Consider the following 80871-nt stretch of genomic DNA (forward strand, 5'->3'; position numbering starts at 1 on the left):
TTCTCTTCCTGCCGTGCTGGTGCGTATGTTTTTTTTTCTTTCCCCCCCCCCCCTCCGACCCCCCCCCTTCTTTTTTTTTTTTTTTTTTTTCCCCCCCCCCCCCCCCCCCCCCCCCCCCCCCCACGACCGGTCCGCGAGTTTGGTGCCGATGTCGCGCAGGCCCTCGAGGTCGTGCACGTCACCGGCCAGTGCGGGCACCCGGGCCAGCGCCACCTCGGGGTGGGCCCGGGTGAACCGCGCGAGCAGGCGCTCCTCGCGCGCGGCCAGGTCGACGCGGTCCGCGTGCAGCCGCAGCACGGCCTCGGCCAGGGGCGCGCCCTGCAGGGAGTCCGCGGCCGTGCGTGCTTCGGACCCCGAAAGAGAAGCCAGCACCGGGTGCGTCCGGTTCGCGATCAGCCCGGCCAGCGGCATCGACTCCGCCGAGAGCCGCTCGACGAAGTAGGACGCCTCGCGCAGCGCGTCCGGCTCCGGCGCGGCCACGACGAGGAACGACGTCCCGGACGAGCGCAGCAGCTCGGCCGTCTTGCGCGCGCGCTCGCGGAACCCGCCGAACATGCTGTCGAAGGCCTGCATGAAGGCGGACGCGTCGGTGAGCAGCTGGCCGCCGATGATCGTCGACACGGCCTTGGCGAACATCGAGAACCCGGCGTTGACGACCTTGCGCAGGCCCCAGCCGCCGGCCTTCGCCGGGCCCGTCAGCAGGCGGATCATCCGACCGTCCAAAGCGGACGAAAGCCGGGTCGGTGCGTCCAGGAAGTCCAAAGCGGACCGGCTCGGCGGGGTGTCGACGATGATCAGGTCCCAGTCGCCGGTGGCCGCGAGCTGGCCCAGCTTCTCCATCGCCATGTACTCCTGCGTGCCGGAGAACGACGTGGAAATGGTCTGGTAGAAGGGGTTCTGCAGCAGCTGCTCGGCGCGTTCCGGGCCGGCGTGCACGCGCACCATGTCGTCGAAGGTGCGGCGCATGTCGAGCATCATCGCCCACAGCTCGCCCTTGGGCTCGAACCCTTCGACCTGCACCTGCTTCGGGTGGTTGCCGAGCTCGCGCAGCCCGAGCGCCTGCGCCAGGCGCCGCGCGGGGTCGATGGTGAGCACGACGGTCTGGCGGCCGCGCTCGGCCGCGCGCAACGCCAGCGCCGCCGCGGTGGTCGTCTTGCCGACGCCGCCGGAGCCGCAGCAGACGATCACGCGGCTCTTCTCGTCGTCGAGCAGCGCGTCGATGTCGACGGTGGTCACAACCGCACCCCCTGGTCGGTCAGGGCCTCGGCCAGGTCGTAGAGGGCCGCGACGTCCACGCCGTCGGTCAGGTCCGGCAGCTCGAGCGTCGGCAGGTCGGCCTCGGCGAGCTGTTCGCGCGCCCGCTGCTCGGCGGCGACTCGCACGGCGTGCTCGACGGTCTCCTCGACCAGCGCTTCCAGTGTTTCGTCCGGCAGCTTCAGGCCGGCCGACGCCAGCCCGGTGCGGACGCGGGAAGCGTCGACGCGCCCGTCCGCGGCGGCGGTCACCGACCGGGCGGGCAGCCGCGGCGGCCGGACCCGGTTGACGAGCACCGCGCCCGGGCGCAGGTCGGCGCCGTCCAGCTCGGCGACGGCTTCGACGGTCTCGCGGACCGGCATCTCCTCGAGCAGCGTGGCGAGGTGGATCACGGTCTCGCCGGAGTGCAGCAGCCGCACGACGCCCTCGGCCTGGCCGCGGATCGGGCCCGTCTTCGCGAGGTCGGTCAGGGCCTTGGTGACGTCGAGGAACTTGACCACCCGGCCGGTCGGCGGCGAGTCGACCACCACGGCGTCGTAGGTGTGCCGCCCGTCGGACTCGGTGCGCCCGACGCACTCCTTGATCTTCCCGGTGAGCAGGACGTCCCGCAGGCCCGGCGCAAGCGTGGTCGCGAACTCGATCGCGCCCATCCGCCGCAGCGTCCGGCCGGCGAAGCCCAGGTTGTAGAACATCTCGAAGTACTCGAGCAGCGCGGCTTCGACGTCGATGTGCAGGGCGCGCAGCTCGCCCCCGCCGGGGACGGACGCGATGCGCTGTTCGGCGTAGGGCAGCGGCTCGGTGTCGAAGAGCTGGGCGACGCCCTGGCGGCCTTCGACCTCGATGAGCAGGACGCGCCGGCCTTCGCGGGCGAGCGCGAGCCCGAGCGCCGCGGCGAGCGTCGTCTTGCCGGTCCCGCCCTTGCCGGTGACGAAGTGCAGCCGGGCGCGGGCAAGCTCGTCGGTCCAGCCGGCATGGGAAGTGGTCACTTCTTCACCCTAAACCGGTGTTCAGCTGGCCAGCAGCATGACGCTGACCGCAGTGGCCACCGCCGCGACGAGCACCCAGGTGACGATCCCGGGCAGCACGGTGAGCGCGAGCACACCGAGGACGACCAGCAGGGTGAACGTGATCACGCCGCCGAGGACGACCTGGCCGGAGCTCTGCGTCCGGTCGCGCACCTTCGCCATCACGACGAGCACCAGCGGCAGCCCGGCCGAGGCCAGGAGCGCCGTCGCGATCACGCGCCACGTTTCCACGCACCCACGCTAGCGGCGTGAGATGAACCACACTCCGGCGCGTCGCGGGGGCCCGATCCGGCGGCCGTCCCCGGCGCTCTTGCCCGCTTGGTTACGCTCCCGGTTCATGAGCGCCACCAAGTGGGAGTACTCGACGGTCCCTCTGCTGATCCACGCGACGAAGCAGATCCTCGACCAGTGGGGCGAGGACGGCTGGGAGCTGGTCACCGTCCTGCCGAACCCGACGGGCGAGCAGCACGTCGCGTACCTCAAGCGTCCGAAGGGCTGATCCGCGTGAGCTGGAGCGAACGGCTGAAGGAGCTCGGCATCGAGCTGCCCGGCGTGGCGGCCCCGCTGGCCGCCTACGTGCCCGCCGTGCAGAGCGGCAAGCACGTGTACACCTCCGGCCAGCTGCCCTTCGTCGACGGCGTGCTCGCCGCGACCGGCAAGGTCGGCGCGGAGATCAGCCCCGAAGAGGCGAAGGGCCACGCCCGCACCTCGGCGCTCAACGCGCTCGCGGCCGTGCACGCTCTGGTCGGCATTGACAACGTCACGCGGATCGTCAAGGTTGTCGGCTTCGTGGCTTCCGCGGACGGCTTCACCGGCCAGCCCGCGGTCGTCAACGGCGCGTCCGAGCTGCTCGGCGAGGTCTTCGGCGACGCGGGCATCCACGCCCGTTCGGCCGTCGGCGTCGCGGAGCTGCCCATCGGGTCGCCGGTGGAGGTCGAACTGATCGTGGAGGTGCAGTGATGGATCCGGACATCGAGCAGTCCACTCACGAGCTGCTGCTCCGGCTGGCCGGGCGGCTGCCCGACCAGCTGCTGTGGCGCTTCCGGGACTGGCTCGGCGAGGGTGCGATGGGCACGCTCGCCCGGACCCTGCCGAGGTCTTTGCTTAAGCACAGGATCGACCTCGACCAAACGGAGTACCGCCTGCTCGTGGCCGGTCTCATCCCGCACGGCGCCGACTGGCACCAGGTCAGTTCGACGCTGGGGGTAGACGACGTCACCGAGAACAGGTACACATTCACGTCGAGTGCGCCCGAATGGGTTAACTCGGTCGACTCCGTGTCCGTGTTGATCCACGCAACGTTGCGCGGACGCCCGGACGTGGGGGAAGTGCGGCAGAGCTGGCGACACGTCGGTGTTGTCGGTCAGGGAACGGCCAAGCGCGTCCTGCTGATCACCGCGCTGACGGGGTTGCCGAGGTTGACCGGCGAACTGCAGCGGGTGCTGCGGGTGCTGGGTGACGAAGAGCCCAGCGTCGAGGTCATCCCGCCGCGTTTCGACCTGCCGGGATACCACCGGGCCGCGCTGGCCGACTCAGAGCTGGTCTGCGTGGGCGCGGTCGCCGGAAACCGGCTAGTAGCCGCTTAACGCTCGCTCCGCCAGCGAGCTGGGAGGGAGCAAGGCAATGGTGGAGGTCCACGACGGCCCGCCCATGGACGGGTTCTCGGTGCCCCTGCGCCTGCACAACCTGTTGCTGGCCTTGGCGGGCCGGATCGACGACAGCGCGCTCACCGAAGCGCGTGAGCTGATCGCCCGCGCGCACATCGACGAGGCGGTCGAGCTGACCACCGGCACGCTCATCGCGGGCCGGATCCCGGTCAGCTCCGCCGAACAGCGCGAGCTCGCGCTGGTGCTCGAGATGAGCCGGTCGGACGCGACGCTGGCGAACGACCTGCTGGTCGACGAGGCCGAGCAGGTCAGCACGCACCGCTTCAGCGGCGAGAACTCCCCGGAGTTCGGCATCGCCGAGGCGCTCGACCGCACCCTGCAGGTGCTGCCGGACGTCCGCTCGGTGCACGCGGTGTGGCGCAACACCCCGGCCGGCAGCGTGCCGGGCGCGCTCCCGCAGCGCGTGGTGCTCGTCGAGCTGGGCCCGGAGGGCAACCCGCCCGCCGTCGCCTTCCGCGTCGACACCGCGCTGCGCCGCGCCGGGATCCACTCGGTCGTCGAGGTCAGCGGTCCCGGGGTCGCGCACTCCGAGTACCACCAGGCGGCTTCGGCGGCTTCTTCGCCGGCCTGGGTGACCGGAGCCACGACGTCGGCTTCGTCGCCGTACCGGCCGGAGCCGGCCAAGGTCTCGGCCCCGGTGGCGCCGGAACCGGTCGCGGAGTCGGGCAGCAGGCACAGCATGCGCTCCAGCGCGACCACCACGGCGCCGGCCGAGCCGGTCGCCCCGGTGGTGCCGATCGTGTCGCCGCCGCCCGCGCCCGAACCGCCCCGCCAGTCGCGGTCGGAACGGGCCGAGACACGCGCGGAGCGCACCGCGGACCTCACCCCGGCCGAAGTCGCGCAGCTGCGGCAGGCGCTGGCCGAGGACCCGGAGAAGGGCCGCGAGATCGCCGCGGGCAAGCCGTCGATGCACGAGGTCGTCGAGCTGCCCGCGCTGGACCTGGACGACCCGAGCCTGAGCGAGCGCGACCGGGCCCTGCTGCGTGAGCTGCACGCGGAGCTGGCCGAGCGCGAGCGGGCCGAGGCGGCGAAGATGCGGCTCAACGGCGCGTCCCGCTCCGGCGGCGACCAGCGCGGCTGGACCGCCCCTTAGTCCTCCTTCGCGAAAAGGCGGAGCTTTCACGTGAAAGCTCCGCCTTTTCACTGTCCGGGACGCCACAACTGCGCGACGGAACGTCGGGGTCCGGAGGTATGTTGCCCGGGTGGAGCAGCCAACGGAGTTCGTCTTCGACATCCCCGTCGGCGCCGGGGTAGCGACCCGCGCCAACGCCGACGGCCCGCCGGCCGTCCCCAAGGACGCGGCCACCGTGATCCTGGTCCGGGACGGCGCCGACGGCGTTGAGATCTTCCTGCAGCACCGGGTCAAGGGCATGCCGTTCGCGGGCGGGATGACCGTCTTCCCGGGCGGCGGGGTCGACAAGCGCGACGCCGACGCGTCGGTCGCGTGGGCCGGCCCGGAGCCGTCGTGGTGGGCGTCCCGCTTCAGCTGTGACGACGCGCTCGCGCGGGCGCTCACGTGCGCGGCGGTGCGCGAGACGTTCGAGGAGTCCGGCGTGCTGCTCGCCGGCAGCGCGGACGCGGTGCTGACCGACGTGACGCCGTACGCGGCCGCGCGCCAGGCCCTGGAGACGCGGGAGGTGTCGCTGGCCGGCTTCCTCGCCGACGCCGGGCTGACGCTGCGCGCGGACCTCCTGCGCCCGTGGGCGCACTGGATCACCCCCGAAGCCGAGCCGCGCCGCTACGACACCCGCTTCTACGTCGCGAAGCTGCCGGAAGGCCAGCAGGCCGACGGCGCGACGTCGGAGGCGTCCAGCTCGGGCTGGCAGCGTCCCGAGGACGCCATCGCGGACGCGCGCGAGGGCCGCCGGATGCTGATGCCGCCGACCTGGCTGACGCTGAGCGAGCTGGCCGAGTTCGTCACGGCCGACGACGTCCTGGACGCGCAGCGCGAGATCGTCCGGATCGCGCCGACGCTGATCCGCGAGAACGACCACGTCCGAGTTGTGCTGGAGCCCCGATGAACGCCCCCGCGTACGGCGTGCTGCGCCCGGTGTCCGAGACGGCTTCGGTGCTGCTGGAGAACAACCCGTCGTCGATGACGCTCGAAGGCACCAACAGCTGGGTGCTGCGGGCGACGCCGGACACCCCGGCCGTCGTGGTCGACCCCGGCTACCGCGACCTCGAGCACCTCGAGCTGCTGGCCGGCGTCGGCGCGGTCGAACTCGTGCTGCTCACGCACTTCCACCCCGACCACGCCGAGGGTGCGCCGTGGTTCGCCGAGCGGGCCGGCGCGCCGGTGCGGGCCTTCGACCCGGCGCTCTGCATCGACGCGAAGTCCTTTGTGGACGGCGACGTCATCTCGGCCGGCGGGCTCTCGATCCGCGTCCTGCACACCCCGGGGCACACCGACGACTCCGTGTCGCTGGTGCTCGACGGCCAGGTGCTGACCGGCGACACCATCCTCGGCCGCGGCACCACGGTGCTGCACGACCTCGGTGACTACCTGCGCTCGCTGCGCAAGCTGATCGAGCTGCCCGCGGGCACCCTCGGCCTGCCCGGCCACGGTCCGGAGCTGCCCGATCTGCCCGCGACCGCCCGCGAGTACCTCGCCCACCGGGAACAGCGGCTCGACCAGGTGCGTTCGGCCTTGGGGAAGCTCGGTGCGGACGCCACGCCGCGCGAGGTCGTCGAAGTCGTGTACGCCGACGTCGACCGGGCGCTGTGGGCGCCCGCCGAACTGAGCGTGCAGGCGCAGCTGGACTACTTGCGGTCGGAGGACCAGGGATGAGCAACGTCGAGGTCGAGTTCTACTGGCGGCCGGGGTGCGGCTTCTGCGCCGCGCTGGACCGGCCGATGTCCAAGAGCGGCTTCAACATCCGAAAGATCAACATCTGGGAAGAGCCGGACGCCGCCGCGCGCGTGCGCGAGGTCGCGAACGGCAACGAGACCGTGCCGACGGTGATCGTCGGGTCGACCGCCCTGGTCAACCCGACGTTCGCCGAGGTCGAGGCGGCGGTCAAGGCCGCGTCGGCCTGATCGCCTCCCACGTCGGGCTGGGCCGCTTTCCGTGCAGGAAGGCGGCCCAGACTGCGCGAAGCCCCGGTTCTTCTTCGAGGCCCTTCGGGGCGCCACGCAGCATCGGCGCGTCCCAGACGTCCTGGGTGCCGAAGAGGAACGGCAGGTCGATGCAGTGGCACGCCCCGAAGGGGTTGCCCGGCGCCTGCCAGTCGAAGCGGTAGACGAAGGCGTCGAGCTTCCCGGCCAGCCGGTCGTCGGTGAAGAACGCGTTCGCGGCGTCGACGACGTCCTGCGGCGCGTCCGGGGCGAACGCGCGCAGCTCTTCCTTGGTCCAGCTCATGAGCGCCGGACCGGGGCCGGCCGCTTGGATCAGGTCGTCGGCGACCAGGTCACCGTCGGCCACCAGCTGGAACGGCGGTTCGATCGAGCCCGGTTTCGTCGTCTTGGCCGCGACCCTCAGCTGAGCGTCCAAAAGCTTCTCGACGCGAGCAGTCCGGAGATCTTCGCCGAGTTCTTCCTGTAACAGCAAGGCATTCTGATTTGATTCGTCCCATGTGGACGGTCGCATGCCCACTGGTGCGCTCTGCAGGCCGATCCGCTTGACGAGCCCCCGAGCGCGCGGCGCCGACCACAGGGTGAGCGTCGACTGCGCCCCCGCCGACTGCCCACCGAGGGTGACGTCGGCCGGGTCGCCGCCGAAAGCGCCGATGTTGTCGCGGACCCATTCGAGCGCGGCGAGCTGGTCGGCGATGCCGAGGTTGGGCGGAACCCCGTCCAGGGCGAGGAAACCGAGGGCGCCGAGCCGGTAGTTGAGCGTCACGACCACGACGTCGGCCTCGCGGGCCAGACGCGTGCCGGTGTACCAGACCTGGCCGCCCGAGCCGCTGGAGAACCCGCCGCCGTGGATCCACACCAGCACCGGGCGCCTCCCGGTGGCCGACGGCGTGAAGACGTTGAGCGACAGGCAGTCTTCACTCTGCGGCAGGGGCATCGGGCCGAGGGCGTGCTCGAGCCGCGACGGCGGTTGCGGCGCGGCTGGCCCGGCTTCCAGCGCGTCGCGGACGCCGGTCCACGGCTTCGGCGGCTGTGGTGGTTCGAAGCGTTCCGCTGAGGCGTAAGGGATTCCCCAGAACGCGCCATCGGCGCCGCGAACCCGGCCGGCGGTGGTTTCGACGATCATCATGCCTCCTCGAAGTACACGGCGGCGCCTTCGGCGTCTTCGGCGCGGACGAAGAACCCGGTCCCGCGGGTGGTCGTCGGGACGTGCTCCTCGACCAGCTTCCGCGCTTCGGCCAGATCCGCAACCACGACTCCGTGGGCGGCGAAGTACGGCAGCTCGCGCGGCTGCTCGCCGGGGAAGGAGCGGTCGAGGTCGCTCACGCCGATGATGTCGACAAGTCGCTGTCCGCCGGTGATCACGTCATAGCGGCGCTGGTAGTCGCCGACTTCGTCGTCCGGCACGACCAGGACGATCCCGGCGACGTCGCGGGCGCCGTTGGGGTGGTCGAGGTACCGCGGCTGGTGGACGTACTCGGGCGTCAGGTGCTCGGCGGTGTGGAGGATGCCTTCGGGGGTCCGGTCGCGTCTGATGTGGACACTGCGGAAGCGCGCGGTGCGCGTGCCTTCGGGGAGTTCGACGTCGCGCTGCAGCTTCAGCACGCCCGAGCTCGAGAGGCCGGCTTCGCGCAGCCGGCGTTCGGCCTCTTCGGAGTCGTCGACGCCGAAGGAGCAGCCGTGGAGGCCGGCACCGCGGGCGTCGAGGATCGGCAGGACGTGCCACGGGTCGCCGGCGGCTGCGTCGACGATGCCGATGAGCTCGAGGAAGGACTCGCCGAAGTAGGCGCACCGGTTGGCCGTGCAGCTCGGCACCGGCTCGGTGTGGTCGGTTGCGGCGGCGAAGTGCCGGGACGGCGGGCTGAGCGTGAAGCCGAGTTGTTCGTAGCGCCGCCAGGCCTGGTCGTAGCCGCGGGTCAGGAAGACCGTGTGGTCGATGTTCATGACCTTCAGCGTGGGCCGAGCCGGCCTTTTCTTCCGCTCATCGATCGCTTGTGCCCGGAATCCGACACGTTCTACGTTGATCTGGTGGAATCCGGCCTGCTCGACGACCTGGACCGCCGCTTGGCACACGCGCTGCAGCTGGACGGCCGGGCGTCGTTCAGCACGATCGCGTCGGTGCTCGGCGTCTCCGACCAGACGGTGGCGCGGCGCTACCGGAAGCTGCGCTCGGCCGGCGTGCTGCGGGTGGTCGGCGTCCCGGAAGCGGCGCCGCTGGGGCAGGTGCACTGGCTGGTGCGGCTGCGCTGCGTCCCGGACGCGGCGGCGGCGATCGCGGCGGCGCTCGCCCGGCGGTCCGACACGCAGTGGGTGAGCCTGATGTCCGGCGGCACCGAGATCGTGTGTTTCGTCCGGGCGCCGTTGCGCGAGCAGACCGACGGCCTGCTGCTGGGCCAGCTGCCCCGGACACCGCGGGTGGTGTCGATGACGGCGTACCGGCTGCTGCGCCGGTTCGCGGGCGGCCCGGCGGGGTGGTCGGGCCGGTCGAGTGCGTTGTCGGCGGCGCAGATCGCGCTGCTTCGCCGTCCTGCTCCGGAAGGTTCCTACCGGTCCGAGCCAGGGGACCCGGAGTTGCTGGCGGCTTTGGCGCACGATGGCCGTGCCGACATGTCGACTTTGGCGGTAGCGGCGGGCCGGTCGGAGTCGACGGTTCGCCGTCACCTGGAGGCACTGCGGTCGTCGGGCGCGCTGTACTTCGACGTCGAGGTGGACGCGGCCCTGCTCGGCTTTCCCCTGACCGCGACCCTGTGGCTGACGGTGGCGCCCTCGGCGCTGGAGTCCGCGGGCCGGGCGCTGGCCTCGCACCCGCAAGTGGCTTTTGCGGCCGCGACGACGGGCCCGGCGAACCTGGTGGCGAACGTCGGCTGCCGAGACGACGCGGCGCTGTACGCGTACCTGGCCGACGACCTGGGTGGCCTGCCCGGTGTCCGGCAGGTGGAGACGGCGCCGATGATCCGCACGTTGAAGCGCTTCGGGACCGTGACGCCGGTGTAGCGGGATCGGGCGCGCGGGCGATCGACTTCATCTTCAACGGCAAACAGCACCACTTGAGCCGCGCCGAGGTGCTGAGCGCGGCGGCGAGGGGCGGCCCCGAGCCGATCCGCAAGCACTGGGTCTCCGTCGGCGACCGGCAGTGGCCGCCGAGGCAGCTCTTCGAGCGCGCGCTCGGGGTGTCGCGGACGGAGTTCATCTCGCACACCGCGATCCGCCAGCTGCGCCGGCTCGGGTTCCCGACCAGCCCGCTGCCGCAGGAGCCGGACGTCCGCCCGGACCCCGAACCGCGGGAAGCCTTCGCGTCGCTCTGACCGTCGAGAATGTCGGCAGCGTGAACTGCGGCATGACCGACGACCTGCTTCAGGCCGCGCTGCTGGTGCGGCAGCACACCGGCCGGATCAACGACCTCATCCACGCGGCGACGATCGTCCGGGCGCTGCCGAAGATCCTCGAACCGGGCGAGCGCATCGTCCGCCGGCCGTCGCTGGCCTCGGGGAACGACCCGGACCGCCCGTTCGACCTCGAGACCGACCGCCGCGTGGCCGAGTTCAAAACGGCTCGCTGGAAGGGCGCCGACACCATGCGCAAACGCTTGCTCGTCGCCGACCTGGTGGGTCTGGTCCTCAATCGTCGGGAGTTGCGAGCCGAGCTGTACGTCGACGGTCGAGTGGATGCTCGGCCGCTCGTCACCGAACCTCCGCGACGCCTACCAACAGCGCTTCGGAAGTGCCGCACTGACCGTGCGCGAGTTCACCGCGGGCCCGGCTGCGGACGTCCGCCTCCGGGACCTCACCGAGATCATCGGCTGAGCATCGGCATCAGGTAGTAGGTCAGCTCCACCTCCCCGGCCTCGGCCGCCCGCAGGACGCACGCGCGCATCCCCGGCTGGATCGACAACGTCACGCGCTCGCCGGCGAAGGCCTGCAGGGCGTCGAGCAGGTACTTCGCCTGGAAGGACGGTGACGTCCGGCCGCCGTCGACGTCCGCCTTCAGCGTCTCCTCCGCCTCGCCCGTGTCCTGGCGTGCGCTCGCCAGGCGGACCTGCGTGTCGCCGACTTCGAGGGTCAGCACCCGGCGGTCTTCGGCGTACACGCCGACGCGGCGGACCGCCGCCGCCAGGGCGTCCGCGTCCAGGCAGACCGTCGTGTCGACCGCGCCCGAGGGGATCGAGTCCTCGGACAGGAACCCGGCGTCGAGCACGGCGGTGCCGACTAACCCGCCCGGCCAGCTCAGGCCGAACCGCCCGGGGCCCAGGTGCAGCCCGACGACCCCGGTGGCCTGGCGCGCGGCCTCCGTGAGCAGCGCGGCGGGCACCAGGACGTCCAGCTCGCCCGGGCTCCGCAGCGGCAGCCGGGCGACCGCCATCCGGTACCGGTCGGAGGCGGTGAGGGTCAGTCGGCCGGCGTCCGCCTGCAGCCGGACGCCGGTGAACAGCGGGAGCGGGTCGTCCTTCGCGGCGGTGCCCGCGACGATCCGCAGCGCCGAGGCGAAGGCGGATCCGTCCACTTCGGACACAAGCGGCGGTTCTCGCTGCGGGAGGTCGTCCTCGGTGGTGAGGAGAGGCAACGCGAACCGTGCGTTGTCGAGCCGCAGCGCCAGACGGCTGCCTTCGACGACCAGCCGCACGTGGTCGGTGTCGAGCATTTTCAGCGTCTCGGCCAGCGGCGCCGCGGGGACGACGACGGAGCCGTCGGTGTGCGTGGCGGCCGGGCAGTCGAACCGGACGGCGAGATCCGGATCGGTCCCGGCCACGGTCAGCCCGGCCTCGTCCGCCCGCACCCGCAGCCCGGCGCGGGCGGGCAACAGGCGCGAGGCAGCCGAGACGGCCGCCGAGAGGCGGTGGGCAGGCGCGGTGACGTCCATGCCCCGAAGCTAGCGGTGGGCACCGACAAAAACCGCGCACAGTGCCGCTGAACAGCGCAAATGCGGGTTGGGCGGACGGTCGATCGGCGCTGGGGGTGGTTCCGGGGCAGACCGCGGGCCTGCCGGGTCGCGCCGACCAACGCGGCCCGGCACCCTGTCCCGTCGGCCTACCGGGTCGCGCCGACCAACCCGGCCTCGTCGACCGCAGCACCCTGATCCACCGGTCGCACCGTCCCGCGCAGCGCCCACACCACACCGGCCAGCACCAGCCCGGCCAGGCTCGCGCCCAGGAACGCCGCCGCCGGGCCCGCGTGCTCGACGACGTACCCGCTCACCGACTGGCCGATCGCCAGCCCGAACGTCACCGCCGTCAGGACCCAGCCGAACGCCTCCGCGGCCGTCCCCTTCGGGGCGACCAGCTCGATCGCCGCCGAATGGGCCGTCGACTGCGGGGTGATCAACGCGCCCGCCAGCAGCATCATCACCGCGAGACCCCAGAGCGACGACGGCCACGCGAGCAGAGCCACCAGCGCGCCGAACGCGCCCAGCAGCATCGGCAGGCGCAGGCCCAGCCGGCGCGGCCACGGCCGCAGGCTGTACGCCACGCCGAACGCCACCGAGCTCAGCGACCACGCCGACAGCAGCAGCCCGCCGACCGACGCGTGCCCGGCTTCCGTCGCCGACGCCGGGACCGCGACCTCGACGAACCCGATCACCACACCGAAGCCGAGCGCGGCCAGCGCCAGCGTCCGCATGCCGGGGCTCGCCAGCGCACCCAGGAGCGACGCCGGCGACGAAGAAGCCGGGCCCCACGAGCGCACCGCCGGGCTCAGCGCGAACAGCACCGCGCCGGTGAACTGCAGGGCCACGCCCAGCACCAGGCCGGTGCCCGCCCACGGCGCCATGACCAGCAGGCCGGCCAGGCCGGGCCCCAGGATGAAGAACACCTCCATGCTGATCGCCTCGTACGAGAACGCCGCGTTGCGCGGGCCGCCCGGGGGCAGCAGGCGGGTCCACAGCGCCCGCGACGCCGAGCCGACCATCGGTTCCGACAGGCCGGTGAGCGCGCCGAGCGTGACCAGCACGGCCGTCGGCGCGTGCGACTCGATCGCCGTTACCAGCGCGGTCATCGACAGCGCCAGGGTGACCGCGACGACGAGCAGCGGCCGCGTCGGGCCGAAGCGGTCGATCAGCCGGCCCTGGATCACCGCGCCCACCGACACCCCGACGAGTGAACCGGCCGAGACGAGCCCGGCGGCGGCGAAGGAACCGGTCTCGCGCTGGACGTAGAGCAGCGCCGAGATGCCGATCATGGCGATCGGCAGCCGGGCGAGCACGGACGCGACAGCGGGCCGCCGGGCCGCGCGGGTCGTCAGCGCGCTGCGGTAGTCGGCCAGGGAGGTACGACCTTCGGAGTGGGACACGAGTACCAGTATGCCGCAGAGTGGTACGCGAGTACCAGTTATTTGACGGTCAGGTGCGTCACCGGCAAACTGGAGGTGGAGCACGCAAGGTCTCGATCAGGTAACACTCGCGATATTCTCCGTGAACCCGTGCAACAAAACAGCCCCCACGGCGTCCTTGAGAGTGAATGGCCTTGAATTCGTGGGTATGGGCCGTGATGGTTGAACAACAGCACAGAACCCAGCTCCCTCCGGCATATGGGTCGGGGCCTGGTCCGGAGGGCGGGGAGCGCGGATCGTCGGGGGATGGTCCGCGCGACAAACGAAGAGCCGGTGCGCCACGTCGGGGGTGGCGCCCGGCTCTTTGTTTTGGGTGCACACCAAGTAAGGCCCCTCGCCCGGACGGGTGAGGGGCCTTACTGGTGAAAGAACTCAGCGAGCCCGGCGGGCGAGCCGCTCCGGGTCCAGGATCAGCACGCTCTTGCCTTCGAGCCGCAGCCAGCCGCGGTGCGCGAAGTCGGCGAGCGCCTTGTTGACAGTCTCGCGCGAGGCGCCGACGTACTGGGCGATCTCTTCCTGCGTCAGGTCGTGCGTGACCCGAAGCAGGCCCGCCTCCTGGCTGCCGAACCGCTGCGCGAGCTGCAGCAGCGCCCGCGCCACGCGGCCCGGGACGTCGGTGAAGATCAGTTCCGCGACCATGTTGTTCGTCCGGCGCAGGCGGCGCGCGACCACGCGCAGCAGCTGCTCGGCGATCTCCGGGCGGGTCGAGATCCACTGCCGCAGGGCCGGGCGGTCCATGGTGACCGCGCGGACCTCGGTGACCGTGGTCGCGCTCGACGTCCGGGGGCCGGGGTCGAAGATGGACAGCTCGCCGAACATGTCGGACGGGCCGAAGATGCCCAGCAGGTTCTCGCGGCCGTCCGGGGACTTGCGGCCGATCTTCACCTTGCCGGACTGGATGATGTACAGCTTGTCGCCGGGCTCACCCTCGTTGAAGATGACATGGCCGCGGGGGAACTCCACGGATTCCAAGGTCTGGGCCAGCGCCTCCGCCGCTGCCGGCTCCACACCCTGGAAAATGCCCGCACGGGCCAGGGTTTCGTCCACCTCGGGTGCCTCCTCGTCGAGAAACGATCACGCTCGGCGTCGGTCGCAGAGCGTGACGCCAATCACTTGCGCGTCAGTCTAGGGCGTACGACCGAGATCGCCTGCCGGACGCGCGCGACCGCCAGATGATCTCGTTCGAACGTGGAGCCTAACTCCGCACGCGACGCGCGCGTAGCCTGGCTGCCCGTCCGCCCAGCCTACGCAGCCGGAACAGCTCCAGCGCGCGGCCGATGCCGTGCCCGTAGAGCGCCCTGACCTCGTTGGGCTGCGCCTGCTCGAGGAACTCTTCGACCTCGTTCTCCTGCACCGCGACGTGCTTGAGCCGGCTTTCGACGCGCTCCATGAACAGCGCGAAGAACATGATCACCAAAGGGACCAGGATGACGAACCAGACGGTCATGACCGGACCCCGAAACACTCGATGAAAAGCATCTACTCCAGATCCTCGCTCATGGCGGCCGTGAACTGCGCCGAGTCCGCTCTGGCGTGTCGTGACGTCCACCGGTGCACTGACCGGCTCGTCCGACGGCGCCCGTAGGCTATCGGGGTGCCACCTGCCACCACGAACGCCCCCCAAGAGGGCGCTGGTGAAAGCCGGTTAGCTCTGGTGAGACGCGCCAGGCGGATGAAGCGTTGCCTCGACGACGTGTATCCCGACGCCCACTGCGAGCTCGACTTCACCACGCCACTGGAACTGCTGGTCGCGGTCGTGCTGTCCGCGCAGACCACCGACGTGCGGGTGAACCTCGTCACGCCGGCGCTGTTCCAGCGCTACAAGACCGCCGCCGACTACGCGGGCGCCGACCGCACCGAGCTGGAGGAGTACCTCCGGAGCACCGGCTTCTACCGGGCCAAGGCGAACTCCGTGATGGGGCTCGGCGCGGCGCTGGTCGAACGCTTCGGCGGCGAGGTGCCGGCGAAGCTGACCGACCTCGTCACGCTGCCCGGCGTCGGCCGCAAGACCGCCAACGTCGTGCTCGGGAACGCCTTCGACGTCCCGGGCATCACCGTCGACACCCACTTCGGCCGGCTGGTCCGGCGCTGGGGCTGGACGGCGGAGGACGACCCGGTCAAGGTCGAGCACGCGGTCGGCGAGCTGATCCCCCGCAAGGAGTGGACGATGCTCTCCCACCGGGTGATCTTCCACGGCCGCCGCGTCTGCCACGCCAAGAAGCCCGCCTGCGGAGCCTGCCCACTGGCCCGGGACTGCCCGTCGTACGGCACCGGCCCGACCGGGTTCGAGGAAGCCGCGAAACTGGTCAAGGGTGTCGAAAAGGACCACATCCTGGCGCTGGCGGCGCCCCGGTGACAACCGTCACCAAATGGGCGCTGGCCGCCGCCGTGGTGGCGGTGGCGCTGATCGTCGCGCTGCTGCCCCGCGGGGGTGACGCCCCGGCCGCGAAACCGGCCGCGGACCTCGCTCCGGCGCGGTCCGCGGCGGCGCTCCAGCCCTGCCCGGCGTCCGGGCCCGCCCAGCCGGTCAAGCAGCTCGACGGCGTCAAGGCGGACTGCCTCGGCGACGGCGCGAGCGTCGACGTCGGGCGTGCGCTGGCCGGGGCTCCGGTGCTGGTCAACGTGTGGGCGTCGTGGTGCCAGCCGTGCCGGACCGAGCTGCCCGTGCTCCAGGACTACGCGAAGCAGCCCGGCGCGGTGCGCGTGCTCGGCGTCCAGGTGCAGAGCCCGGCCGAGGACGGGTTGAACCTCCTGGCGAAGCTGGGCGTGCACCTACCGTCGGTGTTCGACGGGGACGGGCCGGCCGGGCCGGTCCGCGCGGCTCTGAAGGTGCCGCCGCGGCTCCCGGTGTCCTACCTGGTCACCGCGGCTGGCGAGGTGCGGTTCATCGCGAACCCGCCGACGTTCGGGAACACTGACCAGGTGCGCGTGGCAGTCGAGGGGGCATCGTGATCGGACCACTGGTCGAGCCGGAGTCGGTGCCCGAGTGGCTCCGGCCGCTCGTGAAGGTGAGCGCCGAAGTCGATTCGAAGACGTTCACGCGGTTCAGCCCGCCCGAAGACGCCTACACGCGCCCGGCCGCCGTGCTCATCCTCCTCGGCGAACGCGAGGCCGACGGCGAGCCGGACGTCCTCCTGCAACGCCGGGCCGACACGCTGGGCTCGCACGCCGGCCAGGTCGCCTTCCCGGGCGGCGGCGCCGAGGACGGTGACGGCGGGCCCGTCGGCACCGCGCTGCGCGAGGCCGAGGAAGAAACCGGGGTCGTCCCGGCCGGCGTCCGCCCGGTCGCGGTGCTGCCCGAGCTGTTCGTCCCCGTGTCCGGGTTCGCCGTGACGCCGGTGCTGGCGCACTGGGCGGAGCCGTCGCCGGTGCACGCGGTGGACCCGGCCGAGACGGCGTCGGTCGCGCGCGTCGCCATCGCCGATCTGGTCGACCCGGCGAACCGGTTCATGATCCAGAAGGCCGGCATGCCGTGGAAGGGCCCGGCCTTCGAGGTCGGCGGCCTGTTCGTCTGGGGGTTCACCGCCGGGTTGCTGTCCGTCCTCCTCGGCCTGGGAGGCTGGGAGCGCGAATGGGACTCCGGCGACGTCCGGGATCTCGACGAGGCGCTGGCTGCGTTCCAGGCGCGATTGCAAGGCGGGGAGTGACGACGTGAACTGGGTCGATGTGCTGGTGCTGCTGCTGGCCGTGCTGGCGGCGGTGTCCGGCGCATACCAGGGGGTGATCGTCGCGCTGCCGTCGCTGGTCGGCGTGGTGCTCGGCGCCATCGCCGGGATCAAGCTCGCGCCGGTGGTCGTCTCGTTCTTCGACGACCCGGTGTGGAAGGTCGCCTTCGCGGTCGCGACCGTGGTGTTCCTGGTCGCGTTCGGCGAGGCGATCGGCGTCTACGTCGGCCGCAAGCTGCGGCAGAAGATCAACCCGGACAAGCTCTCCGGCATCGACAAGACCCTCGGCGCGATCGTGCAGGCCGTGGTCGTCTTCGTGGTCGCGTGGCTGATCGCGACCCCGCTGACCACCGTGTCCGGCCTGCCCGGGCTGGCCAAGGCGATCAACAACTCGGTGGTGCTCGGCAAGGTCAACGACACCATGCCGGAGGCCGCCCAGGGCTTCCCGAGCCAGCTGCGCAAGCTGCTCGACGCGTCCGGCTTCCCGTCCATCATGGACCCGTTCGAGAAGGCCCCGACGGCGGACACGTCCCCGCCCGACCCGGCGCTGCAGACCAGCGCGACCGTCCAGCAGCTGCACGGCAGTGTGGTCAAGATCCGCGGCAGCGCCAGCTCGTGCTCCCGCTCGCTGGAGGGCAGCGGGTTCGTGATCGCGCCGCAGCGGGTGATGACGAACGCGCACGTCGTGGCGGGCACCGACACCGTCGGCATCGAGACGACGCAGGGCGACTACCCGGCGCGTGTCGTCTACTTCGACCCCGAGGTCGACATCGCCGTGCTCGCCGTGCCGCGGCTGCGGGCCCCGGCGCTGCAGTTCGCGGCCGAGACGGCCCGGGCGAGCGACAGCGCCATCGTGCTCGGCTACCCGCTCGACGGCCCCTACCGCGCGACGCCGGCCCGCGTGCGCGGCCGGATCAACCTGCGCGGCCCGGACATCTACGAGGCGAACACCGTGCAGCGGGACGTCTTCACGGTCCGCGCCGAGATCCGCAGCGGCAACTCGGGCGGCCCGATGGTGACCCCGGACGGCCGGGTCATCGGCGTCGTCTTCGGGGCGGCGGTCGAGGACCCCGAAACCGGGTTCACGCTGACGGCCGAGCAGGTGCGGGCCGAGGTCGACGCGGCGCCGTCGCAGACGACGAACGTCTCCACCGGTTCCTGCGCCGCCTAACGCCGGTACCGCAGCGCGAGGCCGTCCAGCAGGGCCCGCATCCCGGACTCGAAGACGTCGTCGAGGACGAGGTCGTACCCGGTCTCGCCCAGCTCGGTCAGCATCTTCGCGAAGACCGGGTGGCCGTCGACCATGGTGCCGATTGCCGGCGCCTGGTGGTCCATCCACTGCTCCTCGGAGAGCCCGGACGCGGCCTGCGCGTGCTGCTCGCGCTCGAGGTGGATCGCCAGGCCCTGGATCTGGCTGAAGAACAGGACGTGCAGGTCGCACAGCGTCGCCGCGTCGACGTCGAACTCGGACAGCGCCGACAGCGCCCACTCGGCGTGCGTCGCGAGGCCGCGCAGCGGCAGCGGCCGGGTGAGCGGCGCGAGCTGGGCCAGCCACGGGTGCCGCCGGTAGAGCGACCAGAGCGTCCGGCCGCCGAGTGTCAGCCGTTCGCGCCAGCCCCCGGACGGAATCGCGGGGTAGCCGCGCTCGCCGTACGCCGCGTCGGCCATCAGCAGCACGAGCTGGTCCTTGCCGCTCACGTACCGGTACGGCGCCATGGCCGCGACGCCGAGGCGGGCGGCGACCGCGCGCATCGAGAGCGTGGCCAGGCCTTCCGCGTCGGCGATGTCGATCGCCGTGCGGACGATCCGGTCGCGCGTCAGCCCCCGGTGACCGCCCCCGCGGCGGTCCCGCTCGGCGACCACTGTGCCGGACCGCGGCTCCGCGCGCACCACGCCTTCCTGGCCGAGCAGGGCCAACGCCTTGGCCGCGGTCGCCGGCGCGACGCCGTGGTCGGTCGCGAGCCGCCGGGTCGAGGGCACCCGCGCGCCCGGTGGGAGCTCGCCGCGCGTGATGCGGCCACGCAGGTCGTCGGCGATGGCGGTGTACTTCACGGCGTCTCCTGACCTAGGACAGCTGGCAATCTGTGCTAGTACAGATCTGGCCTTCGAGCTGCGTCGACTCCAGTGTGGTGCGGGCAAGCGTACGACTCTGGAGGAAAGATGCGAAACGTGCTGATCTCGGGGGCCGGCGTCGCCGGCCTGACCACGGCCTGGTTCCTGGCGCGCCAGGGCTTCGCCGTGACGGTCGTGGAGCGCGCGCCCGGTCCGCGGCGCGGCGGCCAGGCGATCGACGTGCGCGGGGCCGCGCTCGAGGTCGTCGACCGGATGGGCCTCGGTGACCGGCTGCGCGCCCGGCGGACGCGGATGCGCGGGATGTCCGTGGTGGACGGCGACGGCCAGGAGCTGTTCCGCTCGGAGGAGTTCACCTACAGCAGCGGACGGCTCGACAGCGACGACTTCGAGGTGCTCCGCGACGACGTCGTCGACATCCTGCGCGAGGCGACCGACGCCGAGTACGTCTTCGGCGACTCGATCACGGCGTTGACCGAGGAGCCGCACGGTGTGCGCGTCGAGTTCGAGCACGCCGGCTTCCGGACGTTCGACCTCGTCGTCGGCGCCGACGGCCTGCACTCGGCCGTGCGGCGGCTGGCCTTCGGGCCGGAGGAGCGGTTCAGCAGGCACCTCGGCCAGTACCTGGCGATCTTCCCGGCGCCGAACTTCCTCGGGCTGGAGGACTGGCAGGTCTGGTTCCGGCACGAGGAGACCGGCGGGGTCGCCTACCCGGTGCGGGACAACACCGAGCTGCGCGTGACCCTCGGTTTCGGGTCGGACCCGCTGCCCCGGCTGGACGTCGAGAGCCAGAAACGGCTCGTCACCGAGCGGCTGGGCGGGGTCGGCTGGGAGGTGCCGAAGCTGCTCGAGGCGATGGCCGGAGCGGACGTCTTCTACTTCGACGCCATGGCGCAGATCCACCTGGACCGCTGGTCGGCGGGCCGGGTCGCGCTGGTCGGCGACTCGGGCTACTGCGCGTCGGCGCTGTCCGGCCAGGGCACGAGCCTGGCGCTGGTCGGCGCGTACCTCCTCGCGCAGGAGCTGGGCCGCTCGGAGCACGAAGAAGCCTTCGCGGCTTACGAGCGTCGGATGCGGCCATTCGTCGCGCTCAACCAGGCGCTGGCGACGGAAAACCCGACCGGTGGCCCGGCGGAGGAGTCCGTGGCGCAGGCGAAGAACGCCGTCACGCTCGACTGAGGAAGTTCGCCAGGGCCGTCGACGTGCGGTCCGGAACCTCGAGGTGGGGGAAGTGCCCGACGCCCGGCCAGACCTCCGGTTCGGGGTGCGGGCCCGCCCAGCGGACCGACGACGTCGCCGTCTCGGGCAGGATGCAGGTGTCGTCGGCGCCGTGCAGCTGCAGGGTCGGCGCCGTGATCCGGGTGGCGACGGCGTCGGTGAAGCGGCGGCCCTCCCCGCGGAACTGCGCGCGGAACGCCCAGCGGTAGTACTCGAGCGCGCTGTGCGCGACCCCGGGCACGAGCATCGCCTGCCGGAAGGCCCCGACGCTCTCGGTGAAGTCCGAAGTGGACTGCCAGGCACGGCCGGCCCACCCGGCGAAGAGGTCCTCGACGGCCTGGGCGTCGTTCTTCACCAGCCACTTCTCCGGCGCCATCGGCACCTGGAAGCGGAAGAGGTGCCCGGCCGCGCGGCCCTGGCCACCCCACGGGCGGGCCGCGCCGGACCGCAGGGCGAGCGGGTGGGCCGCGCCGATCGCCGTCACCGACGAGACGAGCCGCGGGTGCAGCGAGGCGACGGTCCAGGCGAGCATGCCGCCCCACGCGTGCCCGACGAGGTGCGCGCGGCGCGCGCCGAGGGACTTGACCAGCCCGCCGACGTCACCGGCGAGCGTCCACGCGTCGTACCCGCGGGGCGGCTTGTCCGAGTCGCCGTACCCGCGCAGGTCGACGGCGACCGCGCGGAACCCGGCGTCGGCCAGGGCCCGCAGCTGGTGGTGCCAGGTCCACCAGAACTCGGCGAAGCCGTGCAGCAGCACCACGACCGGGCCGTCCCCGAGCTCGGCGACGTGCAGCCGGATGCCGTTCGCGGACACGTCGCGGTGCGCCCACGGGCCGTCGAGCCGGACGGTCGACGGATCGGGGGACGCGGCCAACGAACTCAGTCGCGCGTGGTGGTCAAGTCGGCGTCGGGCGCCTTCTGCGGCTTGAGCGCGGCGGCGGTCTCCTTGACGCTGGCGATGGTCCGCTCCGGCGCCTTGAACTTCTTCACCTTGCGGTAGCCCAGGAACCCGGCCGCGCCCGCGACCAGCAGCATCAGGACGAACACGATCCCGAAGGCGATCCAGCGGTAGCGCAGCCACTGGGCCAGCCCCTCGGCCGCGAAGAAGAACAGGAAGAAGGTGCTGTACAGGAAGACCGTCAGCGCGATCAGGAAGTAGACGGCGCCCTTGAGGCCCTTCTTCACCTCGCCGACCAGCTCGGACTTCGCGAGCTCCATCTCGGCCCTGACCAGGGTCGAGATGTGCTGGGTCGCGTCGCCGACGAGCCTGCCGATCGACTGGTCGCCGGGGATGTCGGAGTCGGAGGACAGCGGGAGGTAAGGCACGGCCCCCACGCCGTCGGGGCCGATGCGTTCGTGCTTGGGGCTGCTCACCGGGTCATCGTGCCATGACGCCCCGGAGCGGGCGCGGCGGAGTCCGCGAGTGTCGGCGATCAATCCGCCTGGGCATGCACCCGGCTGCGCCGCACGAGCAACGCGGCCGCGAGCAGGGAGGCGATCCCGGACGCGATCAGCACCGCGGCCTTGGCCAGTTCGCCCGCCTCGGCCGGCAGCGCGAGGTCGGCGATCAGCAGGCTGACGGTGAACCCGACCCCGCCGAGCACGGACAGCGCGCCCAGGTCGCGCCAGCCCATCCCGTGCGGCTTTTCGGCGAGCTTGAGGCGCACGGCGAGCAGGCTCGCGCCGAGGATCCCGACCACCTTGCCGACCAGCAGCCCGGCGAGCACCGCGAGCGGCAACGCCGTCGTGAACACCTCGCCGAGCGCGTCACCGCTGACCGAGATCCCGGCCGCGAAGAGGGCGAACACCGGCACGGCCACCGCGGCCGACCACGGCTGCAGCCGGTGCTCGAGCCGCAACGCGGGCGCTTCGGCCTCGCCTTCGTCGGGGCGGACGCGAGTGAGCAGGCCCAGCGCGACCCCGGCGATCGTCGCGTGGACGCCCGCCGAGTGCACCGCGACCCAGGTGACGAGCGCGAGCGGCACGTACAGCCACGGCGTCCGGACCCGCCGATGCTGCAGGTACGCGTACAGCGCGAGGGCCACCACGGCGACGGCCACCGCGACGAGGTCGAAGCCGGTCGTGAAGACCACGGCGATGACGATGATCGCGCCGAGGTCGTCGACGACGGCCAGCGACAGCAGGAAGACCCGCGCGCTCGAGGGCAGGTTCGACGCGGTCAGCGCGAGCACGCCGAGCGCGAACGCGATGTCCGTGGCGACCGGGATCGCCCAGGCCCGGTCGATGCCCGGCGTCCCCCAGCCGACGCCCAGCGCGACGAGCGCGGGCACGACCATGCCGCCGACCGCGGCCACGACCGGCAGGATCGCCTGCTTGAACCGCGACAGCTCGCCGATGACGAGCTCGCGCTTGAGCTCCAGCCCGGCGACGAAGAAGAACAGGGCGAGCAGGCCGTCCTTGGCCCAGTCGCCGAGCGTCAGGTTCAGGTGCAGGAACTCCGGGCCGAGCCGGAAGTCGCGCAGCGCGTGGTAGCTGTCGCGCAGCGGGGAGTTGGCCCAGACCAGGGCGACGGCGGTCGCGGCGAGCAGGATGAGGCCGCCGGTGGTTTCGGTGCGCAGGTAGCGCGCGAACTCGCTCAACGGTCGGGACACGGCAGCTCCAGGGGTCGCTGATCACTGTTGCCGACCAGGCTTCCCGGCGCACCTTGGCGAAATTTTAACGTCTCTTTGTCACGGACCGTTATGGCCACCGCCACATCGGGTGCCGGTGGTGGGTCACACGGTGTGCTCATAGCATGCCAAGCGACAACGAAGTCCGAGACAAAGGAAGACAGAGTTGTGAGCACCTCCACCGAGGTCCAGCAGGACACGAGGTTCTTCGGGCACCCACGAGGGCTGGCGAACCTCTTCGGCGTCGAGATGTGGGAGCGCTTCTCCTACTACGGGATGCTCGGCATCCTGCCGATCTACCTGTACTACAAGGTCGAACAGGGCGGGCTGGGCCTGGCGCAGGAGTCCGCGCTCGGCATCGTCGGCGCGTACGGCGGCCTGGTGTACCTGTCCGCCGTCATCGGCGCCTGGGTCGCCGACCGGCTGCTCGGCTCCGAACGGACGCTGTTCTACAGCGCCGTGCTGATCATGATCGGCCACATCAGCCTGGCGCTGCTGCCGGGCCTGACCGGGATCGGCGTCGGTCTCGTGTGCGTCGCGGTCGGCAGTGGCGGGCTGAAGTCCAACGCGACGGCGATCGTCGGCACGCTCTACGCCGAAGGCGACGAGCGCCGCGACGCCGGCTTCACGATCTTCTACATGGGCGTCAACCTCGGCGGGTTCGTCGGGCCGCTGCTGACCGGGCTCGCGCAGACGGAGGTCGGCTTCCACCTCGGCTTCGGCCTCGCCGCGATCGGCATGGCGCTCGGCCTGGGCCAGTACACGCTCGGCCGCAAGAACCTCGGCGACAAGGCCAGGGAGGTGCCGAACCCGCTGCCGTCGTCGCAGCGCCTGCTGGCCGTCGGCGCCGCCGTCCTGCTGGTCGCCGCGATCCTGGTGCTGGTCATGACCGGCGTCGTGAACCCGGGCAACCTCGCCGACGTCGTCGTCATCGTGGTCGGCGTGATCTCGGTGATCTACTTCCTCGTCATCCTGACCAGCCGCAAGATCACCTCGGACGAGCGCAGCCGGGTCTTTTCGTTCATCCCGATGTTCATCGCCAGCGCGGTGTTCTTCTCGCTGTACCAGCAGCAGTTCACGGTCGTCGCGGCCTACACCGACCAGCGGCTGAACCGGAACCTGTTCGGCTGGGAGCTGCCGGTGCCCTGGGTCAACTCGATCAATCCGGTGTTCATCATCGTGTTCGCGCCGGTGCTGGCGGCGCTGTGGACGAAGCTCGGCGAGCGCCAGCCGTCGACGCCGATGAAGTTCGTCCTCGGCACGGTGCTGATGGGCGCGGCGTTCCTGTTGTTCCTGCCGATGGTCGGCAGCGGCAAGAACGCGAGCCCGATGCTCGCGCTGGTCGGCATCCTGTTCGTCTTCACGATCGCCGAGCTGTGCCTGTCGCCGGTCGGGCTGTCGCTGTCGACGAAGCTCGCGCCGGCGGCGTTCCGGACGCAGATGGTGGCGCTGAACTTCCTGTCGATCTCGTTCGGCACCGCGATGTCCGGCAAGCTCGCCGAGTACTACTCCGTCGACGACGAGGCGCCGTACTTCAGCACGGTCGGCGGCGTCGCGATCGGTGTCGGCATCCTGCTGTTCCTGGGCATCCCGTTCATCCGCAAGCTGATGAAGGGCGTGCACTAGCCCACGGTGACACCGAAGATCACCCCGACGAAGTAGGTCACCACCATCGTGAGGGCGCCGACCCCGACGTTGCGCAGGATCGCGCGCCCCACGTGCGCGTCGCCGAGCCTCGCGCTGACCCACCCGGTCAGCGTGAGGCCGACGACGACCGCGGCCGCGCACGCCCACACCCGCAGGGAGACGCCGGCCCAGGCGATGGACAGGATCGGCAGCAGCGCGCCGACGGAGAACGCGATCAGCGACGCCCACGCGGCCTGCCACGGGCTCGTCAGGTTGTCCGGGTTGATGCCGAGCTCGGCCTCGGCGTGCGCGTGGAGGGCGTCCTTTTCGGTCAGTTCGCGGGCGACCTGGCTCGCCAGATCGGGCGAAAGGCCCTTTTCTTCGTAAATGCCGGCGAGCTCGCGCTCCTCGGCCTCCGGCATCGTCTTCAGTTCCTGCTTTTCCAGCCGGAGCAGCGCCTGCTCGGTGTCGCGCTGGGTGCTCACGGACACGTATTCCCCGCCGGCCATGGAAAAGGCTCCCGCGACGAGCCCGGCGATGCCGGCGGTGAGGATCGTGGTGCTCTCGGTGGTCGCGCCGGCAACGCCGACGACGATCCCGGCGACCGACACGATCCCGTCGTTCGCCCCGAGCACCCCGGCCCGCAACCAGTTCAGCTTCCCGCCCAGGTCTTCGTGCGGCTCGTGGGCGTGCTGCACGGCGGTGTCGGTGTCGGTCACGGAAACCAGTGAAACACGAACGGAGAATCGTGGCGAGACCTCCGATTTGGGTCAGGTTCGCCTAAATAACGCGTGCCTTGCCTAACTCGGTCCTGTGTGGACTCAGCGGTTCTGGGTCATCATGGCGGTATGGACGAGCAAGTGTGGCAGCCGCTGGTGACGGTCGAGGGCCTGCCGCTCCACGGCGGCGAAGGCCGGTTCCGCCTGCTGGAGACGGCGTCGAGCGGCCTGGCGTACCTGATCCACTACCCGGCGGGCGTGGCATCCCCAACCCACGCGCACGACCACGACTCGATCGTCTACGTCCTGTCCGGCAAACTCCGCGGCGCGGTGGACGGCGTCGAGGCGGTGCTGGAGCCGGGGGATTCGGTGCTGCACCCCCGCGGGGTGGACCACCACGTGGAGGCCCTGACGGACGCCATGTGGGTGGAGTTCAAGTCGCCCCTGCCGGGCCGCCCGCCGATCGCCTGAGCCGAAGATGCAGCCGAGTGACCGACCCGAGCCCACCCGCGCCGAGGTGCGGAAGGTGCTCGAAGACCTCGTGGCCGGGACCCTCGCCCCTGCCGACGCGTCCGACTGGGCGAACCCGTGGATCACGGAAGAGGCGGGTGAAGTCCAAGACGAGCTGGTATGGGACCTGATCGGCGCGTTGTGGGGCGCGGACTCGGCCATCGGCCAGGGTGAGTACCTCTACGGACCGCTGGACTTCCAAGCGTGGCTGGACGACTTCAACACCCGCGCAGAGGGCTGACCGCACCCCTCACGGGGTGAGTCGACCCTCCAGACACACGTGTCGACCCTCTGATCACGCGTGTCGACCCTTCAAGCACGCGTGTCAACCCTCCAGACACGCGAGCCACCCCCGGAAAAGCGAAACGCCCGGCCCCGCGGAACGCGGAACCGGGCGCTTCTACCAGTAAAGCCTCAGCCGTCCAGCTCGGCGAGGGCCTGCTTGGCCTTCTCGAGCTCGGCCTCCAGCGCGGCGACCTTCGCGGCCTGCGCTTCGCGGGCCTGGTTGATCACCTCGTCGATCGGGCCGGACAGGTCGGAGTGCAGCTCCTTCGCCGCGCGCGACACCGCGGCGGCGGGGATCTCCAGGCCCTTCGCAACCCACTTCGAGCCGTTCTTCAGCTCGGCCTGCCACTCGCCGTCGGCCGTGCCGGTGACGGTCAGGATCAGCTCGACCGTGCGGGTCTTCTTCGCCGTCGACGCGGTCGCCGCACCCTTCGGGCGGCCGCGCTTGGGCTTGGGGGCCTCCTCGGCGGCGGGCTCGGCCGGGGCCGAGTCCTCCGGAGAAGAGGTGGACGCGGACTCGGTGACGGTCGTCGCCTCGTCAGTGGCAACGGCGGGCGCCTCAGGGGTAGCCGAAGCCGTTTCCTCGTCGTGCGTCAGGACATCCACGGTCATCGTCGTGTCGTCTCCTTGCCCGGGAAGGGGGTGTGGTTTGCGGCACAGTGTAGAACATGCGTTCGACGCGCGCCGCGCGGGGTGTCATGACAGAGCCCTCCCGGCGCGAAGCCGGAAGGGCTCTGTCATGAAGACGCTAGCTCACTCCTCGGACTTGCCCGACTGCAGGCCCGACGAGATCAGGTCCATCACCGACGAGTCGGCCAGCGTGGTGACGTCGCCGACCTGCCGGTTCTCCGCGACGTCACGCAGGAGCCGGCGCATGATCTTGCCCGAGCGCGTCTTCGGCAGCTCCGGCACGACCATGATCTGCCGCGGCTTCGCGATCGGCCCGATCTCCTTCGCGACGTGGTTGCGCAGCGCCTGGATGGCCTCTTCACCACCGTCGACGGCGTTGCCGCGGAGGATCACGAACGCGACGATGCCCTGCCCGGTCGTCGGGTCGGTCGCGCCGACGACCGCGGCCTCGGCCACCGTCGGGTGCGAAACCAGCGCCGACTCGACCTCGGTCGTCGAGATGCGGTGGCCGGACACGTTCATCACGTCGTCGACACGGCCGAGCAGCCAGATGTCGCCGTCGTTGTCGTACTTCGCGCCGTCACCGGCGAAGTAGAAGCCCTGGTCCTTGAAACGCGACCAGTAGGTGTCGCGGAAGCGCTCCTCGTCGCCCCAGATCCCGCGCAGCATCGACGGCCACGGCTGGTCGAGCACCAGGTACCCGCCACCGCCGTGCCCGACCTCGGTGCCGGTGTCGTCGACGACCTTCGCCGAGATGCCCGGCAGCGCCTTCTGCGCCGAACCCGGCTTGGTCGACGTGACGCCCGGCAGCGGCGAGATCATGATCGCGCCGGTTTCGGTCTGCCACCACGTGTCGACGATCGGCGCCTGGCCCGCTCCGATGTTCTCGCGATACCAGATCCACGCCTCGGGGTTGATCGGCTCGCCGACCGAGCCCAGCACGCGCAGCGACGACAGGTCGTACTTCTCCGGGATTTCCGCGCCCCACTTCATGAACGTGCGGATCAGCGTCGGCGCGGTGTAGTAGATGGAGACCTTGTGCTTCTGGATGATCTCCCAGTGCCGGCCCTCGTGCGGGGTGTTCGGCGTACCTTCGTAGACGACCTGCGTGACGCGGTTCGCGAGCGGGCCGTAGACGATGTAGCTGTGGCCGGTGATCCAGCCGATGTCGGCGGTGCACCAGTAGACGTCTTCGCCGGCCTTGTGGTCGAAGACGTTGTGGTGCGTGTACGCCGTCTGCGTCAGGTAGCCGCCGGAGGTGTGCAGGATGCCCTTCGGCTTCCCGGTCGTCCCGGACGTGTAGAGGATGAAAAGCGGGTGCTCGCTGTCGAAGGCTTCGGGAGTGTGCTCTTCGGACTGTCCGTCGACGAGCTCGTGCCACCAGAGGTCACGGCCGTCGGTCCACGGGACGTCACCCTCGAGCTGGTCTCCGGTGCGCCGCACGACGATGACCTTCTCGACGCTTTCGGCGCCTTCGAGCGCTTCGTCGACGTTCGCCTTCATCGGCGCGGCCTTGCCGCGGCGGAACTGGCCGTCGGAGGTGATCACGACCTTCGCGGCGGCGTCGTCGACGCGGGCGCGCAGCGCGGTCGGGGAGAAGCCGCCGAAGACGACGCTGTGCAGCGCGCCGATCCGGGCGCACGCGAGCATCGCGAAGATGGCCTCGGGGACCATCTGCAGCTGGATCGCCACGACGTCGCCGGCGGTGACGCCCAGCGACAGCAGGGCGTTGGCGGCCCGGGAGACCTCGGTCTTCAGCTCGGCGTAGGTGATGTCCCGGGTGTCACCCGGCTCGCCGACCCAGTGGATCGCGACCTGCTCGCCGTGGCCGGACTCGACGTGCCGGTCGACGCAGTTGTACGCGACGTTCAGCTTGCCGCCGACGAACCACTTCGCGAACGGCGCATTGGTCCAGTCCAGTACCGTGGTCCACTTCGTGTCCCACGTCAGCCGCTCCGCCTGCTTGGCCCAGAAGGCTTCACGATCGGCGTCCGCCTCGGCGTAGAGGTCGGCCTTCGCGTTGGCCTGGCCGGCGAATTCGTCGCTGGGCGGGAAGGTGCGGCTCTCGGTGAGCAGGTTGTCCAGGGCTGGGGACTGCTCGGTCATGGTTGCAAGGCCTCCTGTAGTGCGCCGACATGACGGCTAGCGGCACGCTAGCGACGTTAGTCCGCCTTGTAAAAGGTTGCACCCACGTAGCACGGCCGTTTCACCGAGGCAGGCGAGTTCCGGTGACTAAGCGTTCGTTCAGCCGCGCCTTCGCCGCCGGCCACTCCGGCGCCAGCATCGAATAGGTGACGGTGTCGCGCGAGGACCCGTCCGGCCGGATCCGGTGCGCGCGCAGAATGCCTTCGCGAAGCGCGCCAAGCCGTTCGATGGCGCGTTGCGAGCGCAGGTTGCGGATGTCGGTCTCCCAGGAAACCCGTTGCGCGTCAAGGGTTTCGAACGCGTGCGTGAGCAGCAGCAGCTTCGACTCGGTGTTCAGCCCGGTGCGCTGCCAGTCCGCGCCGATCCAGGTGTGCCCGATCGAGAGGATCCGGTGCTGCTCGACGACCTGGTAGTACGACGTCGTCCCGGCGACCCGCCCGGAGGTGACGTCGATCTGCGCGAACGCCCGGCGCGCGGGGTCGGCGAGCGCCTGCTCGACCATCCGCTCCGCCGCCGGAAGATCCCCCGGCTGCCGGATGCTCAGCCACGCCCAGATGCCCGGGTCGGCGCCCGCTTCGAGCAGGCCCCTGGCGTGCTCGCGCGCCAGCGGTTCGAGGCGGACGTGCTCGCCGGCCAGGGTGGGTTGTCCGTTCCAGTCGCTCACGTGATCATCGTAGGTTCGGCATTGGCTTTCCCTGATAGCCAATTTCCGAGCATCTCCAGGGGCCACTTCGGCGTTGCCTAAACTCGGCTGAACCACGACGAAAGGGCGAGTTCGATGGCCGAAGAGCGGGAAGAGCTGAGCTGGGAGCTGTTCGGCACGGCGAGCCGTGAACTGGCTCACACCATCGCCGACGACGGCTTCGCGCCGGACCTCGTCCTGTCCATCGCCCGCGGCGGCCTCTTCGTCGCCGGCGCGCTCGGGTACGCGCTCGACGTGAAGAACCTCCACGTGATGAACGTCGAGTTCTACACCGGCGTCGACCAGCGCCTCGACCTGCCGGTGATGCTGCCGCCGGTGCCCAACGTCGTCGACCTCACGAGCAAGAAGGTGCTGATCGCCGACGACGTCGCCGACACCGGCGCCACGCTCAAGCTGGTTCGCGACTTCTGCCTCGACCACGTCGCCGAGGTCCGCTCGGCCGTCGTCTACGAAAAGCCGCACTCGACGGTCAAGTGCGAGTACGTCTGGCGGTACACCGACAAGTGGATCAACTTCCCGTGGTCGGTGCTGCCGCCCGTGGTCAAGCGCGAAGGACAGGTTCTCGACGCATGAACGACCCGCTGAAGCCCCTGCTCGACCTCGAAGGCGTCGCGGCGGCGGCGAAGTCCGCGCAGGACGCCGTGTTCGCGGTGCACCGCCTCCCGGCCAACCTCCGCGGCGGCGCGGCGACGGCGGCGGAAGCCTCGGTGCGGGCGGCGCGCGCGTCCGCCGGGATCGAGGGCGCGAACCCGGAGCTGCCCGCCGACGGCGCGGTCGGCGACCCGGTCCTGGCCGGCGCGCTGCGGGTCGCGGAGACGCTGGAGACGCTGCTGCCGACGTGGCGGCGCGCGCCGATGCAGGCCCTGGCGCGGCTGCACGTGCTCGCCGCGGCGGACCTCGTCAGCGACCCGGATGCCTTGGGGCGCCCGCATTCCGGCGGTGGCCGCCTGGAGCTGCTGGCCCAGCTCGTGACCGGCGCGACGTCGGTGCCGGGGCCGGTACTGACGGCGGTCGTGCACGGGGAACTGTTGGCGCTCAAGCCTTTCGGCAGCGCGGACGGCGTCGTCGCCCGTGCTGCGGCCCGGCTGACGATGGTCGCGACGGGGCTCGACCCGAAAGCGCTGAGCGTTCCCGAGGTCGCCTTTTTCCGGCGGGTGCCGCGGTATCTCGAGACCGCGGAAGGGTTCGCGAGCGGGACGCCCGAAGGCGTCCGCGCGTGGCTGCTGTTCTGTTGCGAAGCGTTCGAATCGGGCGCGCGCGAAGCGAAGAGCATCTCCGACGCGGCGTCCTGACCGCTCCCACTCGCGGCGCGAAGCCCGCGCCGCGAGTCCTCGCCGTCCGCGTCAGCCGGCGCGCACGTGCACCAGGTCGAGCGCCTTGCGGACGTGCCCGCCGGAGACGTGCAGCGCCTTCGCCGCACTCTTGACGTCTTCCCCGGAGAGCAAGTGCACCAGCGCCACCTTGAGGTCGCCCCCGGCCTCGGTCAGCGCGTCCGAGCACTCCGCCATCGTCATGCCGGTGGCTTCCTGCAGGATCCGGATGGTCCGGCCGCGCAGCTTCGCGTTGGTGGCCCGCATGCTGACCATCAGGTTGGAGTAGGTCCGGCCCAGCTTGATCATCGTCGCGGTGGAGAACGACGTGAGGATCATCTTCTGCGCCGTGCCCGCCTTCATCCGGGTCGAGCCGGCGATCGCCTCCGGGCCGGTGTCGACGGCGATGAGCACGTCGACCCCCGCCGGCTTGGCGGCCTTCGGGTTGCCCGACACCAGGCCGGTGTGGGCGCCCTGGCGCTGAGCCGCCAGCAGCGCGCCCAAGACGTACGGCGTCCTGCCCGACGCCGTCAGCCCCAGCACGAAGTCGCCCGGCTGGACCATGGCCGCCATCTCGGCGGCGCCGGCCCCGTCGTCGTCCTCCGCGTTTTCGACGGCTTGGCGCAGCGCGCGCTCGCCGCCGGCGTGGTGCGCGATGAACCAGTCCGCCGGCACGTTGAACGTCGGCACCAGCTCGGCCGCGTCCAGCGTCGCCAGACGACCGGACGTCCCCGCGCCGACGTAGTGCACCCGGCCGCCGGCCCGCAGGGCGTCGACCGCGTAGTCCACCGCGCGCGCCACCTGGGGCAGCACGGCGGCGACGGCGCCGGCGACCGTGCGGTCTTCGGCGTTGATCGCGCCCAGGATCCCCGCGGTGGACATCAGGTCGATGTCCGTGGTGCGGGGGTTGCGGGTCTCGGTCGGCGAATCGACGTGCACCGCCTGCGTGGGGACGGTCATCATGCGCCTCACATCTTCGATGGTCATTACTTGCCGGTTTCCCGCGGCCGGCGGCGGCCGTCCGGCCGGACGCCCAGGCGGTGCGAGCCGACCGCGTCCCGGGTGGCGTCCAGGGCGCTGACCGACGCGTCCATGTGCCGCTGCGCGACGCCGATGAACAGGCAGTCGATGACGGTGAGCTGGGCGATGCGGCTCGCCGTCGCTCCCGAACGGAACGTGGTTTCCCGGGCGGCCGTGGTCAAAACGTAGTCGGCGACCTCGGTGATCGGGGAGCGCGGGAAGTTCGTCACGGCGATGGTGACCGCGCCGTGCTCCCGGGCCACCCGCAGCGCCTCGACGGTGTCGGTGGTCGCGCCGGTGTGCGAGACGCCGATCGCGACGTCACCGGGGCTCAGCACCGCGGCCGAGGTGAGCATGATGTGCGTGTCCGACCACGCGAAGCACACGCGGCCGATGCGGTGCAGCTTCTGCTGCAGATCCGCGGCGACGAACGCGCTGGCGCCCACGCCGTAGACGTCGGCGCGGCCGGCGCTCGCGACGACCTCGATCACCCGCTGCAGCGTGGCGACGTCGAGCTGGTCGGCCGTCTCCTCGACCGCACGCGCGTCGGCGAAGCTGACCTTGCCGATCACGGCGGCCAGGTCGTCCTCCGGGCCGATCTCGCCGCCGAGGTTGCGCGTGGTGCGCGCCTCGGTGCGGGCGGTGTCCGCGGCCAGCGCGATGCGCAGCTGCGGGTACCCGCCGACGCCGACCGCCTTGCAGAAGCGCGTCACCGTCGTCTCACTCGTGTTGGCGGCCAGGGCCACCTCGGTGATGCTGCGTCTCGCGACCTGCGCGGGATCTTCCAGCACCACCTTCGCCACGCGCTGCTCCGCGCGGGCCAGGCCGGGGAGCAGGGACCGGATCCGCACCAGCGGGCTGGCGTCGGCGTCCCGGGCGGTCGGCTGGACCGCCACGGCTTCGGACGGTGCCGTGCCGACTACGGATTCGGTATCACTCACCGTCGGAAAGTTACTAACCGTTGGCATCTGCGACAAGGCTACCCACACCCTTCGGTCTTATCGCAACCCGTCCGTGTCTGCGGATCTGGATTTGCGATTAATCACTGACCAGAAAGTCGCCAACCAGGTCGGTCTTGTTAACGAGCTCAAGCTAACGACTTGGCAACTTAGTGTCGCGATGCAAACGGCTCTGGAACGGTGTGGTGCGGCGAAAAGTCGACAGCAAGCGACCCGGTCGTCACCGAGCGCTCAACTGCCAACCCTCAGCGACAAAATCCGAGGGGTTCCGTTCACCGTCGAGGAGTGATCGGCCGCTCTCGGTGACTTTCACACCGTCGACCGAAACTCCGCGCCCGGTGTAGTTCGGATCGGTGCTGTAACGCCACCGGAGGCCCACTGAGCTGCCCTGCGGCAGCACGCCGCTCGCCTTCCACCAGGCACGGTGCCCGTGTCCGGAGAGCGACGTCACATCTCCGGAGGGTGCACCCGGCCCCGATACCGATAGCGTGATCGGTTGCCAGTTCACCCCGTCGGTGGTCGCCTGCAGCTGTAATGGATCATTAACGCCCTCGGTGTCCACGAAAGCGTAGAAAGACACCCGCGCTTGATCACTTTGGGTAGTAAATGGCCGTGTACTCAGCGTTGCGACGGCGGCGTTATCCAGCGTGCTCGTCCAGGCGTCCTTCCCGGCGGCCGGTTTCACCGCCATCGCCCTGGCCAGCGACGTCGCCCACACCTGGCGGGCGGTGTTGATCGAGCCCCAGTTCCGCGTCGGGTGGACGCGGTTGGTGAGCAGGATCGCGAACGAGCGCGACTCCGGGTCGATGACCAGCGTCGTTCCGGTGAACCCGGTGTGGCCCGCGGTGACCGGCGAGGCCAGCGCGCCCATGTACCAGGGCTGGTCGAGCTCGAAGCCGAGGCCGTGCGAGTCGTCCGGGAACTGCTGGTTGTAGTTCGTCAGCATCTGCCGGACGGTCTGCTCGCCCAGGATCCGGTGACCGCGGTAGCTGCCGCCGTTGAGGATCGTCTGGGCCAGTGCCGCCATGTCGCCCGCGGTGCTGAACACCCCGGCGTGCCCGGCGACCCCGCCGAGCGACCACGCGTTCTCGTCGTGGACGCTGCCGCGCACCATCCCGCGCGGCGGGTTCGCCTCGAACTCCGTCGCGGCGATCCGGTCCAGCTTCGACGCCGGCGGGTTGTACCCCGTGTCGACCATGCCGAGCGGCGCGGTGATCCGGTCGTGGACGACCTTGTCGAGGCTCTGCCCGGTCAGCTTCTCGACGATGAAGCCGAGGGTGAGCAGGTTGATGTCGGAGTAGAGGTAGGTCGTGCCCGGCTTGTTCTTCAGCGGGCTGTCGAGCACCGCCTGGCGGCGCGACGGGATGTCGGGGTAGCCGGCCCACAGCGACGGGACCGGGTCGGCGTCGAACCCGGAGACGTGCGTGAGCAGCATCTTGATCGTGATGGCGGCCTTGTCACCGGTCGCGAACTCCGGGAAGAAGCGGCTCACCGGGGTGTCGATCGTGAGCTGCCCGCGTTCGACCAGCTGCAGGACGGCGATCGAGGTGAACAGCTTCGAGATCGAAGCCATGTCGAAGACGGTGTCGTTGCGCATCGGGACCTGCTGCGCGGGCGGCAGCTCGGTGCCCGCCGCGTCGGCGTACCGCAGCGCGCCGCCGACGGCGTACCGGTCGACGACCACACCGTCGTGGGCCAGCAGGCCGACCGCGCCGGAGAAGTGCGGGTGCCCGGTGGCGTCCGGCTTCGTCCAGCTCGCCAGGAAGTCCTCGGCCGCCTTGATCGGCGCCGGGTCGAGGTTCACCTCTTTCGGCTTGGCGTCGCGCAGGGTCGTCCACGCTGGGGCGAACCCCTGCTGTGGCCGGTCGAAGCGGCCCGCGTCGTCGTGCCTGGTGATGGCGCCGGCTCCTGAGGTCAACGTGGTCAGCGCGACCAGCACTCCGGTGGCCGCGGCGATGACCTTCCTAGCACGCACGAGCGCCCCCTCAGCGGTAGAGCAGGTAGTGGCGACGTTTCCGGTCGAACTCGGCGAGCTCGGCGCGCCAGGCCCCGGTGACCTCGTCGACGCCCGCGCCGCCGTCGACCATCGTCCGGAGCCGGTCGGACCCGGAGAGCTTGTCGATATAGTTGTCGGGCCGCCAGGCGAAGACGTCCGGGTGCAGGGCCTTCGCCGTGACGAGCATGGCGACCGCGGTCCGGATCGCGTCGAAGGCCCGCGGGTCGGCGACGCTCACCTGCACGCCGCCGCAGGTCTGGTTGACGAACTTGCTGAACGTCGGCACGAAGTAGATCTCGCGGAACTTCGCGCCCGGCAACGCGAGGTCCTCGAGCTTCTCGCGCCACCGCCAGTCGAGCCCGGGCGCGCCGATGATCTCGAACGGCCGGGTCGTGCCGCGGCCTTCGGAGAACACGGTGCCTTCGAACATGCCGGTGCCCGGGTAGACGAGCGCTGTATCCGGGGTCGGCATGTTCGGGCTCGGCAGCACCCAGTTGAGCCCGGTCTGCGCGAACTGCGTGTCCCGCTGCCAGCCGCGCACCTGGACGACGTCGAGGCGATCGAGCTTCACGCCTTCGCCGGGGAGGAACTCTTCGGCGAAGAAGCGCGCGAGCTCACCGACGGTCATGCCGTGCTGCTGGGCGATCGGCTTCTTGCCGATGCCGGAGGAGAACTTCGGGTCGAGCACCGGGCCGGCCAGGCGGCCGCCGATCGGGTTCGGCCGGTCGAGCACGACAAAAGCCGCCTTGACCTGGGCGGCGGCCACCATCGCGGTGTAGAGCGACCAGATGTAGGTGTAGAAGCGCGCGCCGACGTCGGCGATGTCGAAGACGACCGTGTCGACGCCCGCCTTGGTGAACAGCGAGGCGAGCTTCGCCGCGTCGACGCCGTACGCGTCGTACACCGGCACGCCCGTGCGCGGGTCCGTGTAGTCGCCTTCGGACCCGCCGGCCTGCGCGCTGCCGCGGAAGCCGTGCTCGGGCCCGAAGGCCGCGACCGGTTTGACGCCGGCCGCGACCATCGAGTCGACGATGTGGTCGCCGTTCAGCAGGACGCCCGTCGGGTTCGAGAGGACGCCGAGCTTGCGGCCTTTGAGCGTCCGCCAGCCCTGCGCGGCCAGCTGCTCGGCGCCGGTGAGGACCCGGCCGTGGGGCTGCGCCTCGGCCGGTTCGGGCTGCGCTCCTGCCACCGCGGAGCCGCCCGCGAGGACCGGGACGGCCAGCGCGCCCGCGCCGAGGAAGCGCCGCCGGTTCAGGCTCACCACGTCAGCCCGTGGCCGAACGGGTACTTCACGGTGGTGACGTCGGCGCCCGCGGGGATGTCGACCGGCAGCTTCCCGACCGGCTTCGTCTCGCCGAGGATCACCTTGGCCAGCGCCTCCAGCGTCGGCGTGATGTAGCCGTAGGTGGCGAGCCAGGTCTTCACGGTGGTCGGGTAACCGGCGTCGTACGGGATCTGCGCGGCGACCGCGACAACCGGTTTCCCGGTGGCCTGGAGGGCGTCGAGCAGCTTGGTCTGCAGCGGGAAGCCGCCGATGTTGTTGGTCAGCACGACCACGAGGTCGACGTTCTTGGCGTTCGCGACCGCCTGCGCGATCTGGGTGTCCGTCGGGGCCTGGCCGGTCTGGTACGCCGTGGCGGTGGTGCCGTGGGCGGTCAGCTTCTGGGCGAGCGTGGTCGTCGTGGAGACGCCCCAGCCGGTGACGAGCGCCGTCGCGGGCTTCTGCTTCAGCGGCAGGAGACCGGCGTCGTTCGCGACCGCCGTGATGCCGCGGTCGGCGATGTCCTGCGCGGTCTTGAGGCTCGCGGGGACACCGACGGTCTTCATCACCCGGTTCGGGTCGACGAACGGCGAGAAGAGGATGCCGCTCTTGAACTTCAGCTTCAGCACGCGCAGCACGCTCTGGTCGATCCGCTGCATCGGGATGTCCCCGGTCTTCACGGCGTTGATCACCGAGTTGATCGCGACGTCGAGGTGCACCGGCATGAGCAGCTGGTCGACGCCCGCTTTCAGCGCGAGGACGGGGATTTCGGCGTCACTGTGCAGCTCGCGCACGCCCTGCATCTCGAGCGAGTCGGTGATGACAACACCGTTGTAACCGAGCTCGTTGCGCAGCTTGCCGGTGACGATCGGCTTCGACAGCGTCGCCGGCTCCAGCGACGGGTCGAGGCTGGGGAACTGGATGTGCGCGGTCATGATCGAGGGGACGCCGGCCTTGATGGCGGCCTTGAACGGCGGCACGTCGGTGGCCCGCCACTGCGCTTCGGTGCTGTCGATGCGCGGCAGCCCGGTGTGGCTGTCGGTCGGCGCGGCGCCGTGCCCGGGGAAGTGCTTCGACGTCGCCGCGACGGACTTCTGGAAGCCCTTGAGCTCGGCGGTGACGAAGTCGCTCGCCAGCCCCGGCTGCCCGGCGAAGGAGCGGACACCGATGACCGGGTTCACGGGGTTGGAGTTGACGTCGGAGTCGGGCGCGAAGTCCTGGTTGATGCCGACCGCGCGCAGCTCCTGGCCGAGGATGGTCGCGGCCTTGGTCGCGCGGCCGGTGTCGCGCCCGGCCGAGATCGCCATGGCGTTCGGGAACTCGGTGGCCGGCGCGCCCATCCGGGTCACCGTGCCGCCCTCCTGGTCGGCGCCGACCTGCAGCGGGATGTGCGCCCCGCTCGTGATGGCGGCTTTCTGGAGGCCGTTCGAAAGTTTCGACACCTGGACCGGGTCGTCGAAGTTGTCGCGGGTGTCGTTGTTGAAGTAGATGACCCCGCCGAGGTGGTATTTCTGGACGACCTGGGCCGGGGTGTCGACGCCGAAGTCCGTCTGGTTCTTCGGGTTCACCTCGTCGGCCGTCTTGCCGTTCACCCACGTGACGAACAGCTGCCCGACCTTCTGCTCGAGCGACAGCCCCCGCAGCGCCTGCGTCGCGGCGGCGTCCGCCTGCGCGTCGGCGCTCACGCTCGGCGCGCTCGCGGCGGTCGCGACACCCACACCGGTGAGGGCGAGCACCCCCGCGACGGGCAGGGCGAGCGCATGGAACCTCCGATTTCGGGTCGTCACGACCAGCCTCCCAGAAAGTTGCGGGCGCCCGGCGGACGTGAGAAGTCCACTCGGAGGCGCCAGTATCGGGAAGCTACTCACCGAATCCGTCGATGTCCATCGGCCGACCGCGCGAACGGTCCAGTCGTACCCGGATCGGTAGGAAATTCGCCGTTCGCAACATGCGGGGGCGGCCGAACGGCGGCGTTCGTGAGGCGGCCGTTCGCCGAGACACCCTTACACAGAGACGAGGCGGCGCCCGTGGCCTAGGGCCGACGGGCGCCGCCTGCAGCGCGAACTTCTCGGGCGACCAAGCGTGCAACTCTGGTCGTACCTACATGGACTCGGCGTGTGGCGTCCCACTACGCAGTCCCTAGACGACGAGCCTCCCGCGGCGCGCTGCGCGTGGGTACCCGGAGTCCGCGCACGGAGATTTGCCGGGGTGGAACAGGCTTCTCTTCTACCTGCTCCCTGGCCGACCAAACGTCCGCACCTACTTTCTACGCCGTGAGCCCGGTCACTTCAAGTGCGCGGATGGGTGCACCGGTACAGAGGCTGGATCGGGTGACACGGGCACCCTGCGCGACGGACAATTCGGGGCTGGGCCGGGAGAAAGCGGAGGTCGTACGGCCGTGTGGGTGTCGGGGTCCCGTCATCGGGACCGACGGCGACGGCTGAGGCCGTACCAGGTCGCCCCGGCGGCCACCGCGCCGACACCGAGGGCGACCATTCCCGCCGACCGCGTCGGGATCCGGCTGCGCAGCGACATGGGCCGGTCGAAGGCGAGCACCGGCCAGCCGCGGTCGAGGGCCTCGCGCCGCAGGAGCTTGTCCGGGTTGACGGCGTGGGGGTGCCCGACGACCTCGAGCAGCGGGATGTCGGTGCTCGAGTCGGTGTAGGCGAAGCACTCGGCGAGGTCGTAGCCGTAGGTCGCGGCGAGCTGCTTCGCGGCGACTGCCTTGTTGGCGCCGTAGCAATAGAAGTCGACCTGACCGGAATAGCGGCCGTCGACGATCTGCATCCGCGTGGCGACGCTCCGGGTCGCGCCGAGCATTTCCGCGACCGGCGCGACGACTTCCTCACCGGTCGCCGACAGCACGATGACGTCGTGGCCGTCTTCGCGGTGCCGGGCGATCAGCTCCGCCGCTTCGACGTACACGAGCGGGTCGACGACGTCGTGCAGGGTTTCGCGGACGATGGCCGAAACCTGCGCGACGTCCCAGCCGGCGCACAGCGCGGAAACCTCGGCGCGCAGCCGCTCGGTCTTGTTCTCGTCGGCGCCGGCGAGGGAAAACACCAGCTGCGCGTAGGCGCTGCGCAACGCGGCGCGACGGTTGATCAGTCCCTCTCTCAGCAATGGTTTGCTGAACGCCAGCGCACTCGACGAGGCGATGATCGTCTTGTCCAGGTCGAAGAACGCGGCCACCGCGTGCTCCGGGCCCGGGTTCCGGATGCGCGACGGCGCGCTGCTCGGTTCGGCCACGTGCCCAGGATAAGAGCTTGATCGCGGCACGTCCCGTTGATCCACCACAGGCGCGCCGCGGCGGGCGGAAAATCCATGACAGGAAGGGACTTCCGGCGCGCCGTGCCGTTACCGAACTGTGTGCCTCGTCCGGCGCGCGAACCGGCGCCCGGCGGAGTTACAGTGAGGGAGCCCGGTGTCCAACCGGGCCGGTTCAGTCCGACCCCCCGGGGCTGAACCCTCGGTGGCCCCCGTCCCTCCCCCCTGGCGGGGGCCACCCTCTTAACCTTCCGCTTGCTTTCGCCGTTTCCCTTGGCACGGCTTGATCGCGCGGTTCGGGCGAGCATCGATCCTCGGCGCGGCGATCATCTCACGGCCCACCGACAGAACCGGCCCGCGAGCGGTTCCCCGGGCGGCAGTTGTCCACAACACCCCGGTTGTCCACAGCCGGCCCCCCGACCCGTTGTGCCGCCGCACCCCCGACCGCGACGGTGGAAGCCGGGCCACCCACGGCCCGCACCGACGACGGGGGAGAACGCATGACGGGGGAACGACCGCTGGTAATCGCCGCGGACGAAACGGTGCTCGACGAGATCCTGCGCGTGGCCGCGGTCGCGGGCTGCGAGCTCGACCGGGCACCGGACCTGACGGCGGCCCGGAGCCACTGGGCCCGCGCGCCGCTGGTGGTGCTCGACGAAGAGACCGCGCGGCTGCCACCCACGCTGCCACGGCGTCGCGGCATCGTCCTGGTCTGCAAGGGCAGCCCGGGGCCGAGGACGTGGAAACACGCGTTCGAGGTCGGCGTCGAGCGCGTGATCTCGTTGCCCGACGAGGAGACGGAGCTGGCGGGCGCGTTCGCCGACGTCGTCGAAACCCCGGCCGAGCAGGCCGGCCTGGTCCTGGCGGTGGTCGGCGGCCGCGGCGGCGCGGGTGCGTCGGTCTTCGCGACAGCACTGGCCCTGGCGGCCGACTGCGACCCGGGCGGCGCCCTATTGGTCGACTGCGACCCCCTGGGTGGCGGTCTGGATCTTTTGCTGGGCTTGGAAAAGACCCCCGGGCCTCGCTGGTCGGAGGTGAAGCTGAGCGGCCGAGTCTCGGTGACGTCACTGGCAGCGGCCCTCCCGAAGCAGCGCCACCGCGGCGGCAGCCTCCCGGTCCTGGCGTGCGGCACCGAGGGCGAAGGCCCGGAGGCGAACTCGCTGTCGGCGGTCCTCGCGGCAGGCCGCCGCGCAGGCCGCACGGTGGTGTGCGACCTCCCGAGAACGTTGACGGAGGCAGCAGCGAGCGCGGTGAGCGCGGCCGACCTGGTGGTCCTCCTGGCCCCGATCGAGTTCCGCGCCTCCGCGGCGGCCAAGCAGGTCCTGCACGGCCTGTCAAAACTGACGGCCCGAGTCGGCATAGTCGCATGTGGACGGTCCAGGGCAGGAGTATCCCCAACCCGCGCGGCAGGCATCCTCGGCCCACCCTTGCTGGCCTCGATGCTCCCGGAGCGAGGCCTGGCGATGGCCCTGGAGCGAGGCGAGTTCCCGACCAAACCATCAGGCCCGCTGGCGTCGGCAGCAGCAAGGGTCTTGTCGGTAGCCCACCGCGAAGCCCAGGCGGCGGCCTGATGAGAACGGCGAAGAATCTCCGCGGCCCGGTGCCCCCAACCAGAGTGAGCGACCTGTTGCTCCCAACACTCCTGACCCTCGCCGGCCGCGGCCCGGTAAGCGCGGAGAGCTTTCTGAGGTCGTTGCCACCCCAGACGAGCCCATCTCGGCCGTCGCCGGGCACTCGCGTGACTGCCGCTCTCGCTGAGCCTCTCGACCATCCGCGCCCCTCGTCCGGAACCCGCGTGACGGCGCGCCTCGCCGAAGGTCCCCGCGATCCGAGCCCGCCCTCGGGCACTCGCGTGACCGCCAGCCTCGGCGAAGCCCTCCGCCATCCGAGCCCAGTCACCAGGCGCCCGCGCGACAGCCGCCGACCAAGCCCCGAGCCAACACCGACCAGCCCACAACTCCTCCCGACCAGCCCCCAGGCGGTGAACCCATGACCACCGACTTCGTCGACCGAGTCCGCAACCGCCTCGCCGGCGACCGCCGCCAGGCCGACCCCGTCGCCGTCGCGACCGCGGTCCGGGCCGAAGCCGGCGGCGCTCTCGGCCACGACGCCGTGCTCGACGCCGCCCGTCAAGCCCGCGACGAGTTCATCGGCGCCGGCCCCCTCGCCCCGCTCCTCGAGGACCCTTCGACCACCGACGTGCTCGTCACCGGCCCGAACGAGGTCTGGACAGACGGCCCCGAAGGCCTCACCCGCACCGGCATCACCTTCAACGGCGAGGAGTCCGTCCGCCGCCTGGCCCAGCGCCTCGCCCTGACCGCCGGCCGCAGGCTCGACGACGCACAGCCCTATGTGGACGGCTGGCTCCCCGGCTCCGGCCCCCACGGCCGGATCCGCATCCACGCGGTCCTCCCGCCGATCGCCACGAACGGCACCTGCCTGTCCCTCCGCGTCCTCCGCCCGGCAACCCACGACCTCACCACCCTCCGCGAGCTCGGCGCCTTCGACGCGGCCGGCGCCCAGATCCTGGACACCGTCGTCGCGCGGCGGATGGCGTTCCTGGTCACCGGCGGCACCGGCGCGGGCAAGACCACACTCCTGGCCGCGCTGCTCGGCGCGGTCGACCCCGCCGAGCGCATCGTCTGCGTCGAGGACGCCGGCGAGCTGCAGCCCGCGCACCCGCAGTTCGTCAGCCTCGTCGCGCGGCCGGCCAATGTGGAGGGTGCGGGCGCGGTCGGCCTGCCCGAGCTCGTGCGCCAGGCGCTGCGCATGCGCCCGGACAGGCTGGTGGTCGGCGAGGTCCGCGGCGCCGAGGTCGGCGCTCTGCTCACCGCGCTCAACACCGGCCACGACGGCGGCGCCTGCACCGTCCACGCGAACTCGCCGGCCGAAGTGCCCGCCCGCATCGAGGCGCTGGCCGCGCTCGGCGGTCTCGGCCGCGAAGCGGTCCACAGCCAGCTCGTCGCCGCGATCCGGATCGTCCTCCACATGAGACGCGAGCCGGGCGGCCGACGGCGCCTCGCCGAAGTCGGCGTGCTCCGCGCCGAACACGGCCGCGCCCGCGTCGTGCCGGTGTGGCGCGCGGGCCGCTGGACCGTCGATCGCCACCTGTTCGTCACGACGGGAGCGCTCACGTGCTGACCCTCCTGATCGTGCGTCTTTCCTTGCTGGTGAACATCTTCCCGCGCCGGCGAAGGAGGCCACGATGATCACCGCGTGGCTCCCGCTGTGCGTCGGCGCGGCTCTGGCGTGCTGGCCCGCGGCGCCGACCCGGCTCCAAGCGGCGGTCGAGAAACCGGCGACGATCCGGATCCCCGACGTCTGGGGTGTCGTCCGGTGGCTGCTTCCCGCCGCGCTCGCCGGCCTGCTCGCGGGAGCCGGTGGCGCGCTGGCCGCCGGCGTGCTCACGCTGGCCTGGCGCCAGGAATGGCAGTCCCACCGCCGCGGCGCCGCGGAGCTCGCGATGGCCGTCCACACCGCGACGGCGTTGCGCACGATGGTGGCCGAGCTCCGATCCGGCGCCCACCCGGTGACAGCGGCGGAAGCGGCCGCGGAAGCCGTCCCGGCCGTGGCCGGCGACCTCCGCGCCCTCGCGACGGCGGCCCGGCTCGACGGTGAGCTGCGCGCACCGGCCCTTCCGGAGCTCGCCGCCGCCTGGACCCTGGGCAAGCGCTACGGCCTGCCGATGGCCGACGTCCTCGACGCGGCCCGCCGCGACGCCGAAGCCGGTCTGGCTTTCGCTCGCCGGATGCGCGCGAAACTGGCCGGACCCCGCGCGAGCGCGGCCGTGCTCACCGGGCTCCCGGTTCTGTGCGTGCTGCTCGGGCAGGTCATGGGCGCGGCGCCGCTGTCGGTCCTGGCCGGAAGCACGCCGGGCCAGCTGCTGCTGGTCGTCGGCAGTGTCCTGCTCTGGGCGGGGACGGCCTGGTGCCGCGCCCTGACCGGACGGGTGCGGATCCGATGAACGCGGCGGCCCTCCTTCTCTTCGGCGGCGCCCTCCTCATCTGGCCAGCCGATGCGGCCGTCGCGCGGCGCTTCGACTGGCTGGCCGGTGGGAAGCCGCAACCCGCCCGCAACTGGCACCCGGCGATACCGCACATCGCAACAACACTGGGCGGCGTCTCGACGGCCGTCCTGATCGGCGGTCTGACCGGAGTGATCGTGGGCGCCGCCATCACGGCCACTGGATGGTGGGCGATCCGCAGAACCCGCCGTCCGCGCGCCCCGGCGATCGACATCGCGGTGAAACTGCGGCTGGCCGGAACGCTCGACCTCCTCGCGGCCTGCCTGCAAGCCGGCCTGCCGGTCTCCTCGGCACTTGACGCGGTATCCGGCACGACCCCTACCGAGGCGGGCGCGGCCCTGCGCTCGACGGCCGGGCTGCTCGCCCTCGGCTCCACACCCGACGAGGCCTGGGCGCCGGTGCGGGCGGTCCCGGGCCTCGCGGAGCTGGCGGCGGCAGCGATCCGGACGTCCCGCTCGGGGGCCGCGTTCGCCACCGCGGCGGCCGACCTCGCGACCCGCTTCCGCGACGAGCTGGACACCGGCGCGGAGGAACGAGCCGAGCGCGCGGGAGTAGCCCTCGCGCTGCCGGTCGGCCTCTGTTTCTTACCGGCCTTCTTCTGCCTGGGCGTGCTGCCGGTAGTCCTGGGCCTCGCCGGACGTCTCGGCCCGCTCTTCTGACCCACGCACGAACAACGAAGGGAATCCCATGCGCGCGTTCCACCACAGCCCCGGCTCCGACGACGGCTCCACGACGGTCGAGTACGCGATCGTCACGGTCGCCGTCGCGGCGTTCGCCGCTGTCCTCTACACCCTGCTCACCGGTGACTCGGTGGTGTCGTGGCTGACGAGCCTGGTCATGAAGGCCCTGACGGTGCCCTCGTGAGCCGCCGCGACGAAGGCTCGGTGACGGTCGAGGCAGCGCTCGGCCTGACGGGTCTGACCGTGGTCACGGTGCTGCTCCTAGCCGGCCTGACGGTCCTGACGGGTCAGCTGCGCTGCACGGACGCGGCCCGCGAAGCAGCTCGCCTGCTGGCGAGAGGCCAGCCCGCCGAAGCGGCATCGGCGGTCCACACGATCGCCCCACCGGGCGCGAACCTGGACGTCCAGCAGTCAGGCGACGCAATAACGGTAAGGGTGACAGCCCAGCCGGCCGGCGGCCTGCTCCCGGCCATCCACCTGGACGCAACGGCCTACGCAATGGCCGAGCCGGGAACGGAGGCCACCGATGCAGCAGGCTGACCGACAGCCACGGCGTGCCGAGCAGGGCCAGTCCCCAGACGACCACGACGACAGCGGAGTGGCCACGATCTGGACAGCCATGGCGGTGGCAGCACTGACCGGCATAGCGGTCCTGGGCTGCTGGCTGGGCGCGGCGGTCCTCGCACGCCACAGGGCGGAAACAGCAGCCGACCTCGGCGCCCTCGCGGCAGCCTCGCATGCGGCAGAGGGACCCATCAGGGCGTGCGAGCGAGCCCGGTGGATCGCGGACCGGATGGAAGTCGCCCTCCTGACCTGCCGGTGGCAACGCCTGGACGCCCTGGTCGAAGTCCAGGCCCCGAGCTTCGCCTTGGCAGGCCTACCGGGCCCATCCGCCCGCGCCCGCGCCGGACCCACCGGCCGCGCGCCGTGACCATCGCGCCGCTGCCAGCCCCGCCGGCGGCGCGCCATGACCATCGCGCCTCGTGCCCGCGCTGGCCCACCGGCCGCTCGCCGTGACCATCGCGACCCGGGCCCCGGACCCTCGGCCAGTACCCACTGCCAGCCCGGCCGTCCACCCGGGCCGCCCGCCGCGTCCCGTCACAACCGCGCTGGCGACCGGCCATCTCCCGTGGTCGGGCCTTGTTCGCCTGCCGGATCCACCCCGCGACCACCAGCTACCGGCCCCCGAAGCCTCGACGCCCCACTCACCGGGACCCTCCGCCCACCGGACGCCGACCGGTCGGTATGCGGCGATGACCGGCTGATCCGCCGGACCCGGCGATGAGCGGCGGATGGTCACGGGCAGCGGTCGCCAGTGCACGGCGAGCGGTCGAAAAAGCTGCCCACCTGGGCCGATAGGCGGTACCGCTGCCCCCGCAGGCTCCTTCTCCGACGTGGGCTCCCCGCGACGAACGGTCCGTGTGCGGTCGCCGCTCACCGTCGATCCGCGCCGCCGGGTTCGGTCCGGCGGTTCGGGCTACTGGGCGTTCATCGCCCAGTAACCACCGGTTGTCGCGCGGGGGTTCCGGGCAATGTGCAACTTGCCGTTAAGTGAGATGTGCGACACCACGACAGCGTTTAGCTCCGGGGTCGCGGAGAACCGGAACCTAAGGCAGGAAGACAATGTTGGACGCGAATTGGCCGGACAGCTGGCGGGGCGCCTTCCGCATCGAACTGCGCGCGGAGGCGATCGGACTCGCCTGGCGTGGCTGGCCGGTGCTTCCGGGCGTCAACCCCGCTCCGCTCACCGACGGCGACGACCTCACCTGGCGTCGTCCGGTCCCGGCCAGTGACGCCTGGCGCGAGCAGATCGGCACCCACGCCCACGAGGTCGCCACCTGGTTCTCCGACCGCACCCACAGCCTCCTCGTCGCCACCGGCACCGTCCTCGACGCCATCGAGGTCGACGACGAGCTCGGCAAGCGCGCCTGCCGCCTGCTCCGCACCCTCGGTCACCCGGCGCCGATCATCGCGCTGCCGAACGGCCGCTGGCTCTTCCTCACCACCGTCGCCGACCGCCTGCCGGCCGAGCTGGCCGCCGAGGCCACCATCCAGTGGCACGGCAAGGACAGCTGGATCCCGCTGCCCCCGTCGCCGTTCCAGCACGGTGTTGTGCACTGGCGCGTCAAGCCCGAGGTCTGCGGCTGGCAGCTCCCGGAGGCCGCCGAGGTGCACGACGTCCTCGTGCGCGCCCTGGCCGGCGCCGACGCCGCGCAGCTGGTTCAGACCACTGCGGCCTGACCCTCCCGAACCACCGCCGGCGGCCGGTCCCAGCCCGGCCGCGGCGGAGCAGGACACAACTCCATGAACCACCAAGTGGCCGTTCTAGGCACCGTGTAGACGCAACGCCCCGAGCACGGTGTCCAGAACTGCCACCGCACCCGCCTTGTCCAGCGGATCGTTGCCGTTCCCGCACTTCGGCGACTGGACGCAGGACGGGCATCCCGTCGGGCACTCGCAGGAGACGATCGCCTCCCGCGTTGCGGCCAGCCACGGGACAATCGCGGCATAACCGCGTTCGGCAAATCCCGCACCCCCGGGATGGCCGTCATGCACGAACACCGTCGCCTCCCCGGTGTCTTCGTGCCACGCGGTGCTCACCCCGCCGATGTCCCACCGGTCGCACGTAGCGAACAGCGGTAGCAGGCCGATCGCCGCGTGCTCGGCGGCATGCAGGGCACCGGGGACCCGTGCCGGAACCAATCCGGCACCCCCCGGTGCCCTGCCACCCTCGTGAGTGGGCCCCCGACCGCTCGCCAGGGTTTCCTCCCCGGTCCCCACCGGCCCCGCAGATTCGGTCCCCACCCGATGGCCCCCGGTCCCCGCCTCGCCATCGGCTGAAGACGCGAGCAGCTCCGCCGAGACCGTGTACCAGACCGCCCGCGTGCGCAGGCTCTGCTCCGGCAGATCCAACGCCGTGTGGTCCAGCACCTCCCCGGACGGCCGCCGCCGCAGGTAGCCGACCACCTGCGATGTCACGGCCACCTCGCCGAGGCAGACGCTCACCCCGCCGAAGTCCTGCTTCTCGGCAGTGCTCAGCACCGCGATGTCCACGATCTCGCGCGGAGTTGTCGTCCAGTCGGGGTTCTCCGAGTGCACCATCGCCAGCCCGGTCTCCAGGTCCAGCTCGTCGACGACGTACGACGACCCCTGGTGCAGGTAGACGGCCCCCGGATGCACGGCGAAGCACGCCGAACCCGGGTCGACCGTGCCGAGCATCCGGCCGGAGTCCGACTCGACCACCGCGATCTGCTCGCCGCCGGTGCCACGGATGCCGACCTCGGCGTGCGGCCGGTCGCGCGACGTCCAGTACCACCCGGTCGACCGGCGCCGGAGCAGCTTCTGCTCGGCCAGCTCGGTCAGCACCTCCTGGGCCGCCGCACCGCCGAACATCTCCAGCTCGGGAACGGTCAACGGCAGCTCGGCGACGGCGCACGCGAGCTGCGGCGCCAGCACGTACGGGTTCGCCGGGTCGAGCACCGCCGTCTCCACCGGCCGGTCGAGCAGCGCCGCCGGGTGGTGCACCAGATAGGTGTCGAGCGGGTCGTCCCGCGCCACAAAAACGACCAGCGCCGAGTCGCCCGAACGACCGGCCCGCCCAGCCTGCTGCCAGAACGACGCGAGCGTGCCCGGGTAACCGGCGAGCACCACCGCGTCCAGGCCCGCGATGTCGACGCCGAGCTCCAGCGCGTTGGTCGTCGCGACGCCCAGCAGCCGCCCCGACAACAGTGCCGACTCGAGTGCCCGGCGCTCTTCGGGAAGATAGCCGGACCGGTACGCCGCAACGGTTTCCGACAACCGAGGGTCCACTTCGGACAAGATGCGACGCGCGCCCAGCGCGGCCAGCTCCGCGCCCCGCCGCGACCGGATGAACGCCAGCGAGCGCGCGCCCTCGACCACGAGGTCGGCGAGGATCCGCGACGTCTCCGCACCCGCCGAACGCCGGACCGGCGCACCGTTCTCCCCGGTGAGCTCCTCCAGCAGCGGCGGCTCCCACAACACGACGGTCCGGGCGCCGCGCGGCGACGCGTCTTCCGTCACCGCCTCGCACGAAACACCGGTGAGCCGCGAAGCGAACGAAGCAGGCGAAGCAGTCGTAGCCGAAGCAAGCACGAACACCGGCGACGCGCCATAGTGCTCGGCCACGCGCCGAAGCCGGCGAAGCAGCAGCGCGACATGAGAGCCGAAGACGCCGCGATAGCTGTGGCACTCGTCGACGACCACGCAGCTGAGCCGCCGGAAGAACTGCGCCCACCGCCCGTGCTGCGAAAGAATCCCGCGGTGCAGCATGTCCGGGTTGGTGAACACCCAGTTCGCGTGTGCCCGCACCCAGTCGCGCTCCACCATCGGCGTGTCCCCGTCGAACGACGCGGCCCGGACCCCCGGAACGTCCAAAGAGGACACGGACCGCAGCTGGTCCGCGCCCAGCGCCTTCGTCGGGGACAGGTACAGCGCGTTCGCCTTCTCACCCGCGGCGAGCCGCGACAACACCGGCAGCTGGTAGGCCAGCGACTTGCCCGACGCCGTGCCGGTCGAAACCACGACGTGACGACCCTCGTACGCGTGCGAAGCGGCTTCGGCCTGATGCGCCCAAGGCGCCGAAACACCGCAGTCACGCAGTGCAGTCACTACGGCCGGATCGGCCCACGACGGCCACTCTGCGTAGCGCGCGTTCCGGCCCGGCAGGTCGGCCACGTGCGTGACCGGGTTCTCGCGCGCCGGGATGCCGGCGGTCACCCGCCCCAGCAGCCGCCGCCCCCGTGAGTCGTCCACCAGCCGAGCTTGGCACAGGGGTCCGACAGTTCTCGCATCCCGGAGCGATCCCCAGCTGCGCCAACGGATCGGCGAACGAGTGATCGATCAAGTGAGGAGCCTCACAAGGTAACGGAATGTACCGTCACCGGGACGGCGTGAAGACGCTGGTTGCGATACCAATACACTCCCGCAATCCACACCCTCTGTGGTGAGCGTCATGTGAGACGTGCGTTGCTGCCCGGCTAGCGTGTCGCTCCGTACAGGGTCCATGCCAGCGTCGGCCGTGTCGAACCCTCGGCTTGCCGTCGACGCCGGCGCACGCGACGTCTCCTGGAGGACGAATGTCACGGCAATTCCTCGCGGAGGGCGGAAACCTTCCGTTCTCCGGAGGTGACTACACGATTGTCGGTGTAGTCGCCGTGGTCGCGCTTGCCGCACTCGTCATCGGCTACGTCCTGCTCAAGGAGGTGCTGGCCGCAGGCCAGGGCACCGCCAAGATGCAGGACATCGCCAAGGCGGTGCAGGAAGGCGCGGCTGCATACCTGAAGCGCCAGCGGAACACCCTCGCCATCTTCGGCGTGGTCGTGTTCTTGCTGCTCTTCGTGCTCCCCGCCGACGACTGGAGCGAGAGGATCGGCCGTTCGATCTTCTTCCTGGTCGGTGCGGGTTTCTCGTTCGCGATCGGCTACCTCGGCATGTGGCTGGCGACGCAGGCCAACCTGCGCGTGGCCGCCGCGGCGCGCGAGGAAGGCGGCCGTGAGGTCGCCATGCGCGTGGCGTTCCGCACCGGTGGCGTCGTCGGCATGATCACCGTCGGCCTGGGCCTGTTCGGTGCCGCGGTCGTCGTGCTCGCCTACACCGGGCAGGCGCCCAAGGTGCTCGAGGGCTTCGGCTTCGGCGCCGCCCTGATCGCGATGTTCATGCGTGTCGGCGGCGGTATCTTCACCAAGGCCGCCGACGTCGGCGCGGACCTGGTCGGCAAGGTCGAGCAGGGCATCCCGGAGGACGACCCCCGCAACGCCGCGACCATCGCGGACAACGTGGGTGACAACGTCGGTGACTGCGCCGGCATGGCCGCGGACCTCTTCGAGTCCTACGCCGTCATGCTCGTCGCCGCGCTGATCCTGGGCAGCACCGCCTTCGGCGTGCACGGCCTGATCTTCCCGCTGATCGTGCCGGCCATCGGCGTCATCACCGCGGTCATCGGTGTGTACATCACCAAGGCGCGCGCGGGTGAGGGTGGTCTGGTCACGATCAACCGCTCCTTCTACATCTCCGCGGTCATCTCCGCCGTCCTGTCGGCGGTCGCGGCGTTCGTGTACCTGCCGAGCAGCTTCTCCGACTTCGGCGGGGACCTGGCGAAGCATTCGGGCAACCCGGCGGTCATCGCGACCATCGCGGTGATCATCGGCATCGTGCTCGCGGCGGTCATCCTGAAGCTGACCGGTTACTACACGGGCACCGAGTACAAGCCGGTCAAGGACGTCGGCCAGACGTCGGAAACCGGTGCGGCGACGGTGATCCTGTCCGGTATCTCGATCGGCTTCGAGTCCGCTGTGTACACCGCGCTCGTCATCGGCGCGGCCGTCTTCGGTGCGTACCTGCTCGGTGGCGGCGTCGCGCTGTTCGCCGTGGCGCTGGCCGGCACCGGCCTGCTGACCACCGTCGGCGTCATCGTCGCGATGGACACCTTCGGCCCGGTTTCGGACAACGCGCAGGGCATCGCCGAGATGTCGGGTGACGTCGACGAGAAGGCCGCGCAGATCCTCACCGAGCTGGACGCGGTCGGCAACACCACCAAGGCCATCACCAAGGGCATCGCGATCGCGACCGCCGTCCTCGCGGCGACCGCGCTGTTCGGCTCCTACTCCGACGCGATCACGAAGGCGATGGGCGTCGGTGGCGACTTCGTCGCGAACATCGTGGGCCCGGCGACCCTGGTCGGCGTGATCGTCGGTGCGGCGGTCGTCTTCATGTTCTCGGGTCTCGCCGTCAACGCGGTCTCCCGCGCGGCCGGCGCGGTCGTCTACGAGGTCCGTCGCCAGTTCCGCGACATCCCGGGCATCATGGAGGGCACCACCCGCCCCGAATACGGCAAGGTCGTCGACATCGTCACGCGCGACTCGCTGCGTGAGCTGACGACGCCGGGTCTGCTGGCGGTCTTCGCCCCGATCGCGGTCGGTTTCGGCCTGGGCACCGGCGCGCTCGCCGGTTACCTGGCCGGCGCGATCGCCTGCGGCACCCTGATGGCGATCTTCCTCGCCAACTCCGGTGGCGCGTGGGACAACGCGAAGAAGCTGGTCGAGGACGGCAACCACGGTGGCAAGGGCTCGTCCGCGCACGAGGCCACCATCATCGGTGACACCGTCGGTGACCCGTTCAAGGACACCGCCGGTCCGGCGATCAACCCGCTGATCAAGGTCATGAACCTGGTCTCCGTGCTGATCGCGCCCGCCATCGTGCAGCTCACGGTCGGCGACAGCGCCAACACCGCGGTCCGGATCATCATCTCGCTGGTCGCGGTCGCCGTGATCGTGGCGGCGATCGTGGTGTCCAAGCGGCGGGGGACCGTCATTTCCGACACCCCGGCCGAAGTCACGGCCTGACCCACCCGTTCCCGGGCCCGGCACGCAGCCTCGCGTGCCGGGCCCGGGGCGTGTCGGGACATCCCACACTGGCCCGGCGACTTGCGAAGCGGCACCGAGTCGGTACCGTCGGGCCGTCCGGGACGTCGTCGAGCAGGAGGTGTGCAGGTGCGGCCGCGGTCAACCGTCTTCGCCGCTCTGACCACGACGATCACGATCGGCCTCGCCGGCTGCGGGCAGCAAGCCACGCAGACGCCGGCGCGGGACCAGGGTTTGTCGGTGACGACCGTGGTGCCGCAGGCCGATCCCGCGGTGAGATGGGCGGACGGCTACTGCGGCGCGGTGACCCACCTGGTCCGCGCGCTGGCGGAACTCCCCACCGTCGACCCGAGCACGCCGCAGCAGGCCTCTCGGACGTCCAGCGACCTGCTCTCCTCGGTGGTCGGCGGGCTCGACCGGAGCCTCGCCGGGCTGAACGCGCTCGGCGCGCCACCGGTGCCGTCCTCGGACGGCGGCCGCAAGGACGTCATCGCGCAGCTCGCCGAGATCCGGGCGCAGGCCGAGGCCGCACGCCGGCGCATCGACGCCGTCCGTGGTGACGCGGGCGCGACGAAGGACGCACTGGGCCAGGCCAGGGCCACGCTGGACCGCATCGACGCGCTCGACTACCTCCGGGGCCTCAAGGGCGTCCCCGCCCTCGCAGCGGCCGAACAGCGGGCGGAGAGCTGCCGCCCGCTCGATCAACCACCTCGGTGAAGATCGGCGCGACCCTCGCCATTAATCGAACTTGTGTTCTAGTATGTCCCGGTGGATCGGACGATCTCGCTCTTCTCCGCGGAGGCCAGCGGGCCGGGTCTGGGCGACCTGGCCGGGCTGTTGTGCTGCCACGGCCAGATCACCGGCTTCGGGCGCACCGCCGCGCGGCTTTCGGTGGTCGTCGAGGAGCCGTGGCGGGCGCACATCCTCGCCCGTGAACTCCGGCAGCGCGGTGCGGACGCCCAGGTCTCGAAGGCCGACTGCGGCAGTCCGCAGGTGCGGACGTCGTTCCGGGTCGACCTGCTGCCGCTGGCGCTGAGCTGGCTGCGTGAGGGCTGCGCGGGCCCGGTGGAGGACGACTCGGGCAAGGCGGTGCCGGCCGGTTTCCGGCTGAGCGGGGCGATGCTGCGGATGTGGGCGCTGGCCGGCGGCCGGCCGGGCACGCAGGGGTATCTCCTGGCCGTCGACCCGCTGGCGCCGGGCATGCACGAGCGGCTGGTCGAGGCGCTGACGCCGTTGGGTGTCCTGGCGAAGCTGACCGGCCCGAAGGCCGAGGTCCCGGCCGTGAAGGTCACCGGGAAACGCAGGTTGGAGGCACTGCTGGAGCTCATCGGGGAGCCGCCGCCGGGCGCCGAAGCGGCGTGGCCCGGCGCGGCGCCGCAGCCGGTCTCGCACCCAGAGGCCGTGACGAGCACGGCCTGACCGGGTGCGAGAGCCGCGTCAGGGCCGGGGCAGCGTGCAGCCGGCCTGGGTGAGCGCGATTTCGTTGGCCGCGGTCAGGCAGGCGGGGATGCCGTAGGTCTCCTGGCCGTAGTTCGTCTTGTAGTGCACGGTGACGTTGCCGGCCTGGTCGACCTCACACGGGTTGTTCTCCGTGCAGCGCTGACCGTCCTCGTTGCCGGTGTTGTTCACGCCGACGACCTTGCCGCCGGAGACGATCGGCGAGCCGGACGTGCCGCCGATGGTCTGGCAGGCCGACGTGTAGCGGATCGAGTCCTTCCAGGTCCAGCTGCCTTCCTTGAGCCGGTAGACGAAGCCGTCGACGTTGCAGGAGTAGATGCGCTTCCAGTAACCGGAGACGACGTCGATGGCGGCGCCGGCGGTGGGGTGCGCGTTGGACAGCTCCAGCGGCGAGATCCCGTAGCTGGACTTGATCTGCGCGTAGGTGGTGGTGAGCTGGTAGAGCGACACGTCGGTGTCGGTCATCGTCCCGTAGACGATCTTCTTCGCCCGGAGGGTGGCCGTGTTGCCGCCGCTCGCGTTGAGCAGCGTGAACGTCCGGCTGGACGTCCGGTTGGTGATCACCTGGCCGGGGCCGGGGAAACCGGTCTCGAGGCAGTGCCCGTTGGACATGACGAGCGCGGGTGCGGTGTCCGGCGTCGCGGCCGGTTTGACCACCGAACCCGAGCAGTTGGACAGCGCCACGGTGCCGGCGAAGTTCGCCGCGGCGGCGCTCGCCGGAGTGACTCCTAGTAATACTGTGGCGGTCACGGCGGTGAGCAGGGCGCCGAGGAGGCGTCGGGTCATGGCGGATCCTTTCGGCTGGACGGGGAAACCAGTGAAGCGTTGACCTCCCCGTGCCCACCACCGTCGAACGGAGGGTATCCGGACGGTCACGCGCTAGGCTGCGCGGGACGTGGCCGAAATCACGTGCCCGGTGTAGAGAGGAAACATCGCCGAGGTCAGCGGCGATGCGGTGGACACAGGCTCAGCGGCGTGTTGGGCCACCTCCGCGCCGTCCGGGCCGGAAGAGCGTGCACACTGGCAGGTCGAAGACGCGGGCCCGATGCCCCCGGGGCAGGGCCTGGTCCCGATCGCGGGACGAGATGAGCGGAGAGCAGGACAGCGTGGCAGGAGCACGGACCAAGAAGAACGGAGCCGGGGCGGACAACGGCGCCGGGCACCGGCGGCTCGTTATCGTCGAGTCGCCGACCAAGGCCCGCAAGATCGCCCCCTACCTCGGCGGCGGTTACGTCGTCGAGTCCTCCGTCGGGCACATCCGCGACCTGCCGCGTGGTGCCGCCGACGTGCCCGCCCAGTACAAGGGCGAGTCCTGGGCGCGCCTCGGCGTCGACGTCGACAACGACTTCAAGGCCCTCTACGTCGTGACCCCGGACAAGAAGTCCAAGGTCACCGAGCTCAAGAGCCTGCTCAAGGACGTCGACGAGCTCTACCTCGCGACGGACCCCGACCGCGAGGGCGAGGCCATCGCGTGGCACCTCCTCGAGACGCTCAAGCCGAAGGTCCCGGTCCGCCGGATGGTCTTCCACGAGGTCACCGAGCAGGCCATCCGCGCGGCCGCCGACTCGACCCGTGAGCTGGACGCCGACCTCGTCGACGCCCAGGAGACCCGCCGCATCCTCGACCGCCTGTACGGCTACGAGGTCTCGCCGGTGCTGTGGAAGAAGGTCATGCCGAAGCTTTCGGCGGGCCGCGTGCAGTCCGTGGCGACCCGGATCGTGGTCGAGCGGGAGCGCGAGCGGATGCGCTTCACCTCGGCGTCGTACTGGGACGTCTCGGCGACGATGGACGCGGGCGAAGAGGCTTCGCCGCGCAACTTCTCGGCTCGCCTGGTGGCCGTCGACGGCGCTCGCCTCGCCACGGGCCGCGACTTCGGCTCGGACGGGCAGCTCAAGGCCTCGAACAACGAGATCCGCGTGCTGGCCGAGGCGGACGCGCGGCGTCTCGCCGAGGGGCTCAAGCAGCGTGACTTCAAGGTCGCGAGCGTCGAGGAAAAGCCGTACACGCGGAAGCCGTACGCGCCCTTCATGACCTCGACGCTGCAGCAGGAGGCGGGCCGCAAGATGCGGTTCACCTCGGAGCGCACCATGCGGATCGCGCAGAAGCTGTACGAGAACGGTTACATCACCTACATGCGTACCGACTCGACGACGCTCTCGGAGTCGGCGATCTCGGCGGCACGCAGCCAGGCCACGCAGCTGTACGGCAAGGAGTACGTCTCGCCGTCGCCGCGCCAGTACACGCGCAAGGTCAAGAACGCGCAGGAGGCGCACGAGGCGATCCGGCCGTCGGGCGAGGTCTTCCGCACGCCGGGCCAGGTCGCGAGCGAGCTGGACACCGACGAGTACCGCCTCTACGAGATGATCTGGCAGCGCACGATCGCGTCGCAGATGGCGGACGCCAAGGGCACCACGATGTCCGTGCGCATTGTCGGCAACGCGGCTTCGGGCGAGGAATGCACCTTCGCCGCTTCGGGCCGCACGATCACCTTCGCGGGCTTCCTGAAGGCGTACGTCGAGGCCGTCGACACCGAGACCGGTGGCGAAGCGGACGACAAGCAGAGCCGCCTGCCGGTGCTCGAGAAGGACCAGGACCTCACCGCCACCGAGCTGAACCCGGACGGCCACACGACGTCGCCGCCCGCGCGCTACTCGGAGCCGAGCCTGGTCAGCAAGCTGGAAGAGCTGGGCATCGGCCGTCCGTCGACGTACGCGTCGATCATCAAGACCATCCAGGACCGCGGTTACGTCTGGAAGAAGGGCTCCGCGCTCGTTCCGTCGTGGGTCGCGTTCGCCGTGATCGGCCTGATGGAACGGCACTTCGAGCGGCTCGTCGACTACGACTTCACCGCCGGCATGGAGGACGAGCTCGACCGCATCGCGGCCGGCAACGAGCAGCGCGCGCAGTGGCTGTCGAAGTTCTACTTCGGCGGCGACATGGGTGTCGACGGCTCGATCGGCCGCCTGGGCGGGCTGAAGAAGCTCGTTGAAGGCAGTGTCGAGGACATCGACGCGCGGGAGATCAACTCGATCCCGCTGTTCAGCGACGCCGACGGCCACACCGTCGTCGTCCGGGTCGGGCGGTACGGGCCGTACCTCGAGCGTGAGGTGAACGGCGAATCGCAGCGCGCGAACCTGCCCGAGGACCTGCCGCCGGACGAGCTCTCGCAGGAGATCGCGGAGAAGCTGTTCGCGACCCCGCAGGAGGGCCGCACGCTGGGCAACGACCCGGTGAGCGGGCACCCGATCGTCGCGAAGGAAGGCCGCTTCGGGCCGTACGTGACCGAGGTGCTGCCGGAGATCGAGATCCCCGAGGACGCCACGGCCGCGCAGAAGAAGGCCGCCAAGGCGAAGGCGCCGAAGCCGCGTACGGGCTCGCTGTTCAAGTCGATGGACATCGAGACGATCACGCTCGAGGACGCGCTGAAGCTGCTTTCGCTGCCGCGCGTCGTCGGCAAGGATCCGGAGTCCGGTGACGAGATCACCGCGCAGAACGGGCGCTACGGGCCGTACCTGAAGAAGGGCACGGACTCGCGCTCGCTCTCGACCGAGGACCAGCTGTTCTCGATCACCGTCGAAGAGGCGCTGAAGATCTACGCGGAGCCGAAGCAGCGTGGGCGGTCCGCGACGGCGAAGCCGCCGCTCAAGGAGCTCGGCGAGGACCCGGTGTCGAAGAAGCCGATGGTGGTCAAGGACGGCCGGTTCGGCCCGTACGTGACCGACGGCGAGTACAACGCCACCTTGCGCAAGGGTGACGACATCGACGAGCTGACCGCGGAGCGCGCGTCCGAGCTGCTGGCGGAGAAGCGGGCGAAGGGGCCGGCGCCGAAGCGGAAGGCGCCGGCGCGCAAGCCGGCTTCGACGACGGCGAAGACGGTCAAGGCGGGCACGAGCAAGACTTCGAAGGCCGCCGCCGCGAAGTCGACCACCACGAAGCGTTCGACGGCGACGAAGACGAAGTAACCAAGGCACTCGCTCTCGAGGGCCTCCTCATCGGCTGATGGGGAGGCCTTCGTGGTCTCCGGCCACACTTTCGGGTGACACTTCGAACGGATGTTCGGGAAATTGTCGGTGGTCCCGGGTTCCATGAACGCGTGACCAGAACACCACGCACCGTGCACACGGTGACCAGCAAGATCCTGAAGCCCGTCCGAGCGGCCGCCGCGGCGTCGTCGTCGGCTGCCGACCTGTTCGACGCGCTGCCCGGCTTCGCCGGCAGTGGCGGCGTCTGCGGAGTGGCCGTCGCGATGTCCGAAGCGCCGTGGATGTCGGCGTTCTTCGACGACCGGAAGCGGTTCGGCGTCGCCGGGGAGGGCCTGCGGCTGTCCGGGCCGTCGTCCGGCTCGGTCCCGGAGCTCCTCGGCCTGGCGTTCACGCGGCTGCTGCCCTGCTCGCCGGCGCCGGGCGAGGGGCTGTGGCTGGACGCCGACGAGCGCGGCGTGCTCGAGCCCGGGCAGGAGTGCTTGGTCCTCGACCTGATGGAGGACTTGCGGCGGCCGAGGCGCGGCACGGTCCAGATCGACGTCGCCCTCGGCGCCGCGGAAGGCCCGCGGCGGCCGTGGGAGATGCTGGCGTTCGTCGACGACGACCGCGGCCGGCACCTCGCGGTGCTCGGCAGACGCGAGGGCGGCCACCGCCGGTTCTGGTGGCTGCCCGGCAGCGTGGAGCGGCTCGCGGAGTTCGTCGAAGGGCGGGTGCCGGAGCATGCCTGAGCCGCTCGGCGACCGCTCACCGAACGACCTCACCCTGTCGAACATATGTGCGAGAAATTGTCGGTGCCAGGGTGTTCAATCTAGGGGTGAACAACTCAGTCGCCGTCTTCGACGTCATCGACGAGGTCATCGCGCCGCTGTCGGCCGAGGTGCCGGAGCGGCCCTCGGTGATGGAGTTCTACGACCCCGAGTTCGAGATCCCGCCGGTGCTGGCGGAGACCGGACCGCTGCCGGGCCGTCGCTCTTCGCCGCCCTCGAGCCTCGCCGACGAGGTGGAGCAGTACACGCGGTTCGTTGCCGGGATGTCCGCGATCGGCCTCGCGCCGGGCGGCGAGGTCACGGCGGAGGCCGTCGGGCTCTACCGCGCGTTGCGGGGTGGCTTCATCCGCGGCGTGGTCACCGGCGTCTTCCCGGCCCGCGACGAGCCGTGGGAGGTCCGGTTCTTCGGCGACGAGGACTACACCACGGTCCTGCACAAGCTGGGCAACCGCGCGCGGCTGCGGTCGGGCTTCCTCAGCGAGCTGCCGGGCTGGGTGTTCGACGGCTTGCCCGACCGGCCGCCGGGCCCGGGCGGGCTCGTCCGCATCGAGACCGACGAGGGCGGGCTGATCCCGCGCGGCTGCGAGCGGGCGGTCGCGCAGATCCGCGAGTGCGCGGCCCGTCCCCGCCTGGGCACGGTGCTGGTCGACCTCGCGGTGCGCGACGCGATCCTGGCCGAGTACCCGCACGGCGCGTTCGGCCTGGTCGACAATGACCTCGGCCGCTACCAGTTCAGCGCGGCGGTAGGCCGCACCGGCCGCTGGACGGTGACGTGGGGTCCGGCCTCGCGAAGCACGGCGGAGCAGTGGATCGTCGAGGCGGTGCAGAGCCATGCCTGAGCAGGGGGCCGCGCCGGCGGTGCTGGGTCTCACGGTGCGCGACGCGATCCTCGCGGCGGCCGAGCTGATCAGCGACGTGCCGATACCGCGTGGCCCGGCGGCGGCGGCCGGTTCGGGCGAGGCTGAGCGGCGACCGGGAGAGGAGGTGCGAAGCCATGGTTGAGCGCACGGCGGCCCGGGAGCTGCTGGAGCTGGCGGCCGGGCCGGTGCTGGCGGCGATGCCGGACCGCGAGCCGGTGGACCGGCTGTACAACCCGGAGGTGAGCGATCACGACATCCTGGTCCACGGCCCGGTCTCGGACGACCCGGCGGACCTGATCGCCGAGATCGAGCGGCACACGGCGTGGGCCGCGTGGATCGAGGGCACCCCGTTCGGCGAGGCGGGCGAGCTCAACGAGCTCGGCTTCGAGGTGGTGTCACTGATGCTGCGCGGTTCGGTCCGGGCGGCGCTGTGCGGCGTGTTCGACGAAGGCCCGGAGACGGCGGACATCCGGTGCTACGCCGACGGCGAGCGCGCGTTCATGCTGGGCTCGCTGCCCGGCCGCACGGCGATCCACCTGGCCGACTTCGAGGATCTGCCGGAGATGCTGGTGGCCGAGCTGCCGGACGCGCCGTTCGGCAGCTCACCCCGCCCGATCTGGCTCACGGTCGACCAGGACGGCCTGGTCCACGACGGCCAGGACGAAGGCCTGGGCGCGATGCGCGAGCTGCTGGCCCGCCCCCGCTCGGGCACGGCGGTCCTGGACATGCTGGCGTTCGGCGGCCTGTGCGCAGAGTTCCCCGACCACGGCTTCGTCCTGATCGACACGGACCTGGGCCGCTTCGCCCTGGCTGCCCTCGACCGCGGCGACGGCCGCCGCCAGCTGGTCCTGAGCCCCTTCAGCCGCACCATGCTCCGCGACTGGTGCCGCAAGATGATCGACCTGGGCCAAGAGGAGGTACAGGAGTAGCCCGGCGACGTCTGGCCGCTCGGCGACGCGGCGGATGAAGTCCAGCGCGCGGATTTTGGCTGACCGGCGGTGCACTGGCGCGTGCCGGGGTGGGCGCGCCCCGCACTCCGCTCGGTATCTGCGCCGCCACAGCGTGGCAGCCGGGGTCGCGCCCGGCGACCAGAGCCGCCGCCGGGTCACGCCGCTCCGCCTCCGCCGATGCGCGGCCGCGCTGGCCGCACCGATCTGCGCCGCCGCCGCGCTGCCTCTGCCGCTGCGGGATCCGCCACCATCGCCGTCACCCAACGCGCTCGAACCGAACTCCAACCACCCCCATGACCACCCCGAGCACCACCCGGCAAACTGGCCACTGGCCATCCCGTCGGCCAGTCCCGCCGGCAGGCCGATGTGATCGGACTCACTACAATCCGTCACCATTGGCGGTCGACCGAGTCACCGGCGGGCTGGACACTGCAGGGGGTTCGGGCACAGGCTTGCGCTGCGTGACCGACCCTCCATTGCAGACAGAGCCATTGGGCGGATGCGTTATCCGCCATCGTCGCTACCCTGGAAAGGCGAGGACATTCAGTAGTGAGGTGGTCACCATGAGCGCGAACGGTGAGGCTCCCTTCTTCAATGCCCCCGAGCTCACTCAGCGCGACGGCACTCTGTCCGAAGCACCAGGCGAGACGTTCGCGGACCCGGTCTCCGGACTGGTCACCGCGGCACCCGAGCCCCGCCCCGCGACAGCGAACGGGCACGAGCCCGCCGCCATCCCGGTGGCCGGGCCGGTGCAACACGACGAGGAGGCCGTGCGCCGGATGGTCGAGGAGGCTCTCCGCGAGGAGGAAGCCAAGGCTCCGGCGGCGATCCCGCCCGCGGGCACCACGAGCACGGCCGGCGAAGGTGCCGGCTCGCCGCCCGGGGTGCTGCCGCGGCAGCGCAACCGGCGGCGGACCTGGCCGACGCGGGCGCCGCAGATTCCGCGGCCCGCCCGGCAGCAGGCGCCGGCCGACGACGACTTCGACGAAGACCTCGAGGTCGTGCCGGTCAAGCGGCGCAAGCTGCCGAAGATGCCCGCCATGTCGATGCCGGCCTTCAACCGGCCGTCGTCGAGTGCGGCGGGCGTGATCCTGGCGGTCGCGTTGCTGATCGTGTTCGGTTTTGTCGCGATCGAGATGGTCTCCAGCCTGGTCAGCAGCGTGACCGGACTGTTCGACTAGCGTTCCTCCGCTGTTCCCCACCCCACCGGCACCACGGGGGCGTCCGCGCGGCAAGGGCCGATCGGGCTACCCTGGCTTCACGGTCGGGCTACCTCACGAGGGCGTCCGGCATGGCCGTGACTAGTGGGGTGGGCGTATCAGCGAGGGCGTGCGATCGGTACCCGGGGCCGGCCCGGGTGCGTCGTCGGGCGCCGAGGCGTCCACGATCAACCGGGTCCGGCGGGTACTGGCGATCAAACCGTTCCGGCGCCTCTGGGGCGTCACGTACCTGTGCAGCGTGGCCGACTGGCTGAACATCCTCGCCCTGACCGGCCTGGCCACGAAGCTGACGAACAACTACTTCGCCCAGAACTTCGCGTTTGTCGGCGTGGTGCTCACCGGGCTCGCGCCGGGCCTGCTGTTCGCGCCGGTCGGCGGGCTGCTCGCGGACCGGTTCGACCGCCGCAAGGTCATGGTCGTCGCCGACCTGCTGCGGTGCGGGTTCCTGCTGTCCATCGCCTTCGTCAGCGCGCCGTGGTGGCTGCTCGTCGGCAACTTCCTGGTCGGCAGCGCGGCGAGCATGTGGATCCCCTCGAAAGAGGCCGCGGTCCCCAACCTGCTCCGCCGCCCCGACCAGGTCGAGACGGCCAACCAGCTCGGCATGGTGATGACCTACGGCCTGGCCGTCGTCACGGCGGCCGGCGCGAACGCGATCCTCACCGGCATCAACACGAACTTCCTCCACGTTCCCGGCGAGGACACCAGCCTCCGCATCGCGAAGCTGGTCGTCATCATCACCGCCCTGCTCTACCTGGCCAGCGCGATCCTCATCGCCACCCGGATCCCCGAGCTTTCGCTGCGCAACGTCCACTCGCTGCCGGAGCAGAAGGTCAAGCAGGCCGACGAGGAAAAGCTCGGCATCGGCACGATGATCGCCGACGGCTTCCGGTTCATCCGCACCACGCCGCTCGTGCGCGGGCTGCTGGTCGGCGCGTTCGGCGCGTTCGCCGCCGGCGGCGCCGTGATCGGCTCGGCCAAGCCGTACTCCTCCAGCCTGCTGGCCGGTGACTCGGCGTTCAGCCTGCTGGTGCTGGCCGTCTTCGTCGGCCTCGCCTCCGGCATGGCCTTCGCGCCCAAGCTCTCCCGGCGGCTCCCGCACGACAGGCTGTTCGGCGTCTCCATCATCGCGGCCGGGCTCTCGCTCGCGCTGGTCGCGTTGTCGCCGCACCTGTCGGTCTCGCTGATCACCGTGGTCCTGGTGGGGTTCTGGGCCGGGACGGCGTTCCTCACCGGTGTCACGATCATCGGCTCCCGCGTCGAAGACGCCATCCGCGGCCGGATCAACGCGATCTACCAGCTGATGATGAAGCTCGTGCTGTTCGGCACCACGGTCACCGTCCCGGTGCTGGTCGGTCTCGTGGCGACGCGCACCGTCAACGTCTGGGGCAGCCCGGTCACGATCGACGGCACCCGCCCGATCATGCTCGCCGGCGCCGCGATCGCGCTGATCGCCGGTTTCTTCGCCTACCGGCAGATGGACGACAAACGCACCGAGCCGATCCTGTCCGACCTGCGCAACGCGCTGCGCCGCACGCCGAGGCGCGTCAACGGTTTCCTGATCGCCGTCGAGGGCACCACCGCGATCAACACCGCGATCCAGGCCGTCAACCTCGCCGACTGGATGCGCGGCGGCACGCGCCCGGTCGTCGTCGCCGCGGATCCGGCGCTGGACGACAAACGGCTGACGGCGCTTGTTTCCGGCGCCTCGCTGACCGGGGCGCGCGCGCAGGCGCTGGCCGCCGCGGCGGTGCGGGCCGACATCGTCGAGCGGCACGTCCAGCCGGCGCTCGACGCCGGTTCGGTGGTCGTCATGGAGCGGTTCGTCGACTCGCCGCTGGCGCACCTGTCCGCCGTCGCCGGGCTCGACAGCGACGAGCTCGAAGGCCTCGCCGACTGGGCGACCGGGCGGCTGCGCCCGGACCTGACCGTCCTGCTCGACTCCGCGCCGCCCGGGGCGCCGCGCGACAAGGCGGCCACGATGAACGACCAGTGGCGGGTGCAGCACCTGCTCGTCGAAATGGCCGCGGCGGACCCGGATCGCTACGTCGTGATCGACGCCGATGGCACCGACACCGAAGTCGCCGAGCGGATCCGCACCGCGCTGCGCGCCGTGTTCGTCGGCCGCCTGTCCGCACTGGCCCCAACGACCGAGAAGCCGGTCACGCTGCCGCTCGACGTCGAAGACCCCTTGACCGTCGAAACCCTCGAGACCGCGAAAGAGCCTCGCGTGGAGGCGAAGTGACGACGACCGAACGCATCGGCGTCTGGAACCACGTGGTCGGCCAGGAGGCCGCGGTCGAAACCCTGACGGCGGCCGCGTCCGCCGCGGCGAAGATCGTCGCCGGGGAACCGGCGCCGCCCGGCGCGATGACCCACGCCTGGCTGATCACCGGCCCGGCCGGGTCCGGCCGCTCGGTGGCCGCGCGGACGTTCGCCGCGGGCCTGCAGTGCAGTACCGGCACCGGTTGTGACGCCTGCCCCGGCTGCCACACGACGATGGCGGGCACCCACGCCGACGTCCGGCTGGTGGTGCCGGAAGGCCTGTCGATCTCGGTCGCCGAGATGCGCGCGCTGGTCCAGGCCGCCGCGCGCCGGCCGACCACCGGCAAGTGGCAGGTCGTGATCATCGAGGACGCCGACAGGCTCACCGAGGGCGCGTCGAACGCCCTGCTGAAGGCCGTCGAGGAGCCGCCGGACCGCACGGTGTTCCTGCTGTGCGCGCCGTCGGACCACCCCGAGGACGTCTCGGTGACGATCCGTTCGCGCTGCCGCCTGGTGACGCTGCGGACGCCGCCGCCGGAGGCGATCGCGGACGTGCTCGTGCGCCGTGACCACGTCGACCCGGAACGCGCGCAGTGGGCCGCTTCCGTGTGCGGCGGCCACGTCGGCCGCGCGCGGCGGCTCGCGACCGACGAAGCCGCACGTCAGCGGCGGGCGACCGTGCTGCGGATCCCGCTGGGCCTGCGCCGGCCCGGTGACGTCTTTACGTGCGCCGACCAGCTGATCAGCGCGGCCGAGGCCGACGCCGGTGAGGCGAGCAAGGGCCGGGACGAGGACGAGCGCAACGAGCTGCGCACGGCGATGGGCGGCGACGGCGTCGGCAAGGGTGTCGCCGGCGCCAAGCGCGCCGCCGAAGCCGCCGTGAAGCAGCTGGAGAAGAAGCAGAAGTCCCGCGCCACGCGCACCCAGCGCGACACGCTGGACCTGTCGCTGATCGACCTCGCCGCGTTCTACCGCGACGTCCTCGTGACGGCGACCCGCTCGGGCGCGACGCTCAACCACCCGGACCACGCCGACCAGATCGCCGAAGCGGCGTCGTCGTGGACGCTGGAGTCGACGCTGCGCCGTCTCGAAGCCGTGCTGGAGTGCCGCGAGGCGATCGACCTGAACGTGAAGCCGCGCATCGCCGTCGAAGCGATGGTCACGACGCTTCGCCAGGGCTGAAAGAAACCCGCCAAGAGCCGAAGCTCCTGGCGGGTTTCCTTCACTGTCCCCGGGGCGGCTCGAAGGTCACTCGCGCGGGCGCGGTGACGGCTTGAACGGCTTCTCCTGGACCGCGACGGCCAGCGGCCGCCGGCGTGCGCCCGGCATCGCGGCCACCATCACGACGCCCAGCAGCAGCATCGCGGTGCCCGTCCAGAACAGCGGCACGGTGTCGTACGCGCCACCGGTGTAGGCGAGGTGCTTCACCGGGCCCTTCGGCGCTTCGCCGCCCGCGGGCGGGGTCGACGTCGTCCCGCAGACCACGCCGTCGGTCGGCGCGTAGGCCCGCGCGACCTGCTCGCCGAGCGAAAGCTGGGCCAGCGAGGACGGCAGGTTCTTCGCCTGGTCGTCCGGCAGCAGGCTCTTGAGCTTCGTCGTCGGCAGCAGCTGCAGGTCGAACAGCCGCGCCGACGCGCCCAGCTGGAAACCCTTGAACGGCGTGGTCATCGCCGCGGACTTCTGGTCGAGCCCGGCGATGCTCAGCCGCAGCACACCGAGGTCGAGCACGGTGCCCGCGGTGTTGCCGACCTGCTGGACGCCCTTGGTCAGCGTCGAGACGAGCCCACCGACCACCGGGATGTCGTTGAGCTGCCCGAACTGGTCGCTCAGCCCGGCCAGCGGCAGCCCGATCGGGATGTCCTTGGTCGGGTGCGCGGCGTCCAGCGTGTACAGGGTCTTCCCGGCCGCCTCGATGGTCAGCACCGGCGCGGTGTACTCCACTTTGGACGTCTTGGCGTCGCCGGTGGAGGTCACCTTCAGCGTCGGCTGGCTGGCCACCTTGATGCTCAGCGCGAGCGGGGTGCCCTTGAGGATCTCGATGTCCGCGGCCTGCAGCGTCGAGGTCGACTGCACGGCCTTGTTCTTCGAGCCGGGCATGTCGACGAGCTTCACCTGCGACCGCGACGACAGCGTGTTCGGCAGGCTCAGCAGCGAACCGCTGCCATTGGCTGCCGTCTGCCCGCCGCCCTGCAGCAGGCCACCGAGGCTCTGCAGCCCCTTGGTGAGATCGAACCCGCTGGCCAGCGTGCTCGGGTCGAGCTTCGGCTTCAGCGCGTCCAGTCCGAGGTTCGGCATCGACGGGATGACGTTCAGCAGCGACAGACTTCCCAAGGCCGTGCTGGCATCGGAGATGGTGTCGACGCACGGCCCGAGCGTCGGGCTCCACCGCGCGTGCGCGCTCCCGGTCAGCGCGCTGACGTTGAGCAGCGGGTTCGACGGCGCGTTGAGCCCCCCGCTGATCGGCTGCGGGTTGTCCGGCAGGGCGGTCTGCACGACGCTGCCGGGCGTCTGCGGCGCGTTCCCGCCCACTGAAAGCCCGAACGGCGACGCCTGCGCGATGGCCTTCTCGTAGCTCAGGAAGGCGTCGGAGTTCGCCGAGGCGCTGGAGAGGCCCATCCCGGCCTCGAGCGCCGACTGCTTCGGCAGGGTGTCGCCGAAGCCGGGCAGGATCGTCTTCGTCGGCACGGCGTTGGGCAGCAGCCGGATGATGCCGAGCGCGGTCCCGGCGTCCCCGACGGCTTGTCCCAGCGGCTGCGGCCCGATCGGCGCGGAAATGGGCGCCTGCCCAGGGTTCGCCGGCTGCGGGATCGGCGTCGTCGGATAGGTCGGGTCGGCGTTCGCCGGCGCCGCGCTGAGCAGGAGCAACGCCGCGGCCGCCGGCAGGGCCACCGAACGGGGCAGTCTTCGCCGCATGTGCCAGAGCCTCCAGATAGGTCGATCGGGGGATGAGACCGACGTCATAGGGCCCTAACGACGGTCCCCCCGGAAAGTGACGCTGACAGCCTCCGCTACACTTGCCGTCGTCGCCAGCGCGAGCCGGAGACATGCCGCCTTAGCTCAGTCGGCCAGAGCGATTCACTCGTAATGAATAGGTCAGGGGTTCGATTCCCCTAGGCGGCTCAGCCAATGCTCGGCCCCTGCCCCTCGAGGGCAGGGGCCGTTTTTGGCTTCGCGTGTCTTGTGGGGCTTCGCCCCACACCCCGTCCGGAGGGCTCCGCCCCCGGCCCCCTGTCGTGGTCGCCTTGCCGTGGAATTTGTTTGGGGAACCACCCTTGCGGGTCAAGTTTTGGATGGCGAAGGCCCCCGGCTTGTGGCCGGGGGCCTTCGCAAGGGGCTTGCTTCTACTTGGGCGGTGTCACCTTCAAGACCGTGGCCTTGGCGTCGCCTCGGGGGGTGCGGTAGGTGATCTCGTCGCCCGCCTTGCGGCCTACCAGGGCCAGCCCCAGGGGGCTGTCCGAAGTGATCGCGTCCGCGTCTTCGCCGGGGACCGTCACCACCTGGAACGTCTCTTCGTCGCCGTCGGAAAACCTGAGGGTCACCGTGGTGCCGTCGGGGAGCTGGGCGTTGCCGTAGCCGCCGTGTTCCATCTTTGCCGCGAGATCCGCGATCTGGCGGTCGAGCCGGGCCGCCGCCTCCGCGCGGTCGATCACGTCCGCCTGGTCCGCCGCGTCGCCGGTGCGCTCCTGCTCGCCGGGTTGCGGCGCGAGCGCTGCGCGTTGAGCGCGCAAGTTCGCGATTTCCTTCTCCAGCTGGCCGCGTGCGGCCGGGCTGAGCCCCTTGTCCCCTGAGATCACCATGCCGCGCATTGTCCGCTGCGAGGACCGGGGTGGCCAATCCGGTTTTTCACCCGGAAGCCACTCGCAGGACGTCTGCCCTAGGATTCGGGGCTGCCGTCCAGGAAGAAGGTAACGAGAATCACCGTGAGCGCAGTCCCCGGTCGCAGCGACCGGCTCTCTCCCAACCAGCTGGCCAAGCAGGAGCAGATCGTCGAGGCCGCCCGTGTCGTGCTCGCGCGCGACGGGCTCGCGGGATGCACCGTGCGCGCCATCGCCGACGCCGGGCCGCTCACCAAGAGCGCGATCCACTACTACTTCGCCGACATCGACGTCCTCATCGACCGTGCGATGGCCGCGCACATCACCGCCTTCGCCGCGGGGCTGCGCGAGGTCGCCGTGAAGCACGACGAGCCCCGCGAGCGCCTCTTCGCCGTCCTCGAGGAGTATCTGCGCGTCTTCGCCGCGAACCCGAACGCCGCCTTCCTCTGGTTCGAGTACTGGATCGCGGCCGGGCGCGCGCAGCACCCGCAGGCCATCGACGTGATGCTGACGTCGCTCACCGAGCTGCTCGCCGAGCTCCTCGCCCCGCTGGACGTCGACGACCCGCGGGCGCGCGCCCGGGCGCTGCTGTCGTACCTGCTCGGCACGGTCGTCCAGCAGCGGGTGCGGCCGCGGCCGTTCGCCACGCTGCGTGCCGACATCGAGGCGCTCTGCTTCGCCAACTACGGCTAGCAACGCCCTATAGATCCGTAGACGTACGGATTGCGCGCTACGTCCGGCTCCGGCCAGTCTCGGAGAACCCCCGAGAGCAGGAGACGTGATGCGCCCACGAACGTGCATGGCGGCGGCCGCGGCCGTCCTTCTGATGCTCACCCCCGGCGGCCAGGCCGTCGCCCAGCCGGCCGGGCCGCAGGTCTACGAGGTGACCGGCACCGGCACGGCCCAGCAGCGCACCGAGGTCTCGAGGACCGGTGCCGACATCCTCGACAGCACGGACGGCACGACGACCGTCATCGCCAACCCGGGCGAAGCCGCTCAACTGCGTGCGCTCGGCTTCGACGTCAAGGCGCTCGGCAAGGTCAACCGGCCGCAGGGCACCGAGACCGTCGAGGACTTCCCGGCCGGCTACACCGGTTACCACACCTACGCCGAGACGCAGACCGAGCTGCAGAAGGCCGTCGCGAACTACCCGTCGCTCACGAAGCTCGGCAGCGCCGGCACATCGTACGAAGGCCGCGCGCTGTCGCTGATCAAGATCTCCGACAACGCCGCCACCGACGAGAACGAGCCCGAGGTCCTCTTCACCTGCAACCAGCACGCGCGCGAGCACCTCACCACCGAGATGTGCCTGCGCATCGTGCAGCGGCTGACCAGCGGGTACGCCACCGACAGCGCCATCAAGCGGCTGGTCGACAGCACCGAGATCTGGGTGGTCCCGAGCGTCAACCCGGACGGCTCGGAGTACGACATCTCCGGTGGCACGTTCCACAGCTGGCGCAAGAACCGACAGGGTCCCGGCACCGACACGAATCGCAACTGGGGCTACAAGTGGGGCTGCTGCGGCGGCTCGTCGGGCTCGACGTCCAGCGAGACCTACCGCGGCACGGCGGCGTTCTCCGCGCCCGAGACCCGCGCCGTCTCGAACTGGGTGAACTCCCGCGTGGTCGGCGGTGTCCAGCAGATCAAGACGCACATCGACTTCCACACCTACTCCGAGCTGGTGCTCTGGCCGTTCGGCTACACCTACGACCGGACCGCGCCCGGCCTCACCGCCGCCGAGGCGACGAAGTTCGAGACACTCGGCCGGCAGATGGCGGCGACCAACGGCTACACACCGCAGCAGTCCAGCGACCTCTACATCACCGACGGCAGCGTCAACGACTGGATGTGGGCGACGCACAAGATCTGGAGCTTCACCTTCGAGATGTACCCGAAGGGCAGCAACCCGGGCTTCTACCCGCGGGACACCCAGATCGTCCCGCAGACCACGCGCAACGACAAAGCCGTCGACATCCTGATCAACGCGGCGATCACGGGCTGACGCCTCGGGCGCGGTCTAGGGTTCGGGCATGCCTCTGTTCTCGTTCGAAGGGCTCCGCCCGCAGGTTCACCCGGACGCCTGGATCGCGCCCACCGCCACCCTCATCGGCGACGTCGTCGTGGAGAAGGACGCCTCGGTCTGGTACGGCGCCGTGCTGCGCGCCGACTTCGGCAAGATCATCGTCCGCGAGGGCGCCAACATCCAGGACAACTCGGTTGTGCACGTCAACGTCGGCAAGGTGTGCGAGATCGGCAAGAACGCCACCGTCGGCCACCAGTGCCTGGTGCACGACTGCACGGTCGGCGAGCAGGCCCTGATCGGGAACGGCTCCACGGTCCTGGACGACGCGAAGATCGGCGAGCGGACGCTGGTCGCGGCCGGCGCCACCGTGACGCCGGGCACCGAGGTGCCGTCCGAGGTCGTCGCGATGGGCAGCCCGGCCAAGAAGTTCGTGCCGCTCACCGACTCCGCGCGGCTGTGGGTGGAGCACAACGCGCCCGTCTACCAGGACCTGGCGAAACGGCACAAGGCCGGCGTCGAAGCGCTGGATTGACTCTCCAGTAGCTGGAGACCCTAGCTTCGGGGCATGGCTCCGAAGAAGCTCACCCACCAGGTCACCCTGGAACTGTCCGCGGGCAACGCCCCGGTCGTCGACCTCGGCAAGATGCTGGGGCAGACCGGGGTCAACCTCGTCGAGATCAAGAAGGCCTACGACGCGGCGACGGCCGGCCAGCGCGGCGACATCGTGCCGGTGGTCGTCTCGGTGTTCGAGGACCGCTCGTTCGCGCTGCGGCTCAAGACGCCGCCGACGTCGTTCCTCATCAAGAAGGCGCTGGGGGACAAGGGTTCCGCGCGGCCGGGGCACGAGGTCGCCGGCAAGATCACGACGCAGCAGCTGCGCGAGATCGCCGAGCGCAAGCTGCCGGACCTGAACACCGGTGACGTCGAGATGGCGATGCGCACGATCGCGGGCACCGCCCGGTCCATGGGTGTCGCGGTTGTGGACTGAGGCGCGCGAGCACGGACTAAGCTCTGACGCGCAGCAGCGACTGGCGCCATCGAGGTGGAGCACCACCGGGAAGCGACGACGGCCGGCACCGCGCGCCTGGGTGAAGGCCACTCCAGAGCTGGAGTACGCCATGACACATCGGCCCGAACTGAACGCGCTCGCGACCGCCGACCCCGCCATCGCCGGGCTCGTCGAAGAAGAAGCGAAGCGCCAGCACGACAAGATCCGCCTGATCGCTTCGGAGAACTACGTCTCGCAGGCCGTGCTCGAGGCCACCGGGACCGTCCTCACGAACAAGTACTCCGAGGGCTACGCGGGCAAGCGGTACTACGAAGGCCAGCAGTTCATCGACCAGGTCGAGCTGCTCGCCATCGAGCGCGCGAAGGCCGTCTTCGGTGCGGACCACGCGAATGTCCAGCCGTACTCCGGGTCGCCGGCGAACCTGGCCGTGTACCTCGCTTTTGCGCAGCCCGGCGACACCGTGCTCGGCATGGCGCTGCCGGACGGCGGGCACCTCACGCACGGCTGGAGCGTCTCCGCGACCGGCAAGTGGTTCACCCCGGTGCGCTACGGCGTCGCGAAGGAGACCGGCCGCGTCGACCTCGACCAGGTGCGCGACCTCGCGCGCCAGCACCGGCCGAAGCTGATCTTCGCCGGCGGCACGGCCATCCCGCGCACCATCGACTTCCCGGCCTTCGCCGAGATCGCGCGTGAGGTGGACGCGGTGCTCGTCGCCGACATCGCGCACATCGCCGGCCTGGTCGCGGGCGGCGCGCACCCGTCGCCGGTCGGCCACGCCCAGGTGATCACGACGACGACGCACAAGACCCTCCGCGGCCCGCGCGGCGCGATGATCCTCTCGGATTCCGAGCACGCGAAGGCCGTCGACAAAGCGGTGTTCCCGGGTCTGCAGGGCGGCCCGCACAACCACACGACCGCGGCGATCGCCGTCGCGCTCGGCGAAGCGCAACGCCCGGACTTCAGCGACTACGCGCACACGATCGTCGCCAACGCGAAAGCGCTGGCCGACGCGCTGCTCGCGCGCGGGTACGACCTCGTGTCCGGCGGCACGGACAACCACCTGCTGCTGATCGACCTGACGAACAAGGCGGTCGCGGGCAAGCCGGCCGCGCAGGCGCTGGACCGCGCGGGCATCGAGCTGAACTACAACACGGTGCCGTTCGACCCGCGCAAGCCGTTCGACCCGTCCGGCATCCGGCTCGGCACCTCCGCGATCACGACCCGCGGTCTCCTGCCGGAGCACCAGCCGCAGGTCGCGGAGTGGATCGACCGCACGGTCACCGCCGCGGCCGCCACGGACGAGTCGTCCCTCGACACGATCGCCGCGGAGATCCGCGAGTTCCTGGCGCCGTTCCCCATCCCGGGCTACTCGGCCTGACGCTCGTTCCCGAAGGCGGAGCTTTCACGTGAAAGCTCCGCCTTCGGCGTGTCCGTGGCCGGGAGACGGGGCTCACAGAAAACTTGATTGCATCATACAAGCTTCCGCGGAATACTTGGCTGAGGCAAGTAGTTGAGAGGTACAAGCAACTGCGACGAAGGCTGAGGGAGACCACCATGAGCGACACCACCACGGCGGAAGGAGCAGCCGCTACGAAAGGCCGACTGTCCCACCGCCAGATCCTGACCATCCTGTCCGGGCTGATGCTCGGCATGTTCCTCGCCGCGCTCGACCAGACGATCGTGTCGTCGTCGATGCGCACCATCGCCGACGAGCTCCACGGCCTGTCGCTGCAGGCCTGGGCCACCACGGCGTACCTGATCACCGCGACGCTCTCGACCCCGCTGTACGGCAAGCTGTCCGACCTCTACGGCCGCAAACCCATGTACCTGACAGCGATTTCGCTGTTCCTGGTCGGTTCGCTCGCCAGCGGTATGGCGACGTCGATGTACGAGCTCGCCGCGTTCCGCGCCTTCCAGGGCCTCGGCGCCGGTGGCCTGATGTCGCTGGCGCTGGCGATCATCACCGACATCACCGCGCCGCGTGAGCGCAGCAAGTACCAGGGCTACTTCATGGCGGTGTTCGGCATCTCGAGCGTCGCGGGCCCGGTCGTCGGCGGCTTCTTCGCCGGTATCGACTCCTTCGCCGGCATCACCGGCTGGCGCTGGGTGTTCCTGGTCAACGTCCCGATCGCGCTCGCCGCGCTGGTCGTCGTCTCCAAGGTGCTGAATCTCCCGCACACCCGCGTGAACCAGAAGGTCGACTACTGGGGCGCCGTCGCGCTGGCCACCGGCCTGGTGCCGCTGCTGATCGTCGCCGAGCAGGGCCGCGAGTGGGGCTGGGGCTCGGCCGGTTCGGTCGCGATGTACGTGATCGGCGCGCTGGGTGTGGCCGCCTTCGTCTGGATCGAACGCCGGATGGGCGACGCCGCCCTGCTGCCGCTGCGGCTGTTCAAGCGGCCCGTGTTCCGGATGGCCACGCTGGTCACCGTCGTGCAGGGCGCCGGGATGTTCGGCGCGATGATGTCGCTGCCGCTCTACCTGCAGATCGTCAAGGGCGCGACGCCGACCCAGGCCGGCCTGCAGATGCTGCCGCTGACGCTCGGCATCATGATCGCCAGCCTGACCAGCGGCCGGATCATCTCGGCCACCGGCCGGTACAAGATGTTCGCGGTGGCGGGCATCGGCCTGATGGCGGCGGCGCTGTTCGCGCTGTCGACGATCACCGTCGACACCTCGCTGAGCCTGGTCATGGTGATCGCCTTCGTGATCGGTCTCGGCCTCGGCGCCTCGATGCAGACGCTGGTGCTGGCCGCGACCAACGACGTCCGGCCGCAGGACATCGGCGTCGCCACCTCGGCGGCGACGTTCTTCCGGCAGATCGGCGGCACGGCGGGCACCGCGGTGTTCCTCTCGATCCTGTTCGGCACGGTCGGTGACAAGATCGCCGGCGCCGTCCGCTCGGCGATCGCGACCCCGGCCTACGCCGCGGCGCTGGCCCAGCACCCGGAGTTCGCGCAGCAGATGAAGAACGGCCTGGACGTCAACGACACGTCGTTCCTGTCCACGCTCGACCCGACGCTGGCCCGCCCGATCCTGCAGGGCTTCGCCGAGTCGATGAGCACGGTGTTCCTGGTCGGCGGGATCGTGCTGACCGTCGGGTTCGCCCTGGTGTGGTTCCTCAAGGAGAAGCCGCTCTCGGACAAGTCCGCGATGGAGCAGCGCGCGGAGGCCGAGGAGGCCCCGGCCGCGCTGGCCCTGGCGCACTGACCCGCTGAAACACGAAGAGGCCCCTCGGATCCCGAGGGGCCTCTTTCGCGTGAAATCAGTGGGCGGCTTCGCCGTTGGCCGCTTCCTTGGCCAGCCGGTCGGTCTCCCGCTCGTACGACCGGGCGATCTCCGCCTCGGCCTCGGTGCGGCCGACCCAGCTCGAGCCTTCGACGCTCTTGCCGGGCTCGAGGTCCTTGTAGACCTCGAAGAAGTGCTGGATCTCCAGCTTGTGGAACTGGTTCAGGTGGTGGATGTCGCGCAGGTGCTCCAGGCGCGGGTCGTTCGTCGGGACCGCGAGGACCTTGTCGTCCGGGCCCTTCTCGTCCGTCATCCGGAACATGCCGATCGCGCGGCAGCGGATCAGGCAGCCCGGGAACGTCGGCTCCTGGACGAGCACCAGCACGTCGAGCGGGTCGCCGTCCTGGCCGAGGGTGTCGTCGATGAAGCCGTAGTCGGCCGGGTACTGCGTGGCCGTGAACAGGGTCCGGTCCAGCTTGATGCGGCCGGTCTTGTGGTCGACCTCGTACTTGTTGCGCTCCCCTTTGGGGATTTCGATCGTGACGTCGAACTCCACGGCGTCCTCGCTGCTTCTTCGTAGATCCGGGCACACCGCACGTCGCGGGCGGCAACCTCAATGACTGTCTTGACGTCTCCTAGTGTGGACTACGCCGTGGCGCGGGGTCGCATCGATGTCGGCCACGCGGCATGTGAGCTTGGCCCCTTCCGGGGCAGGTGAGAAGGAGTGGTGGGTGCCGGAAAACGACCAGCCGATGTGGCCTTCGTCGGACGAAGACCGCTCGTCGTCCGGCGCGCGGAAGACCACTCCGATGTCCCTGCCCGACCCGCCCGAGGCGACCGGGGACCAGGCCGGCGTGCCGAAGGTCACAGGCAGTGAGGCCCCGAAGGGCTCGTGGTTCGCGCCGAACGTGCCGCCCGAGCCGATCCCGGGCCTGAACGTGCCGGCCGAGGAGCCCCCGCCGCCGCCGACCCCGGCGAAGCAGGACCTCGCCGACCGCCTCGGCAGCCGCGAGCCGAAGCAGCCCCCGGCCGAGGTGGGCACGCAGTTCATCGAGGTGGAGAAGCCGAAGCCGGCCGAAGCGGCGCCGGTCGGCGAAAGCACCCAGTTCATCGAGGTGGAGAAGAAGCCGGCGCCGGTGGTGCCGGTCGAGCGCAACGTCTGGCCCGGTGAGCAGCAGGAACGCCGTGAGGAGCCCCAGCAGTGGCGGGAGGAGCTGCAGGTCTGGCGGGAGGAGCAGCAGCGCCGCGAAGAGCAGTTGAAGCGCGGCGAAGGGCAACGCGGCGAAGGGCAACGTCGCGAGGAGCCGCAGCAGCAGCGCGCTGACGCACCGCAGCAGCGCCCGGACCCAGCTCAGCAGCAGCGCCCCGAGGCGTCCCAGCAGCGGTCCGACGCGACTCAGCAGCTGCGCCCGGACCCGGCCCAGCAGCACCAGCCCCAGCAGGCCGACGCGCCCTGGGCCCAGCGCATCGAGCTGCGCGAGAACCGCACGGTCGACCGCCCGGCCGAACCCGGCGAGCGCCGTCCCGGCCTGCCGCCCGAACCGCCGCGTGGGGTCGTGCCCTCGGCGTCGGTGGGCTCGCTCGCCCGGCCGCAGCGGATCGAGCCGGACGGGCAGCGGTTCGACGCCGAGGCGACCGTCGGGATCGAACGGCCCACCCAGTTCCCCGCCGCCTTCCAGCAGCAGCCCCAGCCGCGCAGCGAGCCGCCCGCCGAGCCGCCGCGGCCGGAGCCGCCTGCCGAACCCGCTGCCGCCGAAGAACCGCCGAAGAAGCGGCGCAAGGGCAAGATCATCGCGCTCGTCGTGGTCGTCCTGCTGGTCCTGGCCGGCGGCGGCGTCGCCGCGGCGATGCCGAAGGTGTCGAACCGGCTGGGCCTGCCGTGGGCGCCGAACGCGCCGAAGGGGGACAGCCCGGAGCCGGTCGCCGCGACGCGTCAGCTGCAGGGCCCGGAGACGGCCGGGAAGGCGCCGACCGCGAACGGCGTCAAGTCCGCGCTGGCCGCCGCGGCCGGCAACGGCGCCCTCGGCCAGCTCACCGGCAGCGTGATGGACCCGGTGAGCGGCTCGGTGCTGTGGGACCGCAGCTCGTCGACGCCGGTGACGCCCGCGTCGACGACGAAGGTGCTCACCTCGGCCGCCGCGTTGCTCTCGCTCGACCACAACCTGCGGCTGTCGACCAAGATCGTGCAGGGCGCCGACCCGGGCACGGTGATCCTGGTCGGCGGGGGCGACACGACCCTCACCAACCTGCCGCTGGGCACCGAGTCGCCGCTGTACCCGGGCGCCGCGCACGTCGACGACCTCGTCGCGCAGGTCAAGAAGGCCGTGCCGGGGGTGAAGAAGGTGCAGGTCGACCTCAGCCTCTTCAAGGGCCCGACCACCGCGCCGGGCTGGGAAGCCGGCGACGCGCCGTCGACGTACGCGACGCAGATGTCGCCGGTGATGGCCGACGGCGGCCGGATCGGCCCCAAGGACAACAACTCGCAGCGCGTGGCCAACGCGGGCAGCGCGCTCGCCTCGTCGATCGCGTCCAAGCTCGGCGCCTCGGCCGGGGGCCAGGCGACCGCGCCCCAGGGCGCGAAGGTGGTCGGCGAGGTCAAGTCGGCCCCGCTGACCGAGCTGGTCTCCGACCTGATGGTGCTGTCCGACGACGTCCTCGCCGAGGCGATCGCCCGTCAGGTGGCGCTCGCGAACGGCGAGGAAGCCAGCTACGCCGGTGGCGCCGCGGCGACCGCCAAGGTGCTCAAGGACCACGGCTTCGACGTCTCGGGCGTCCAGCTGTCCGACGGCAGCGGCATCTCGTCGCTGAACCGGATCCCGGCGCGGCTGCTCACCCAGCTGCTCGGGTCCGCGGCCGCCCCGGAGGGCAAGGACCCGAACACCGGGAAGCTGCGCGCGGTGCTGGCCGGTCTCCCGGTGGCCGGCGGTTCGGGCACCCTCGCCGACAAGCGGTTCGACACCCCGGCGTCGCAAGCCGGGCGCGGCTGGGTGCGGGCGAAGACCGGCACGCTCACCGGCGTCAACACCCTCGCCGGGCTGGTCCTCGACCAGGACGGCCGGGTGCTGGTGTTCGCGTTCATGTCGAACGACTCGGACACCGAACCCGGGCGGGACGCCATCGACGCGCTCGCGACGAGCCTGCGCAAGTGCGGGTGCGCCTGATCCGGCACCTCTCCGTGTGCGAAGCGTGCGGAAGTCGTGGCCGGAAACCCGCCCGGGGCAGGTAGCGTCGGAAGGGTGAGTCAGGAAACCGAGACCCGGCCGATGGTCGACTGGTCGCTCGCCGCGCAGACCGGCGCGCTGCTCGTGCGCGGCGGCCCGCAGGTCCCCCGCGAAGAGGCCGAAGAGGCCGTCACCGACCTGCGCGAGCTGACCATGGAAGCCGAGGGGCACGTCCGGCAGCTGACGAGTCTCGGGCTCGACCTGCCGCTGCTGCCCGGCGAAGTCGTCGACCGTCCGGGCTGGGTCCGGTCGGCCGCGGCCGGGCTGGACGCGCTGACCGGGCGCGCGCTGCCGCAGCAGGGCGGGCCGTTCGGGCCGATCCTGGCCGGTGGCGCCGGCGTGCAGACCGGGCTGGTGCTCGCCTTCCTCGCCAGCCGCGTGCTCGGCCAGTACGACCCCTTCGGTGGTCCCGAACGACAGGGTCAGCTGCTGCTGGTCGCGCCGAACGTCGTCGCCGCGGAACGCGCGATGGACGTCCCCGGCCACGACTTCCGGCTCTGGGTCTGCCTGCACGAGTGCACCCACCGGCTGCAGTTCACCGCGGTCACCTGGCTGCGCGACTACTTCGCCGACGAGGTCGAGCGGCTCGTCTCCGGGCTGGCCGGCGGCGGCTCCGACAGCCTCGCCGACCTGGTCGGCCGGCTGCCCGAGGCGATCAAGCAGGGCCCGAAGCTGAACCTCGCCGAGCTGCTCCAGTCGCCGAAGGAACGCGCGGTGTTCGACCGGCTGCTGGCGCTCTCGACGTTGCTGGAGGGCCACGCCGACTACGTGATGGACGCCGTCGGCCCGCAGGTCGTGCCGAGCGTCGACACGATCCGCGCGCGCTTCACCGCCCGGCGCAAGGGCGGCGGTGTCTTCGACCGGCTGCTGCGCGCGTTGCTCGGCGTCGACGCGAAGATCCGTCAGTACGAAGAAGGCGCGAAGTTCACGAAGCACGTTGTGGACGCTGTCGGCATGGAGGGCTTCAACGCCGTCTGGCGGTCGCCGAACACCCTGCCGTCGCGCGCCGAGATCGCGGATCCGGCGGCGTGGGTCCGGCGCCTGCACGGATGACCGGGCCGGCGGTCGCGGCCGTCCGCCGGGCCGTCCGGGAGTTCCTGGAGAGCGTCGAAGCGCCGGCCGAGCTGTGCGTCGCGGTGTCCGGCGGCGCCGATTCCCTGGCGCTGGCCGAGGCGACGGCGTACGTCGGGCGTCACCGCGGCCACCGGATCCGCGCGCTGGTCGTCGACCACGGCCTGCAGGACGGCTCGGCGAAGATCGCGCGCGACGCCGCTGCGGCCGCGAAATCCCTGGGCGCCGACGAAGCCGAAGTGCGCCGCGTCGACGTCAGCGGTCCCGGCGGCCCGGAAGCCGCCGCCCGCAAGGCCCGCTACCGCGCGCTGGCCGGGCACGACCTCGTGCTGCTCGGCCACACCCTCGACGACCAGGCCGAAACCGTCCTGCTCGGGCTCGGCCGCGGCTCCGGCCCCCGCAGCGTCGCCGGGATGCGGCCGCACGACCCGCCGTGGGGCCGCCCGCTGCTCGCGGTGCCGCGCGCGACCACCCGGGCCGCGTGCGCCGAGCTCGGCGTCGAGCCCTGGGACGACCCGCACAACACCGAGCCGCGCTTCACCCGCGTCCGGTTGCGCACCGAAGTCCTGCCGTTGCTGGAAGACGTCCTCAACGGCGGGGTGGCCGCCGCGCTCGCCCGCACCGCCGCGCAGCTGCGTGAGGACAGTGAGGCGCTGGACACATCGGCGGAGCTGATCTTCACCCGTGCGGGCGGCGTCGAAGGTCTGGACGTCGCGGTGCTCGCGGCCGAGCCCGCGGCCCTCCGGCGGCGGGTTCTCCGCAGGTGGCTGCTGGCGTCGGGGGTGCGCGAGCTCACCGACGCGCACCTGCGCGCGGTCGACGCGCTCGTCGCCCGGTGGCGTGGTCAGGGCGGTGTCTGGTTGCCGGGCAACTTGGAAGCGCGCCGGGCGCATGGCAGGCTCTGCGTCATCTCCCAACCCACCACCCGAGGGGACTGACCCGTGTACGAGGGCGAAATCGCCTCCGTGCTCGTCACCGAGCAGCAGATCCAGGACAAGATCACGGAGCTGTCGGCGCAGATCGCCGCCGACTATCCGGCCAACGGGCAGGGTGAACTCCTGCTGGTGGGTGTCCTGAAGGGCGCGGTCATGTTCATGACCGACTTCGCCCGTGCGCTGCCGCTGCCGACGCAGCTGGAATTCATGGCCGTCTCCTCCTACGGCTCGGCGACGTCGTCGTCCGGAGTCGTCCGCATCCTGAAGGACCTCGACCGCGACATCGCGGGCCGGGACGTGCTGATCGTCGAGGACATCGTCGACTCGGGCCTGACGCTCTCGTGGCTGCTGAAGAACCTGGCCAGCCGCAACCCCGCGTCGCTCGAGGTCGTCTCGCTGCTCCGCAAGCCGGAGGCGGTGAAGGTGGACGTCCCGGTGAAGTACATCGGCTTCGACATCCCGAACGAGTTCGTCGTCGGGTACGGCCTGGACTACGCCGAGCGCTACCGGGACCTTCCTTACATCGGGACGCTGGACCCGAAGGTCTACACGTCCTAGTTCACCGACCGTTCACCGCAACTACCGGATCCGTGGAACCCCGGTGACGAAGTTTGCGTCATAGGCTCTGATCACGTGCGTTAACCTATGCGAAGACCATTCGTGCCCGCGGTGACCGGGTCGGGGGAACGGGAGAGAGCTCAGATGGGGAACAGCAGCGCCGACGCGAACGCCTTCAAGGCCGCGGCCGCGGCGGGTCAGGTCGGAATCGACCCCGACGCCGCGCAGACCGTGCTGAACAAGATCCGCACGGGCAAGGACGCCGTCGAGGCCCTGCTCAGCGGCGCGGGCACCCTCGCGCAGCCGCCGAAGCTCGGGGACAACCCGGTCGGCAACGCGATGGCCGCCAAGTTCGTCCAGCGCGCCGACGGGGGGAACGACTCCTACGCCTCGGCGTTGCAGAACCTGCTCGACCAGTACTCGGCCGCCGAGGAGGGCATCGTCACGGCGATGTCGCGCTACCACGAGATCGACAACGCCGCGGCCGACCCGTTCCGCAACGCCTGAGTCCAGAGGGGATTTCGCAGTCATGGCTCCGAACCACAGCGACCAGCCGGCGTCCACCACTCCGGGCCCTGCTGACCAGGGCTCGCTCGTCCCGCTCGGCGACAACGCGGCGTCGCAGAACATCGTCGACAACGCCCGCGGCAGCGCCGGCGGCTTCGACATGGGCAGCGACCGCGCGATCGCGAACCCGCCGAACTGGAACGCGCAGGCGAGCCAGCAGCTGTACAACGGCGCGGTCAACAACAACGACCCCGGCACGGCCGAGGCGACCGGGCAGGCCTGGTCGCACCACGGCAGCGAGCTGAAGGCGGCCTCCGACCACCTGTACAACGCGATCTCCGAGCTGGGCAACGCCTGGGTCGGCCGCGGCGCCGCGGGTGCGCAGGGCGCGCTGGTGGCCATCGCCAACTCGGGCTCGCAGGCCTCCGACGCCGCGCACACGATGTCCGACCGGCTCGCCCGGCAGGCCGCGGCGGCCGCCGAGGTCAAGAAGATGCCGGCGCCGAAGGAGTACGACCCCAAGCAGTCGATGGCGGCCGCGCTGGCGGGCGGCCCGGCGGCGCTGATCGCCGACCAGAAGGCCCAGGCGGACGCGGCCAACGACGTCAAGGCGCAGCAGGTCGCGTTCTTCAACGCCTACACCAAGTCGATGAGCGAGGTCGACAACTCGACCCCGAGCTTCGGCCCGGAGTCGCTCGGCATGAAGCCGACGGGCTCGCACAACTCCATCTCGTTCAATTCGGTCGGCTCCGTCGGCAACATGGGCTCGGTGCAGGGCCTGCCTGCCGCGGGCGGCGCGGTCTTCGCCGCCAACGGCACGGGCTTCGGCGGCCACGGCGGCGCGTTCGACGCGCAGCACGCGGGCCTCACGCCGAACGCGACCCACGGCGGCGGCGCGCCCGGCTTCGGCCAGGACGCGGCCCTGCTCGGCAGTGACGCGCCCGGCGGCCCGGCCTCCGGCGCCGGCGCGGGCACCACCACCGGCACGGGCCACGTCGCCCCGGGCGGCGGCGGCGCGCAGTCCGGCAACCCGCTCAGCAAGATCGGCATGGGGCTCGGCATCGGCGGCGCGGCCGGCGGTCTCGGCGCGCTGGCTTCCCGTGCCCTCGGCAAGGGCAACCGGTCCGGCTCGAAGTCCGAGAACGAGACGTCGCTGGCGTCGGCCGACGGCCAGGGCCAGAGCGCGGCTTCGGCGCAGGCGCCGCAGCAGGGTCTCGTCTCGTCCGCGGGCACCATCGGCGGGCAGACGCCGCCGCCGATGAACCCGGGCGGGATGGGCGGCGGCATGGCGCCGCACGGCGCCCAGGGCGAGCAGGACGAGGAGCACACGCACGCGTCGTTCCTCATCGAGGCGGACCCGGACGAGGCCTTCGGCGCGAACCAGGCGACCCCGCCGCCGGTCATCGGCGCGTGGTCCGGGGACGACGAAGACCGCTGATTCTTCTCGGGCCGGGGGGGGCGGGGGGGGGGGGGGGGCGGGGGTTGGGGGGGGGGGGGGGGGGGGGAAAAGGGGGGGGGGCCCCCCCGCCCAAAGGGACCCTCCTTTGGGGGCCGGCGCAAGGGGAGAGAGGA

78 protein-coding genes, 1 tRNA gene and 1 pseudogene are annotated in these 80871 nt (G+C 71.1%); 52 read left to right on the forward strand and 28 right to left on the reverse strand.

Annotated features, from left to right (window positions below):
- Positions 1-132 precede the first annotated feature (132 nt).
- The 3 genes and pseudogenes from bagB to ACZ63E_RS03590 form a co-directional block, all read right to left on the reverse strand.
- A pseudogene (gene bagB / locus ACZ63E_RS03580) lies at positions 133-1236 on the reverse strand (ATPase BagB); the annotation flags it as partial.
- Positions 1233-2240 carry an ATPase BagA gene (gene bagA / locus ACZ63E_RS03585; protein ID WP_465334000.1) on the reverse strand — a complete coding sequence of 336 codons (1008 nt, stop codon included), beginning with the start codon at positions 2238-2240 and terminating at the stop codon, positions 1233-1235. The gene bagA and the pseudogene bagB, both read right to left, overlap by 4 nt.
- Before the next feature lie 21 nt (positions 2241-2261).
- Positions 2262-2510: a hypothetical protein gene (locus ACZ63E_RS03590; RefSeq protein WP_465301177.1), complete on the reverse strand. Its 249-nt coding sequence runs from the start codon at positions 2508-2510 to the stop codon at positions 2262-2264.
- A 106-nt stretch (positions 2511-2616) separates the two neighbouring features.
- On the opposite strand from ACZ63E_RS03590, the gene ACZ63E_RS03595 reads away from it, so the two are divergent.
- The 7 genes from ACZ63E_RS03595 to ACZ63E_RS03625 all read left to right on the forward strand — a co-directional run bounded on the left by ACZ63E_RS03595 (position 2617) and on the right by ACZ63E_RS03625 (position 6982).
- Complete coding sequence (locus tag ACZ63E_RS03595) at positions 2617-2778, forward strand: DUF4177 domain-containing protein (RefSeq protein ID WP_020642049.1); 162 nt, start codon at positions 2617-2619, stop codon at positions 2776-2778.
- A gap of 5 nt (positions 2779-2783) precedes the next feature.
- Positions 2784-3239 (forward strand): RidA family protein, encoded by a 456-nt coding sequence (locus tag ACZ63E_RS03600; RefSeq protein ID WP_465334002.1) that lies wholly within the window; start codon positions 2784-2786, stop codon positions 3237-3239.
- Entirely contained in the window at positions 3239-3865 is a 627-nt protein-coding gene (locus ACZ63E_RS03605) for a hypothetical protein (RefSeq protein ID WP_285457668.1), read from the forward strand. The genes ACZ63E_RS03600 and ACZ63E_RS03605 overlap by 1 nt, the downstream gene beginning before the upstream one ends.
- A gap of 37 nt (positions 3866-3902) precedes the next feature.
- On the forward strand, positions 3903-5039 hold the full coding sequence (locus tag ACZ63E_RS03610; RefSeq protein WP_465334003.1) for a hypothetical protein: 1137 nt from the start codon (positions 3903-3905) through the stop codon (positions 5037-5039).
- Positions 5040-5148: 109 nt separating this feature from the next.
- Positions 5149-5967 carry an NUDIX hydrolase gene (locus ACZ63E_RS03615; protein WP_465334004.1) on the forward strand — a complete coding sequence of 273 codons (819 nt, stop codon included), beginning with the start codon at positions 5149-5151 and terminating at the stop codon, positions 5965-5967.
- Positions 5964-6734 (forward strand): MBL fold metallo-hydrolase, encoded by a 771-nt coding sequence (locus tag ACZ63E_RS03620; RefSeq protein ID WP_465334006.1) that lies wholly within the window; start codon positions 5964-5966, stop codon positions 6732-6734. The genes ACZ63E_RS03615 and ACZ63E_RS03620 overlap by 4 nt, the downstream gene beginning before the upstream one ends.
- Entirely contained in the window at positions 6731-6982 is a 252-nt protein-coding gene (locus ACZ63E_RS03625; protein WP_465334008.1) for a glutaredoxin family protein, read from the forward strand. Before ACZ63E_RS03620 ends, ACZ63E_RS03625 begins: the two co-directional genes overlap by 4 nt.
- Here the strand turns inward: ACZ63E_RS03625 and ACZ63E_RS03630 are convergent.
- Positions 6963-8144, reverse strand: a complete 1182-nt coding sequence (locus tag ACZ63E_RS03630) for a carboxylesterase family protein (protein WP_465334009.1) — start codon at positions 8142-8144, stop codon at positions 6963-6965. The two genes, ACZ63E_RS03625 and ACZ63E_RS03630, sit on opposite strands and share 20 nt — an antisense overlap.
- A complete protein-coding gene (locus ACZ63E_RS03635; protein ID WP_465334010.1) occupies positions 8144-8962 on the reverse strand; it encodes a VOC family protein in 819 nt (272 codons plus the stop codon). Before ACZ63E_RS03635 ends, ACZ63E_RS03630 begins: the two co-directional genes overlap by 1 nt.
- 84 nt (positions 8963-9046) lie before the next feature.
- Here ACZ63E_RS03635 and ACZ63E_RS03640 point away from each other — a divergent pair, with 84 nt between their 5' ends.
- Genes ACZ63E_RS03640 through ACZ63E_RS03650 form a run of 3 tightly spaced genes read left to right on the forward strand, consistent with a single transcriptional unit; the run spans position 9047 to position 10838 of the window.
- Complete coding sequence (locus ACZ63E_RS03640) at positions 9047-10012, forward strand: Lrp/AsnC family transcriptional regulator (RefSeq protein ID WP_465334012.1); 966 nt, start codon at positions 9047-9049, stop codon at positions 10010-10012.
- Positions 10013-10065: 53 nt separating this feature from the next.
- Positions 10066-10323 carry a hypothetical protein gene (locus ACZ63E_RS03645; RefSeq protein WP_465334014.1) on the forward strand — a complete coding sequence of 86 codons (258 nt, stop codon included), beginning with the start codon at positions 10066-10068 and terminating at the stop codon, positions 10321-10323.
- Between the two features lie 32 nt (positions 10324-10355).
- Entirely contained in the window at positions 10356-10838 is a 483-nt protein-coding gene (locus ACZ63E_RS03650; protein ID WP_465334015.1) for a hypothetical protein, read from the forward strand.
- Here the strand turns inward: ACZ63E_RS03650 and dnaN are convergent.
- The 4 genes from dnaN to ACZ63E_RS03670 all read right to left on the reverse strand — a co-directional run bounded on the left by dnaN (position 10811) and on the right by ACZ63E_RS03670 (position 14785).
- A complete protein-coding gene (gene dnaN / locus ACZ63E_RS03655) occupies positions 10811-11875 on the reverse strand; it encodes a DNA polymerase III subunit beta (protein ID WP_465334017.1) in 1065 nt (354 codons plus the stop codon). The two genes, ACZ63E_RS03650 and dnaN, sit on opposite strands and share 28 nt — an antisense overlap.
- A gap of 167 nt (positions 11876-12042) precedes the next feature.
- Complete coding sequence (locus ACZ63E_RS03660; RefSeq protein ID WP_465334019.1) at positions 12043-13299, reverse strand: MFS transporter; 1257 nt, start codon at positions 13297-13299, stop codon at positions 12043-12045.
- A gap of 411 nt (positions 13300-13710) precedes the next feature.
- Positions 13711-14385, reverse strand: coding sequence for a Crp/Fnr family transcriptional regulator (locus ACZ63E_RS03665; protein WP_003081747.1), 675 nt, complete (start codon positions 14383-14385; stop codon positions 13711-13713).
- 148 nt (positions 14386-14533) lie between these two features.
- Positions 14534-14785 (reverse strand): hypothetical protein, encoded by a 252-nt coding sequence (locus ACZ63E_RS03670; protein ID WP_013230551.1) that lies wholly within the window; start codon positions 14783-14785, stop codon positions 14534-14536.
- Positions 14786-15010: 225 nt separating this feature from the next.
- Between ACZ63E_RS03670 and nth the strand changes: the two genes are divergently transcribed.
- The 4 genes from nth to ACZ63E_RS03690 are packed head-to-tail and all read left to right on the forward strand — an operon-like array spanning position 15011 to position 18174.
- Positions 15011-15694 carry an endonuclease III gene (gene nth / locus ACZ63E_RS03675; protein ID WP_465334364.1) on the forward strand — a complete coding sequence of 228 codons (684 nt, stop codon included), beginning with the start codon at positions 15011-15013 and terminating at the stop codon, positions 15692-15694.
- Positions 15691-16290, forward strand: coding sequence for a TlpA family protein disulfide reductase (locus tag ACZ63E_RS03680; RefSeq protein ID WP_465334020.1), 600 nt, complete (start codon positions 15691-15693; stop codon positions 16288-16290). Before nth ends, ACZ63E_RS03680 begins: the two co-directional genes overlap by 4 nt.
- Positions 16287-16985, forward strand: a complete 699-nt coding sequence (locus tag ACZ63E_RS03685) for an NUDIX hydrolase (RefSeq protein WP_465334022.1) — start codon at positions 16287-16289, stop codon at positions 16983-16985. Before ACZ63E_RS03680 ends, ACZ63E_RS03685 begins: the two co-directional genes overlap by 4 nt.
- Positions 16986-16989: 4 nt before the next feature.
- Positions 16990-18174, forward strand: a complete 1185-nt coding sequence (locus ACZ63E_RS03690; protein WP_465334024.1) for a MarP family serine protease — start codon at positions 16990-16992, stop codon at positions 18172-18174.
- Here ACZ63E_RS03690 and ACZ63E_RS03695 read toward each other — a convergent pair.
- Positions 18171-19055, reverse strand: coding sequence for a GntR family transcriptional regulator (locus ACZ63E_RS03695; protein WP_465334025.1), 885 nt, complete (start codon positions 19053-19055; stop codon positions 18171-18173). The two genes, ACZ63E_RS03690 and ACZ63E_RS03695, sit on opposite strands and share 4 nt — an antisense overlap.
- 108 nt (positions 19056-19163) lie before the next feature.
- On the opposite strand from ACZ63E_RS03695, the gene ACZ63E_RS03700 reads away from it, so the two are divergent.
- Complete coding sequence (locus tag ACZ63E_RS03700; protein WP_465334026.1) at positions 19164-20252, forward strand: FAD-dependent oxidoreductase; 1089 nt, start codon at positions 19164-19166, stop codon at positions 20250-20252.
- Here the strand turns inward: ACZ63E_RS03700 and ACZ63E_RS03705 are convergent.
- From ACZ63E_RS03705 to nhaA, 3 genes are read right to left on the reverse strand one after another with little or no spacing between them, the layout of a single operon-like run.
- Complete coding sequence (locus ACZ63E_RS03705; protein ID WP_465334027.1) at positions 20239-21165, reverse strand: alpha/beta fold hydrolase; 927 nt, start codon at positions 21163-21165, stop codon at positions 20239-20241. The two genes, ACZ63E_RS03700 and ACZ63E_RS03705, sit on opposite strands and share 14 nt — an antisense overlap.
- A gap of 5 nt (positions 21166-21170) precedes the next feature.
- The gene (locus tag ACZ63E_RS03710) at positions 21171-21665 is read right to left on the reverse strand and encodes a phage holin family protein (RefSeq protein ID WP_465301214.1); all 495 of its coding nucleotides are present in this window, start codon (positions 21663-21665) and stop codon (positions 21171-21173) included.
- 59 nt (positions 21666-21724) lie between these two features.
- Complete coding sequence (nhaA, locus tag ACZ63E_RS03715; RefSeq protein WP_465334029.1) at positions 21725-22903, reverse strand: Na+/H+ antiporter NhaA; 1179 nt, start codon at positions 22901-22903, stop codon at positions 21725-21727.
- A gap of 186 nt (positions 22904-23089) precedes the next feature.
- Here nhaA and ACZ63E_RS03720 point away from each other — a divergent pair, with 186 nt between their 5' ends.
- Positions 23090-24547, forward strand: a complete 1458-nt coding sequence (locus ACZ63E_RS03720; protein ID WP_465334030.1) for a peptide MFS transporter — start codon at positions 23090-23092, stop codon at positions 24545-24547.
- Here ACZ63E_RS03720 and ACZ63E_RS03725 read toward each other — a convergent pair.
- A complete protein-coding gene (locus ACZ63E_RS03725) occupies positions 24544-25266 on the reverse strand; it encodes a VIT1/CCC1 transporter family protein (protein WP_465301220.1) in 723 nt (240 codons plus the stop codon). The genes ACZ63E_RS03720 and ACZ63E_RS03725 overlap by 4 nt on opposite strands.
- Before the next feature lie 129 nt (positions 25267-25395).
- On the opposite strand from ACZ63E_RS03725, the gene ACZ63E_RS03730 reads away from it, so the two are divergent.
- Together ACZ63E_RS03730 and ACZ63E_RS03735 are read left to right on the forward strand one after the other, a co-directional pair.
- Positions 25396-25737, forward strand: coding sequence for a cupin domain-containing protein (locus ACZ63E_RS03730; RefSeq protein WP_465334032.1), 342 nt, complete (start codon positions 25396-25398; stop codon positions 25735-25737).
- A gap of 55 nt (positions 25738-25792) precedes the next feature.
- On the forward strand, positions 25793-26017 hold the full coding sequence (locus tag ACZ63E_RS03735) for a hypothetical protein (RefSeq protein WP_465334033.1): 225 nt from the start codon (positions 25793-25795) through the stop codon (positions 26015-26017).
- A 173-nt stretch (positions 26018-26190) separates the two neighbouring features.
- Here the strand turns inward: ACZ63E_RS03735 and ACZ63E_RS03740 are convergent, their stop codons facing one another.
- From ACZ63E_RS03740 to ACZ63E_RS03750, 3 genes are all read right to left on the reverse strand, one after another.
- The gene (locus ACZ63E_RS03740; protein ID WP_465334035.1) at positions 26191-26673 is read right to left on the reverse strand and encodes a DUF6319 family protein; all 483 of its coding nucleotides are present in this window, start codon (positions 26671-26673) and stop codon (positions 26191-26193) included.
- Positions 26674-26814: 141 nt separating this feature from the next.
- The gene (gene acs / locus ACZ63E_RS03745; protein WP_465334036.1) at positions 26815-28797 is read right to left on the reverse strand and encodes an acetate--CoA ligase; all 1983 of its coding nucleotides are present in this window, start codon (positions 28795-28797) and stop codon (positions 26815-26817) included.
- A gap of 100 nt (positions 28798-28897) precedes the next feature.
- Positions 28898-29500 carry a GNAT family N-acetyltransferase gene (locus ACZ63E_RS03750; RefSeq protein ID WP_465334037.1) on the reverse strand — a complete coding sequence of 201 codons (603 nt, stop codon included), beginning with the start codon at positions 29498-29500 and terminating at the stop codon, positions 28898-28900.
- 114 nt (positions 29501-29614) lie between these two features.
- On the opposite strand from ACZ63E_RS03750, the gene ACZ63E_RS03755 reads away from it, so the two are divergent.
- Positions 29615-30112 carry a phosphoribosyltransferase gene (locus ACZ63E_RS03755; protein ID WP_465301230.1) on the forward strand — a complete coding sequence of 166 codons (498 nt, stop codon included), beginning with the start codon at positions 29615-29617 and terminating at the stop codon, positions 30110-30112.
- On the forward strand, positions 30109-30831 hold the full coding sequence (locus tag ACZ63E_RS03760) for a Fic family protein (RefSeq protein ID WP_465334039.1): 723 nt from the start codon (positions 30109-30111) through the stop codon (positions 30829-30831). Before ACZ63E_RS03755 ends, ACZ63E_RS03760 begins: the two co-directional genes overlap by 4 nt.
- A gap of 51 nt (positions 30832-30882) precedes the next feature.
- Here the strand turns inward: ACZ63E_RS03760 and ACZ63E_RS03765 are convergent, their stop codons facing one another.
- The 6 genes from ACZ63E_RS03765 to ACZ63E_RS03790 form a co-directional block, all read right to left on the reverse strand.
- Entirely contained in the window at positions 30883-31812 is a 930-nt protein-coding gene (locus tag ACZ63E_RS03765; RefSeq protein ID WP_465301234.1) for an N-acetylmuramic acid 6-phosphate etherase, read from the reverse strand.
- A gap of 23 nt (positions 31813-31835) precedes the next feature.
- A complete protein-coding gene (locus ACZ63E_RS03770; RefSeq protein ID WP_465334041.1) occupies positions 31836-32837 on the reverse strand; it encodes a MurR/RpiR family transcriptional regulator in 1002 nt (333 codons plus the stop codon).
- 211 nt (positions 32838-33048) lie between these two features.
- The gene (locus ACZ63E_RS03775; protein WP_465334365.1) at positions 33049-34767 is read right to left on the reverse strand and encodes a serine hydrolase domain-containing protein; all 1719 of its coding nucleotides are present in this window, start codon (positions 34765-34767) and stop codon (positions 33049-33051) included.
- A gap of 46 nt (positions 34768-34813) precedes the next feature.
- On the reverse strand, positions 34814-36085 hold the full coding sequence (locus tag ACZ63E_RS03780) for an exo-beta-N-acetylmuramidase NamZ family protein (protein ID WP_465334043.1): 1272 nt from the start codon (positions 36083-36085) through the stop codon (positions 34814-34816).
- Positions 36082-37821, reverse strand: coding sequence for a glycoside hydrolase family 3 protein (locus ACZ63E_RS03785; protein WP_465334366.1), 1740 nt, complete (start codon positions 37819-37821; stop codon positions 36082-36084). Before ACZ63E_RS03785 ends, ACZ63E_RS03780 begins: the two co-directional genes overlap by 4 nt.
- Before the next feature lie 682 nt (positions 37822-38503).
- Entirely contained in the window at positions 38504-39334 is an 831-nt protein-coding gene (locus tag ACZ63E_RS03790) for an HAD family hydrolase (RefSeq protein WP_465301240.1), read from the reverse strand.
- A gap of 518 nt (positions 39335-39852) precedes the next feature.
- Between ACZ63E_RS03790 and ssd the strand changes: the two genes are divergently transcribed.
- The 8 genes from ssd (at position 39853) to ACZ63E_RS03830 (ending at position 46297) form a co-directional block, all read left to right on the forward strand.
- A complete protein-coding gene (ssd, locus tag ACZ63E_RS03795) occupies positions 39853-40923 on the forward strand; it encodes a septum site-determining protein Ssd (protein WP_465334045.1) in 1071 nt (356 codons plus the stop codon).
- 418 nt (positions 40924-41341) lie between these two features.
- On the forward strand, positions 41342-42493 hold the full coding sequence (locus tag ACZ63E_RS03800) for a TadA family conjugal transfer-associated ATPase (protein ID WP_465334046.1): 1152 nt from the start codon (positions 41342-41344) through the stop codon (positions 42491-42493).
- Positions 42494-42557: 64 nt separating this feature from the next.
- Positions 42558-43316 (forward strand): type II secretion system F family protein, encoded by a 759-nt coding sequence (locus ACZ63E_RS03805; RefSeq protein WP_465334047.1) that lies wholly within the window; start codon positions 42558-42560, stop codon positions 43314-43316.
- Complete coding sequence (locus ACZ63E_RS03810; RefSeq protein ID WP_465334049.1) at positions 43313-44035, forward strand: type II secretion system F family protein; 723 nt, start codon at positions 43313-43315, stop codon at positions 44033-44035. Before ACZ63E_RS03805 ends, ACZ63E_RS03810 begins: the two co-directional genes overlap by 4 nt.
- Before the next feature lie 28 nt (positions 44036-44063).
- Positions 44064-44240, forward strand: coding sequence for a DUF4244 domain-containing protein (locus ACZ63E_RS03815; protein WP_465301250.1), 177 nt, complete (start codon positions 44064-44066; stop codon positions 44238-44240).
- A 20-nt stretch (positions 44241-44260) separates the two neighbouring features.
- Positions 44261-44596, forward strand: coding sequence for a TadE family type IV pilus minor pilin (locus ACZ63E_RS03820; RefSeq protein WP_465334051.1), 336 nt, complete (start codon positions 44261-44263; stop codon positions 44594-44596).
- Complete coding sequence (locus tag ACZ63E_RS03825; RefSeq protein ID WP_465334052.1) at positions 44583-44987, forward strand: Rv3654c family TadE-like protein; 405 nt, start codon at positions 44583-44585, stop codon at positions 44985-44987. The genes ACZ63E_RS03820 and ACZ63E_RS03825 overlap by 14 nt, the downstream gene beginning before the upstream one ends.
- A 692-nt stretch (positions 44988-45679) precedes the next feature.
- Positions 45680-46297 carry a bifunctional DNA primase/polymerase gene (locus ACZ63E_RS03830; protein ID WP_465334053.1) on the forward strand — a complete coding sequence of 206 codons (618 nt, stop codon included), beginning with the start codon at positions 45680-45682 and terminating at the stop codon, positions 46295-46297.
- Between the two features lie 84 nt (positions 46298-46381).
- Here ACZ63E_RS03830 and ACZ63E_RS03835 read toward each other — a convergent pair whose 3' ends face one another.
- On the reverse strand, positions 46382-48793 hold the full coding sequence (locus ACZ63E_RS03835) for a DEAD/DEAH box helicase (protein ID WP_465334367.1): 2412 nt from the start codon (positions 48791-48793) through the stop codon (positions 46382-46384).
- 359 nt (positions 48794-49152) lie between these two features.
- On the opposite strand from ACZ63E_RS03835, the gene ACZ63E_RS03840 reads away from it, so the two are divergent.
- The 3 genes from ACZ63E_RS03840 to ACZ63E_RS03850 all read left to right on the forward strand — a co-directional run bounded on the left by ACZ63E_RS03840 (position 49153) and on the right by ACZ63E_RS03850 (position 52854).
- The gene (locus tag ACZ63E_RS03840; protein ID WP_465334055.1) at positions 49153-51417 is read left to right on the forward strand and encodes a sodium-translocating pyrophosphatase; all 2265 of its coding nucleotides are present in this window, start codon (positions 49153-49155) and stop codon (positions 51415-51417) included.
- A gap of 147 nt (positions 51418-51564) precedes the next feature.
- The gene (locus tag ACZ63E_RS03845) at positions 51565-52152 is read left to right on the forward strand and encodes a hypothetical protein (protein ID WP_465334056.1); all 588 of its coding nucleotides are present in this window, start codon (positions 51565-51567) and stop codon (positions 52150-52152) included.
- 51 nt (positions 52153-52203) lie between these two features.
- Positions 52204-52854 carry a hypothetical protein gene (locus tag ACZ63E_RS03850; protein ID WP_465334058.1) on the forward strand — a complete coding sequence of 217 codons (651 nt, stop codon included), beginning with the start codon at positions 52204-52206 and terminating at the stop codon, positions 52852-52854.
- An 18-nt stretch (positions 52855-52872) separates the two neighbouring features.
- On the opposite strand, the gene ACZ63E_RS03855 is transcribed toward ACZ63E_RS03850, so the two are convergent.
- Positions 52873-53679, reverse strand: coding sequence for a S1 family peptidase (locus ACZ63E_RS03855; RefSeq protein WP_465334059.1), 807 nt, complete (start codon positions 53677-53679; stop codon positions 52873-52875).
- Positions 53680-53999: 320 nt separating this feature from the next.
- Between ACZ63E_RS03855 and topA the strand changes: the two genes are divergently transcribed.
- The 8 genes from topA to ACZ63E_RS03895 all read left to right on the forward strand — a co-directional run bounded on the left by topA (position 54000) and on the right by ACZ63E_RS03895 (position 64117).
- Positions 54000-56855 (forward strand): type I DNA topoisomerase, encoded by a 2856-nt coding sequence (topA, locus tag ACZ63E_RS03860; RefSeq protein WP_465334061.1) that lies wholly within the window; start codon positions 54000-54002, stop codon positions 56853-56855.
- A 131-nt stretch (positions 56856-56986) separates the two neighbouring features.
- On the forward strand, positions 56987-57604 hold the full coding sequence (locus ACZ63E_RS03865; protein ID WP_465334063.1) for a hypothetical protein: 618 nt from the start codon (positions 56987-56989) through the stop codon (positions 57602-57604).
- Between the two features lie 86 nt (positions 57605-57690).
- Positions 57691-58482 carry an ESX secretion-associated protein EspG gene (locus tag ACZ63E_RS03870; protein WP_465334065.1) on the forward strand — a complete coding sequence of 264 codons (792 nt, stop codon included), beginning with the start codon at positions 57691-57693 and terminating at the stop codon, positions 58480-58482.
- Complete coding sequence (locus ACZ63E_RS03875) at positions 58475-58645, forward strand: hypothetical protein (RefSeq protein ID WP_465334067.1); 171 nt, start codon at positions 58475-58477, stop codon at positions 58643-58645. Before ACZ63E_RS03870 ends, ACZ63E_RS03875 begins: the two co-directional genes overlap by 8 nt.
- Positions 58638-59432, forward strand: a complete 795-nt coding sequence (locus ACZ63E_RS03880; RefSeq protein WP_465334069.1) for a hypothetical protein — start codon at positions 58638-58640, stop codon at positions 59430-59432. The genes ACZ63E_RS03875 and ACZ63E_RS03880 overlap by 8 nt, the downstream gene beginning before the upstream one ends.
- A gap of 584 nt (positions 59433-60016) precedes the next feature.
- Positions 60017-60634, forward strand: a complete 618-nt coding sequence (locus ACZ63E_RS03885; RefSeq protein WP_465334071.1) for a hypothetical protein — start codon at positions 60017-60019, stop codon at positions 60632-60634.
- Between the two features lie 148 nt (positions 60635-60782).
- Positions 60783-62915 carry a bifunctional MFS transporter/dTMP kinase gene (locus tag ACZ63E_RS03890; RefSeq protein WP_465334072.1) on the forward strand — a complete coding sequence of 711 codons (2133 nt, stop codon included), beginning with the start codon at positions 60783-60785 and terminating at the stop codon, positions 62913-62915.
- Entirely contained in the window at positions 62912-64117 is a 1206-nt protein-coding gene (locus ACZ63E_RS03895) for a DNA polymerase III subunit delta' (protein ID WP_465301277.1), read from the forward strand. Before ACZ63E_RS03890 ends, ACZ63E_RS03895 begins: the two co-directional genes overlap by 4 nt.
- 66 nt (positions 64118-64183) lie before the next feature.
- Here ACZ63E_RS03895 and ACZ63E_RS03900 read toward each other — a convergent pair whose 3' ends face one another.
- A complete protein-coding gene (locus tag ACZ63E_RS03900; RefSeq protein ID WP_465334074.1) occupies positions 64184-65848 on the reverse strand; it encodes a hypothetical protein in 1665 nt (554 codons plus the stop codon).
- A 133-nt stretch (positions 65849-65981) separates the two neighbouring features.
- Between ACZ63E_RS03900 and ACZ63E_RS03905 the strand changes: the two genes are divergently transcribed.
- Positions 65982-66055, forward strand: a tRNA-Thr gene (locus tag ACZ63E_RS03905).
- A gap of 221 nt (positions 66056-66276) precedes the next feature.
- Here the strand turns inward: ACZ63E_RS03905 and ACZ63E_RS03910 are convergent.
- The gene (locus ACZ63E_RS03910; protein ID WP_465301281.1) at positions 66277-66732 is read right to left on the reverse strand and encodes a GreA/GreB family elongation factor; all 456 of its coding nucleotides are present in this window, start codon (positions 66730-66732) and stop codon (positions 66277-66279) included.
- Positions 66733-66855: 123 nt separating this feature from the next.
- Here ACZ63E_RS03910 and ACZ63E_RS03915 point away from each other — a divergent pair, with 123 nt between their 5' ends.
- From ACZ63E_RS03915 to ACZ63E_RS03940, 6 genes are all read left to right on the forward strand, one after another.
- Entirely contained in the window at positions 66856-67443 is a 588-nt protein-coding gene (locus ACZ63E_RS03915; RefSeq protein WP_465301283.1) for a TetR/AcrR family transcriptional regulator, read from the forward strand.
- Between the two features lie 106 nt (positions 67444-67549).
- A complete protein-coding gene (locus ACZ63E_RS03920) occupies positions 67550-68752 on the forward strand; it encodes a M14 family metallopeptidase (protein WP_465334368.1) in 1203 nt (400 codons plus the stop codon).
- Between the two features lie 28 nt (positions 68753-68780).
- Entirely contained in the window at positions 68781-69305 is a 525-nt protein-coding gene (locus ACZ63E_RS03925; protein ID WP_465301285.1) for a gamma carbonic anhydrase family protein, read from the forward strand.
- A gap of 33 nt (positions 69306-69338) precedes the next feature.
- Positions 69339-69761, forward strand: a complete 423-nt coding sequence (gene rplK / locus ACZ63E_RS03930) for a 50S ribosomal protein L11 (RefSeq protein WP_465334076.1) — start codon at positions 69339-69341, stop codon at positions 69759-69761.
- Between the two features lie 130 nt (positions 69762-69891).
- On the forward strand, positions 69892-71160 hold the full coding sequence (locus tag ACZ63E_RS03935) for a serine hydroxymethyltransferase (protein ID WP_465334078.1): 1269 nt from the start codon (positions 69892-69894) through the stop codon (positions 71158-71160).
- A gap of 176 nt (positions 71161-71336) precedes the next feature.
- Complete coding sequence (locus ACZ63E_RS03940; RefSeq protein WP_465334080.1) at positions 71337-72989, forward strand: MDR family MFS transporter; 1653 nt, start codon at positions 71337-71339, stop codon at positions 72987-72989.
- A gap of 55 nt (positions 72990-73044) precedes the next feature.
- On the opposite strand, the gene ACZ63E_RS03945 is transcribed toward ACZ63E_RS03940, so the two are convergent.
- Entirely contained in the window at positions 73045-73563 is a 519-nt protein-coding gene (locus tag ACZ63E_RS03945) for an inorganic diphosphatase (RefSeq protein WP_465334081.1), read from the reverse strand.
- A 175-nt stretch (positions 73564-73738) separates the two neighbouring features.
- Here ACZ63E_RS03945 and dacB point away from each other — a divergent pair, with 175 nt between their 5' ends.
- The 6 genes from dacB to ACZ63E_RS03975 all read left to right on the forward strand — a co-directional run bounded on the left by dacB (position 73739) and on the right by ACZ63E_RS03975 (position 80737).
- A complete protein-coding gene (dacB, locus tag ACZ63E_RS03950; protein WP_465334083.1) occupies positions 73739-76168 on the forward strand; it encodes a D-alanyl-D-alanine carboxypeptidase/D-alanyl-D-alanine endopeptidase in 2430 nt (809 codons plus the stop codon).
- A 102-nt stretch (positions 76169-76270) separates the two neighbouring features.
- Positions 76271-77281 (forward strand): zinc-dependent metalloprotease, encoded by a 1011-nt coding sequence (locus ACZ63E_RS03955; RefSeq protein ID WP_465334369.1) that lies wholly within the window; start codon positions 76271-76273, stop codon positions 77279-77281.
- A complete protein-coding gene (gene tilS, locus ACZ63E_RS03960; protein WP_465334084.1) occupies positions 77278-78237 on the forward strand; it encodes a tRNA lysidine(34) synthetase TilS in 960 nt (319 codons plus the stop codon). The genes ACZ63E_RS03955 and tilS overlap by 4 nt, the downstream gene beginning before the upstream one ends.
- 3 nt (positions 78238-78240) lie before the next feature.
- A complete protein-coding gene (hpt, locus tag ACZ63E_RS03965) occupies positions 78241-78792 on the forward strand; it encodes a hypoxanthine phosphoribosyltransferase (protein ID WP_257918091.1) in 552 nt (183 codons plus the stop codon).
- 144 nt (positions 78793-78936) lie between these two features.
- Positions 78937-79299 carry a hypothetical protein gene (locus ACZ63E_RS03970; protein ID WP_465334086.1) on the forward strand — a complete coding sequence of 121 codons (363 nt, stop codon included), beginning with the start codon at positions 78937-78939 and terminating at the stop codon, positions 79297-79299.
- Between the two features lie 22 nt (positions 79300-79321).
- On the forward strand, positions 79322-80737 hold the full coding sequence (locus tag ACZ63E_RS03975) for a hypothetical protein (protein WP_465334087.1): 1416 nt from the start codon (positions 79322-79324) through the stop codon (positions 80735-80737).
- The last annotated feature ends 134 nt before the right edge of the window (positions 80738-80871 follow it).

It is taken from the genome of Amycolatopsis sp. NPDC104819, from assembly GCF_055583145.1.

Bases quoted from the DNA above. Each gene is read 5' to 3' on its own strand.
- ACZ63E_RS03595 (WP_020642049.1), top strand. From the start codon at position 2,617: ATGAGCGCCACCAAGTGGGAGTACTCGACGGTCCCTCTGCTGATCCAC.
- ACZ63E_RS03605 (WP_285457668.1), top strand. From the start codon at position 3,239: ATGGATCCGGACATCGAGCAGTCCACTCACGAGCTGCTGCTCCGGCTG.
- ACZ63E_RS03610 (WP_465334003.1), top strand. From the start codon at position 3,903: ATGGTGGAGGTCCACGACGGCCCGCCCATGGACGGGTTCTCGGTGCCC.
- ACZ63E_RS03620 (WP_465334006.1), top strand. From the start codon at position 5,964: ATGAACGCCCCCGCGTACGGCGTGCTGCGCCCGGTGTCCGAGACGGCT.
- ACZ63E_RS03625 (WP_465334008.1), top strand. From the start codon at position 6,731: ATGAGCAACGTCGAGGTCGAGTTCTACTGGCGGCCGGGGTGCGGCTTC.
- ACZ63E_RS03630 (WP_465334009.1), bottom strand. From the start codon at position 8,144: ATGATCGTCGAAACCACCGCCGGCCGGGTTCGCGGCGCCGATGGCGCG.
- ACZ63E_RS03635 (WP_465334010.1), bottom strand. From the start codon at position 8,962: ATGAACATCGACCACACGGTCTTCCTGACCCGCGGCTACGACCAGGCC.
- ACZ63E_RS03650 (WP_465334015.1), top strand. From the start codon at position 10,356: ATGACCGACGACCTGCTTCAGGCCGCGCTGCTGGTGCGGCAGCACACC.
- dnaN (WP_465334017.1), bottom strand. From the start codon at position 11,875: ATGGACGTCACCGCGCCTGCCCACCGCCTCTCGGCGGCCGTCTCGGCT.
- ACZ63E_RS03670 (WP_013230551.1), bottom strand. From the start codon at position 14,785: ATGACCGTCTGGTTCGTCATCCTGGTCCCTTTGGTGATCATGTTCTTC.
- nth (WP_465334364.1), top strand. From the start codon at position 15,011: ATGAAGCGTTGCCTCGACGACGTGTATCCCGACGCCCACTGCGAGCTC.
- ACZ63E_RS03700 (WP_465334026.1), top strand. From the start codon at position 19,164: ATGCGAAACGTGCTGATCTCGGGGGCCGGCGTCGCCGGCCTGACCACG.
- ACZ63E_RS03730 (WP_465334032.1), top strand. From the start codon at position 25,396: ATGGACGAGCAAGTGTGGCAGCCGCTGGTGACGGTCGAGGGCCTGCCG.
- ACZ63E_RS03740 (WP_465334035.1), bottom strand. From the start codon at position 26,673: ATGACCGTGGATGTCCTGACGCACGACGAGGAAACGGCTTCGGCTACC.
- acs (WP_465334036.1), bottom strand. From the start codon at position 28,797: ATGACCGAGCAGTCCCCAGCCCTGGACAACCTGCTCACCGAGAGCCGC.
- ACZ63E_RS03755 (WP_465301230.1), top strand. From the start codon at position 29,615: ATGGCCGAAGAGCGGGAAGAGCTGAGCTGGGAGCTGTTCGGCACGGCG.
- ACZ63E_RS03760 (WP_465334039.1), top strand. From the start codon at position 30,109: ATGAACGACCCGCTGAAGCCCCTGCTCGACCTCGAAGGCGTCGCGGCG.
- ACZ63E_RS03765 (WP_465301234.1), bottom strand. From the start codon at position 31,812: ATGATGACCGTCCCCACGCAGGCGGTGCACGTCGATTCGCCGACCGAG.
- ACZ63E_RS03770 (WP_465334041.1), bottom strand. From the start codon at position 32,837: ATGCCAACGGTTAGTAACTTTCCGACGGTGAGTGATACCGAATCCGTA.
- ssd (WP_465334045.1), top strand. From the start codon at position 39,853: ATGACGGGGGAACGACCGCTGGTAATCGCCGCGGACGAAACGGTGCTC.
- ACZ63E_RS03800 (WP_465334046.1), top strand. From the start codon at position 41,342: ATGACCACCGACTTCGTCGACCGAGTCCGCAACCGCCTCGCCGGCGAC.
- ACZ63E_RS03805 (WP_465334047.1), top strand. From the start codon at position 42,558: ATGATCACCGCGTGGCTCCCGCTGTGCGTCGGCGCGGCTCTGGCGTGC.
- ACZ63E_RS03810 (WP_465334049.1), top strand. From the start codon at position 43,313: ATGAACGCGGCGGCCCTCCTTCTCTTCGGCGGCGCCCTCCTCATCTGG.
- ACZ63E_RS03815 (WP_465301250.1), top strand. From the start codon at position 44,064: ATGCGCGCGTTCCACCACAGCCCCGGCTCCGACGACGGCTCCACGACG.
- ACZ63E_RS03825 (WP_465334052.1), top strand. From the start codon at position 44,583: ATGCAGCAGGCTGACCGACAGCCACGGCGTGCCGAGCAGGGCCAGTCC.
- ACZ63E_RS03830 (WP_465334053.1), top strand. From the start codon at position 45,680: ATGTTGGACGCGAATTGGCCGGACAGCTGGCGGGGCGCCTTCCGCATC.
- ACZ63E_RS03840 (WP_465334055.1), top strand. From the start codon at position 49,153: ATGTCACGGCAATTCCTCGCGGAGGGCGGAAACCTTCCGTTCTCCGGA.
- ACZ63E_RS03855 (WP_465334059.1), bottom strand. From the start codon at position 53,679: ATGACCCGACGCCTCCTCGGCGCCCTGCTCACCGCCGTGACCGCCACA.
- ACZ63E_RS03875 (WP_465334067.1), top strand. From the start codon at position 58,475: ATGCCTGAGCAGGGGGCCGCGCCGGCGGTGCTGGGTCTCACGGTGCGC.
- ACZ63E_RS03880 (WP_465334069.1), top strand. From the start codon at position 58,638: ATGGTTGAGCGCACGGCGGCCCGGGAGCTGCTGGAGCTGGCGGCCGGG.
- ACZ63E_RS03885 (WP_465334071.1), top strand. From the start codon at position 60,017: ATGAGCGCGAACGGTGAGGCTCCCTTCTTCAATGCCCCCGAGCTCACT.
- ACZ63E_RS03900 (WP_465334074.1), bottom strand. From the start codon at position 65,848: ATGCGGCGAAGACTGCCCCGTTCGGTGGCCCTGCCGGCGGCCGCGGCG.
- ACZ63E_RS03910 (WP_465301281.1), bottom strand. From the start codon at position 66,732: ATGGTGATCTCAGGGGACAAGGGGCTCAGCCCGGCCGCACGCGGCCAG.
- ACZ63E_RS03920 (WP_465334368.1), top strand. From the start codon at position 67,550: ATGGCGGCGGCCGCGGCCGTCCTTCTGATGCTCACCCCCGGCGGCCAG.
- ACZ63E_RS03925 (WP_465301285.1), top strand. From the start codon at position 68,781: ATGCCTCTGTTCTCGTTCGAAGGGCTCCGCCCGCAGGTTCACCCGGAC.
- rplK (WP_465334076.1), top strand. From the start codon at position 69,339: ATGGCTCCGAAGAAGCTCACCCACCAGGTCACCCTGGAACTGTCCGCG.
- ACZ63E_RS03935 (WP_465334078.1), top strand. From the start codon at position 69,892: ATGACACATCGGCCCGAACTGAACGCGCTCGCGACCGCCGACCCCGCC.
- ACZ63E_RS03940 (WP_465334080.1), top strand. From the start codon at position 71,337: ATGAGCGACACCACCACGGCGGAAGGAGCAGCCGCTACGAAAGGCCGA.
- ACZ63E_RS03955 (WP_465334369.1), top strand. From the start codon at position 76,271: ATGGTCGACTGGTCGCTCGCCGCGCAGACCGGCGCGCTGCTCGTGCGC.
- tilS (WP_465334084.1), top strand. From the start codon at position 77,278: ATGACCGGGCCGGCGGTCGCGGCCGTCCGCCGGGCCGTCCGGGAGTTC.
- ACZ63E_RS03970 (WP_465334086.1), top strand. From the start codon at position 78,937: ATGGGGAACAGCAGCGCCGACGCGAACGCCTTCAAGGCCGCGGCCGCG.
- ACZ63E_RS03975 (WP_465334087.1), top strand. From the start codon at position 79,322: ATGGCTCCGAACCACAGCGACCAGCCGGCGTCCACCACTCCGGGCCCT.